This is a genomic window from Pontibacter fetidus (genome assembly GCF_010119545.1).
GTDB classification, from domain to species: Bacteria; Bacteroidota; Bacteroidia; order Cytophagales; family Hymenobacteraceae; genus Pontibacter; species Pontibacter fetidus.
Window position 1 is genome coordinate 1 of the sequence record NZ_JAAEAA010000018.1, and the last position, 82,574, is coordinate 82,574.

General features: G+C 46.4%; 64 protein-coding genes and 1 other RNA gene. 36 read left to right on the top strand and 29 right to left on the bottom strand.

The window, feature by feature from the left end:
• Nucleotides 1-411: 411 nt before the first annotated feature.
• On the bottom strand, nt 412-2,751 hold the full coding sequence (locus GWO68_RS13640) for a M1 family metallopeptidase (protein WP_162347019.1): 2,340 nt from the start codon (nt 2,749-2,751) through the stop codon (nt 412-414).
• 59 nt (nt 2,752-2,810) lie between these two features.
• Complete coding sequence (locus tag GWO68_RS13645; protein ID WP_162347020.1) at nt 2,811-3,404, bottom strand: HupE/UreJ family protein; 594 nt, start codon at nt 3,402-3,404, stop codon at nt 2,811-2,813.
• A 158-nt stretch (nt 3,405-3,562) separates the two neighbouring features.
• On the opposite strand from GWO68_RS13645, the gene GWO68_RS13650 reads away from it, so the two are divergent.
• Nucleotides 3,563-4,297 carry a YoaK family protein gene (locus tag GWO68_RS13650; RefSeq protein ID WP_162347021.1) on the top strand — a complete coding sequence of 245 codons (735 nt, stop codon included), beginning with the start codon at nt 3,563-3,565 and terminating at the stop codon, nt 4,295-4,297.
• Nucleotides 4,298-4,378: 81 nt separating this feature from the next.
• Here the strand turns inward: GWO68_RS13650 and GWO68_RS13655 are convergent, their stop codons facing one another.
• The 6 genes from GWO68_RS13655 to GWO68_RS13680 all read right to left on the bottom strand — a co-directional run bounded on the left by GWO68_RS13655 (nt 4,379) and on the right by GWO68_RS13680 (nt 10,808).
• Nucleotides 4,379-4,996: a DUF4142 domain-containing protein gene (locus GWO68_RS13655; RefSeq protein ID WP_162347022.1), complete on the bottom strand. Its 618-nt coding sequence runs from the start codon at nt 4,994-4,996 to the stop codon at nt 4,379-4,381.
• 164 nt (nt 4,997-5,160) lie between these two features.
• Nucleotides 5,161-5,724: a hypothetical protein gene (locus GWO68_RS13660; RefSeq protein ID WP_162347023.1), complete on the bottom strand. Its 564-nt coding sequence runs from the start codon at nt 5,722-5,724 to the stop codon at nt 5,161-5,163.
• A gap of 204 nt (nt 5,725-5,928) precedes the next feature.
• Nucleotides 5,929-8,547 carry an ATP-dependent chaperone ClpB gene (clpB, locus tag GWO68_RS13665; RefSeq protein WP_162347024.1) on the bottom strand — a complete coding sequence of 873 codons (2,619 nt, stop codon included), beginning with the start codon at nt 8,545-8,547 and terminating at the stop codon, nt 5,929-5,931.
• Between the two features lie 250 nt (nt 8,548-8,797).
• Nucleotides 8,798-9,178, bottom strand: a complete 381-nt coding sequence (locus GWO68_RS13670; protein WP_162347025.1) for a GxxExxY protein — start codon at nt 9,176-9,178, stop codon at nt 8,798-8,800.
• A gap of 85 nt (nt 9,179-9,263) precedes the next feature.
• Complete coding sequence (nfi, locus tag GWO68_RS13675; RefSeq protein WP_162347026.1) at nt 9,264-9,947, bottom strand: deoxyribonuclease V; 684 nt, start codon at nt 9,945-9,947, stop codon at nt 9,264-9,266.
• Between the two features lie 186 nt (nt 9,948-10,133).
• Nucleotides 10,134-10,808 carry a hypothetical protein gene (locus GWO68_RS13680; RefSeq protein WP_235942069.1) on the bottom strand — a complete coding sequence of 225 codons (675 nt, stop codon included), beginning with the start codon at nt 10,806-10,808 and terminating at the stop codon, nt 10,134-10,136.
• Nucleotides 10,809-10,936: 128 nt separating this feature from the next.
• Here GWO68_RS13680 and GWO68_RS13685 point away from each other — a divergent pair, with 128 nt between their 5' ends.
• The 7 genes from GWO68_RS13685 (at nt 10,937) to GWO68_RS13715 (ending at nt 18,057) form a co-directional block, all read left to right on the top strand.
• On the top strand, nt 10,937-11,581 hold the full coding sequence (locus GWO68_RS13685) for a dienelactone hydrolase family protein (RefSeq protein WP_162347027.1): 645 nt from the start codon (nt 10,937-10,939) through the stop codon (nt 11,579-11,581).
• Between the two features lie 74 nt (nt 11,582-11,655).
• Nucleotides 11,656-12,282 (top strand): phosphoribosyltransferase, encoded by a 627-nt coding sequence (locus GWO68_RS13690; RefSeq protein ID WP_235942070.1) that lies wholly within the window; start codon nt 11,656-11,658, stop codon nt 12,280-12,282.
• A 159-nt stretch (nt 12,283-12,441) separates the two neighbouring features.
• Nucleotides 12,442-12,999 (top strand): hypothetical protein, encoded by a 558-nt coding sequence (locus GWO68_RS13695; protein WP_162347029.1) that lies wholly within the window; start codon nt 12,442-12,444, stop codon nt 12,997-12,999.
• A gap of 275 nt (nt 13,000-13,274) precedes the next feature.
• Entirely contained in the window at nt 13,275-15,503 is a 2,229-nt protein-coding gene (locus GWO68_RS13700) for an NADP-dependent isocitrate dehydrogenase (protein WP_162347030.1), read from the top strand.
• A gap of 180 nt (nt 15,504-15,683) precedes the next feature.
• Nucleotides 15,684-16,325, top strand: a complete 642-nt coding sequence (locus GWO68_RS13705; protein WP_162347031.1) for a hypothetical protein — start codon at nt 15,684-15,686, stop codon at nt 16,323-16,325.
• A gap of 252 nt (nt 16,326-16,577) precedes the next feature.
• Entirely contained in the window at nt 16,578-17,021 is a 444-nt protein-coding gene (locus GWO68_RS13710) for a QcrA and Rieske domain-containing protein (protein ID WP_162347032.1), read from the top strand.
• Between the two features lie 118 nt (nt 17,022-17,139).
• The gene (locus GWO68_RS13715) at nt 17,140-18,057 is read left to right on the top strand and encodes an NmrA family NAD(P)-binding protein (RefSeq protein ID WP_162347033.1); all 918 of its coding nucleotides are present in this window, start codon (nt 17,140-17,142) and stop codon (nt 18,055-18,057) included.
• A 311-nt stretch (nt 18,058-18,368) separates the two neighbouring features.
• Here the strand turns inward: GWO68_RS13715 and GWO68_RS13720 are convergent, their stop codons facing one another.
• Nucleotides 18,369-21,332, bottom strand: coding sequence for a M16 family metallopeptidase (locus GWO68_RS13720; RefSeq protein WP_162347034.1), 2,964 nt, complete (start codon nt 21,330-21,332; stop codon nt 18,369-18,371).
• A 52-nt stretch (nt 21,333-21,384) separates the two neighbouring features.
• The gene (locus GWO68_RS13725) at nt 21,385-23,247 is read right to left on the bottom strand and encodes a DNA polymerase III subunit gamma/tau (protein WP_162347035.1); all 1,863 of its coding nucleotides are present in this window, start codon (nt 23,245-23,247) and stop codon (nt 21,385-21,387) included.
• Between the two features lie 492 nt (nt 23,248-23,739).
• On the opposite strand from GWO68_RS13725, the gene GWO68_RS13730 reads away from it, so the two are divergent.
• Nucleotides 23,740-26,880, top strand: coding sequence for a T9SS-dependent M36 family metallopeptidase (locus GWO68_RS13730; protein WP_162347036.1), 3,141 nt, complete (start codon nt 23,740-23,742; stop codon nt 26,878-26,880).
• Between the two features lie 67 nt (nt 26,881-26,947).
• Here GWO68_RS13730 and cfa read toward each other — a convergent pair whose 3' ends face one another.
• The 5 genes from cfa to GWO68_RS13755 form a co-directional block, all read right to left on the bottom strand.
• On the bottom strand, nt 26,948-28,069 hold the full coding sequence (cfa, locus tag GWO68_RS13735; protein ID WP_162347037.1) for a cyclopropane fatty acyl phospholipid synthase: 1,122 nt from the start codon (nt 28,067-28,069) through the stop codon (nt 26,948-26,950).
• 118 nt (nt 28,070-28,187) lie between these two features.
• Complete coding sequence (locus GWO68_RS13740; RefSeq protein ID WP_162347038.1) at nt 28,188-29,159, bottom strand: DUF3667 domain-containing protein; 972 nt, start codon at nt 29,157-29,159, stop codon at nt 28,188-28,190.
• A 245-nt stretch (nt 29,160-29,404) separates the two neighbouring features.
• A complete protein-coding gene (locus tag GWO68_RS13745) occupies nt 29,405-31,045 on the bottom strand; it encodes a catalase (protein WP_162347039.1) in 1,641 nt (546 codons plus the stop codon).
• Between the two features lie 256 nt (nt 31,046-31,301).
• A complete protein-coding gene (locus tag GWO68_RS13750; protein ID WP_162347040.1) occupies nt 31,302-32,657 on the bottom strand; it encodes a sensor histidine kinase in 1,356 nt (451 codons plus the stop codon).
• Nucleotides 32,647-34,014: a sigma-54-dependent transcriptional regulator gene (locus GWO68_RS13755; RefSeq protein ID WP_162347041.1), complete on the bottom strand. Its 1,368-nt coding sequence runs from the start codon at nt 34,012-34,014 to the stop codon at nt 32,647-32,649. The genes GWO68_RS13750 and GWO68_RS13755 overlap by 11 nt, the downstream gene beginning before the upstream one ends.
• A gap of 370 nt (nt 34,015-34,384) precedes the next feature.
• Here GWO68_RS13755 and GWO68_RS13760 point away from each other — a divergent pair, with 370 nt between their 5' ends.
• From GWO68_RS13760 to GWO68_RS13790, 7 genes are all read left to right on the top strand, one after another.
• On the top strand, nt 34,385-36,793 hold the full coding sequence (locus tag GWO68_RS13760) for an ABC transporter permease (RefSeq protein ID WP_162347042.1): 2,409 nt from the start codon (nt 34,385-34,387) through the stop codon (nt 36,791-36,793).
• Nucleotides 36,794-36,822: 29 nt separating this feature from the next.
• Nucleotides 36,823-38,208, top strand: coding sequence for a S41 family peptidase (locus tag GWO68_RS13765; protein ID WP_162347043.1), 1,386 nt, complete (start codon nt 36,823-36,825; stop codon nt 38,206-38,208).
• Between the two features lie 274 nt (nt 38,209-38,482).
• A complete protein-coding gene (locus GWO68_RS13770; RefSeq protein WP_162347044.1) occupies nt 38,483-39,619 on the top strand; it encodes a transglutaminase-like domain-containing protein in 1,137 nt (378 codons plus the stop codon).
• A gap of 262 nt (nt 39,620-39,881) precedes the next feature.
• Nucleotides 39,882-40,252, top strand: a transfer-messenger RNA (tmRNA) gene (ssrA, locus tag GWO68_RS13775).
• Between the two features lie 266 nt (nt 40,253-40,518).
• Nucleotides 40,519-40,785 carry a hypothetical protein gene (locus GWO68_RS13780; protein ID WP_162347045.1) on the top strand — a complete coding sequence of 89 codons (267 nt, stop codon included), beginning with the start codon at nt 40,519-40,521 and terminating at the stop codon, nt 40,783-40,785.
• 226 nt (nt 40,786-41,011) lie between these two features.
• Nucleotides 41,012-41,221: a hypothetical protein gene (locus GWO68_RS13785; protein WP_162347046.1), complete on the top strand. Its 210-nt coding sequence runs from the start codon at nt 41,012-41,014 to the stop codon at nt 41,219-41,221.
• An 87-nt stretch (nt 41,222-41,308) separates the two neighbouring features.
• Nucleotides 41,309-41,806, top strand: coding sequence for a DUF4112 domain-containing protein (locus tag GWO68_RS13790; protein WP_162347047.1), 498 nt, complete (start codon nt 41,309-41,311; stop codon nt 41,804-41,806).
• On the opposite strand, the gene uvsE is transcribed toward GWO68_RS13790, so the two are convergent.
• The 3 genes from uvsE to GWO68_RS13805 all read right to left on the bottom strand — a co-directional run bounded on the left by uvsE (nt 41,807) and on the right by GWO68_RS13805 (nt 44,083).
• Nucleotides 41,807-42,700 carry a UV DNA damage repair endonuclease UvsE gene (gene uvsE, locus GWO68_RS13795; protein ID WP_162347048.1) on the bottom strand — a complete coding sequence of 298 codons (894 nt, stop codon included), beginning with the start codon at nt 42,698-42,700 and terminating at the stop codon, nt 41,807-41,809.
• A 53-nt stretch (nt 42,701-42,753) separates the two neighbouring features.
• Nucleotides 42,754-43,431, bottom strand: coding sequence for a carboxypeptidase-like regulatory domain-containing protein (locus GWO68_RS13800; RefSeq protein WP_235942071.1), 678 nt, complete (start codon nt 43,429-43,431; stop codon nt 42,754-42,756).
• Nucleotides 43,432-43,591: 160 nt separating this feature from the next.
• Nucleotides 43,592-44,083, bottom strand: coding sequence for a hypothetical protein (locus tag GWO68_RS13805; protein ID WP_162347049.1), 492 nt, complete (start codon nt 44,081-44,083; stop codon nt 43,592-43,594).
• On the opposite strand from GWO68_RS13805, the gene GWO68_RS17970 reads away from it, so the two are divergent.
• A complete protein-coding gene (locus tag GWO68_RS17970) occupies nt 44,082-44,207 on the top strand; it encodes a hypothetical protein (RefSeq protein ID WP_262887498.1) in 126 nt (41 codons plus the stop codon). The genes GWO68_RS13805 and GWO68_RS17970 overlap by 2 nt on opposite strands.
• 53 nt (nt 44,208-44,260) lie before the next feature.
• Here GWO68_RS17970 and GWO68_RS13810 read toward each other — a convergent pair whose 3' ends face one another.
• A complete protein-coding gene (locus GWO68_RS13810) occupies nt 44,261-45,493 on the bottom strand; it encodes a metallophosphoesterase (protein WP_162347050.1) in 1,233 nt (410 codons plus the stop codon).
• A 143-nt stretch (nt 45,494-45,636) separates the two neighbouring features.
• On the opposite strand from GWO68_RS13810, the gene radC reads away from it, so the two are divergent.
• Nucleotides 45,637-46,353 carry a RadC family protein gene (radC, locus tag GWO68_RS13815; protein WP_162347051.1) on the top strand — a complete coding sequence of 239 codons (717 nt, stop codon included), beginning with the start codon at nt 45,637-45,639 and terminating at the stop codon, nt 46,351-46,353.
• A gap of 18 nt (nt 46,354-46,371) precedes the next feature.
• Nucleotides 46,372-46,776, top strand: coding sequence for a four helix bundle protein (locus tag GWO68_RS13820; RefSeq protein WP_235942072.1), 405 nt, complete (start codon nt 46,372-46,374; stop codon nt 46,774-46,776).
• Nucleotides 46,777-46,796: 20 nt separating this feature from the next.
• Here the strand turns inward: GWO68_RS13820 and GWO68_RS13825 are convergent, their stop codons facing one another.
• Together GWO68_RS13825 and GWO68_RS13830 are read right to left on the bottom strand one after the other, a co-directional pair.
• Entirely contained in the window at nt 46,797-47,003 is a 207-nt protein-coding gene (locus GWO68_RS13825) for a YwbE family protein (protein WP_162347052.1), read from the bottom strand.
• A 52-nt stretch (nt 47,004-47,055) separates the two neighbouring features.
• Nucleotides 47,056-48,894: a pyruvate kinase gene (locus GWO68_RS13830; RefSeq protein ID WP_162347053.1), complete on the bottom strand. Its 1,839-nt coding sequence runs from the start codon at nt 48,892-48,894 to the stop codon at nt 47,056-47,058.
• A 329-nt stretch (nt 48,895-49,223) separates the two neighbouring features.
• Between GWO68_RS13830 and GWO68_RS13835 the strand changes: the two genes are divergently transcribed.
• From GWO68_RS13835 to GWO68_RS13875, 9 genes are all read left to right on the top strand, one after another.
• Nucleotides 49,224-50,876, top strand: a complete 1,653-nt coding sequence (locus GWO68_RS13835; RefSeq protein WP_162347054.1) for a glycerol-3-phosphate dehydrogenase/oxidase — start codon at nt 49,224-49,226, stop codon at nt 50,874-50,876.
• A 302-nt stretch (nt 50,877-51,178) separates the two neighbouring features.
• Complete coding sequence (gene glpT / locus GWO68_RS13840) at nt 51,179-52,519, top strand: glycerol-3-phosphate transporter (protein ID WP_162347055.1); 1,341 nt, start codon at nt 51,179-51,181, stop codon at nt 52,517-52,519.
• A gap of 29 nt (nt 52,520-52,548) precedes the next feature.
• Nucleotides 52,549-55,788, top strand: coding sequence for a SusC/RagA family TonB-linked outer membrane protein (locus GWO68_RS13845; RefSeq protein ID WP_162347056.1), 3,240 nt, complete (start codon nt 52,549-52,551; stop codon nt 55,786-55,788).
• 20 nt (nt 55,789-55,808) lie between these two features.
• A complete protein-coding gene (locus tag GWO68_RS13850) occupies nt 55,809-57,260 on the top strand; it encodes a SusD/RagB family nutrient-binding outer membrane lipoprotein (RefSeq protein WP_162347057.1) in 1,452 nt (483 codons plus the stop codon).
• A 42-nt stretch (nt 57,261-57,302) separates the two neighbouring features.
• A complete protein-coding gene (locus GWO68_RS13855) occupies nt 57,303-58,571 on the top strand; it encodes a DUF5689 domain-containing protein (protein WP_162347058.1) in 1,269 nt (422 codons plus the stop codon).
• A gap of 233 nt (nt 58,572-58,804) precedes the next feature.
• Nucleotides 58,805-59,989: a phospholipase D-like domain-containing protein gene (locus tag GWO68_RS13860; protein ID WP_162347059.1), complete on the top strand. Its 1,185-nt coding sequence runs from the start codon at nt 58,805-58,807 to the stop codon at nt 59,987-59,989.
• 12 nt (nt 59,990-60,001) lie between these two features.
• On the top strand, nt 60,002-61,420 hold the full coding sequence (locus GWO68_RS13865) for a calcineurin-like phosphoesterase C-terminal domain-containing protein (protein WP_162347060.1): 1,419 nt from the start codon (nt 60,002-60,004) through the stop codon (nt 61,418-61,420).
• A gap of 280 nt (nt 61,421-61,700) precedes the next feature.
• Nucleotides 61,701-62,624, top strand: a complete 924-nt coding sequence (locus tag GWO68_RS13870) for a glycerophosphodiester phosphodiesterase family protein (protein ID WP_162347061.1) — start codon at nt 61,701-61,703, stop codon at nt 62,622-62,624.
• Between the two features lie 129 nt (nt 62,625-62,753).
• Entirely contained in the window at nt 62,754-63,497 is a 744-nt protein-coding gene (locus GWO68_RS13875; RefSeq protein ID WP_202923763.1) for a GDSL-type esterase/lipase family protein, read from the top strand.
• A gap of 65 nt (nt 63,498-63,562) precedes the next feature.
• Here the strand turns inward: GWO68_RS13875 and agaR are convergent, their stop codons facing one another.
• The 4 genes from agaR to GWO68_RS13895 form a co-directional block, all read right to left on the bottom strand.
• Nucleotides 63,563-64,327, bottom strand: a complete 765-nt coding sequence (gene agaR / locus GWO68_RS13880) for a transcriptional repressor AgaR (protein ID WP_162347062.1) — start codon at nt 64,325-64,327, stop codon at nt 63,563-63,565.
• 173 nt (nt 64,328-64,500) lie between these two features.
• Nucleotides 64,501-65,559: a bifunctional transcriptional activator/DNA repair enzyme AdaA gene (locus GWO68_RS13885; RefSeq protein ID WP_162347063.1), complete on the bottom strand. Its 1,059-nt coding sequence runs from the start codon at nt 65,557-65,559 to the stop codon at nt 64,501-64,503.
• The gene (locus tag GWO68_RS13890; protein ID WP_162347064.1) at nt 65,553-66,317 is read right to left on the bottom strand and encodes an isocitrate lyase/PEP mutase family protein; all 765 of its coding nucleotides are present in this window, start codon (nt 66,315-66,317) and stop codon (nt 65,553-65,555) included. The genes GWO68_RS13885 and GWO68_RS13890 overlap by 7 nt, the downstream gene beginning before the upstream one ends.
• 135 nt (nt 66,318-66,452) lie before the next feature.
• Nucleotides 66,453-66,878, bottom strand: coding sequence for a hypothetical protein (locus GWO68_RS13895; protein WP_162347065.1), 426 nt, complete (start codon nt 66,876-66,878; stop codon nt 66,453-66,455).
• Nucleotides 66,879-67,090: 212 nt separating this feature from the next.
• On the opposite strand from GWO68_RS13895, the gene GWO68_RS13900 reads away from it, so the two are divergent.
• From GWO68_RS13900 to rny, 5 genes are all read left to right on the top strand, one after another.
• Nucleotides 67,091-67,714 carry a DUF1684 domain-containing protein gene (locus tag GWO68_RS13900; protein WP_162347066.1) on the top strand — a complete coding sequence of 208 codons (624 nt, stop codon included), beginning with the start codon at nt 67,091-67,093 and terminating at the stop codon, nt 67,712-67,714.
• Between the two features lie 130 nt (nt 67,715-67,844).
• Nucleotides 67,845-70,265 (top strand): phenylalanine--tRNA ligase subunit beta, encoded by a 2,421-nt coding sequence (pheT, locus tag GWO68_RS13905; protein WP_162347067.1) that lies wholly within the window; start codon nt 67,845-67,847, stop codon nt 70,263-70,265.
• Nucleotides 70,266-70,268: 3 nt separating this feature from the next.
• A complete protein-coding gene (locus GWO68_RS13910) occupies nt 70,269-70,565 on the top strand; it encodes a DUF4349 domain-containing protein (protein WP_162347068.1) in 297 nt (98 codons plus the stop codon).
• A gap of 55 nt (nt 70,566-70,620) precedes the next feature.
• On the top strand, nt 70,621-70,905 hold the full coding sequence (locus GWO68_RS13915; RefSeq protein WP_162347069.1) for a cell division protein ZapA: 285 nt from the start codon (nt 70,621-70,623) through the stop codon (nt 70,903-70,905).
• 104 nt (nt 70,906-71,009) lie between these two features.
• Entirely contained in the window at nt 71,010-72,575 is a 1,566-nt protein-coding gene (rny, locus tag GWO68_RS13920) for a ribonuclease Y (protein WP_162347070.1), read from the top strand.
• 860 nt (nt 72,576-73,435) lie between these two features.
• Here rny and GWO68_RS13925 read toward each other — a convergent pair.
• The 4 genes from GWO68_RS13925 to GWO68_RS13940 form a co-directional block, all read right to left on the bottom strand.
• Nucleotides 73,436-74,182: an acyl-CoA desaturase gene (locus GWO68_RS13925; RefSeq protein WP_162347071.1), complete on the bottom strand. Its 747-nt coding sequence runs from the start codon at nt 74,180-74,182 to the stop codon at nt 73,436-73,438.
• Nucleotides 74,183-74,448: 266 nt separating this feature from the next.
• The gene (locus GWO68_RS13930) at nt 74,449-75,120 is read right to left on the bottom strand and encodes an RluA family pseudouridine synthase (protein ID WP_162347072.1); all 672 of its coding nucleotides are present in this window, start codon (nt 75,118-75,120) and stop codon (nt 74,449-74,451) included.
• 103 nt (nt 75,121-75,223) lie between these two features.
• Nucleotides 75,224-76,045, bottom strand: coding sequence for a 3-methyl-2-oxobutanoate hydroxymethyltransferase (gene panB / locus GWO68_RS13935; RefSeq protein ID WP_162347073.1), 822 nt, complete (start codon nt 76,043-76,045; stop codon nt 75,224-75,226).
• Nucleotides 76,046-76,120: 75 nt separating this feature from the next.
• Entirely contained in the window at nt 76,121-78,784 is a 2,664-nt protein-coding gene (locus GWO68_RS13940) for a putative LPS assembly protein LptD (RefSeq protein WP_162347074.1), read from the bottom strand.
• A gap of 74 nt (nt 78,785-78,858) precedes the next feature.
• On the opposite strand from GWO68_RS13940, the gene GWO68_RS13945 reads away from it, so the two are divergent.
• From GWO68_RS13945 to GWO68_RS13955, 3 genes are all read left to right on the top strand, one after another.
• Nucleotides 78,859-79,641 (top strand): N-acetylmuramoyl-L-alanine amidase family protein, encoded by a 783-nt coding sequence (locus GWO68_RS13945; protein WP_162347075.1) that lies wholly within the window; start codon nt 78,859-78,861, stop codon nt 79,639-79,641.
• 21 nt (nt 79,642-79,662) lie between these two features.
• Nucleotides 79,663-80,721 carry an MlaD family protein gene (locus tag GWO68_RS13950; protein ID WP_162347076.1) on the top strand — a complete coding sequence of 353 codons (1,059 nt, stop codon included), beginning with the start codon at nt 79,663-79,665 and terminating at the stop codon, nt 80,719-80,721.
• A gap of 86 nt (nt 80,722-80,807) precedes the next feature.
• Nucleotides 80,808-82,436, top strand: a complete 1,629-nt coding sequence (locus GWO68_RS13955) for an acyl-CoA carboxylase subunit beta (protein ID WP_162347077.1) — start codon at nt 80,808-80,810, stop codon at nt 82,434-82,436.
• Nucleotides 82,437-82,574 lie beyond the last annotated feature (138 nt).

Genomic DNA, 82,574 nt, shown 5'->3' on the forward strand with positions numbered 1-82,574 from the left:
TCGGCCTTGCGGGCGACGAAAATCAGGTACCTCACGCAGACAGGCTAGTAAACTTACTTCACTATTTTGCATCTGCTCCCCCTTTCCTAAACATATTAGTTTACGAAAAATAGAACTTAACGGCCCTACCTTCCAAGGGGGCAGGGGGATGAATAACGCCAACTATGAAACTATAACGCTTATTATAACATAGGCAGAAACTCCCTCTCCTGTTTTTAGGAGAGGGTTGGGGTGAGGAGAGGTAAAAACAGCAACTATAAAACTTTAAATCAAATGCCCATAAGACCTCCGGATGTTACAAGGTCTTAAAATCCTGCTTATCCTTTCAAATCCTCAAAATCCTGATACAGATAAAACAAAACGCCTCCGGATAATCTCCGGAGGCGTTTGATAAAGTTTAAACTATAGATCTTAGCGACCTGAGTTTGAGTTGCTGTTATTCTGGGTAGCGTTGCGTTGGCGCTGCATTGGGTTTTGACGGCTGCGCTCCTGCTGGAAGATCTCGAAGCGGCTTGGTGCCATTTTGCGAGGGAAGTAGTTGTTCGACAGTTCCGTGTCGGCAGTCTGCAGGTATGGGTCTAGTTCGAAGTTTACAACCGGCTTTTCTGTAACGAATACCTTTGTGATCTCCTCGTTATTATAACGCCATACTTCGGCAGGTACATTTACTATTTCCTCGGTACCATCTTCAAAGGTCATCTTCACGATCAGTGGCATAACCAGGCCACCCAGGTTTCTGAAGCCTACCTCATAGAAATTCAGGCCCGAATTCAGGATCTCTTTTTGTTTTGGCGAAAGGCCACTCATGAACGACTGATATTTCTGTTGATCGGCTGCGCTGACAGCCAACTCATCATAGCTGTTGTAAAAGTCGTTCAGTTCTGGTCTTAGCTCTACGCGTGTTTTCTGGATATCCTTCAGGTTGCGCTGCTCTGATAACGTTTTAGGAGCTTTGTTTTGCTCGGCACGCTTCTGGGCGTTCACAAATTCCGGGTTCTGAGAATCTATCGTATACCACTTAACATTTTCAATCGCGATATCGGTGTGGTCGGTTGTGTAAAACCAGCCTCTCCAGAACCAGTCAAGATCTACGCCTGAGGCATCTTCCATGGTACGGAAAAAGTCTGCCGGCATCGGGTGTTTAAAGGCCCAGCGGTTGGCATATTCTTTAAAGGCATAGTCAAATAGCTCACGGCCCATTACGGTTTCGCGAAGGATGTTTAGCGCTGTTGCTGGCTTGCCATAGGCATTGTTACCGAACTGCAACACCGATTCAGAGTTTGTCATGATCGGAACCTGCATGCTTTTGTCGCCTTTCATGTAGTCGGTGATTTTGCTTGGTTCGCCGCGCCCTGATGGGTAATTACGTTCCCATTCCTGCTCAGCTAAATACTGCACAAACGTGTTCAAGCCTTCGTCCATCCAGGTCCACTGGCGCTCATCCGAGTTAATGATCATCGGGAAGAAGTTGTGGCCTACTTCGTGAATGATAACGGTGATAAGGCCATACTTGGTGCGGTCAGAATACGTACCGTCAGCCTCGGGGCGGTAACCGTTAAACGAAAGCATCGGGTACTCCATGCCACCCACCGGGCCGTGTACCGAAATAGCAACCGGATAAGGGTAATCTATAGTATGCTTTGAATATACTTTCAGTGTGTGCGCTACTGATTCGGTTGAATATTGTCCCCAAAGCGGGTTAGCCTCTTTCGGGTAATACGACATAGCCAGCACGTTTTTGCCGCCAACTTTCACGTTCATTGCATCCCAGATAAACTTACGGGAGCTTGCCCAGGCAAAGTCGCGCACATCTTTAGCAGCATAAACCCAGGTTTTAGTGCCTTTGGCTTTGCTCTTTTCAGCTTTGGTGGCATCATCCTGGGTAACTATAGCCAGTGGCTTATCTGCTTTTGCAGCATCGGCCCAACGCTTCTGTTGTGTAGATGTAAGTACCTGGCTTGCGTTCTGTAGTTCGCCGGTGGCACCAACTATGTGGTCGGCTGGTACAGTTATACTTACTTTATAGTCGCCGAACGGAAGGGCAAATTCACCAGAGCCTAAAAATTGCTTGTGCTGCCAGCCGTTTACGTCGTCATAAACAGCCATGCGCGGGAACCACTGCGCCATTTCGTACAGGTAGTTACCATCGCCCGGAAAGAACTCGTACCCTGAACGGCCGCCCAATGCTTTCTGGTCGTTGATGTTATTGTACCAATCGATGCTGAAGGTAAAGCTCTGTTTTGGTTTCAGGTCAGATGGCAGGTCAACGCGCATCATAGTGTTGTTAATGGTATACTTCAGCGCTTTGCCATTGCGGTCTTTTACTGCTTTAATTTTAAAGCCACCATCAAATTTCTCACGGGTCATGTACTCTACCGCCTGCAAACTCATCTTCTCGTTCAGGTTGCCTGTGCGGGTAGCGTTAGCCATCGAGTTTGGCTCAAAAATATTTTGGTCCAGCTGCAGCCACACATACGTAAGCACGTCCGGCGAATTGTTGGTGTAGGTTATCGTTTCGGAGCCGGTAATAGACTGGTTTTCGTCGTTCAGGGCAACTTTAATGTTATAGTCGGCGCGTTGCTGCCAGTACTGGTGGCCCGGAGCACCCGATGCTGAACGGTAGGTGTTTGGCGTTGGAAGCTCCTGCTGCAACTGCTTAAATTTAGACTGATCGGTGTTGCTTTGTGCCATAGCTGCAAAAGGCCCGGCTGCCAATCCGATAAAGACTAAACCTGTGAGTAGGTTTTTCATTTAGTTAGAGGTGAGTTAAGGTTAAGTAGTATAGTTGGTTGTAAAGTAAAGTTTCAGAATTAAAAGATACTGGTTTCCATCATCAAAATCAATGAGATGCCAGCCGCCGCACTTGAAAGTACCATGATCCAGTCGCGGCGCTTGGCATTAAACAGGTTCAGCATAAGCGCGGCCACAATCAGAAGTATAAAAACGATGAGCAGTTGGCCAAGCTCAATTCCCACATTAAAGGCCAGCAGTTGCAGCCAGGTATCGCTGTTGCGCCCCAGTAACGCTTTCAGGTAATTAGAAAAGCCCATGCCATGCACCAGCCCGAAAAATATAGCCATCAGGTTGTGCATCGAGAAAATTGTATGTTGTTTGCTGGCCGCGCCTTTCAGTTTAAAGAAATTGGTAACGCAGGTAATAAAAATGGTAACCGGTATCAGGAACTCAATAAGCCCGGTATCAAATTTAATGATGTTGAACGTGGATAAGGCCAGTGTAATGGAGTGCCCGATGGTAAAACTTGTAACCAGGGCAAGCACTTTACGCCAGTCGCTTAAAGTATAAATAGCGCACAACGCGAACAGGAACAGCATGTGGTCGTAGGCTTTCAGGTTAAAAATATGATGAAAGCCCAGTTGCAGGTAAGTATAAAATACAGAAGACAAGGTGATTGGTTCTAAGTAAAGTATAATGTAAGCGGTAAATTAGATGTTTATACTTTGAAATGCAATAGCCTGCCTGCCGATAGCAAGCAGAAGTATTTTGTTACCAGAAAATATCTTAAATAAAGGTATCATCTTCTGAAAATTATTACCTTTTGCGCATGTTACGACACGTAGGGCACCGCAGAAATTTTAAGCACAACATCAGGCTGGCAGCTATACTTTGCCTTACGGCCGGGCTTGTGAATGTAGCCGGTTTGCTGGCTTTTGCAGTGCTTACAACCAATGTTACTGGCCATGTAGCATACTTTGCCGAGAGCCTGGCACAAGGCGACCTGCAACTGGCGCGCATTATCGGGCTTTGGATGTTCCTTTTTCTGTTAGGTGCTTTTTCGTCGAGTTTTATAATTGGCAGAATTGGTCGTAACCAGGTGTTTGCTTATACTATACCTATACTTATAGAGATAATTATACTTTTTTTGAACGGGCTGTATGGTTACCGTTACGATGGCAGCCTGTTACAAAAAGAGCTTTTTGCCGGGAGTCTGCTGTTTGCGATGGGCTTGCAGAATGCCATGGTTTCGATGATATCAGGCTCGGTGGTTCGTACGACACACTTAACCGGTATTTTTACCGACCTGGGCATAGACCTGGCGGCAGCTACCTTGCCGGTTGCTTTGCAAAAAACCGGCTTGCGGCAGCGCATTGTATTAAGGTTAATGATCATCCTTTTCTTTCTGGGTGGGGCAATTGGTGGCGGCTATAGTTACGCTTTTCTGCAACATTATACTTTTCTGATACCTGCCGGGCTACTTGTTGTGGCCATGTTTTATGATATCTCGCGGGTACATCTGATTAAGTTATACCGCCATTGGCGCCACCGGCTTAGCAGCTAAAAAACTATAGTACGCACTATAAACAACAAAGCCGGCTACTGTTATTGTAGCCAGCCTTGCAGGTATAAGTATAGTTTATGGTTAGTCTACTGTGTCTTCAATGTTGGTAGCCATTTCGTAGTGTGAGCGCAGGGTAGGTATCATTTTCAGGGCGAAGTCTTTTACGGCTGGGTTGCTTGCATTTACGCTTTTGGCTTCAAACATCCTGATATCTTCTTTGTGCGCAGTTTCCATCAGGTCCATGTACTTTTCGTCGTAGCCCGAGCCAGTATAGTTTGTCAGCTCGTCTATCATTTTCTGGTGCATCGGCATAATAACCTCCGATACCGTTAGGTTTAGCTGAGAGGCGGCAGTTTTCAGGTCCTGGTTGGCTTTGGTGTGATGGTCTACGATCATTTGCGCAAACTCTTTTACTTTGGCATCTTTGGCTTTCTGTAGGGCCATGTTGCTGAGCTGCATTTCCATCATGCTGCTGCTGGCCGCCGTCGACATAAAAGTAGCATCGTCCATATTGGTCATGGTAGTGGCCACTCCGGCTTCTGTGGTTATACCTCCGGTTGCCGCCATTGTGTCCGTGGTAGTTTCGGTGGTTGTTTCTGTGGTCGAGTCAGTAGTGGTATCTGTAGTTGTGTCGGTGCTGGTGCAGGCAGTGCCGAATACAAGGGCGCCAGCCGCAAGAATAATTAACGTTTTTTTCATAGCTTTTGTGGTAAGTTTTTAAAATTCAGGTAATTATACGGTTTGTGTTGTGCCAGGTTAATAGGTGGTAATTAACTATAAAACATTACCAGGTGGTGCATGCATGCCCTAAGAGGACTTATAGTTAAAGCTGAGGATTAGGATATTGGTAAAAGAACTATAGTTTATTCACCAGACAATGTGTATTTTCTAAGCTCATCACGAGTTAAAACATATACGCCCTGGTCTCCATTTATATGGATGGTTTTCCGGCTGCTACCTAGCAACAAGCCTATTGTCATGCCAGGTAAAATGCCAATTACGGCTCCAAGGCCTGCTTTCTCTTCAGCAGAATAAACAAACATACAGTCAAACCACCCCCCTGTAGAGTAGCATTCATCATCGCCGCTGGCGTAACCAACTATAGCACCAACTGCTGCGCCGGCTGCTGTACCCAGCAATGTGCTTTTTGCCAAGCTGTTTCTTTTCCTGAATTTTATTTTTTCAATCATAGCAATGGGGATGACCTGCAACTGGTAGGAAGGTATTACTTTGCCCGCCACCAAAAAAGATCTGTCAATAAACAGAACGGTTGAATCATCAGTGGCCAGAATTACTCCTTTCAGTACATGGTTGCTGTTATTTAAGTATAGCCAGTTGGCGTATGTTGCTTTAGCAGAAGGAATGGCCTGCGCATTTACAGCTATAGTTACAGGTAACAACAACAGCAGAAACAGCAACGTTTTCATGGGATATAGCCCTAAAATGAAACAGGAGTATGTACATCCAGGGTTTAGGAGATGATAGATGTAAGGGCGGAGTAAGTTATGTTTTGTACGTGAAATAAAGTGGAAAGATTATATAGAAGAAGTATAGTTTACAATAACAAAAAAGCGCCAGCCCAATCCGGTCTGACGCTTTCATTTTAGCTATACTTTAAACTGTATCTATACTTACCGTTCTGTCGGAATCTCTACATCAATGTTATTGAATTTGATCTTGCCATTCTCCAGCACCGCTTCTACTACTGAGTCTTTGCTTATAGTTCCGGCCAGTATCTCTTTCGATAATTCGTTCAGTACCTGGCGCTGTAGTACACGCTTCAATGGTCGGGCACCGAACTGCGGATCATAACCTTGTTCGCCCAGGTAATCCAACACTTCATCAGTTGCGATAAGTCGGATACCAGCTTCGTCCAGACGATCCTGGATGTGGCCAAACTGTATCTGAACGATCTTGCGGATATCGCCACGGCTCAACGGACGGAACATCACTAGCTCATCAATTCGGTTCAGGAACTCGGGCCGTACGGATTTTTTCAGCAATTCAAATACTTCATCTTTGGTACGCTCAATTACCTCGTCGTGGTTAAACTCATCCATGGTTTCGAAATTGCTCTGAATGATATGCGAACCAATGTTCGAGGTCATGATGATGATCGTGTTCTTGAAGTTAACCACACGGCCTTTGCTATCGGTCAGTCGGCCATCATCAAGCACCTGCAGCAGAATGTTGAACACATCCGGGTGCGCTTTTTCGATCTCGTCCAGTAGTACCACAGAGTATGGCTTGCGGCGAACGGCTTCCGTTAACTGGCCACCTTCATCGTAACCCACATAGCCCGGAGGCGCTCCGATCATACGGCTCACGGCATGGCGTTCCTGGTACTCACTCATATCGATACGCACCATGGCGTTCTCGTCGTTGAACAGGTAATCGGCCAGGGCTTTGGCCAGCTCGGTTTTACCCACACCGGTCGTACCCAGGAAAATGAATGAACCGATAGGGCGTTTCGGGTCCTGCATACCGGCGCGGCTACGGCGCACGGCATCCGAAATAGCTTCAATCGCTTCTTCCTGGCCTGCTACACGCTTGCCCAGTTCCTGCTCTAAGTGCAGTAGCTTTTCGCGGTCCGATTGCAACATTTTGCTTACCGGCACGCCAGTCCACTTGGCAACTACTTCGGCAATATCTTCCGAGTTCACCTCTTCCTTCAGCATCGGGTTTTCGCCCTGCATCTGGTGTACCTGCTCTTGTAGCTCTTTTAGCTTCGCTTCCGCTTCCTGAATTTTGCCGTAACGCAACTCCGCCACACGGCCATAGTCACCGCTGCGTTCAGCTTGTTCGGCTTCCAGTTTATAGTTCTCAATGTTCTCTTTCTCCTTCTGAATGCCCTCGATGATCTGCTTTTCGTTCTGCCACTTGGCTTTCAGGTCATCGCGCTTGGTTGATAACTCGGCAATCTCTTTAGAAAGGATCGTTTCCTTGTCCTTGTCATTTTCACGACGAATGGCTTCACGCTCGATCTCCAGCTGCATAATGCGGCGCTGAATTTCGTCCAGTTCCACCGGAAGCGAGTCGATTTCGATGCGTAGTTTTGCCGCCGCTTCGTCCATCAGGTCAATGGCTTTGTCCGGTAAAAAACGGTCGGTAATGTAACGGCTTGATAACTCTACAGCAGCTATAATGGCATCGTCTTTAATACGAACCCCGTGGTGTAGCTCATACTTATCTTTGATACCGCGAAGGATAGAAATAGCATCCTGTACGCTTGGCTCATCCACCATTACCGCCTGGAAACGACGCTCCAGTGCCTTATCTTTCTCGATATACTTCTGATATTCTTTCAGGGTAGTAGCACCAATGGCATGCAGTTCGCCACGCGCCAACGCTGGTTTAAGTAAGTTGGCAGCATCCATGGCACTTTCGCCACCCGCACCGGCACCAATCAATGTATGGATCTCGTCGATGAAAAGTACGATATCGCCTTCGGCATCCACCACTTCCTTAATAACCGCTTTCAAACGCTCTTCAAACTCGCCTTTGTACTTGGCACCTGCTACCAGTAAGCCCATATCCAGGCTCATCAGCGTCTTATTCTTCAGGTTTTCCGGCACGTCGCCCGATACTATTCGCTGTGCCAGACCTTCAACTATAGCTGTTTTACCTACGCCAGGTTCACCTAACAGCACCGGGTTATTTTTGGTGCGGCGGCTCAGGATCTGCAGTACACGGCGTATCTCTTCATCACGGCCAATAACCGGATCTATTTTACCCGAGCGGGCCATTTCGTTCAGATCGCGGGCATAACGCTTCAGTGAGTTATACTTAGCTTCGGCGTTCTGGTCGGTTACCTTGGCACCACCACGAAGCTCTTTTATTGCTTTCTTTAGGTCTTTTTCATTAAACCCAACATCCTTCATCAAACCAGCCACACGGTCGCGGCCAGCCAATATACCCAGCAGCATATGCTCGATAGCCACATACTCATCGCCAAATTCCTTCAGGTAAGAGGTTGCTTTTTGCAGGGCTGCATTGGCATCGTTGGCCAGATAGGGACTGCCACCGCTCACTTTCGGGTAGCCAGCTACAATCTCGTCAAGCTTGGTATGCAGGATGTTGCCGTTGATGTTCAGTTTCTGGAGCAGGAAGTTGGTTACATTCTCGTCGGTCTCCAGTATTGCTTTTAAAATGTGCCCGGTCTCGATAGCCTGCTGCTGGTTGCCGCCTGCTATCTCGGTTGCCTTTTGGATGGCTTCCTGGGCTTTGATGGTATAATTATTAAAATTCATATCGCTTTGCCTGTTTTCCTATAGTTTTTAATTCTACGAGACCTAAAGCAAAGGGTAAACCAATGGTGTTTAAAGGTGATTTTTATGTAATTATGACAGGTTTGAACGTGGTGAAATTGCGAGAATCGGCCAAAATGTCTGAATCAGGATTTGCAGGATGAGGAAGGATAGACAGGATTGATAATGTCTTTTTGGATTTGATACTATAAATTAGATTCTATCATTGAAAATGAAATTGCCTTTATATTCTCTACTGCTTAGGTCTATTATTAAATACCTTCTTGTATTGCAGGCTAAGTGCACCGAAGTTGATGAGGAGCCCAATAGGGAAGTTGTCGGCTACGGTGTAGTTTTTTGCTTGAGCTAAATGAAGGTCCTCTAGATTGACAATGGCTTTCAGTTCGACAACAACCGAGTTTTCAACAATAAAATTTGCCCTTCTGGTACCCACTTCGACGCCATCGTAAAAAATCATTTGTTCTTTCTCACGATCAAAGATTAAACCTGCTTTTTGCATTTCCAAAGCAAGGCACCGCTGATAGATTACCTCTTGAAAACCACTTCCAATTGTATTATGCACTTTCATTGCACTACCAATAATCTTGAAAGTAATATCATCAAACTGCTGCATAGCTAAATCTTAAAATCAAATAATTCTTACTTTTTAGAATACATTATCAATCCTGAAAATCTTTCTTAATCCTGCAAATCCTGATTCAGACATCCTTTTTAAACACCGCTGCATAATGGTCTGCTAACCTCGTAGGCTCCGGTAATTTATACTTAGTGGTGCAGGCCATGGCTATAGTTGTGGCAGTTTCCAGGTCCATGAGGTGGCCGGGGGAGACGAAGACAGGCTTTACATTATCCTTGGTACGGAGCACGTTGGCGATGATCTCATCTTTATAAATGAGTGGGGAAACTGAGCCTTTGGTAACAGCAGGTTCTTTATACTTACCGACCAGCACTTTTTTGGCTACACCTATAGTTGGTTTGTTTAAATGTATGCCTACATGTGTCGCGATACCGAGGCGGCGAGGGTGCGAAATGCCGTGGCCATCCACCATAATAAAATCGGGCTTTTGTTGTAGTTTTTCGTAGGCTTTTAGCAGGTTGGGAGCCTCGCGGAAGGCCAGGAAACCGGGGACATAAGGCAACTCCACAGTTCCCACATGCCATACTTTTTCCAGTACTTCCAGGTTTGGGTAGGAGAGAAGTATAAACGCTGAAAGTATCTGGTCTTCCCCGATAAAAGACGAGTCGCAGCCGGCAATCAGTTTCAGTTCGAAATCAGGTTTTTGGATAATGATACGTTCCTGCATTTCGCGTTGCTGTTCGGTGAGCCGGGCAAGTATAGCCGGGTCTGGTGCCGGATAATCAAATCGTCGGTAGTAGGCCATGTTTATAGTTAGAAAGTTATAGAGTTAAAGAGTTAGAAAGTTGTAATTTGAATAAGTAAGGTTTAGTAACTGTAGTACGTGTACGCAGAACACTTTATAGTTTGATTCATGTACTGATAATTGTAAAGTCTGGCTACATACCAGTAAGCCATTTTAACTTTTTAACTTCTAAACTTTCTAACTGAATTATGCGCTGCACGGGTAAATGAGTTTGGTGAACAGCAGTCGCCAGTGGCCATCTATAAACCCAAAATGAAACTCGAAGGAGGTTGCCGTGTGCAGTACAGACTTTTGTACAAATGGTAAGGTAGATTTTATAGTTTGAAGCTGGTTTTCAGAAAGGCCGGCGTAATCCCAGTAGCCGGTTTTCTGGAATTTGCCGGGGCCGGCCACGAAACAGCCATCTTTTGAAAAGCCCGACGTTTTCTTGTCGTAATCCACGTCGGCACAGTCAAATGTTGGCCATGCTTCCTCTTTCAGATCACATACTTTTACTTCATCCCGCACTGTAAAAAAAGAACGGTTCTGGTATTCGCGTTTAAAGGTGCTAATGTTGGTAACCTGCGTCATTTTAGGTAAAGCGCCCGGTTGCTCAATTACCCACAAGCCATACTTCGGATGTATAAACTGATTTATAGTTGCCGTGTCAGATGCCTGTAAAGCTGTAAAGAATTGTGTAAATGCTGCCCGAAAAGCAACCGTGTCCTGAGTAGGTGTATCGGATGTTCGCTCTGGTTCTTCCTCTACAGCTTCAAGCGAATCTATACCCTGATCTATAGTTGTGTTTTGGGTTGTGCTTTGTTCTGAATTACAACTGCTTATCAGAAGCCAGATAAAAAGCATCCATAGTAGTTTTTGCATACATCAAGTGTTTTGTCAGGAATACGTAAAGCCTTGAATTAGAGTCGTGAACGGCCTAACCCCGCCATAGCCAGGTCGTACAAAATAGGTAGCCTTTGGTGAATACCTATGCACTAAACTATAGAGCGATGGCGAACTATACTTTTAACGAAACGGTGCAGCTAAATGTACATAATATTTCACTAACCGGTGACCTTATCGTGCCGGAAGGAGCAACAGGATTGGTGGTTTTTTCGCATGGAAGTGGTAGTAGCCGGCTCAGTAAACGTAATCGGTTTGTGGCGGAACAACTACAGGAAGCTGGTTTTGCCACTTTGCTTTTCGACCTGCTTACACCTGAAGAAGACCAGAATCCTGAGGCACGTTTCGATATACCGCTGATAACCCAACGCCTGGTTGATGCTGCTTACTGGATCAGGGAAAATTTACTGATTAACGAGCTTAACCTTGGGCTTTTCGGGGCAAGCACCGGAGCAGCGTCGGCATTAGGAGCTGCGGCCGCACTTGGCGGCGACGTTATAAAAGCGGTGGTAAGTCGGGGTGGCCGGCCAGACCTGGCAGATGAAATATTGCCCCATGTAAAGGCACCAACCTTACTTATAGTTGGTGGTAACGACGAACCGGTTCTCGACATGAATCAGCAAGCTTTCGACCGACTGCAATGCGAAAAGGAAATGGAAATTGTAACCGGTGCCACCCACCTTTTCGAAGAGCCCGGTACCTTGGGAAAAGTAGCTGAATTAGCCACCAACTGGTTTAAAAAGTACCTGTAACTATCGTTTGATCTTACTTGCTGTAAGGTAACTATAGTTTATCAGGCGTAATATTTTAATTGGTATGTATGCACATGATCCGTAACCGCGAGCAAGGCGCCTTGCTGCTGGCAGAAAAACTGGCTAAGTACAAAGGACAGGATGGTGTCGTGCTGGCTATACCACGTGGCGGTGTTCCGATCGGTGCCATTATCGCTAAAAGCCTGGGCATGCCCCTGGAGGTTATACTTTCAAAAAAGATTGGTCATCCTTCTAACCCCGAATTTGCCATTGGCTCCGTTAGCCTCGACAGCGTTCAGATTAACGAGCAGATCAATGTGCCGCAAGCATATATCCAAGCCGAAACAGAACGTGTCCGTAAAGTGCTTCTCGAAAAGTATAAACTCTTTATGGGCAACCGCACGCCGCAGCCTCTGAAAGACCGTATTGCTATACTTGTGGACGATGGCATTGCTACCGGAAATACGCTGATTGCCACCATTAACCTTGTAAAAAAACAACAGCCCAAGAAGATAGTTGTAGCCGTGCCGGTTGCACCACCCTCGGCAGTGGAGCATATTGGTGCTATGGTTGATGATATGATTTGCCTGCTTGCCCCTCCTGATTTTTATGCCGTAGGCCAGTTTTACCAGGAATTTTACCAGGTGAGCGATGAGGAAGTTATTGAGTTGCTTCAAAATCAGAATTATCCAGAAAAATGATTTCAGCTACACGTAAATAATGAAGTTGATGAGATATAATACTTGCTTTTGTATTTTGTAAATTTTGATATTATATTTATATTTTATTGCACTTAAAACTAAAAAAAATATTATTTCGTTTGACTGACTAATACTTAGGGAAACTAAATTATATGTACTATGAAAATAAGATACGTTCTTACTTTACTCGGCTACTTAACCTTATTAGCTGGTTTTCCCAGTTGCGAAAACTCATTAAAAAGTGAAGATGATTTTTTTTCGGAAGGCGTAATCGCTGTTTCTGTAAACAATGAGTTTAAAGTGGCGCCAAAAGCTAAACTTATCGAGATTGCCCGGAAATCTGTGAGTGAGATGTATATGGGGACTGAAGTGCATAAAATTGAAGTAATTGAGGCCCAGGTAGCTCAAAATGGTATGTATCGTTACCTTTTTGCTTCAGCGGTTAAAGATGGTACTAAACTATCTGTAGCTATAGAGCTTGTTGCCCACAAACCTGAAGCTAATACTGAAAAAGCTTCTATCTTCTCATTTGCCAGTACAAGAGATCAGGTTAGTTACTTATATATGCCAGGAGAAAAGCATTCGTGTGCTGGTAATAATTGTAGTAGTTGCAGCTTTGAGAAAGACAGGGAAGGCAAAATTATCGGTTGCACTTGCAGTAGTACAGGCAGTATGATGGGTGGTTCATCCTATTGCAATCATACTATAAGCACATAAACTGTAACAAGCAATATACTGTAAAGTCCCCGGTCAGCTCACTACTTCTGGCCGGGGACTTCGTTTTTATATTTCTCCGGATTTATAGTAGCATGTCTAACCCAATTTAAACAATTTAATAGGGCGACTAAGATGGCGAAGCAACATCCGGTATCAAAAAGTCTGTTATATTTGCTACCCAAACCAGCCGTTAGTTGTGCACAGAGAAGCCTGGCTATTCAGTAGAAAATACCTCCTGGCTGCTGGTAGTATACTTTTAACATTATTGAAATAACATGACGACAAAAGCATCAAAGATTATCTATACTATAACTGATGAAGCGCCGGCGCTGGCTACGCGTTCTTTCTTACCTATAGTTCAGGCTTTCACCAAAGCCGCTGATATTGAAGTAGAAACAAGAGATATTTCTTTGGCTGGCCGTATCATCGCCGCCTTCCCGGAAAACCTTTCGGAAGAGCAGAAGCAGAACGACGACCTGGCGTACCTGGGCGACCTGGCTAAAACACCGGAAGCCAATATCATCAAATTGCCAAACATCAGTGCTTCTATTCCGCAGCTGACAGAGGCGATTAAAGAGCTTCAGTCGCAAGGGTACAACATTCCGGATTACCCGGCCGACCCTAAAAACGATGCTGAGAAAGATGCCAAGGCTCGTTATGCCAAAATTTTAGGTAGTGCGGTAAACCCTGTGTTGCGCGAAGGTAACTCGGACCGCCGTGTGGCTGATGCCGTGAAGCAGTACGCTAAGAAGCATCCGCACTCGATGGGTAAATGGACGGCTGATTCTAAAACGCACGTGGCCCACATGAGCGGCGGCGATTTTTATGGCACAGAGCAGTCTGTTATAGTTGATAACGCAACCGATGTACGCATTGAGTTTGTTGGCGCGAACGGCGAAACCAAAGTATTAAAAGACAAAATAGCCCTGAAAGCCGGCGAAGTTATGGACTCATCCGTGATGAGCAAAAACGCATTGCGTTCGTTCCTGGAGAAAGAGATAGAAGATGCGAAGAACAATAACATCCTGCTGTCGCTGCACCTGAAAGCAACTATGATGAAGGTGTCTGACCCTATTATGTTCGGCCACGCGGTAACCGTTTTCTTTAAAGATACTTTTGCCAAACACGCTGCTACGTTTAAAGAAATAGGTGTTGATGCCAACAACGGTTTAGGCGATGTGTATGCCAAGATCCAAAACCTGCCAGCTGAGAAGCGTGCTGAAATTGAAGCTGACCTGAAAGCGGAAATGGCCAACCGCCCTGAACTGGCGATGGTAAACTCCGATAAAGGCATTACCAACCTGCATGTACCAAGCGACGTGATCATCGACGCCTCTATGCCGGCGGCTATTCGTTCGTCTGGGCAGATGTGGGGCCCGGATGGCAAACTGCACGATACAAAAGCCATTATTCCAGACCGTTCTTATGCACAGATCTACCAGGAAGTGATCCAGTTCTGCAAAGAGAACGGCGCTTTCGACCCGACAACTATGGGAACTGTGCCGAACATCGGATTGATGGCGCAGAAAGCAGAAGAGTACGGTTCGCATGACAAGACTTTCCAGATGGAAGCTGCCGGTACAGTGCGTGTAGTTGATGCGAATGGCAATACGCTGATGGAGCAGAAAGTAGAGGAAGGCGACATCTTCAGAGCTTGCCAGACAAAAGACCTGCCTATCCAGGACTGGGTGAAACTGGCCGTTACAAGAGCCCGCATTACCAACACACCTGCTATTTTCTGGTTAGACCCACAGCGTGCGCACGATACTAACCTGATTAAGAAAGTAGAAAAATACCTGCAGGACCACGATACCAATGGCCTTGAGATCAAGATCATGTCGCCGGTTGAAGCAATGCGCTATACCTGCGAGCGTGCCAAAGCCGGTAAAGACACGATTTCGGTAACCGGTAACGTACTCCGCGATTACCTGACTGACTTGTTCCCGATCATTGAATTAGGTACAAGTGCTAAAATGCTTTCTATCGTTCCGTTGCTGGATGGCGGTGGATTGTTTGAGACTGGTGCCGGTGGATCTGCGCCGAAGCACGTAGAGCAGTTTATCGAAGAAAACTACCTGCGTTGGGATTCACTTGGTGAGTTCCTAGCACTGGCTGTATCGTTGGAAGACCTTGCTTACAAAACCAAAAACGAGAAGGCAGAAGTATTGGCAGAAGCCCTGAACAAAGCAAACGCTGAGTTCCTGGAGAAAGATAAGTCGCCGGCCCGTAAAGTTGGTGGCATCGATAATCGTGGCAGCCACTTCTACCTGGCTATGTACTGGGCTCAGGCACTCGCCGAGCAAACCAAGAACCAGGAGTTGAAAGACCGCTTTACTGGCTTAGCAAAAGAGCTTACCGACAACGAGCAGAAGATCGTAGACGAGCAGATCGCAGCCCAAGGCAAGCCAGTTGACATAGGCGGTTACTACCACCCGAACGAAGAGAAAACCAGCAAAGCTATGCGCCCAAGCGAAACGCTGAATGCTGCGTTGGTTAACTTCTAAGTAGTATAAAGTATAATTAGGAAAGGCTGCCTGAGCGATCTGGCAGCCTTTTTCTGTTTAGAAAAGTTTTAAGCAAAATGTTATAACACGGGATAAATTAAGTTAGTATTTATTTTGGATTTACATTTAATATAGTGAGATTGCTATTATAAAAATTTAGCCAAACTTAATAAAATTACCATGAAGAAATTATTTACGCTTTTGTTCTTTGTATCATGCTTTCAGCTTGTTTATGCCCAGGAAGGTAGCAAACAAATATTTGAGAGCCCTAAATTAAGCTCTGAAGTAAAAGGCCATAAAACGGTTGCTATACTTCCATTTGATGCTAAGATCACTTATAAAAAGCAGCCTAAAAATTTTAATGCTGAAGCAAACCGCGATCAGGAAGCAGCCATGTCTACTAACATTCAAAGCAGCATGTATACTTACCTGTTAAGAAAGTCTAAAAACTATACGGTTACTTTTCAGGATGTAGAAAAAACAAACATACTGCTTAAAAAAGCGGGCATGTATAGTAAACTAGATGAGTTTACCCGTGATGAGATTGCGAAGGCACTTGGTGTAGATGCAGTTATCGGTGGTCGTTTTGATATGGAACAATCTAAATCAGAGGCTGCTGCTATTGCGTCTGCAGTAGTATTTGGTGGTTTTGGCGGTAAAACCGGAACAGGATCACTTACAATGACTATTAACAATGGCAATGATGGCGAGTTGTTATGGCGTTTCTTCAAAACTATGGATGACGGCATCGGCTCTTCAACGGATGACCTTGTTGAAAGAATGATGAAAAAAGTTGCCAGAAACTTCCCTTATTCTAGCTAAGCTTATTTAACGTGTTAGGCGAAAGGCCACCTGAGAGATCGGGTGGCCTTTTTGTTTATCAAGCCAAAATGTAACCTTCTTTCTAAAAAGTTATCAAAGCTGAAAAATCACCATTAATGCAGTTAATAAGCGTGTTTAGCTATTACCTGATTTATTTATTTGAGTGGGCTTTAATCCTGGTATGCGAAGCTGCGATGTTGAGGAAGGGGCCGGGCAACATAATTGATCTTCAACATATAAAGTTTTATAACGATGGATAGAAAGCATTTTATTAAGACAATCGGGATAGGTACGGGAGCCTTCCTGTTTCTTGCATGTACTGGAGGTTGCTCTTCAGACTCTGACACCCCTGCTCCAAATAACCCGAATAATCCTCCCGGCAACACTAAAGTTGATTTTACATTTGACATTACTACTGATAGTAATCTGCAAAACAACGGGTGGACTATACGCAGCGGAGCGATTATTGCAAAATCGGGTAATGACTTTCTTGCTTTCCAGTCGACCTGCACGCACCAGGGAAACCCCTTGACTTATAATGCGGGAGATAATACGTTCCCGTGTTCACAGCAAGGGCCTGATCATGGTTCAGTATTTAACGCCTCCGGGGTTAAGATTACTGGTCCGGCAATAAGGAGTTTAAAGAAATACAACACAACACTCACTGGCAACAACTTAAGGGTATTTGAAGCATAGCCATCTAAAAAAGTGCTTTAACACTTATCTGCCGCAGGTAGTGCTGGTGCTAAGATTGCGGCAGATGGTGTAACCTTTCCATCAAAAGCCTGTTACAAACCAAAGTAACTAAGCAACTATGGAAAACAATACTACTTCGGCAATACAAACACAAACTATAGTTTTGGCAGGAGCCACCGGAGATTTAGGCGGGCGCATTGCCAGGTCGTTACTTGAGAAAGGGGCTACTGTAAAGGTTCTGGTTCGGCCGGATAGTGATGCAGGTAAAGTAAACGCATTGCACAATGCTGGCGCGAGTATCTGCGCAGTAGATTTCCATAATGCTGCAGAATTAACCAAAGCCTGCGAGGGGGCAAGTTGCGTGGTTTCGGCGCTGTCGGGGTTGCATTATGTAATAGTTGGTATCCAAACGTTGTTGCTAAATGCAGCTGTAGCGGCCGGCGTTCCCCGTTTTATTCCTTCCGATTTTGCTATTGATTTTACGAAGCTGTCTTTTGGCAACAACCGCAACCTGGATTTCCGGAAAGAATTCGGAGAGCGATTAGACAATGCTCCTATCGCTGCTACTTCTATACTTTGTGGCATGTTCGCCGATCTGCTTACCGGGCAGGCACCTATAGTTCTCTTTCCAATAAAACGAGTTATGTACTATGGCAACCCTGATCAACTGATGGATTTCACAACGATACAAAATACAGCCGACTATACTGCTGCTGCAGCGCTTGACCCAACTACACCACGTTACCTTCGCATTGCCGGCGATGTATTAAATGTCCATGGTTTGAAAGAAGCTGCCACTAAAGCTACCGGAGAGGAGTTTGGCCTGTTTAAAGTTGGTGGATTGGGCTTACTGAATACGATCATCAAGATAACAAAAGCACTTACACCTACTAGTAACGAGGTCTTTCCAGCCTGGCAAGGAATGCAGTATATGCGTGATATGTTCACTGGTTTACCAAAGCTGGAGCCATTAGATAACGACCGCTATCCTGAAATTAAATGGACAACTGTAGCCGAGGTGTTGGCAAAGCGTTAAACTTTCATTTTATTTAAACTATCCCCTTGAGGACAAGTGAGAACGGGAGTTCGAAACTTGCAACCGTAGGTTATAGGGGTGTAACTTCTGAAGATAAATGCCTACAGTTGATTAATTTGCAATTTTTTTCGCAGCAGTAAACACCCCTCTAACTCCCCTCAAGGGGAGAATCCACCCGCATAAACTAAACTTCTTATAAAACAAAAACGGCAGCCATACTTTGGCTGCCGTTTTTTATAACTTGGTTCAAGTTACTCTAAACTAACACGAAAAAATACCCCCTCCTGTTTTTAGGAGGGGGCAGGGGGAGGTTAATAGCCAAACAGTTCTTTTAACGTCAGCTGTTTCACTTTGCCATACTTCTCCAGTTCTTTAAAGTTCAGCTTGTCTTTAGAGCCAATTACAAGTATAGTTTGCGGCTGGCCTTTCACGAACTGCTGCTGGAACGCTTTGATCTGGTCCAGTGTCAGAGCATCTAGGCTTTCGTAAATATCGCGGCGGATATCGTGGTTGATGCCCAATTTGCGCGCCTGCTCATAGTTCATCAAAATACCCACTTTGTTAATGCGCTCCGTAGCGATGCTGTTTCTAACAGATGCTTTGGCGTTTGTAAAGTTGGTTTCAGCTACTGGCAAGTCGGTTAATAATTCCTGCATACCGGCCATGGCTTCCGGTAACTTATCAGACTGCGTACCGATGTAAGACATGATATAGTTGGCGCGGTCTTTCTTGCTGGCACTGCTGAAACGGGAGCTGGCAGAATAAGCTAAGGCACGCGACTCTCGCAGTTCCTGGAACACAATAGCACCCATACCACCATCAAAATACTCGTTATACAAACGTACAGTCGGCACCAGTTTCGGATCGTAGTTAAACGACTTGGTAAGGAACATAAGCTCGGCTTGTACCATATCGTAGTTCGTCCAGTATACCTGGCTCTTGCTGATGTCCTGCTCTTTAAAGGCTTTTTCAGCCGGAACCGGTTTAAGCGCAACTGGTACAATGTGGCCTTCGTTTAGCGTAGCTGTGATAGCTGGCAACTGGCGTGGGCCATAGTATAGCACACGGTGCTGGTATGTCGGGATGCTCTTGATCAGGGCTGTCAACTCAGCTGGTTTTACTTTCTTCAGTTCCTGTTCGCTTAATATGTTCGTGAACGGGTTTTTAGGGCCATACTTCGCATAGTTCACCATCGCCACACTATGGATGATGTTCTTGTTCAGCTTGGCATCTTTACGATCTTTCAGGATACCGGCCACCATGTCATCCAACGCTTGTTTGTCAGCTTTTGGGTTCTGCAGCAGGCTCTCGAACAGGGCAAGTCCTTTCTCCAAATTCTCATCCAGACCAGATAGCGATACATAGATCTGATCCTGTCCAGACGAAACATCAAATGAGCATCCTATTTTAAAGAACTCTTTCTGCAATTCTTCAGCAGTATACTTGTCAGTGCCCAGGTATTGCAGGTAGTTTACAGCCAGTCCCATTTTCAAGTCGTTGTTCGTGCCCATATCTAAAATATAGTACAGGTTAAACAGGCCGTTCTCTTTGTTCTGGGTAAAGTATACCGGAATATCAGACTTCAGTTTGCCTTGCTGTATATCCTTCTCATAATCCACAAAAGCAGGTTTTAGGTCAGATACCGGCGTAGCAGCTACCAGTTTATAGTAGTCAGATTGTGCCTCACGGTTAGCTGGCACTGGCGTAATAGCAGGTTTTTCTACTTTCTGAGAAGTTGGGTCCTGGCCGGTGCGCTTGTAGATGATCGCGTAGTTGTTGCCATAGTAGCGGTTTGCTACATCCATAACATCCTGCTTCGTTATCTTCTCAAAATCCTTGTCCTGCTTCAGGTAGTCAGCCCAATCCTGGCGTGCAATAAAGGCATCTACAAAAGCAGTAGCACGGGCGGCGTTGCTTTCGTAAGCTTTCATCTGACTGATCTTGTTCTTGTTAACTATAGCCGGAATCAACCAATCATCGAACTGACCTTTTTTAACCAGTTCAATTTGCTGTAACAGTAAGTTTTTCACCTGGTCAAGGGTCTGGCCCTGGCGCGGGTTACCTGTCAGGAAGTGGGCAGAATAATCGTTGTAGATCTCGGCAAAAGAACCGGCTCCAAGGGCAGCCTGCTTCTGGTTAATGTTCAGGTCAATTAAACCCGCCTGACCATTTGAAAGTATCTGGTTGATCATGCGCAACACCAGCGCGTCTTTCGATTTAATGCCCGGGAAACGGTAAGCCAGTAACACGCTCTCAGCATCCGGGCCTATTACTTCCTTCACTATAGGTGCAGTAATTGGCTTTTCCTGTGGAGCTGTGTAAGCCGGTTCAGGCGCTTTCTTCCATCTGCTGAAGTGCTTGTCAATCGTTTTTATAGTTTCCTCAAAATCAAGGTCGCCGCTCATGGCAATAGCCATGTTGTTCGGCACGTAGTACTTGTCAAAATACTTCTTGATCTCGGTGATAGACGGGTTTTTAAGGTGCTCTACAGTTCCTATAGTTGTCTGGGTGCCGTACTGGTGTGTTGGGTAAAGTGCAGCAAAAGCGGCTTCAAAAACCTTGTTGTCGTCAGAGTCTAAAGAGCGGTTCTTTTCTTCGTAAACAGCTTCAAGTTCCGTGTGGAACAAACGCGGGATCATCACGCCTAAACGCTCTGATTCCAAAATGGCCCATTTCTCCAGTTGGTTGCTCGGGATGTCGCCGTAATAAATAGTTTGCTCTACCCAGGTGCTCGCGTTGGAGTTTTTCATACCCATGGCAGCTACCAGTTTATCATACTCATTTGGCACCGCATACTTCGCAGCAACACCCGAAATAGAATCTATCTGGTGGTAGGTTTTTTTGCGGATGGCTGGGTCCTTCTGAGTGCGGTACTGTTCATACAGCGCTTCTATCTTAGCTAGTTCAGCCTGCTCTTTTTCCCAATTTATAGTTCCGAGTTTGCTGGAGCCTTTAAACGCCATGTGCTCCAGGTAATGCGCTAAACCAGTTGCATCGGCCGGGTCGTTTTTAGAGCCAGCTCTTACGGCAATGTAGGTCTGTATGCGCGGCGCATCTTTGTACTGCGTCAGGTATACTTTCAAGCCATTATCCAGGGTATAAATACGGGCATTCAGCGGGTCGTTGGGCGCAGTTTCGTATTTATATTCTTTCTCGGTGGTAGCTACAGCAGCCGTGTCGGTGGCAGACTGGGTCTGGTAGGTCTCGTTTTTACATTGCGTAAATGTAAGGCCAAGCGCCACCAGGAAAAGCGATAATCCTTTTCTTGTGGTCATAGTTTGTGTTAACGTGAGATTCTAACTGTAAAAGTATAGCCTCTTGCGGGGCTTAAAAGTCGGTATCTAACCCGAAACGCTGCTTTATGTCAACTATAACGGGGTACTTTTCTGCCATATAATTAAACTTGTCCTGTGATGTATACAGGCGCTTTTCATCCTGAACTTCCACTACTTCTGCCACCAGGTTTATGCTTCGGTTGCCCAGTTGTTGCCTTAACTCGGCAAGTATAGCCGGTCGCAGGGCCGAGAACTGGTCCATCATCACGTGGTTATCGAGGTGCAGGGTTACTTCGTTCTGCTCGTTTACGTGGTACTGGCGGTTCAGGAGCGTATATTCCATCATGTTCTCTTCTTTCTTCCGGCGAAGTATAGCGTGCCACGCTGTTTTCAGTTTAGCCTGGTCTACAGCTACAAAAGCCCCATAATTTACTTCCTCAGCTTCTTCGGCAGCGGTAGTTATAGTTATGGTAGCCTGTGCCTGTTGCTGTATGTCCTTCAGGCTCGGAATCTTGCTCAGCTTTTTGGGTGGCGGCATGCCGGGTCTAGCCCTGTCAGGTTCCGTTGCCGGAGGAGCTACCGGTTTAGGTGGTGCCAGATGTGCATCGGGCGTTACGACCTGCGGCTTAGGTGGTTGCTGTAATGCCTCAGATGGTATGCTTCCGGCCGGGCCGGGCTGTTGCAAACCTGCCGAAGGTATAGCTGCTGCCGGCTGTACCGGAGCAGCTGCAGTTATGGCACCAGTTGATGCGGTAGGGGCGGGTGCCGGCGCTGCTACCTTAGCTTTTTTTGATTCTGCTCCTTCCTGTGCAAAACTGAACGCTGCGTTTAAGTGCGCCATCTTCATCAGGCACAACTCTACATGCAGGCGCTGGTTTTTGCTGCTCTTATAGTGCATGTCGCAGGTGCTTACCAGGTTTAATCCTGAGAGCAGGAACGACACCGAAGATTTGGCTGACTGCTCCGCATACCTGGCTTTAATGTTATCCGAAACTTCGAGTAACTGTATCGTTGCCTGGTCTTTGCAAACCAGTAAACTACGGAAGTGCTCACCTATACCTACCAAAAAGTTATGCGCATCAAATCCATTTTTCAGGATTTCATCAAACAACAGCAAAGCACCCGATAACTTCTGGTTCAGCAGGTCGTCGGTTAACCTGAAATAGTAATCATAGTCCAGGATGTGCAGGTTCTCTACGGTTGCTTTGTAGGTTACATTGCTGCCTGAGAACGTTACCATCTGGTCGAAAATAGACAGGGCATCGCGCAGGGCTCCGTCTGCTTTTTGAGAGATCAAATGCAGGGCATCTGGCTCGGCCTGTATACTTTCTTTCTGAGCTATACTTTCCAAATGGCGAACCATGTCATCTATCCTGATGCGGTTAAAATCGAAGATCTGGCAACGTGAAAGTATGGTCGGGATGATCTTGTGGCGCTCAGTGGTGGCAAGTATAAATATGGCGTACGAAGGTGGTTCTTCCAGGGTCTTCAGGAATGCGTTGAAGGCCTGGTTTGAGAGCATGTGCACCTCATCTATAATATAGATTTTATACTTACCGGTTTGTGGCGCATAACGCACCTGCTCTACCAGGTTTCGGATATCCTCTACAGAGTTGTTGGAAGCGGCATCGAGCTCATGGATGTTAAACGAGCTGTTGCTGTTAAAGCTACGACACGACTCGCACTCGTTACAGGCTTCGGTTTCCGGGGTTATGTTCTGGCAGTTAATGGTTTTTGCCAAAATACGGGCACAGGTAGTTTTACCCACCCCACGTGGCCCGCAGAAAAGGAAAGCCTGCGCCAGGTGATGGCTACTGATAGCGTTTTTAAGGGTATTGGTTATATGGTGCTGCCCCACTACGCTGTCGAACGTGCTTGGGCGGTACTTACGCGCTGATACTACAAAATTTTCCATTACTACAAAGATAATCAATCTAAACCTCAGATGCGACGGCTTTTTATCCAGCAGTTTTCCATAGGGTTATCCACGATTTATAGCTTCATAACATCAGATGTAGTAGGATAGGTTTAATGGTTTTTAATCCGGTTTTGTATTCCAAAGGATTATACACCAATGTAAAGTACAAGAATTCTATAGTTTAGTAGGAGGCGTTAATTGTACTTATTTAATGGAGTAGAAATAATTAACCAATTTTTAAAAGCAGGAAGTTAGTAAGTGTTTTATAACTTCGGTATTAGCCTTTTTTAGAGTTTAATATATTGCAAGGTGCTTATTTTTAAATATTTACATATTTAAAAATGATTTGTAATATATTTAAATAGATTTGATTTATAAAGGCTTTGGGTGTATTTTTTTAATGTATATCTGATTATCAATAAATTGTAATATAGTGCGTATTTGATTGAATTATTTCCACAATCATTTTCACACTTTAACTTCAATTTTATGGGCACACAATTACGCGGGTACACGCGGCTGGCTATGTTTATAGTTATGCTGTTCGTAAGTATGGCTTCCTACGCACAGGGCAGTAGTCAGGCCGGGAAAAAAGAAATTCCACAGGCAGTGCTGCTGCATCTCCAGAAGAACAAGCAGAAACTGGCTTTTACCGACCAGGATATTGCTGATTTGGAACTGAATAGTGAGTCGGATAGCAAGAAAAGTGGCATGAGGCACTATTACATCAGGCAGCTTTATCAGGGTGTTGAAATTTATGGTGCTATCACGACCGTTAGTACAAGTAAGGAAGGGGAAATAATAAATATGGGTAACCGCTTCCATAAAGAAATTGGCAAAAAGGCAAAGGGCCAGGCTAACCTGGATGCAGTAGGCGCTGTAGGTGCAGCCGCCAGGTACTTAGGTATTTCAGTTAAAGAATCCCTGAGTGTGCTGAAAAAAGGCCAGGGCAGAAACAAGGAAGTTACTTTCTCAAAAGGTGGTATTTCGCTGGAGCCAATCACTGCTAAACTGGTGTATCAGCCACTGGAGGATGGCAGCTTACAGCTTGCCTGGGAAGTATCTATTTACATGCTTGATGCCATGAACTATTGGGTACTGCGCTTAGATGCCGAAACCGGAAAAGTGCTGGATAAGGATAACCTGGTAGCGCACTGTAATTTTGAAAATGACGGACCGGGAGGCAGGGCGCTTCATGAAAGCCATATGCTTAATGCAAGCTCAGCACCATATGCACCAGAGTCAAAAATCGCAGCCGCTACGCTTACTTCCAATTACTATAAAGTATACCCAATGCCCGCCGAGAGTCCTATCCATGGTAATCGGGTAGCTATCAGTAACACTACCGCAGACCCAATTGCATCGCCTGCCGGCTGGCATAGAGTAGGAACCACTACCTTTGCAACTACCAGAGGTAATAACGTTTTTGCTTACGAAGACCCGAATAATACAGGCTATGTAGGTGCAGCTCAGGAAACATATGGCTATAGCCCGGATGGTACTTCTAACCTGGTGTTCGATTTCCCTATTGATTTTACAAAGCAACCAGTAGAATATAGAGATGCTGCCATTGCCAACCTTTTTTACTGGAATAACCTGGTACACGATGTTTGGTACCAATATGGTTTCGATGAGATCAGTGGAAACTTTCAGGCTGATAATTTTGGCAAAGGAGGTATAGGAGGTGACCATGTAATGGCAGAAGCGCAGGATAGCCGAAATATCTTAACAACAAGAAATAACGCAAACTTTGCCACAACACCGGAGGGCCAGCGACCTAGAATGCAGATGTATCTCTGGAGCGGCATCCCGGATCAGGATATGTTCAGAATTACTGCTCCGGCAGATATTGCAGGTAGCTATACAGCAGTACAGGCAACATTTGGCCCAAGATTAAACTCAGCTCCGATTACCGGAAAACTAGTATTAGCTCAGGCAACGGATGCATGTGGTGCGTTGAATAACGCTGATGCTATAGCCGGCAATATAGCAGTATTGTACAGGGGTGGCTGCGAATTTGGTGTTAAAGTGTTAAATGCGCAAAATGCAGGAGCCAAAGCAGTAGTAGTTATAAATAATGCTGACGGCGCCCCAACAGCAATGGCGGTAGGAGCCACAAATCCAAACCTGATCACGATATCTTCTCTTATGGTTACTAACGTAACCGGAGCCAACATCAGAGCATTGCTGGATGCAGGCCAGGAGGTTACAGTTGCCTTGAAAGACGATGGCTCAGGCCCTGAGTTTGACGGTGACCTTGATAACGGTATTATAGTGCACGAATATGGTCATGGTATTTCAAACAAACTGACCGGAGGACCAGGTACTGTTAGCTGCCTGGGTAATGCCGAGCAAATGGGCGAAGGCTGGAGCGACTGGTTTGGCCTGATGATGACCATGAAGCCAGGGGATGTCAGCACGAACGCCAGAGGTATTGGAACCTACGCTTCTGGCCAGACAACTACAGGCAGAGGTATACGCCCTGCCCCTTACAGTACCGATTTTGCCGTGAACAACTTTACCTATGGCGCTACAAATAATACAGCTATCACGCAGCCCCACGGTATAGGGTTTGTGTGGGCCACTATGTTATGGGATCTGACCTGGGCGATGATTGATACCTATGGCTACGACGAAGACCTGTATAAAGGTAACGGAGGAAATAACATGGCTATGCAACTGGTTATAGATGGCCTTAAATTACAGGAATGCAGACCAGGTTTTGTAAACGGGCGCGATGCTATACTTAAAGCTGACAGGATTAACTATGGCGGTGCAAACCAGGAACTGATATGGAAAGTATTTGCGAAGAGAGGATTAGGCTTTAGTGCATCGCAGGGCCTGAATACCAGCAGAATTGACCAGGTAGAAGCTTTTGATTTACCAGCTACCTATGAGTGCACTATACCGTTAACCGTAGGTGCTGTAGCTACCTCTAATGTATATACAGGCGGAGTAGTAACAAATCTATACTTAGGGTATGGCCCACAGAGTGTAAGGCTGCAGGCAAGCGGCGACGAAACAAATGCCTATACCTGGAGTGGCAACGGAGCAAACAGACTAAGCGCAACAAACATTGCAAACCCGGTATTTACGCCAACTGCGGCAGGTACCTATACTTTTACGGTTAAAGCCGTAAACAGTGCCTTCTGTACAAAGTATGCGACCATTACCATCAGAGTTATGGATGTGCGTTGCGGAGATAAGAAAAAGAAAGACAAAGTGATGGTTTGCCATAATGGAGTGTCGTTGTGTATCAATACTGTTGATGTGCAGAGCCACCTGAACCACGGCTGCAGACTAGGAGATTGCGCTACTAATGTGAGTGCCACAACGGATGCAGCTTCTGAACTTAAGGTAGCAGCGGATGAAGAGTTTATACTTAGTTACCCGAACCCATTCTCTGAAAGCACTACCATCAGCTTTAAAGCCAGGGAATCGGGTCATACTGTACTTAAAGTATATGATATAACCGGGCGCGAAATAGAAACCCTGTTTAGTGGCGATGCCCAACGTGGTGTTACATACAACTATAACTTTAAGCCAGCTAACAGAGAAAGCGGTGTGTATATCTACAAAATCATAAATGGAAATACGACGCGCTCTGGTACAATGCTGTTGATGAAATAACGAATAACCACCTTTTTAAAAGCCTGGCTGTGCAAGTTGCAGCCAGGCTTTTCTATTTCAGGGCTTGCTATCTTACAGCTTTATAACCACCCACCATTCCTTGCTTGGTAAGCACCAGTTGCCATAGTTGGTTACGGCGCGCCCTGAACGAACCTGCGCTGGATAGCAGGTAATACTTCCACATGCGGTAAAAACGGTCGCCATAATCGCCTTGCAGTTGCTCCCAGTTGCTGTTAAAATTTTGGAACCAGGCCATTAAAGTGGGGTCGTAGTACGGTCCGAAGTTGTGCCAGTCTTCTGCTACAAAAATTTGCTCCATGGCGCTGCCTAGTTGTTTAATGGAAGGTATCAGGCAGTTCGGGAAAATGTAGGTATTGGTAAACGGGTCGGCGGAGGTTTGCGAAAAGTTGTGCCCGATGGTATGCAACAGAAACAGGCCGTCATCTTTCAGGCAGCGGGCAGCGGTTTGCATAAAGGTGTGGTGGTTACGGTAGCCCACATGCTCAAACATCCCTACCGATACCACATGGTCAAATTGTTCGTTTACGTCGCGGTAATCCTGCAGTCTTATTTCGATGGGCAAGCCTTTGCAAATTTCGCGGGCCAAGGCTGCCTGTTCTTCCGATACGGTTACGCCTACCACTTCAGCACCATAGTTTTCAGCAGCAAATCTGGCAAAACTGCCCCAGCCACAGCCAATATCCAACACGCGCTGGCCCGGTTGCAAGTATAGTTTCCGGCAAATCAGGTCGAGCTTGTTTTCCTGGGCTTGGTCCAAAGTATCAGCATTTCGCCAGTAGCCGCAACTATAGGTCATGCGCTTATCCAGCATCAGTTGGTATAGTTTATTGCCGATGTCGTAGTGGCGCTGCGCGTTACGGGTAGCTTTGCCTTTTGCCTGCATGTTCAGCAGTTTCGCCAGCAATACCTGTAACACCGATCGCCATCCCAACTTTGCTTTTTTGTAGAGATCAGCCCGCAGAACCTTAAACACAAACTGGTCTATACTTGCACAGTCCCACCAGCCATCCATATAAGACTCGCCCAGGCCTAAGGTCCCTTCTGTAAGTATGCGCTTATAAAAACGGTCGTCGTGCACCTGCAGGTCCCAGGCGTCAGGGCCGTTTATTTTCACATCAGCTGTGGCTAAAATAGCTGCTACCTGCTGTTGCAGACTTTGTGCGCTCATAGTTCTATAGTTAAGTATAAGTTGTTGACAACTATAAATTTATACTTTTAATAGATAGGAACGCGTGCTGCCTGTAATGGTTGAAAATAGAAGTCCCGGGGAAAAACTTCAGAACTTATCAGATCGTGTACAGGGTGGCTAAAACTACAATTAGTCCGCTTAACAGCATCAGGAAGGAATAGGCAAGAGCCAGCATCATGAACTTGGAAACTGTAGCCCAGCGCGAGCCTTTGTACGTGTTGCGCATAGACCTGTAGATGTACCATACTATAACTGAAAGGCCAAACAGCGTTATCCAGCCATCAAGAAAAGGCAGTAGCCAGTCTAAAATAATAAGTATAGAACCAAACAAAAACAGGAATGAGTGTACATGTATAGAATAGATCAGGTGTTCGGTATAAAATTTCTTCGATCTATAGTTCACCAGCTTAAGAATCAGGGCAAACAGGGGCAGCAAAATAAACATCATTTTGGGCAGATGACTTACCAGCTTATTCTTGAAAAGCGCGTTTTTTAACTTGTCATGCTTCACCTCCCTGAATTTAGTATTAAGCCCCGCGATCGGTATTTCCCAACCGCCTATTGCTATTTTATCCTTGACTTCTATATCAGCTTCGGGGTTTTTAACGGGTATAGTTTTTTTTGAGTTAGCCGAAGTATCTGTAGCTGCCTGAGCCTTGGGTACGAGGCTAAGTGTTTTTTTGCCGGTAAATTCTTCGGCTTTGCTCATTAGTTCTTCTTCAGCTTCTTTCTCTTTCAGTATATCTTTTTTGTTGTTATTGGAGTTAGCCGTAAACAGGAAAAAGAACACGATACTGATGGAAATATACATGCTGATCGGGTTAAGGTGCGAGGCGCGTTTGCCTGCAAAATATTCTTTTGTCAGGTAACCCGGCTTGGTAAGCAACGGCACCATGCTGTTAAAAAACTTCGACTCGAAATGGAAGTAATGGCCAACACTGTGGAATAACAGGTGGAAAAAGCTTTCATGCAGCTCCAGGTTCTCCTGGCCGCAGCTCGGGCAAAATTTATCTGTAACGGTAGTGCCGCAATTCAGGCAGTTGTTTTCGGAGCGGTAATGTTTTTTCATAGATAGCTTAGCATAACGGGGCTTAAAAGTAAGCAATCTGATAATCTGATGTGCGTTATAGCTAAATAAATATTCGGCAAAGCCTATGTTTTTGCTTCCGGGTGAGGAGTAATCGTAAGTTGTTCTGTAACATAGGGTAAAGCCTGCACATGGGGTGTGCTTCTGTAAAATCTAAAACCATGACCAGCTTCTGAATTGGCTGGCCACGGCTTTAGACTATAGGTTATAGTTTACGCAACTATAGCTTAGTATGGTTTAGCAGAATGCGAGGTTTTTTGGGCCTGTTTTACGCCTTCTGCGCCGGTTACATTTCCCAATGGGCCATCGGTGCCGGGCGTTTGCTTCTGCTTCATCATTTTGGTTACTTCCGCAATTTTTTCTCGCACCAGGCGGCCATAGTTTTCGTCGGCCTGGGTAAAGTATTCCAGCATTTTTTCCTGTATGCGGGTGTCGCACTTGGCCAGGTCGTTGCCGAGGTTATTTATCAGTTCTTCGCGTTCCCAGTCCTCAAAATTACGGAACGTTTCGCCGGCCTGCGCAAAGTGGTTAGTACGGTCGATGTGCTGGCGAACCAGGTTGGCTTCGTAGCGCGGCGTATAATCTTTACCAGGTTTCTGGGCCTCCTGCAAACCACCAAGTATAGACGGCTCATAGTTTACATGAATGTTCTGGCCTTCGGCAAAATCAGTATCGAAAGCCATCTGGCCGCCGCGCTGGTTGGTGGCTACGTGTGTTTTTGGCGCATTTATAGGCAATTGCAAATAGTTAGCGCCCACGCGGTACCGTTGCGTATCAGAGTAAGAGAAGGTACGGCCCTGCAGCATTTTGTCATCCGAGAAATCCAGGCCATCTACCAGCACGCCGGTACCAAAAGCGGCCAGTTCCACTTCATTAAAGTAGTCAACAGGGTTGCGGTTCAGGGTCATTTTGCCTACAGGGTACCACGGAAACTGCTCTTTTGGCCATAGTTTGGTGTCATCCAGCGGGTCAAAATCCAGTTCAGGGTGGTCGTCGTCGCTCATGAGCTGCACATTCAGTTCCCACTCCGGAAAATCGCCTCGTTCAATGGCTTCGTACAAATCCTGGGTGGCGTGGTTAAAGTTTTTACCCTGTATTTCCTGTGCTTCTTTTTGGGTCAGGTTGCAAATACCTTGTTTCATAGGTTCCCAGTGGTATTTTACCAGCATAGCCTCGCCATCGGCATTTACCCATTTATAGGTGTTTACGCCAGAGCCCTGCATTTGCCGGTAACTGGCCGGTATGCCCCACGGCGAGTACAGGAAAGTAACCATATGAGTAGCCTCCGGCGTGCCTGAAAAGAAATCGAAGATGCGTTCGGCACTTTGTATATTGGTAACCGGGTCCGGCTTCTGCGAATGGATCAGGTCCGGAAATTTCATCGCATCACGGATAAAGAAGATCTTCAGGTTGTTGCCTACCAAATCCCAGTTGCCATCTTCGGTATAAAATTTAACAGCAAAGCCGCGTGGGTCGCGCAGTGTTTCGGGGGAGTGCGTGCCATGGCCAACGGTTGAAAAGCGTACAAAAACCGGCGTTTCTTTTCCTTTCTTAAATACTTTGGCTCGGGTAAATTTCTCAACCGGGTCATTGCCAACGGTGCCATACGCCTGGAAAACGCCATGCGCACCGGCGCCACGGGCATGTACTACACGTTCAGGTACACGTTCACGGTCAAAATGCGAGATCTTTTCGATGAAGTGGTAGTTCTCCATGGTGGCCGGTCCGCGGTTGCCAACCGTCCTGATATTCTGGTTATCGGTTACAGGGTGGCCCTGGCGGGTGGTAAGTGTCCGGGAATTATCTTTTCCGTTGCCTTTATGGCCGTTTCCTGAGGTTGCAGTACGATACTTTTTGTTTTCTTTCATAACGCGTTACCGGTTGATAATGAATAAGTTTGCTAAAACGATATACTCTATCTGGTAAGGTTATGTTCATAGATTTTATCTATATATAACTTAAAATAATCTATAAAAAGATAATTTAAGTAAAACTGATGTTGGATTTAAGAAGGTGTGATGTATAAAATAACGCAAATGATAAACCTGGGAGATGGAAGAAACCGGGAATAAGTTGCTGGTGCGTTATCGTTACCAAAATGTAAAATATGACGGCTCCGCAGAATTAGAAAACCAGCTTAAAAATACTACCAACGCCTTCTTCGCTTTCTACCTGTATACTTCCTTTATGCAGGTGCATAATGTGTTTGGATAAGCTAAGGCCAATGCCTGAGCCGTCTTTGTGCGAGGTAAAGAAAGGAATGAAAATGTTCTCGAGCAGCTCTTCAGGTATGCCGGTACCGTTGTCGTGTACTTCTATAGTTACCTTACCTTCCTGGGCTGTGGCTAAAAGTATGATTTGTGGGTTTGGGCGGTTTTGTACGGCGCGCTGTGCATTGGTTATCAGGTTAATGAGTACCTGTTCCAGTAAGTTTACGTCGCCAACTATAGTTATGTCTGCAGGCGATACTTTGCAACTATAGGTAATGCCTTCTTGTTCCAGGCGCGGGCGCATCAGGGCATCTATACTTTTAAACAACTCCTGTACATAAATGGTGGTAAGGTGTAGCTGCTGTTGCTTGTTAAGGTTGCGGTAAAACTGCGTAAAACGTAAAAGTCCTTCGCTGCGCTTTTTGATAATGCCAATGCCTTCTTCTGTATCTTCCAGTAACTCCACATCTACCGGTTCGTCGGGTGCTGAACTATAGCGCTCGCGTTCCTGGTGCAGGTGTTTGCCCAGGGTATCAGCCAGCGAGGCAATTGGGGCTACGGAGTTCATTATTTCGTGCGTCATTACGCGCAGCAGCTTTTGCCAGGCTTCGGTTTCGGTGGCATCAACGGTAGCACTCACATTTTTTAAAACGATAAGCAGCAGGTTGCGGTGCTGCAATGTAAAGGCAGTAGCCGAAATCAGTACCTGCGCCTGCCCGGTTGGCAATTTCAGCTTTACCAGTTCTGTATTACCCGGCGCTATAGTTTGCAACGACTGGTGCAGGGTAGGATAGCGGTTCTCGAGGCTATGCACACTTTTAAGGTAAGGTACGCCCAGCATTTTCTTGAACGCCTCGTTCACCCATTCCACATCCCCGGTTTCGGCATTAACCGCTATAATGCCGGTATCTACCAACTGCAGGATGGTTTGCATGTACTGGAACTGGGCCTCGCGCTCTATGTGCAGCTCTTTAAACGTGTTGTTGATCAGGTTAAAGGCTTTGTGTAGTTGCTGTAAAGAAGAGTTGGTGTTCTCGTTGAACCGTTGTGAAAAGTCGCGTTGCTTTACAGCCTCCAGAAACCGGGCCAGTTCGTTGTTGCTGCGGGTTACATAACGGGCTATTTCCCATAATTGCGCCAGCATAATCAGTATACCCGATGTTACTTGCAGCCAGGTATAGTTGGTCAGGTATTGTACGGTCAGGTACATCATGCCCAGCAAAAGCATAAACCGGATAAGTAGCCCGAGCTCCAGACGTTTAGATATCATACTTGTTCAGGCGGCGGTAAAGGGCGGTGCGAGTAAGGCCAAGTTCTTTGGCAGCTTTCGAAATATTGCCTTTGTTCTTTTCGATTACGCGGCGTATGGTTTCGCGTTCTATTTCGCTTAGCGGCATATTGGTTTCGGCAGCAAAAGCAGGTACAGCCTGTGTTGCCGGGGCAAGCTCCATTGCCGAGAAACTGAAATCCTGTGGTTGCAGTACATTGCCTTCGGCCAGAATAATGGCGCGTTCTACGGCATGTTGCAGCTCGCGCACGTTGCCCGGCCAGCTGTGTTGCTTCAGTTTTTCTATAGTTGCAGGCGCTATATCGGGTACAGGCTTATGGTTCTTTTCAGCATAGATTGCTGCAAAATGGCGGGCAAGTAACTCTATGTCGTTGCCACGGGCGCGCAAAGGCGGAAGCGTAAGCTCAACAGTATTAATGCGGTAAATCAGGTCTTTACGGAACTGGTTTTTAGAGGCCAGTTCGTAAATAGGTTCGTTGGTTGCTGAAATCAACCTGATATCTATAGGTATGGGTGTGTTGGAGCCCAGTGGTGTTACCTGCCGGTTTTGCAGCACAGTAAGCAATTTGGCCTGCATGCCCGGAGAAATATTGCCGATCTCATCCAAAAACAAGGTGCCGCCGTTAGCTGCTTCAAAACGGCCTTTGCGGTCTTCTTTGGCATCAGTAAAAGCGCCTTTCTTAAAACCAAACAGCTCACTTTCAAACAAAGTATCTGTCAGGGCGGCCACATCTACGCTTACAAATGGCTTACCCGCCCTGAAAGATTTTTCGTGAAGGGCGCGTGCCACCAGCTCTTTACCTGTTCCGTTTTCGCCAAGTATAAGCACGTTTGCTTCGGTAGGGGCAATCTTTTCTATTTTATAAAGTATGTCGTGTATGGCTTCGGACTGGCCAAGTATAGTTGTTTGGCTTGTAACTATAGTTTGCTTGCCGGCTTTTTTATCGCTTTTAGCATGCAGGGCATTGTGCAGGGTCTCCAGCAGTTTATCGTTGTGCCAGGGCTTTACTATAAAATCGTAAGCGCCTTGTTTTAAAGATCGTACGGCCAGTTCCACATCGCCGTAGGCTGTGATCAGGATAACCGTAGCATCCTTGTCTTTTTCCAGAATTTGCCGCAGCCAGAACAAACCTTCGTTGCCGGTGTTAAGCGCGCTTTTAAAGTTCATGTCCAGTAAAATAACGTCGAACTTATCCCGGGCTAAAAGGCTCAGCAGATTGTCGGGGTTCTTTTCAGTAGCAACTTCTTTTACCTCGGTCTTCAGCAGCATTTTAAGTGCAAAAAGTACGTCGGTTTCGTCGTCAACTATTAAAACCCTACCGTTTTTTCCTGTGGCCATAGTACAAGCAATTCTGGTTCTGACACCGAATGTAAGTATTTTTATCTGAATCAGGATTTACAGGGTTAAAAGATTTACTGCATGGCTTTTCTGAACTGGGATTAATAAGGGATTGATGGATTGACTTGAAAGATGTGTACCTAAACCGGTAGTCAGCATCTGTACGCTGTCAACAATCCTGCTAATCCTAAAATCCTGTACATCCTGATTCAGAAATGCCTGTAACGCTACCGCACAGGTGTATCCCTCAAAAGTGTATCGGAAGCGTACAGTTTTACAAACTATAGTTCTGTTAATTATTTGATAGTCAATTAAATATAAAACTGGCATTTTAATTTCTTATGCATGCCTGTATATTTCAGTAAAGCTCATGCTGCTAGATATTTTAAGAAAAGAACTCGACCAGATAACTCCTGAAACTATGATCAAAAATTACCTAAAAATGGCTTACCGCAACCTGATGCGACACAAAGTCTTTTCCCTGATCAATATTTCGGGGTTGGCCCTGGGCATGACCTGTAGCATTCTGATTTTGTTATGGGTACGCGACGAGTTGAGCTTTAACCGTTTCCATAGTGACCTGGACAACTTGTACCGGGTGCGCGTTATTCAGCATTACCCTGGTGCCGAAGACCTGAACACCGATGCTAACCCTGGCCCCCTGGCCGAAGCCCTGAAAGCGGAAATGCCGGAGGTAAAAGAAGTGGCACGCATGAACTGGGCATCTACACAGCTTTTTAGTTACGGCGATAAAGGCCTTAAACTGACTGGCCGCTACGTAGACCCTGCCTTTTTACAAATGTTTACTTTTCCGTTGTTGCAGGGCAATGCCGGCCAGGTGCTGCGCCAGCCAAATACCATGGTAATTACAGCCGAAAAAGCTGAAAACCTGTTTGGCTCTGCTGATGCGGCCCTGGATAAAATAGTAAAAGTTAATAACCAGCAGAGCTACCGCATTACGGGAGTTTTAAAAAATATTCCTGAAAACTCTTCGCTGGAGTTCGATTACCTGATGCCGTACAAGGACCTGGCAAACGACCCGATGCATGAATGGACAAAACGATGGGGCGCTTATGGCATCCGGACCTTTGTGCAGCTAAAACCCGGAACCGACATCAACGCCTTTAATAAAAAAATAGAGCCGATCATCACGAACCATAACAAGGACGATGACTCGGATGTGTTTGTGCAGGCCGTTGCTGATATGTACCTCTATAGTGATTTCAGGGCAGGTAAAGTAGGGGGCGGAAGAATAGCCAATGTGCGGCTGTTTACTATAGTTGCACTGTTTATACTTGCTATTGCCTGCATCAATTTCATGAACCTGGCTACAGCGCGCTCGGCTAAACGGGCTAAAGAAGTTGGGGTGCGCAAAGCAATTGGGGCAGACAAATCTGCGCTTGTAAGGCAGTTTATGGTAGAGTCGGTGCTGATTGCGCTGCTGGCGTTGTTTCTGGCGGCAAACCTGGCAGGCATGCTGTTGCCACAGTTTAACGAACTTACCGGTAAAGTTATAACATTTGATCTGTCTGACCCTGTGCTGCTGGCTATGCTATTGGGTGTAGCTATAGTTACAGGCATTGTGTCGGGCAGTTATCCGGCGTTTTTCCTGTCGTCTTTTAACCCGGCAGTGGTGCTAAAGGGTGGCGTAAAGATGAACAAAGGGGTGGGCGTATTCCGCAAAGGCCTGGTAGTTTTCCAGTTTATACTTTCGGGTTTGCTCATCATCAGCACATTGGTAGTATACCTGCAGCTGCACTTCATCCGGACAAAAAATATAGGCATGGACCGCGAGAACCTGGTGTATATGCCCATTGAAGGAGACTTACGTGACCGCTACGATGTAGTGAAACGCGAGCTGATGAATACATCCGGTATAGTTGCCGTGTCAGCTACAGACCAAAGCCCGATACAGGTAGGTAACTCTACCAGCCTGAAATGGAAAGGCAAAGACCCGAATGCCGATATCCTTTTCAGTACATTAAACGTGGATTATGACCTGCTGCAGACGCTGGATATTAAACTGAAAAGCGGTCGTGAATTCTCAAAAGAATTTGGTACTGACACAGCGGCTTTCGTGATAAACGAAGAGGCGGCCCGCCTGATGCAATTAGAAGAACCTGTAGGAGAGTGGCTGGAGTGGGAAACCAAAGGCCATATCATTGGGGTGATCAAGAACTTCCATTCGGCCCCTATACAGGTAAAAGTGCAACCGCTGGTTATGCGCCTGGCCCCCGAATACTATAACTTTATACTGGCACGCATCGAGCCAGGCAAAACCACCGAAACACTCGCTGCCATAGAGCGCATCCTCAAAAAGCATAATCCGGCTTTCCCGTTCGAGTACCACTTTATGGATGACGAGTATGAGCAGATATACAAAACGGAGGCGATTATAGGGCAGCTTACCAAATACTTTGCCGGCATTGCCATCTTTATTTCCTGCCTTGGTTTGTTTGGGCTGGCCCTGTTTACGGCAGAGCAACGCACCAAAGAGATCGGCATCCGGAAGGTGATGGGTGCCTCGGTAGCAAGTATCGTTTTTATGCTGAGCAAAGATTTTCTGAAACTGGTGCTGGTAGCTAATGTGGTGGCGCTGCCGCTGGGCTGGTACCTGATGAATGGATGGCTACAGGACTACGCCGACCGCACCGAACTGAGCTGGTGGATATTTGCCGTGGCCTGTATCTCAACGTTCATTATTGCGATGGTAACGCTCAGCTTTCATGCTCTTAAAACAGCGCTCGCTAACCCGATCACATCCCTCCGAACTGAATAGAATTTTGAAGTATCAACTATAAACTACCTATGAAAAAATTTTTAGTACCTTTTCTGCTATTGCTGGCTTTTGCGGCCAACGCACAGCTACCTAACACACTATCAACTACGGATAAAGTATACGGCTTATCTAAATTCTGGCAGGAGGTAAACTATAACTTCGTGTACCTGGATAAAGTAGACCGCACCAACTGGGATAACGCTTACCGCCAGGCTATTACCGCTGTGCAGCAAACACCTAACGACTACGAATACTACCGCGAATTACAGAAATTTTGTGCCCTGCTGAACGATGGCCATACTAATGTATACTTCCCGCAACGCATTGATACGTTGCTATATACCAGTAACTTCGGTAAGTATAAGCTCTTCCTGACAAACATTGATAACAAAGCTATAGTTACCAGAACCAACCTGAGCGCGAAAGAAGAAATACCGGTTGGCAGCGAAATAATAGAAGTAAACGGCCTGCCAACTATGGAACATCTGAAGCGAAATGTGCTACCGTATATTTCATCGTCGACGGATTATGTGCTGATGGACTGGGCGGTTAGCAACATGCTGAAAGGGTTGAAAGGGGATACCTATAACATTAAGTATAGAACACCGAAAGGCAAAGTAAAAACCCTGGCACTGACACATGCCAAAACGATAGAAAAGGAAGTATACCCTGCCCAGGAAAAACGCGAATTGCTGGAACTGAAGTGGTACCCGAACCAAACAGCTTACCTGGCCCTGAACGGCTTCCACGACCCGAAAATAAATGAGCTGTTTCTGGCTAAATTGCCTGAGTTGCGCAAAGCTAAAGCACTTATAGTTGACCTGCGTGGCAACGGTGGCGGCTCTACAACTATAGGTCGCGAAATTCTGGATTACCTTTCTCCGGACACGCTGCTGTATGGTTCTAAAAACTCGACGCGCCAGCACCTGGCAAGTTTTAAGGCATGGGGCAAGTTTACTGAAGCTAAAGATACGGTTGGCGATGCATGGGCTACCAGATCGTTGCTGGCTTACCAGGATAAACTAATGCATGATTTTGACTACAAACCTGCCCAGAACAAAGTAAAGCCAGGCGATAAAATCATAGTGCCAACTGCTATACTTATCGGACACCAGACTGCCTCAGCCGCAGAAGATTTCCTGATCTATGCCGATAACCAGCCGCACATGACCAAAATTGGCGAGAACTCTTTCGGCAGCACCGGCCAGCCATTTATGTTCGATTTACCGGGCGGTGGCATGGCCCGCATCTGCACCAAAAAAGACACTTACCCGGACGGTCGCGAGTTTATTGGCTTCGGTGTGAAACCAGACATTGAAGTGAAGATGACCCTGCAGGATTACATCCAGAAAAAAGACCCCGTACTGGAGCGCGCCTTAAAGCACCTTAAAAACCAGAAGCTGGCAGCAAAATAAACTATAGTACCTGCTATACCTTGGAGTAAAGTGTAGCAAAAGCGCACAGGTGTATCAGGCGCATGTGTATCAGAAGCGGACAGGGTAAAAACTATAGTTGCGCAAATTGCCTGTAAATCAGTGTTTTATGTTTTTGGCATTTAAATTTCTTATAGGGTTACTATAGGAGCTGCTACTGAAAAAGTCAGCTGGCTTTACCAGCAAAGGTTGTTCTGAAACTCTGTTACACTTAAAATATAAAATCATCACTAAGCCACTAGTACAATCTAAAACCATGAAAAAATCACTTTCCTTTCTGCTAATGATGCTGGTGCTGGTAGCGCCGGCCATGGCACAAAAAACTTACAAAGGCCTGCCCGTAATTGAGGCCAAAACCAGCAAAGCGGACTATAAGGTTGGCACTGAACTGGTGAGAGACAGCTGGAATATATCGCCTGAGACGGAGGTGGATATAATGCAGGTATCTGTGCCGAAAAATAAAGTAAAGTTCACGTTTTACACCGATTCTGATTCGATCAGCTTTAATGTGAAGCCAGGCAAATCGAACAAATTTTATGTGTTGCTGAACGGGAAAGATTATGCCCTGACCGAGATAAAAGGTTATGGATTTGAGGCGCAGGAATTTAACAAAACCAATAAAGTGCCGGCCTATACTTTTTTGTATGAGCAGAACCAGAACAACGCGTTTATGAATACCCTGCGCACGCAGTATAACTTGGACGAGATTGTAAAAGGCGCCGCCAACGATACCGAAAAAGCCCTGCGTATGGTAAACTGGGTGCACAAGCAATGGGACCATAACGGCATGAACCAGCCTTCAAACCCGGATGCGCTAACCATACTTGCTGAGGTAAAAGAAGGCAAGCAGTTCCGTTGCGTGGAGTATGGCATTGTAACTACCGCCTGCCTGAACGCCATAGGCTTGCCTGCACGCAAATTGGGCCTTAAAACAAAAGATGTAGAAACTACCCAGTACGGCGCCGGCCATGTGTTGCTGGAAGTATACTTGCCCGACCTTAAAAAGTGGGTAATGCTGGATGGCCAGTTTGATGTAATGCCCGTGCTGAACAATGTGCCGCTTAATGCCGTGGAGTTTCAGCAAGCCATCGCTAAAAACTATAACAAACTAGAGATCAGAAGTATTTCCGGAACAAGCAAAGCACAGTACGTAAACTGGATCTATCCTTACCTGTACTATTTTGATGTAAAGTTCGACAACCGCGAAGGGGTAGCTTTTAAGCGCGAAACCGTGGATAGTAAAAGCTCGCTGATGCTGGTGCCGGTTGGTGCAAAACAACCAAAGGTGTTCCAGATAGTGGGTCCGTTGGACTACTGCAAATACACCAACGCTATAGTTGACTTTTACCAGGCGCCGGTCATGCAAAACAACCCTGCAACAGCCCTGAAATAGCTTTTATAAACCGATATAGATTAGTTAAAGTTGAAAACCCGAACCCTTCCGAGGTGTGCCAATGGCATGCCAAGGAAGGGTTGGTTTTTTACAGCCCTTATCTGAAACTATAGCTATAGTTTGCTGTATGCCTCTGAAACTTTTTGCGGGCAGAAATATGTTTATTATTTAACAAACCACGACCATAATGCTGTAAAATTGCGTATGTTTGTGGCATACTTCTTGGAGTGTAAAAGCAACAAGAATTTGTTCTTTAACTTATGGGGTAGACCGGAATTGACAGCTTGTGCAGATTGCGTGTAAGCATGTCGGGTGATGAACGTACCACCTGTTAAAAATCCGTTCGAACAATAACTGGCGAATATAACTACGCCATGGCTGCTTAATCTAGGTATTAAGCACTAGCCATAGTCTCGTGCAGGTTTCGTAAATCTGCTTGCACATCAGAGGCTTCGATCCGATTTACTAGTTTGTGTAACGGTGTGGTGCACAAGCAAAACTAAAGCACCTAAGGAGGGCGCATAAGCCTGGTTTATACTTGCAAACTCCCTACAATCCGAATAAACCTAAGCATGTAGAAGGCACGACGGTTTCCTTGTCTGGACCAGGGTTCGAATCCCTGCTACTCCACCAATTAAGTATAAAAGCCCGCAGTTTGTGTAAAGCTGCGGGCTTTTTGCGTTTTCTGCGCCCTTGTTGTTCAAAAAACTATAGTTCTGTTTTTATAGCCTTACTTAAGTAGCCATACTTTTATAGTTAACTATAACCCAACACTATTATAGTTTGCGGCTCCAGTTAAGTGCAAATTTTTACTGCAGGTGATGCGTAGTTTTACTGGCTGTTTATACTTTTGCAGCCACTTATCCGTTTGAGCCCTGAGTATAAATAAATTTAACGTAATGCAATTTAAGCAAGTGTTGTGGCTGATGGCCACTGTGGTAGTATTGGCCTCCTGTTCGTCGTCTAAAAAAGGTGCTGGCAGTCGCTCAGTTGAGGAAGTAATTTTAAGTAGAAAATCGGTGCGCATTGGCACATCAGGTACAGCCCGGAAAGATAATGGCCTGCACAAAGGCTGGTATAAAAACCCTAACAACCCACACCACCCGAATACCACCAACCCTGGCCACACCAAAAGCAAAGGCAAGGGTAAAGGAAAGAAAAAGTAATCCAGGCTCTAAAGATTTTACAGGCAGGCGCTATCGGTTTATAACTATAGCGTCTGCCTTTTTTATGCGCTACCTGTTATTAAATATATGTAATCTGTATTTGAACTAAACCAATATTAAAAATGAAAGTATAAAGTAGTCTTACGTTTTAAAGCAATTGTTTTACAGGCCCCGAAGACGAATATTACCAGCCATTGTCTTTGTGCGCTTTCACTCAGTTTCACCTATGAAAATACTTCGACACCTCTTACTTTATGCTTTTATTGGATTAATGGCTGCGTCGTGTAACCCTATGCACGGGCGCAAGGCTATACTTGTTGATGATGACGGGCAAAGCATGCGCTTCGACAGAAACCGCCAGGAAAGCAAAAACAAGAAATGGGACGCCCGCAAAAAGAAAAACTTTAAAAAGAACAAATACAGCAGACGTGACTAACCTATAGTTATGTTGCTGTGGTACTTTGGTTTCGCAACTATGGGCACGCTTATACTTTATAACTATAGCTGCGTATAAGCGGCTACTATGGAACCACAAAATACGCATTACACCCGCACACCACACACCGAAAAACTGAAGTGGATAAACCACATGGTTAAGTTAATGGATAACCAGTTCCGTGTGCCGGGTACCAATTTTCGTTTTGGCCTCGATCCTATACTTGGTTTGCTGCCTGTGGCCGGCGACCTGGCTTCGTTCGGGGTTTCGGCAATGCTGGTAATGACGATGGCGCGCCACGGAGCAAGTGGTAAACTGGTAGCTTTAATGCTTGTTAACATTGCCCTCGATACCCTGATCGGGAGCATACCTATACTTGGCAACGTTTTCGACTTCTTTTTTAAAGCCAACGAGCGTAATGTGCGCCTGCTTACCCGCCATTACCAGGAGGGCAAATACCAGGGCAGCGGAAAAGGCGTATTTTTAGGTGTGCTGATCGGCATACTGGTGCTGTTCGTATTCCTGATATGGGTGTTGTGGCAGCTCGCCGAATGGATCTATAGTTATCTGGTAAGTATATTTTAATTATAAACGGCCCAAGGCGCGGGCAACTTCTACGGCTTTCAGGGCGCTGGTTTCCTTGTCTTTTATTTCCAGCATTATGTCCATATCCAGGCCTTCGGTCTCAGCCAGAAAATCGTGGAAAAGCTGTTCGGATATACTTTGTACGTGTTTGCCTTTGCGCTCGGCAGGGGCTTGTGCACTATAGTCCATCATCAAAATACCGTCGCGGTCGGGTTGCCAGGTGGCTGCTGCAATTTCAACGGCTTCGCGCATGGGTTCGCCGTTATTCACACATTCGTGGTGCAGGTTGTCAAAAATAATAGGCATACCGGTAAACTCGTGCAGGCGCAAACAATCCAGTAAACTATAGGTTCGGTCGTCGTTCTCAACACACAGTCTGGCTTTTACGGCATCGGGCAGTTGGTTATGGTATACATCTGCAAACCGGTCTATAGCTGAGCCTTTGTCGCCGTAAGCACCGCCACCATGTATCTGTAGTTTGGCGGTAGTGTCCAGTCCCATCAAATCCAATACACTTCCCTGGTATACCAGTTCGGCAATGCTGTTCTGTACGGTAGTTGGGTTAGGCGAATTAAGTACCACAAACTGGTCGGGGTGCATGGATATGCGCAGGTTGTGCTGTTTTATATAGTTGCCCAGTTGCTGAAACTCCGTTTTAAAATGCTCCTGCCAGTTATAGGTATTGATAGCATGCGAGGCAAAAGGCACCAGATCGGATGTGAGCCTGAAAAAGTATAGTCCGTTTTGCACATTATACTCCAGTATGCGCTGCAGGCAGGTCAGGTTCAGTGATACGGTTTCAATCAGTCGCTCTTCGGAGTAAGAAGCCAGCCGAAAGGTTCGGGAAGAGGTACAGTCTAACGTCTGGTTTATGCAGGGGTAGCCTATTTTCATGGTGTGCCGTTGTTTGCTTATGCTAACTTACGCACCACGGTTTTGTTTAGGTGTTATTTCTTTTTTTCTTCGTAGCCGGTGTTGTCTTTAAAAAAGCGGTTATAGTCTTCCTCCTCCTTTAGTTTGTACTGTATTTGCTGCAATAGCATCAGTTCACGCATTTTTTTCAGCTCTTTTCCTTCCCTCGAAAAAAGGTCATACAACAAACTGATAGGTGTAAAAACGGTTGGCGGCGGGGGAGGCGGTGGTGGCACTGCCTTTGGTGCAGGTACATAAGCCGGGTTTTTTACATAGTTTGGCTTGGGGCGGTTCATGTTGCGCAGGGCGCGCTGTATCATTTCTTCTGATGGACGATTGGTTACTTCTACTTCGCCCAGCATGACGCTGTCTTCCTGCAGCACAATGTTTATGCGCATTTCCGATACCGGTAGCCGGCGCGGCAAGTATAGCAAAGGCTTGTAGCCCACCGCCCGTATCAGTAAGGTGTCATCAGGCGTTACATCAATCAGAAAATGGCCATCTTTATCAGATATCACCGCTTTTGTAGTACCATACCGGATTACACCGGCACCCGGCACAGGCGTTTTTTTATCGGGGCCCAGCACGGTACCGCTTATCCTGAGGTTGCGCTGAGCCAGAGCAGGCGCATTAGCCACTAACACAACTATAAAGGTGCAGCAAAGTAGGGAGAGGAACCGGTGCATGTATACGTTAAGGTGCTTGTGCAGCATACAGAACTGCCAGAATGTAATACGCCAAAGATGGCCAAAAAGTATGCCAGCTCCAAAATTTATAGTCGAGTTAAACTATAACGGGCAATCAAGAATAAAAAAACAGGGCCTGCACCTAAGCAAGCCCTGTTATAGTATGCGGTATAAAAATGCGTGCCTGTTATTGCTCGGGGGTAAGGCGGGTTTTCTTTTTGTCGGTGGTTGGTGTCTTGCTTTCAGAAGTTGATTTTTTGCCAGATGTAACAGCGTCACGGCCCTGCGCATCGGCGGTAGTGCTGCCCGGTGCAGTATTAGTGCTTTGGGATGCTCCATTTGTAGTGGTTGCGCCGGCCTCGGCGGCATTTCCGCGCTTGCGTTGCACCGGGCTTAATTTATAGTTATCTGTTCTGTAACTTTTAACGGGGTCCCTTTCTGTGTAATAAGCTGTTACCAATTCTATAGCTGATGGCTGTGGTTGTGGGCCGGCCTGGTCCTGCGTAGATGCGGCGGCATAAGCAGCAGTGCCCGGAATATTATAGTCTCGTATGTAGGCGGGGTTTACTTTTTCGTTTTCGTTGGCATTAGCCACTTCGGTAGTGGTGCCTCTGTCTTCGGAGCAGGATGTGAAAAGTATAGCCATCGCCATACCCACAGTATATACTATTTTTTTCATGGTTTATTTATTGAGTTCTACAAAAGGCGCACAGTTGGCTACAAACTATAGCCTGGGTAACGTATGCCTGATTTTTTACGTGCAGCAGGTGGTAAAGTTAAAGTACGACTTGCGGCAGCCATAAATAAAAACGGACCGGCATTCAGGTGCCGGTCCGTTAAAGTATAGCGATATCTCTTATGCTTTCTTCAGCTCAAATACGGTAATCTCAGGTAAAAAGCCAACCCTGCCTGGGTACCCGATAAAGCCTAAGCCAGTGTTTACATAAAGATATTGTTTGCCTTTCTGGTACAGGCCTGCCCATTGCTTGTACATATACTGCACCGGGCTCCATTTAAGGCCAGGTATATTTACGCCAAACTGCATGCCGTGCGTGTGTCCCGATAAGGTCAGGTCGATGTCCGGGTAGAGCTGGTTTATTTCGCCATCCCAGTGCGAGGGGTCATGTGAGAGCAATACTTTGAATGGGCTGTTTTCGGTGCCGGCATAAGCGCTTTTCAGGTCGCCGTATTTCGGAAAATTGGCCCGGTTGCCCCAGTTCTCTACTCCAAGTACAGCAATGTGCTCGCCATCTTTTTCAATTTTATGGTGCTCGTTCATCAGTATCTTCCAGCCCATTTTGCCATGTGCCTCTATCAGGTTGTGAAGGTTGCTTTTCTTGGCTTCGGGGCTGCTCCAGGTTACATAGTCGCCATAGTCGTGGTTGCCCAGCACAGAGTACACGCCATGTTTAGCTGTAATGCCTTTCAGTGTTTCGAGGTGCGGATATAGTTCGGGGGCAATGTTGTTTACCAGGTCGCCGGTAAAAAATACCAGGTCGGCTTGCTGCTTGTTTATCAGGCGCACGGCTTCCTGTAAAGGTTCGGTGCTCTGAAAGCTTCCCGTGTGCAAATCCGATATCTGTAGCATTTTGTAACCATCAAAGGCCTGCGGCAGGTTCGGAAATTTAAGGGTGATGCGCTTTACACGGTAGTCATAAGCGCCTTTTACCATGCCATAAATAAAAGCTGAGAACGGCACTGCCGCTATCAAAAAGCCCATCTGGCTCAGAAACTTGCTGCGCGACGGATCAAATTCCACATCAGCCGGCAAGGCATTTATAGTTAGTTTGCCTACCCGTATCAGGTCATCTACAAATAGGAAAAGCACTATTAACAGTTTACTGGCATACAGTATAAAGAACAGGCTGGTTAAGTAAGTTTTAAGCGGCACAGCCGGGTGGCGCGGGGTATTCGCGAAAATGGCAAACACAACTATAGCTGCTGCAAAAAGGGCCCAGTACCCAATTTTAATGTATTGCTGCGTGCCAGGTGCCAGACCTTGTATCACAAGTTTAAGTGCCTGATACACATATAGGTCTACCAGGAAAAGGATAAGTATAAGGATAATAAAAGAGATCATGCGTTGCATATAACAGGTATAGTTGCTGCCGCGGCAACAAGCTCTAACAAAATAAGATTAAAAATCAGAAGTATTTTTTTGTGGCTCCTGAACTAAAAAATCCATTTTATACTTTCAGAAACACAGCTTTTACTTAACAAATATTGTACCGCATGAAGCAAACTGACATACTTGCCGCTTACCAGCCGGCGCTTAACATTAAAACCTGGGCCGAAGAAGACCGACCGCGCGAAAAACTACTGCTAAAAGGCAAAGCTGCTCTAAGCGATGCTGAACTGATCGCAATACTTATAGGCTCTGGCACACCAAAACTGACAGCCGTTGATGTAGCCAAACTTATACTTACAGCCGTTAATAATGACCTGAACGAGCTGGCCCGCCTCTCGGTAAAAGACCTGATGAAACACAAAGGCATCGGCGAAGCTAAAGCTATAACTATAGTTAGTGCCCTGGAGCTCGGTCGTCGCCGCAAAGAAACGGCCGCTGCCGCCAAAACCCAGATCACCTGCTCCACAGACATCTACAACTACATAAAGCCGCAATTGTTGGACCTACCCCACGAAGAATTCTGGATTATACTGCTGAACCGCGCCAATATTGTCATGAAAAAGGAAAGTATAAGCGCCGGTGGCGTAGCCGGAACGGTTGCTGACCCGAAGATCATCTTTAAAAAAGCGCTGGAGCAACTGGCAAGCTCTGTAATACTGGTGCACAACCACCCCAGCGGTAACACCAAGCCCAGCGCCGCCGACATTTCCCTCACCAAAAAAATGAAAGAAGCCGGCCAGTTCCTCGATCTCCCCATCCTCGACCATATCGTCTTTACCAACAACGACTACTATAGCTTTGCAGATGAAGGAGTTTTGTAAGTTAGAAGGTTAGAAAGTTTGGAAGTTAGAAAGTTGAAAATTGAGATGGAAGAGATCAGGTTAAGTAATTATGCCTTTGCGGAGCAGTTTAAAAGGCGGACAAAGTCTTTTGCTTTGCGGGTGATAAAGTTGTTCAGGGCACTGCCAAGCACGGCAGATGCTCAGATTTTGGGTAAACAACTCCTTCGGGCAGCTACATCTGTAGCAGCTAACTATAGAGCAGCTTGCCGTTCAAGGTCTAAGGCTGAATTTTCAGCGAAAATTGGAGTTGTGCTGGAAGAAGCAGATGAAGCGCAGTTTTGGCTAGAAATGCTGGAAGAGTCAGAGATTGTTGCTGCAAACCGATTAATAGAAATAAAGAAGGAGGTAGCTGAGCTAACCGCCATACTTACAACTATAAAAAAGAACGCACCTAAAAAATAACTTTCTAACTTTTTAACCTTCTAACTTTCTAACTCAGAGAGAATCTCCTTAACTCTCCCAACTTCGCCTGTTTCCAGTCTTACTTTTATGCCGTGGGGGTGGTTTGGGGAATTGGTCAGGATGTCCTGTACGTAGCCTTCGGTGAGGTAGCCGGTGCGCTGGTCTTCTTTTAACACAATGTTTACCCGCAGGCCGGGTTTAATGTTTGAGCGTTTTCTTCCGTCCATAATCTATAGTTTAAGGCAGTGCAAAGGTACGTTTTATAGTTTAATCTGACGTCTATTCGGATAGCTCTGAAATATGCAGGCTGCGCAGCATAGATGTTTTCTTGTGCTGATGCTCCTGCATGCGGTGCATGATGTCGTGCAACATGGTAATGGCTTCGATGATGTGCGGGCCTTTGTTCAGCATCACGCAGTCGGCACGCTGGGCCATGGCAGCATCCGTGATCTCGGCCCTGGAGGGACGCCCCTTTTTAGCCAGCGTTTCCAGTACCTGCGTAGCCCAAACCACCGGAATATGCGAAGCTTCACATACCCATAAAATTTCTTCCTGCACCTCGGCCAGGCGCTGCCAGCCACATTCTACGGCAAGGTCGCCGCGCGCTATCATAATGCCGGCCGGGTATGTCTGCATTATCGATAACAGCAAATGGGGCAGGTTCTTGAATCCTTCCTTGGTCTCTATCTTTAGCATCACGGCCAACTCTTTTGCTTTCAGTTTTTTTATCTCTGCAAAAAGTGCCTCTACCATAACCGGGTGGTTTGCGAACGACAGGTTTACTATATCGGCGTGTTTGGCTATAAACTTAAGGTCCTGTTTGTCTTTATCGGTGAGGTCGTGCAGGTGCAGGTTGCTTTCGGGCAGGTTTATGCCTTTGTCAGAGCGCAGTAAACTTCCCTTGTCTTTTGCGAAAGTTATCTTTACCAACAGGTTATCCGGGTTCACTTCTTCTACAATTCCTTCAATTTCACCATCATCAAACAAAATGGGTTCGCCGGGTTTTACGCGGTCAAACACATCGGGTAGTGTGCACGCTACATGGGCCGGCTTTAGGATGTGGCCGTTGGCATCAAATTGCGCGGGTTCGCCGGGTGCAGGGTCGCGGTGCAGAAGTAGGAAATGGTCTTTCTTTAGCAGGATGGGGACTTCTGTAGCTGGTAACTCGCCTATAGTTGTGCTGCTGTCAGCTACCGTTTTGCTTTTAACTTTTAAAGTGGTTCCGGTTGCGATGTAAGATGTTTTAAGCAAATGCGCCACTACCCCTTTCGTTTCCTTTCGAACTATAGACATCGTGCGTTTTCGGCCGCGGGTGTCTGTAAACCGGATGCGATCGCCTTCCTGCAATTGGTTTACCCAGTCTGGCGCTACGGGCAAAGCGGCATCTACTATACCTGGGGGCGCCACTTTGGCCCCGGCCAGCCACACAACTGCCGGCGAAGCAACCAGGCCCAGTTCGTTGTGTACCGGCCGTATCGCCAGCACCTGGGGGCCAGGGGCTAGCTCACCTGTGCGCAGTTTGGGTCCCATCAAATCGAAAAGTATAGCGCAGGGCAACTTTGTCTCTTTTTCTGCTTTCCGGATGTTACGGATCATGGCCAGCCAGGTCTTTTCATCGTCGTGGGCGCAATTTATACGGGCGCAGTTCATGCCAGCTTTCAACATCCGCGTTACCAGGTCATAATCTTTGGCTAGGTCTGTAGAGAAGGTTACCATAATGCGGGTGGTGCGGTTTTCGGGCAGCGGCCCCAGCAGGTTTTTGGTGTGCTCGGCCAATAGCTTTCTGTTCTCAAAAAACGAAACGGCCAGCTCTTTATGCGCCTGGGTACATTCTTCTAAAAAGCACAGCTGGTTATGCACCGCCTGCAAACTTGCCAGCACGTGCCCTTCCGCACGCCCCAACGACGACAGCCCGAGTAGCGAAAGCTCTTCCTGTAGCTCCCGGATGTCGTGTTTGCGCAACGCCAGGTAATGCAGCAGGTTTTTGGCGCTTTTCTTAAACCGCGGGTGCACTTTCCTGATCGCTTCCGAAAACTTATTCTCAAGGTCCAGGGCATCCTGGTATATAGTGTCGAGTTGATTAATAAGGTCGCGGTAGTTTGCTTTGTGCTTTGCCATAGTTCAGAACACTGGTTTTTACTTACAAACTATAGTTAACGCTATTAAGTTGTGCCGGCAAAACTGCTGATCCTGACGCCTGGACCTATAGTGGTAGTTGGCTGATACAGATGGAGCTATAAGGTTAGTCGCAGGTTTCGTTTGGTAGATGTCTATAGTTGATAATCAAAATGAAAGCTATAAAAGCGAAGTGGTTGAGGCAGTAAAAATGCTTTAGAAAGCTAATTACAGGGTTTTGAATTTTTATTTTTAGTTTCGTTTGCTTTTGTATGTGATTTATTTTTAGTTTTAAACGAAATACAAAGTAAAAAATTAACAATAAATTAATAATGCATTCGAAAGCAGTAGAAGCAGGAGGAGGTATATTTGATCGGGATTTGTTTGTAGCGCGTCTGAAAGAGCAAACTACAACCACCTGGGATGTTATAGTGGTAGGAGGCGGGGCAACCGGACTAGGAGTAGCGGTAGACGCTGCCTCCAGAGGATACAAAACGCTACTGCTAGAGCAATCGGATTTTGCAAAAGGAACTTCGAGTAGGAGTACTAAACTAGTGCATGGTGGAGTACGCTACCTGGCACAAGGTGATGTAAGCCTGGTGTACGAAGCCTTGCACGAGCGCGGTCTGTTGCTGCAAAATGCTCCGCACCTGGTACATGTGCAGCCCTTTGTTATCCCAAGCTATAGTTTGTTTAACCAGGGCTTTTACGGCATCGGCCTTAAAGTTTACGACTGGATGGCAGGCAAGTACAGGTTTAAAAAAACGGAGTTGCTGGGCAAAAAAACAGTGGAAAAGCTATTGCCAAACGTGGCGCAGCATGGCCTGAAAGGTGGTATTATTTACTACGATGGCCAGTTTGACGACGCGCGCCTGGCCATAAACCTGGCTCAGACTGCTGCCGAGCAGGGAGGTGTGCTGCTAAATTACTTTAAAGTAACAGGCCTGCTGAAAAATGAAACCGACAAAGTAGCCGGCGTAAAAGCACGCGACCTGGAAACTGGCGAAGAATATAACTTAAACGCTAAAGTAGTAATAAACGCAACAGGCGTTTTTGTGAACGATGTGTTACAGATGGACAAACCGGCGCAGGACCCGCTGGTGCGCCCAAGCCAGGGAGTACACGTGGTGCTCGACAAGTCTTTCCTGGAAAGCGAAACAGCCCTGATGATTCCGAAAACGCCGGATGGGCGTGTGCTGTTTGCAGTTCCGTGGCACAACCATGTGCTGGTAGGCACTACCGATACGCCTTTAAACAGCGCAAGCCTGGAGCCAACTGCCCTGGAAGATGAGATCAGTTTTATACTGGACACCGCCGGCCAGTACATGACACGCAAACCAGGCCGCAAAGATGTGTTGAGTGTATTTGCTGGGTTGCGCCCGTTGGCAGCACCGGCTAAAGGTACCAACAGCACCAAAGAGATTTCGCGCAGCCACAAATTAATGGTAGCCGAATCTGGGTTGATAACTATAACCGGTGGCAAATGGACAACCTACCGCAAAATGGCCGAAGATACCATGGCACAAGCTATAGTTACAGGGAAACTACAGGCAAAACCTTGCGCTACGGCTCACCTTAAAATACACGGATATGCAACGCCACAGGCAATGACTACTTACCTGGATGTATACGGTAGCGATGCGGCGGGTATAAACGCACTCAGCAGCCAACGCCCTGAATTAAGAAAACAACTGCATCCTGCCTTCCCGAATACGCAGGCTGAAGTGGTTTGGGCAGTGCAGCACGAAATGGCCAGAACCGTGGAAGATGTACTGGCCAGAAGAATACGTGTCCTTTTCCTGGATGCAAAGGCGGCGATAGACATGGCACCTGCTGTAGCAACTATAATGGCTTCGGAGTTAGGGTTAAACGAGGCCTGGAAGCAGGACCAGGTAGCTAGTTTTACAAAGCTGGCAAACCAATACCTGCTGGAGGCTTACGAACCTGCAAGCACTGTACAGAACAAAACAAGCCAGGTGGCTTAGTCTGGCCTGATGCACCAGTTGCCGGGCTAACTATAGAAGTATGACTATAGTCTTTAATATTAGTTTATTACTATATTAAAGAAGTATTTAATCTATAGTTTGTTATAGCCGGATGCTTTGATTTTTTACAAAAAATAAGAAATTAGAGCATTCGTAACACAAGATGTTGCGAGTTGATAAGGAAATAAATAAAAAGTTGTATTCACGGAAGAATGCTATTCTTTAAATCAATATCAGATTCCGGATCAGCTTAACTTATTAAAAAAAGAAATCGAATAGCTTAAAATTTTTACCACATAAGTATGCGCCTTATTGCACCGGCCCCTCACACAGATCGGCTACCCTTAGAACGAATAGATCCGGAATATAAGCGGCTGCGACTTCAGGTATTTATCGGGATTTTTATTGGCTATGCTGGGTATTACCTGGTACGCAAAAACTTCTCGCTGGTAATGCCGGAACTCATAGCGCAAGGTTATTCAAAAGCTGACCTGGGTTTTGCTTTATCAGGTGTATCGGTAGCCTACGGCCTGAGCAAGTTCCTAATGGGTAACCTGTCTGACAGGAGCAATGCCCGCACCTTTTTAAGTATAGGCTTATTGCTTTCTGCGCTCACAATGATCTTTATGGGTACGGTGCCTTTTGCTACCAGCTCTATCATGATCATGTTTGTGCTGCTGTTCCTGAATGGTTGGTTCCAGGGGATGGGCTGGCCTCCGTGTGGCCGCGTAATGGTACATTGGTTTTCGGCTACAGAGCGCGGTACCAAAATGTCGATCTGGAATGTGGCGCATAATGTGGGTGGTGGCTTAATCGGTCCGCTTTCAATAGCTGCTATAGCCATTTTTGGTACCTGGCAGAGTATTATGTACTTCCCGGGTCTGGTTGCCCTGCTTTCGGCGCTGGTTACTTACATGCTCGTTCGCGATACGCCGCAGTCCTGTGGGTTGCCAACTATAGAAGAATATAAAAACGAATACCCTAAAAACTATACTGCCGACCACGAAAAGGAGCTGAGCGCCAAAGAGATCTTCTTTAAATATGTGTTCAACAACCGTTTGCTGTGGTACATCGCTTTTGCCAACGCTTTTGTGTACCTGGTGCGCTACGGCATCCTGGACTGGGCCCCGACTTATTTAGAAGAAGCCAAAGGTTTCTCGGTGAAGGAAACGGGCTGGGCATACTTTGCCTATGAGTACGCGGGCATACCGGGCACGCTGCTTTGCGGCTGGATAAGTGATAAAGTATTTAAAGGCCGTCGCGCCCCTGCCACTATAATATACATGGCACTGGTGCTGGTGGCAGTCATAGTTTACTGGAAAAACCCAGCCGGTAATATCTGGGTGGATAATGCTGCCCTGATCGCGATTGGCTTCCTGATCTACGGTCCGGTAATGCTAATTGGCGTGCAGGCCCTTGATCTGGTATCTAAAAAAGCAGCAGGTACTGCCGCAGGTCTTACCGGATTGTTTGGTTATATGGGCGGTGCGTTGTTCGCCAATATTGCCATGGGCTTTGTAGTAGATGCCTGGGGCTGGGACGGTGGTTTTATCGTGCTGATCATCGCCTGTATCCTTTCGATCTTCTTTACAGCCCTTACCTGGAACAAAGAAAAAATTAACCTTCAACAAAAACTAAGCTAACGCTCAATACCAGTTATAAATCAAACCAGATGGAAAAACGTTTACTTCCTCCCCAAAAGAGCAGGAATAGTCTGAAGAAAAGTCTTTGGCTATGCTCGTGCCTGCTGTTAGCAGGAAATGGCATGGCGGCAGGTGCCCTGGCATCTACCGTTTATGTACAGACTCCCCAGACACAGAAAGTTACTGTAAAAGGTAAAGTAACTGCAGGCGACGATGGTAGTGCATTGCCGGGCGTAACTATACTTGCAAACCAGCAGCCGGTTGGTGTTACCAACGTGGATGGTAACTTTAAAGTAGACGTGGAAAAAGGAGCAATTCTTTCTTTCCGGTTTGTAGGCTACCAGGTATATAATGCAACTATAACCGGCCCGCAGGAAAACCTGGCTATTACCCTAAGCCCTGACAGCAAGCAACTATCGGAGGTGGTAGTAACGGCACTGGGTATAGAGCGTGAAGAAAAAGCGCTGGGTTATGCCGTAACACAAGTGCAGGGCGAGCAACTTACCAATGCCATCTCAAACAACTGGACCAATGCTTTATCTGGTAAAGTAGCCGGTATAAACATGACCAAGTCTGGTGGTGGCCCTGCAGGTTCTAACAAAATCGTACTTCGTGGCGAGAACAACCTGAGCGGCGACAGCGAAGCACTGATTGTGGTGGATGGCGTGATCATGAACCACAAGCGTACAGGAAGCGGAAGCGGTGCCTATCTTTCAACTGACAACGCGGTAGACTTTGGTAACAGTATAAATGATATTAACCCGGATGATATTGAAAGCATATCGGTACTAAAAGGCCCTGGTGCAGCTGCACTATACGGTGCGCGTGGTGGTAACGGTGCTATCATTATCACAACCAAAACAGGCCGCAAAACCAAAGGCCTTGGCGTAACTATAAACTCTAATACAGCTATAGCCAATGTGTCGCGCTGGCCTGATTACCAGTATGAGTACGGGCAGGGCGTAGGCGGACAGGATACCTGGTATTCATACAACAACACCGAAGACGGAGCCAGCACAAAAAGTACAAGTTCTGCCTGGGGTCCGCGCTTTAATGGCCAGAGCTATTATCAGTACGACCCAACAACACGCACCAACGGGACAACCCGCACACCGTGGGTACCTTACAAAAACAACCGCAAGGATTTCTTTGAGACAGCGAAGACCTTTACCAACAACATAAGCATAGACGGCGGAAACGATAAAACATCAGCCCGTTTATCTTACACCAACCTAAAAAACACCTGGATAGTACCGAACACAGGTTATAACCGAAACACGCTGGCCCTATCCCTGAACCACAAGGTTACAGACAAACTACAGTTCGCTTCTAAAATAAACTATACAAATAATAAGAGCGACAACCTGCCATCTACAGGCTATAATAACCACACCATCATGTACTTTATCAGGGGCCTATCGCCTAACCTGGACCTGGAGTGGTTTAAGCCTTACTGGGTACCGGGCAGAGAAGGCCTGGAGCAGAGCACACCATTCAGCGGTATCCTGGATAACCCGTTCCTACAGGCGTATGAAATGCTGAACAAATCTGATAAGGATGCTATAGTTGGAAACGTATCGGTTACCTACGATTTTACAAAGGACCTGAACCTGATGGTGCGCTCATCGATGGATATGTCCAATGACAACCGCGCACAGCAGCGCCCGTTCGATACGCAGAAGTTCCCGGAGGGTATGTTCCGTACCCAGAAGATCTATAGCAAAGAGATTACCCACGACTTCCTGTTGCGTTACAAGCGTAAGTTTGATGATAAATTTAACAGCGGCCTTTCGCTGGGTGGTAGCAGAATGTCAAACAGATACTCCAGAGACGAGCTAAGAGCGGATAAGCTGCTTTTCCCGGGTATCTATAGTTTTGCAAACAGCAAAGAAACTCCGCTTGCTTATAATAACAGAGCCGACTATAATGTAAACAGCATTTACGCACTGGCAGAAGCAAGCTATGATAACGTAGTATTCCTGGATTTAACTGGCCGCCAAGACTGGACAAGTACCCTTGCAAGACCAGGCGACCTGGATAACGTTTCGTTCCTGTATTATTCTGTTAACCTGAGTACCATTATCTCAGATATGGTACAGATGCCAAGAGCAATTTCCTTCCTAAAAGTGAGAGGCTCTTTCTCGGATGTGGGCAGCGGTGGTGTAACACCATACCAGACCGTTTATAACTACGAGGCGGAGGAAGCCTACCCGGGCGGACTTTCCAACCCATCTACCATCCCGAATGAAAACCTGAAACCGCTTTCAACCAGAAGCGTGGAGTTTGGTTTAGACATGCGCCTTCTTCGAAACAGATTAGGCCTGGATGTATCGGTGTATAATAACAAAACCTTCGACCAGATCCTGGTTGCCCCACTTGACAGATCGAGCGGTTATAGCCAGATCGTGCTGAATGCCGGTATGGTGCAGAACAAAGGTTTGGAAGTGCAGGTAAACGGCAAACTGTTAGAAAACAAAAATGGCCTGAACGTAGACCTGTTTGCAACTTACGCAACCAACAAAAACAAGGTAGTAGAACTGGTAGATAGCCTTGGAATTTATATAGAAGCGTTTGGCCCGGCCAACCGTGGATCGATGGAGTCGCGTGTAGGTGGCCCGATGGGTGCCCTGTACGGCCTTGGTTATGAGCGTGCCCCGGATGGCCAGATCGTGTATGACCAGAACGGCTTACCGCTACTGAGCAGCGAATCTAAATACCTGGGCAATGTTACACCAGACTGGAGAGGTAGCATTGGCACAAATGTGAAGTATAAAAACTTCGGGCTGAATGTGCTGTTCGATGGTCAGTTTGGTGGTGTTGCTTATTCGTTAACACATGCTGTGCTGATGGAGGAAGGCAAGCTTACCAAAACATTGCCAGGCCGCTACAACGGTATAGTTGGTAAAGGTGTGATCAAAAATGCAGATGGCACTTACCGCCCGAACGATGTGCTGGTAACCAACATGCAGACTTACTATACACGCCACTTTACCCGCGATAACGTGGAAGCCAACACCTTCAGCACTGATTATATTAAGCTGCGCGAAGTGCGCCTGGATTATGCAGTACCGGCAACTATACTTCAGAAAATTAATGTGCAGAAAGCAAGTATAGGTTTGTTTGCCCGCGACCTGTTCATGATCACAGAGTGGCCAGCTTTCGATCCGGAGATCGGAACACTGGATGGCGGAAGAATTATTGGTGGTTTTGAAGTTGGCCAGTTCCCTGCAACCAGAACGCTGGGCCTGAACCTGACTGTAGGTATCTAATTTTATAGGAAGTAGCTATCATGAAAAAGATAAAAATATTTACGCTTACAGCACTGGCGGCATCCTGCCTTGCTACCTCTTCCTGTACCAAGGATTTTGAGGAAATAAATACGAACCCTAATGGTACCACTGCGGTAGCGCCTGCATCGTTGCTGATGCCAGCCCTGCACGATGTGGTAACCCGTAATAACAACCGTGCCCTGCGCCTGAATAACGAGCTGATGCAGGTGCATGTAACTATACTTGATACCGATGAGATCCACCGTTATGTGATCAAGTCTGGTGAGTCGGATTACATGTGGAACAACTGGTACCTGCAGCGCACTAACTTTGTAGATATCTATAACAACGCGCTGCTTACCCAGCAGAAAAGCTTTATGGGTATCGGCCTGATCCTGGATGTGTGGGTATCTTCTATGCTGACGGATATGTACGGCGATGTGCCTTACTCTGAAGCCAACAAAGGCCGCGAAGGAAAACTACAGCCTAAGTTCGACTCGCAGGAGATGATCTACAAAGACCTTTTTGCAAAGCTGGAAGAAGCCAACGCATTGCTGGCAGCCGGCGAGGCGATGAGGGATTACGAGAAAAGTATAGATCCGCTTTATGCCGGAGATATTACCAAATGGAGAAAGTTTGGTAACTCGTTGTACCTGCGCTTGTTAATGCGTGCTTCCAACAGGCCAGAAGTTGATGCGGCTGGAAAAATCAGAGAGATGGTTGAAACAAACGCTTCTTTCTACCCAATCTTCACTTCAAACGAGGAATCTGCTATTCTGCGCTATACAGGTACTATGCCATTGTTATCAGAGTTTTCTGGCATGCGTGATTACGACTTTAACGGTAGCCATGGTTTATCAGATTTCTTTGTGAACCACCTGAATGAAATGGGCGATCCGCGCATTACTAGATGGGCTACCTTGTTCGGCTCAGGCTACTATGGTATACCAAGCGGTTACGTGCCAGGCAACATCCCGGAAAGACAGTCCTCTTATCACCTTACTTTAAAGACCGAGCCACTTTTAGGAAACATAATCAACTATGCAGAGGTGCAGTTTATATTGGCCGAAGCTGCGCTGAGAGGCTTTATTTCAGGTGATGCCAAGACTTATTACGACAAAGGTACAACTTCTGCGATCAGTATGTGGGGACTTGAGGTTCCTGCTGACCATTTAACTAAACCAACTGTGGCTTACGACCCTGCTGCTGACTTCGATACCAAACTGGAAAAGATCATGCTACAGAAATACTATAGTTTATTCTTTACAGATTTCCAGCAGTGGTATGAGTACAGAAGAACCGGCCACCCGGTGTTGCCAATCGGACCTGGTGTGCAGAACGGTGGAGTAATGCCTTCGCGCTTCAAATACCCGGTTTACATACAGTCGCTGAACGGAGCCAACTATAACGCAGCAGTTGCAGCTATGGGCGCCGACGATATCAACACCAAAGTATGGTGGGACAGAGACTAACAGCTGAACTATAAAAGAATAGAAAGAATAAAGACATACGTCATGAAAAACAGATATTTATCGTTTCTGGCCATCTGCTTAAGTGTGTTAGGTTTTACCTCGTGTATGGAGGAAGACCCGAACCCGGCGGAAGGCACTGTAAACCCGGTTGCTTCGCTGTACGTGGTGCGCGATGCCTTTCATGAAAAGGATATGGCACTTGGTACCGGCGCTTTGTTTGGTGCTTACCAGGCAGGCGGGGTAGTGGTTTCTGATCCGTCGGGTAAAAACTGGCCAGCAGGGTTGGTTGCCATACAAGATACCTGGAGAGGTAACCAGAGAGGCATTATACTTAACCTTGGCGAGCAGGCTGCTGCAACTTTTGAGGTGGGTGATTCGGTGTTGTTTGATGTGAGAGGTACGACTCTTACCCGCAAAAACGGCGTGCTGCAGATTGTTGGCCTGAAGCCGGAAGCTATCCAGAAAAAAGCAACTGGTTTGCCGGTAGCTCCAAAAACAGTATCGGTGAACGAATTGCTTACCAATTTCCATAAGTACGAAAGCACGCTGGTTATGGTAAGCGGCGATACAGACCCGCTGCCGGTAACCGGCGAAACCTATGCCGGCAACAAGCAGGTAGGCGATGGTTCAGGCAAAACTATAACCTTGTATACAGCTGCTGACGCCGCTTTTTCGGGACGTAAGTTACCGGCAAGCGCCAGCTTTGTAGGGATACCAACTATAGCCGAAAATGGAACGCCGGAGCTACGCATGCGCACCAGCGCCGATGCCCTGAATGCCAGCGGACCGATATATGCAAACTGGCCTGAAAGCTTCGAGATTCCGGACTATAACGAGAAGAAAAGCTACAACATGAAAAATGCGGATGGCTCTTCGAACAACGCCCGAAACCTGGCCACCGGCAACTGGACACTGTACCAATCTATACTGGAGCAAACGGCAGGCCGTGATGTGATCGTATCAGGAAAGCAGGCTGTTCGTTTCCAGCAAAACCTAACGGAGTCGGCATATCTACAGATGAACTTTGACCTGCCGAACGGCGCAACAAAAGTTACGTTATGGTACGCCACTTATTACACCGATAAGCCAAGCACCTGGCAGTTGGAGTATTCGCAGGACCAGGGCACCACCTGGACCAAAGTGGGTAATGCTGTTTCGGATGCAGAGCGCAACCACAAAATGGCAACGTTCCTGATGGATATTTCGGGGCCGGTACGTTTCAGAATAAACAAATTAGGCCTGGGTACCTCAAGCACAACCGTTAACAATGGCCGCCTTGGCATAGACGATTTCGCAGTTTACCAGAACTAAGCACACTTCTACATATAGGCGGCCCTGAAACTCGGGGACGCCTTTATTTTTACCCGCAACTATAGTTGCAGAAAGCAATTTACCCTAACCTGTTGGCTGCTTATATTTTAAAGTATAACATGGCATTCCAGGTCCGTCAGTTTTAAATTTCTTTGGGTGCTGGTACTGGCTTCGAGCTATTTGCCAGCCAGCTACCCTAAGAAAAGAAAAGTATTAACTCCGAACGCGCATTCATGTTTAAGCATACCCTCTACACCCTTTTGTTGTGTTTGCTGTTTGTTGGCTGCAAAAGCGAGAAAACAGACACGCCGACACCCACGCCACCACCCTCCGAAACCTTAACTCCGGTAACTGCTACTTTCCCGGCAGCGGTTTTTACAGACGTGGCCAATGTAAAACAAGGCAAGGCTTCGCTGGCTATACTCGATAAACTGATCGCTATAGTTAATGCCACGCCAAAAAATGCAACTATCTATTTAAGCATTTTCCTGTTCGATTACCCGGCGTTAATTCAGGCCATAAAAACAGCCAGCGAAAGAGGTGTTAAGGTTCATTTGATGGTAGACCTTGGCCGCACGGAGTCGCAGGAGACGAACCCACTCACATTTTACGAACTCAAAAGGTTTCTGGAAGCTCGCGGTGGCGAAGCTGTTTCTATTGCAAACGATGCCAGTTCCAGTGCCATTAACCATAACAAGTTTGCCCTTTTCTCGGAAGTAGTTACCACCACCGGTAATGTCCAGAACTTGGTATTCCAGACCTCGCATAACTTTACCGAAGACGATGCACGCAAGTTCCAGGATGCGGTGCTACTGCCACATACAGGCTTATTTGATGCCTATAAAACCTACTGGACTGATATGAAAGCCAAAGCAACTGCCGGTATGAAAGATTACTACTACAAAGAGTATACAGATGCCACGGCAGGTATAAACGCTTACTTTATGCCCAAGCGCCGCAATGGCACAAGCTATGGCGACGACACGATCATCGAATTCCTGAACAGCATTACCAACCCAGCTACGGCAACTATAAAAATTGGTATGTCGGACTGGACGAACACGCGCCTGAACATAGTGCAGAAACTTGCTGAGCTACAAACGCAGGGAGCAACTATAGAACTGGTTGTTAAAAATAAGATTGACGATAACATCATGTCCGGGCTGAGAGATCTGCAGCAGAAAGGCGCTTACCTGAAAGTTTATGACATTTCGAAAGCCAACATCCATGCGAAATTTATACTTATACAGGGCAACTGGAAAGGCGAAAATGCAAACATCCTGATAACTGGTTCGCACAATTTTACTAACAACGCCCTGCGCAACAACAACGAAACCATGCTACTGCTAAAGAACCACGCGCTCTTTACAGACTATAGCAATTACTTCGATAACCTTAAAACAGTGCCGGGCATTTAACAATATTCAACCATGAAGAGAAGATCCTTTTTAGAGCGCATGCTCCTGTTTTCAGGGGGACTTATACTTAGCGGCAGCTATACATCGGCGCTGGCAGCTCCATCAACCAGCACGATAAAAGGCAGGGTAACCGCCGGAAGTAAAAAGCTGGCAAATGTAGTTGTGTCGGATGGCTATAGTGTGGTAAAGACTAACCGCAAAGGTAAGTATGAACTACCGGTTAACGCACAGGCTAAATTTGTATTCATATCTGTGCCTGCCGGCTACGATTTCCCGAATGAGAACGGCATTGCACGGCATTACCAGTTACTGAACAAAGACAGCGAGCAAGACTATAGTTTTGAGCTGAAAGCCCTGCCAACCGACGATACAAAGCACAATTTTATTATCTGGGCCGACCCACAACCGCGCAACAAACGGGATGCCCAGCGCATGTTGGATGAGTCGGTGCCCGACACGGTGAAGACACTCCAAAGTATGGCTGCCGGTACGCTGGTGCATGGCATTACAGTTGGCGATATTACCTGGGATAATCCGGAACTATACAAAGAGTACGACCAGGGCGTAGCCACAATGGGTATTCCGTTTTTCCAGGTGCTGGGCAACCATGATCAGGATCTGAACAAAGGTGGCGATGAAGTATCGGATAAAACATTTGAAGCCACTTATGGCCCTACTTATTACTCGTTTAACCGCGGCAAACTGCACTATGTGGTGCTGGATAACGTGCGTTATTTGGGCAAAGACAAGCAATACGACGGCTATATTACCGAACGGCAACTGAAGTGGCTGGAAAAAGACCTGGCCATGGTACCTAAAGATAACCTAGTGATACTTTGTGCCCATATCCCGATACACTGGGGTGTGAAGAACAGGGAAGAGCTATACCCGATCCTGAAAAACCATAAGGTACACATCATGACGGGCCACACGCACTATAACCGCAATGTAATAGAGCAGGATATTTACGAACATAACCATGGCACGGTGTGCGGTAACCTCTGGACAGGCCCCGTTTGCGGCGACGGTGCGCCAGGTGGATATGCAGTGTATGAAGTTGATGGCACAGACCTGAAGTGGTATTATAAATCGACTGGGTTTGATGCGGACCACCAGATGACGATTTATGTGCAGCCAGCAGCAGAGCATAAACGCATGCTGGTAAACGTATGGAACTGGGACCCGGAATGGAAAGTAGAGTGGTGGGCTGATAACCAGTATAAAGGCACGTTGCAAAACATCATTTCGCACGACCCGGTGGCCTGGGAGCAATACCAGGGTGACCAACTACCAAAAGGCCGCACTTATGTGGAGCCACGTGAAACAGAACACTTTTTTGAAGCATTTGTACCGGCAACTATAAAACAGCTGAAAGTAGTTGCCACCGACCGCTTCGGCAGAAAATACGAAAGCCAGCAAGCGATTTCCTAACTATAGTTTATACTTCGATTTTGTCCCCCTTTGGAGGGCAGGGCCGTTAAGTTCTAGCAAATTCTCCCCTTGAGGGGAGCGCAGAGGGGTGTTTACATTAGCGGGTGAATTTAAAACTGGCTAACAATAGGCTTTTTGGTCCTGAATAACACCCCTATAATCCCCTCAAGGGGATAGTTCTCGGCAGAACTTAACGGCCCTGCCCTTTGAAGGGGGCAGGGGGATGATGACTTTAGTTGAAAATCTATAGTTTATACTAGTATTTATACTTTAGACCAGCATGATCTTACATAAAATAGTACCTGTTGCGGTGACTGCCCTGTTGTTAATAAGCAGCTGCAAAAGCACCGAAACAATAACCAAGCAACAAATGCCCGAACTACCTGCTTTTGATACCGAAGGGCACCGCGGCGCACGCGGCCTGATGCCTGAGAACAGTATTCCGGCGATGATGAAGGCATTGGAACTGGGCGTAACTACTCTGGAAATGGACTGCCATGTTACCAAAGACGGTAAAGTGGTAGTGACCCATGACCCATACATTAACCCGCTGTATGCCCGCACCCCGGATGGTAAAGACATAACCAAGGAAGAGAGCCAGAACTACGCCATTTACCAGATGGATTATGATCAGGTGCGCCGTTTTGAGATGGGTACCAAGTTTTATGATACCTACCCGCATCAGCAGAAAGTAAAGACTTATATTCCGTTACTTGCGGAGCTGATAGACTCGGTACAGAACCACATTAAGGCCAATAACCTGCCGCAGGTATTTTATAACATCGAAACCAAGTCGGTAGCAAACGGCGATAATACTATTCACCCGGAGCCTGCTGTGTTTGTGAAAAAACTGGTAGAGGTACTGGAAGAAAAGAAAATTACGGAATGGGCTATTGTGCAGTCGTTCGACCCACGCACGCTGAAAGTATTACATGAGCAGTATCCGAATATCAGGGCGTCGCTGCTGGTTAGCAACAAGGATAGCTTTGAAGAAAACATTGAGCGCTTAGGTTTTACGCCTGTAGTTTACAGCCCCAACTATAAACTGGTAACCCCTGAACTGATTGCCAAAGCGCATGAAAAAAATATAAAGGTAATTCCGTGGACAGTGAACACTGCCGAAGACATTGCGCGCCTGAAAGCTATGGGCGTGGATGGCATTATTTCAGATTACCCTAACATGTATAAAGAGCTGCAGAATTAAATGAAGGTGATGTTTTAATTAATTCTACTTGTCGATCTCTACACCCGGCTCAGGCAGCTTTACTATTTAGAGTTGTTTGGGAAGGGGTAGAGGAAGACGCTCTAAGTAACAATACTTACCTCTAGTATCATGAAATTGAATATCAGATTATACTTACTTACGCTTAGTAGTGCCCTTTTATTTGCTGCACAGTGCAATGCCCAGGAGCAAGCAGAAACCACTGAAAGCTCGGGTATTTTAATGGAAGAAGGCATAAAACCTGAAAAAGTAAAATACGACAGCACGTATCGCCCGGGCACGTACCAGGTGCAGGTAGATTATTTCCGGAACTATAAAAACTCAAAAAAGGACATCATTTTTTTAGGCAACAGCCTGACTGCCCACATCGACTGGAGCGAATTGCTGCAAAATAAGCATGTGCGTAACCGGGGCATCTCCAGCGATATTACGTTTGGTGTGCTGGAGCGCCTAGATGAAGTGATTGAAGGCAAACCTGCCAAAGTTTTTCTGCTGATAGGTATAAACGATATTTCGCGCAACGTACCTGAAGACGTTATACTGGCCAACTATAGCAAGATCATCCGCCGCATTAAAGCAGGTTCGCCGAAGACAAAAATTTACGTGCAAACGCTGCTGCCTACCAACAACTCCTTCGACAAGTTTAAGAAGCACTATAACAAGGAAAAGCAGACGGCTGTAGTTAACCAGGGTATAAAAAAGATAGCTGCTACCGAAAACGTAACAGTTGTAGACCTGCACCCGCACTTTGCTGATGGTGATGGAAAACTGAAACTGGAGTACACCCATGATGGTCTGCACCTGACGATAGAAGGCTACAAAAAATGGGCTGAGATACTGGAGAAGTATCTATAGCAAGAACGTTAGAAAATATGAAAGTTAGAAAGTTGAAGGCTCTGCAAATAGCGGGGCCTTTGCTTTTAAACTATAGTTACTTTTATGCCCATGCCTTCCAGGGCTTTTACGGTATAGTCCGAGATGCCGCTATCGGTGATGATCTGGTCTATGTCTTCAAAACCGCAGATCTTGCCGAAGCCTCTTTTTCCGAATTTTGTAGAATCAGCAAGCACAATCGTTTTCTGGGAGACTTTTATCATCTGGCGGTTTAGGTGCGCTTCGGTTACGTTGGTAGTTGTCAGGCCGAAGTCCAGGTCAATGCCATCTACGCCTAAAAACAGTTTGCTGCACGAGAAATCAGCCAGTATACTTTCAGCATACGGCCCGGTTACTGATGATGAACTTTTGCGTAACACACCGCCCAGCTGCATTACTTCAATTTCGGGGTGGCGGTTAAGTTCTAGGGCTATGTTTAGCGAGGGCGTAATAACGGTTAAGCTTGCTTTCGGCTGGATGTTTCGGGCAAGTGCCAGCACCGTAGTACCTGATGCGATCAGTATGGAATCGTTGGGTTGCAGCAAACTGGCAGCCGCCGCACCAATGCGCATTTTCTCCGATGCCTGTATTTTTTCCTTCTCGTTAACGGAGCGGTCTATGGTATAGGGGTTGTTGGCCGTGGCGCCGCCATGCGTCCGGAAAAGTAAGCCTTTGTCTTCCAGTAGCTTCAGGTCTTTGCGGATCGTTACCGACGACACACTCATCTTCTCGCAAAGTTCCAGCACATTTACTTGTCCTTCCTGCTTCAGTTTGTTCAGTATCTGCTGGTGGCGTTCGGCTAAAGTTAACATAAGGTTATACGATTTATACCTGTAAATATAGGAGGTTATACAGAGTAATGGAAGGGCAATAGTGGTATAGTTTCTCCTGCACTACAAGTATAAATGCTATAGTTGCTGAAAAATAGCAGTTACGTTGGCTGGCGTAACCAAAACTATAGTTCCGGATACATATTACAGAAAACTTAAGCGCTGCAAAACTGTTTTTCGTGCTCCAGCATCCATTGTTTTCTCTCCAGTCCACCGCCGTAGCCTGTCAGTTTTCCGTTTTTACCGATTACCCGGTGGCAGGGTATAACTATAGCTATTCTGTTAAAACCGTTGGCAGAGGCAACAGCTCTTACAGCGTCTGGGTTTTTGAGTAGTTCGGCTTGCTGCTGGTACGAGCGTGTTTCACCATAAGGTATCTGTGCCAGGCACTCCCAAACCTGGTTTTGAAACACCGTGCCCGGTGTGTGCAAACTAAGCGAAAAAGCTTTGCGCTGGCCCGCAAAATATTCTTCTACTTCGGTTTTGGCTTGTTTTATGTGTTCGTTCTCGCCGGCAATAATGGTAGCATTCAGGCGCTTTTGCAGATCCCTGAACTCTGTTTCCAGCATTCTGCGGTCTACAAACTCCAGCAGGCAAACCCCTTTTTCGGTGGCGCACACCAGCATCGGGCCAAGCGGTGTGGTTAGTCTGTTCATCAGGATCACGTTTTTTGCTTTGCCCGTTTTAGGCGAGCTGCCCATCAGCTTTTTATAGGTATAGCCAAACCCGCTCAACGATTCGTAGCCGGTTTCAAAAGCGGTGTCGGTGGCGCTCCTGCCGCCTTTCAGCTCCAGCAATGCCTGATTTATGCGGTACATTCTTTGGAAAGCCTGGAACGTAATGCCGTAGTGCTGTTTAAACCACCTGCGCACCAGCACGGGGCAAACCTCTTTCTGCCGGAGCGTGTAATCAGATATCTTTTCTTTCGGATTGCTTCTGACCAGTTCTATGGCGGTGTTTACCTGTTCCGGGGCGAGGTTGGCATTTTCGGTGGGGCGACACACTTTGCAGGGGCGGTAACCGTGGTTCAGGGCATCTTTAAAAGTAGTAAAGAAGGTAACATTCTCTGCCTTGGGTTTTCTGGCCCGGCAGGTGGCAATGCAGAAAACAGTTGTGGTCCGGACGCCTACGAAAAAGATGCCCACATAACTTTGGTCTCTGTTAAGCAAAGCGGTGTAGTAGGTCTCGATCTTCTCTTTATCTGTAACTAACATAACTCAAACACGGGGTTAAAGTTCTCCTGGGTTTTTACGTCCTGCAGCAGCTGCGCAAACCGGTCATACAGTTTCCCGAACAGGAAATTACCCATGCTAATGCGTTTTACACCAAGTCTTTTCAATTCCTTAAAGGCAGGCAGGTTGGGCATACACATTACGTTCAATGGTAAGCTGGTGCTGCCTGTAACTGCGCTGATGTCTTCTTTGGCCACTATACATGGTACAAAAATGCCATCTGCCCCAGCTGTTTCGTAAAGTTGCGCTCGAACTATAGTTTCCTGCAACTGGTTTGGGTGGCCAACTATAAACGTATCTGTCCGCACATTCAGAAACAGGTCTGTTCCGTTTTTCAGGAAGGCCTCTTTTATAGTTTCCAGAGTGCGGGCAAAACTATAGCTGTCGCAAAGGGTCCTTTCGTTTGCCACCAGGCTGTCTTCTATGTTAATACCGGCCACACCCAGGTCGGCCAATACGTTAATGTTTTCTATGATCTCCGACGTATTCCTGCTATAACCTGACTCTATATCTACAGAAAGTGGCAGGCTTGTATTGGCTGCAATCCTTTTTACCAGGTGTGCCAGCTCCGCAAATTCCATTTTTTCGCCATCCTCGTAGCCCAGCATACTGGCCATGGCAGCACTTGATGTGCCAATCGCCTCAAAGCCTTGCTGTTCTGCTATTCGGGCGCTTGCCACATCCCATACATTACAGATCAGGAGCGGCTTGTTTTGTTGGTGTAGTTGTTTAAATGTCATGAGGTTTCTTTTCTGCAAAGAATGCCATAAGGCGCCCGACCAGCAACCGAAAACTGAACAAGTATTTTTATTTTATCTCAGACTCGTGTGAACAACTTGCAAGCCCGCCAGCCATTGCATGCTAGTTATACCAGGCTATGGGTTGTTTTTCATTAAAAGCACGTGCAGAGATGCAATTTTCGTTGGATCATTTAAAATCCACTTTCTCATAGTATTCAAATTGACCATTCTTGCAAAATTGTCATCACCCTCAACTATATAGTTGTACTTAGTACCCATAAACCAAACTACGGCATAAATTATTTCGCCTCCATGCTTTTGCTGTAAAAACCGCTTTGGCTTTGTTGCCACAAAAATTGATTTCAGATCGGCAGTTGCTGCGCTGTCTAATTTTATTGTTTCAGTTTTTCGGGATTCAAGGTCACGATGGTTATACTGTAGTCCTGCTGTTGTGCCGGCGCGTTTAAAGTCTTTATAAATAAAAACTGAATCTGCTTCAATTTGGCAGTAGGCAGGAAATGTCAACACTATCAGAAATGCTTGTAGCAGTAATTTTTTCATCTTTACTAATTGACCATAACGATAGCTTATATCCGAACATGGCCTAAAACTTAAACAGGGCAAACGAATATACATTGTATATCTGAAACTATAGCAGCAAGGGCAAGTGTGCCGATCCGTAACATTAAAACAGTGCGACAGGCCAGAAGATTATAGCCTGTATAATTCATTCGTTTTTCCGACCTTTGCACCGGACTTTAGCTACAGAAACTATGCAACGCCCTGTTAAGCTTGTGATTTTTGCCGGTATCGTGCTGGTACTTTTGTATTTTGTGAAAGAGACTTTTTTAAGCGAAGAGAACTATATCAAACCGCTTCTGAAAGAGCGCGAAGACAAGGACCTGTCGTTCAGGAGCCGCACCAACAGCCCGTTTACCGAAGAAGGCCGCCAGAGTTTTAAGAACCTGGTGTATTATGAGCCCAACATAAAGTATAAAGTATCTGCCAAAGTAGAAGACCTGCCAAAACAGGATACCCTGCTGATGCCGCTCACAAATGGGAGCTACGAGCCTTATCTGCGTTATGCTACTGCTGTTTTCGAGCTCGAAGGCCAGCCCCAGCGCCTGACACTTTATAAAAAGCTGGCAAAAGAAGAAAAAGACCAATGGTTTGTGCCTTTCACAGACAAAACCAACGGCTTCGAGACGTATGGTGGCGGCCGCTTCCTGGATATTCCGTTTAAGGAAGACGCTAAAACTATAGTTCTGGACTTTAACCGCGCCTACAGCCCGTTCTGCGCCTACAACCCTGAGTACGTTTGCCCGGTTCCGCCAAAAGATAACCGCTTAACTATAGCTGTACCTGCAGGGGAAAAGGCATACGAAGCGCATAAATAGGAGGTAGCTTATTCGGATCTGTTCGTGCCATTTTTACAACTCGTGCCGCACTAAACAGAATAATGTTTAATTTTGGAGATGACTGGCTCTAACAATAGGAGCTAAACTATAAAAGAATAAAAATTACGACATGCTGATCTCACTCGACTGGTTAAAACAGCTGATTCATATAGATAAAACCGCGGAAGAAGTAGGTGCTTTGCTGACAGGCGCAGGCCTGGAAGTAGAAGGAATACACAAACTGGAAGCCGTAAAAGGTGGCCTGGAAGGCATTGTGATAGGCGAAGTGCTTACCTGCGAACGCCACCCGGATGCTGACAAACTTAGCCTGACTACGGTAGATATCGGAACAGGGGAGCCGAGCCAGATCGTGTGTGGCGCGCCAAACGTGGCAGCCGGCCAGAAAGTGGTAGTGGCAACCGTAAACAGTACGCTTTACCCAACTGGTGGAGAACCATTCAAGATCAAGAAATCTAAAATACGTGGTGCAGTTTCGGAAGGGATGATCTGTGCGGAAGATGAGATTGGTATTGGTACATCACATGCCGGTATTATGGTGCTGGATACGGACCTGCCAAACGGGACGCCTGCTGCTGAGTATTTCGGATTGAACCCGGATGAGATGTTTGAAATTGGCTTAACGCCTAACCGCGCCGATGCGGCATCGCATTACGGTGTTGCCCGCGACCTGCAGGCGCTACTTAAAACGCCTGCTACGCTGCCTGATGTTTCTGCTTTTAAAGTTGAAAATACCAGCCGAACTATAGCTGTAGAAGTTGAGAACCTGGAAGCTTGTCCGCGCTACGCTGGTGTAACTATAACGGGTGTAAAAGTTGGTCCGTCGCCGGAATGGCTGCAGAAAAAACTGCGCGCTATCGACCTGTCGCCAATCAACAACATCGTTGATGTTACCAACTATGTGCTGCACGAACTGGGGCAGCCGCTGCACGCGTTCGATGCCGACCAGATCGCAGGCAATAAAATTATAGTTAAAACTATAGCTGAAGGAACACCTTTTGTAACGCTGGATGACGTTGAGCGCAAAATGAAGGCTAACGACCTGATGATATGCAACACCGAAGAGCCAATGGCAGTTGCCGGCGTGTTTGGTGGTAAAAAGTCTGGGGTAACCGAAGCAACTACAACTATATTTATAGAAAGCGCTTACTTCTCTCCAGATTATGTGCGTCGCACAGGTATGGTACATGGCCTGAAAACAGATGCATCGTTCCGTTTCGAGCGTGGTACAGATCCGAATATGGTGATTACAGCTCTGAAGCGTGCTGCATTGCTGATGCAGGAAATTGCCGGAGGTATAATATCATCTGATATTGTAGATGTTTATCCTAACACGATCCAGAACACGGAACTGAGCCTGAGCATTGAGCGCACCCACCAGCTTATTGGCCAGCATATCGGTGCAGAGCGCATCAAAACTATACTTACCGATCTGGGCATTGAAGTGAACGGCGAAACTGAAACGGAGCTGCAGCTGTCTGTGCCTCCTTTTAAAGTAGATGTTACCCGTGAAGCCGATGTGGTGGAAGAGGTGCTACGCATCTATGGTTTCAACAACATTGAAGTAAGCGAGCACATGGGCACTACGTACATGGCCAGCTTCTCCAAGCCTTACCCGGAAGATGTGACTGACGCGATCATGGATTATATTGCCGACAACGGTTTCCATGAGATCATCACTAATTCTATTACTAACTCGAACTACTATAAACCGGCCGGCGACGCTGAAGTGGCAGGCCTGGTGAACGTGGTAAACTATAACTCCGAAGACCTGGATGTACTGCGCAAGAGCATGGTGTTTTCGGGGCTGGAAGTGCTGCGCCGCAACATTAACCGCCGCCAGCGCGACCTTAAATTATTTGAGTTAGGCAAAATTTACCAACAACAGGAAGACGGCACAACCAAAGAAAGCCGCCGCCTGGCGCTATACATGGCCGGCAACCTGACTGCCGAAAGCTGGAAACAGCCGGGTGCTAAAATGGCTTTCCATGACCTGGCCGCTGTAGTGCAGAACGTGCTGCGCAAACTGAATGCGTCGGACTACGAAACACAGCCGCTGCAGCCAAACCCATACATGAAGCAAGGTGTATCCTATGTGAAGAACGGAACTATAGTTGCCGAGATTGGTCCGGTGGATGCGGGTGTAGCGAAGTTTATGGAAGTGAAGGAGCAGGTTTGGTACGCCGAACTGAACTGGGATTACCTGCTGAAGAAGTATAAAGCCAACCTGACTGCTGAAGAGCTACCAAAGTTCCCGGAAGTACGCCGCGACCTGTCTTTGGTATTGGATAAGAATGTTACCTTTGACCAGGTGAAGCACATTGCTTTCAGAACAGAGCGCAAGCTGCTGCAGGACGTGAACGTGTTTGACGTGTACGAAGGCGATAAGATAGAGCAGGGCAAGAAAGCTTATGCTATCAGCTTTACTTTACTCGACAAGCAGCAGACCCTGACCGACAAAGTAATTGACTCCACGATGACACGCCTGATGCAGCAATTTGAGAAACAGTTAGGAGCTTTTATCCGGAAATAAGCCATGGCAAAGGAAGCACAACTGCAACATCTACAGCAGATTGAAGATAAGCTGCGAAAACTACTTAGCCGCTACGCAGATGTGCAGCAACAGCTAAGTAGTGCCCGCGAAGAAATAAAACTCCTAGAAACACAGCTGGACGAGAAAGATCAGCAAATAAAAAATTTTCAAAATCAGGAGAATATTGTTAAAATTGTAGACACGATAGCAGGAAACCCTGCAAATTCGACTGAGTTAAAGCTCAAGCTAAACGAATATATCAGAGAAATTGATAAGTGTATTGCTTACCTGCGCGACTAAAGTATATGATATACAGCGCAGAAAAGGTGAGCAGTAACTATAAACAACGCAACGGATGAGTGAATTATCAATTAAGATTCGCATCGCAGAACGCGAGTATCCGATGCGGGTAAAGGAAGAAGAAGAGGAAAGACTTCGCTTGGTAGGCAAGTTGCTGAACGAGCGACTAAAGTTCTTTAAAGACCAGTTCGGTATCCAGGATAAGCAGGACCTTCTGGCCATGGTTGCATTTGAGACCATGGTAGAGAAACTGAAACTGGAGGAGGACAAGAACAAGCACCTTTCTAAAGTAGGCCAGCAGCTTAACGTGCTGGATGACCTGCTTTCTTCGGTTAAGTAAACTATAGTGGTGGCCTTTACCATGTTCGTAAACTATAAACAGCTTTAAACCCGTCTTATTGCAGCGACTGCTAATGTGTTTTATACACCTTAAAACATGTTAACATGCCCGATATTCTATTAATTTTAATCACTGCCCTGGTGGCGCTCGCTGTGGGCGTTTACATTGGGCGTATGCTGCTGCAAAAGGTATACAAGCAGCAGGAGGTAGCTGCACGCCAGAAAGCTAAAGCTATTATTCGCGAAGCGGAGATAAACGCTGAGGCCATCAAAAAAGACCGCATGCTGGAGGCAAAGGAGAAATTCCTGAAGCTGAAATCTGAGTTTGAAGAAGAGTCAAACAAGAAGAAAAACATTATCATCCAGAATGAGAATAAGGTAAAGCAGCGTGAGCAGCACGTTACCAAGCAGATGGAAGATAATAAGCGCCGTGAAAACGAACTGAACAAAGAAAAAGAAGCCCTTAACTTACAGTTAGAGCACCTGCACAAGCGCAAGGAAGAGGTAGAGAACCAGCATAAAGAAGTAGTTGCCCAACTGGAGAAAATTGCCGGTTTAACTGCATCTGAAGCCCGCGAGCAACTGGTTGAAGCCCTGAAAAGCGAAGCCACCACGCAGGCATCCTCGCACATCAAAGACATTGTAGCCCAGGCTAAACTTACCGCTACCAAAGAAGCCAAAAAGATCGTTATCGAAACCATTCAGCGCACGGCTGCTGAGCATGCTATCGAGAACTGCGTTTCGGTATTTAACATCGAAAGCGACGATATCAAAGGTAAAATCATCGGTCGTGAAGGACGTAACATCCGTGCCCTTGAAGCTGCAACCGGCGTTGAAATTATAGTTGACGATACTCCGGAAGCCATCATTATCTCTGGTTTCGATCCGGTTCGCCGCGAAATTGCACGTCTGTCGTTGCATCGCCTGGTTGCTGATGGTCGTATTCACCCGGCCCGTATTGAGGAAGTGGTAGCCAAAACACGCAAGAACATTGAAGAAGAGATTGTTGAGATTGGTGAACGTACTGCCATTGACTTAGGTATCCACGGTCTGCACCCGGAGCTTATAAAGATGGTAGGCCGTATGCGCTTCCGTTCGTCTTATGGCCAGAACTTGCTACAACACTCACGCGAAGTAGCTAACCTTTGCGCTACCATGGCTGCCGAGCTTGGCCTGAACGTGAAACATGCGAAACGTGCCGGCTTACTACACGATATTGGTAAAGTAACTCCAGACGAGCCGGAACTGCCACACGCGATCATCGGTATGGAGCTTGCCAAAAAATACAAGGAGCACCCGGACATCTGTAACGCCATCGGTGCCCACCACGACGAGATCGAGATGACAGCGATGATCTCTCCACTTATTCAAGCTTGCGATGCTATTTCCGGTTCAAGACCAGGTGCACGTCGCGAGATCATGGAGTCCTACATCAAGCGTCTGAAAGAACTGGAAGAAGCTGCTATCTCTTTTGAAGGCGTTAACCAGTGCTATGCTATCCAGGCTGGCCGTGAACTGCGCATTATGGTAGATGCTGATAATGTATCAGACGAAAAAGCAGCACAGCTGTCGTTTGATATTTCGCAGAAGATCGAGAAGGAAATGCAATATCCTGGTCAGATCAAGATCACGGTTATCCGCGAAATGAGAGCGATTAGCTACGCTAAATAGAATCATACTTTTAGCCAAAGTAGGCCGCCTGTTGTACACGTTACAGCAGGCGGTTTTTGGTTTTATAGTATTATGTCATTTCGAAGCAAGGAGAAGTCTGAATTCTATCGTTCTACTTTTGTCATTTCGAGCATTCTTGAGACGAGAGTCGAAAAGAACCAACGTAGCTGTGAGAAACCTTATGTGTCCTGTAGTTTGCGGTTCAACTCTTCGAACCAAGCCTTTTTTTTCATAGCTATTTGTATTCCTGGGAGCTTTACCTACCCATCGTTTCAATTCAGCTTTGGCTCCCTCACGGCCGGGAGGCCCCGTCTTCGGTTTGATCGCTGCTTTCGCTTCCTTTGCTCGTTCCTCGCAATGCCTTGCGGCACCGGAACCTCTCGAGGCGCTCAATCCAAAGACTGTGATCTTTCTACTATTCACCACTAACTATAGCTTGCACCGGTAAGCTCTGAGATTTATCGTGGTTGTAGTTTCGTAGGGACAGGTCGCGACCTGTCCGATCTTGGTCTGTAACTATAGAACTATAACCTCAACTATAGCAAAGGCAAAGAATTCCCCTCTTGAGAGGGGCAGGGGTGTGTTATAGCGAAGGCTTAACGTATCTTCTCACAAGATCCTTCCAGGATGACAAATAAAATAGTAAGTAAAACTCCCTCTCCTGTTTATAGGAGAGAGCTGGAGCAAGGTGAAGCCCCAGACGCTAGCAGGAGCTGTGCACACTGCTAGGTTCAAAATCCTGCAAATCCTGATTCAGACAAAGACTTCCTCTCCTGTTTTAGGGGTAGGAGCACTTTTTAAAAGGAGTGGACTGGGGCGAGGGAAACAAAAAAGCCCTCCGTTTCCGAAGGGCTTTATAATTATGCTTTCACTTTTACCTTAGCAGGTTTCAGTTTTATAATACTCAATTTATTCAGCGTCCAGATCACAGGCCAGGTTGGGTCAACTTCCCACCACTTTACTCCAAAGTTAACGCGGTTAGGCAGTTTGTGGTGGTTGTTCTGGAATAGCTCGCCTCCTGTCAGGAAATCGAAGAACAGCGAGTTGCGTGACTTGTCGTTGTTATCGAAGTTCTGGTAACCATATTTGTGGCCGCTCCAGTTTACGATAGCGCCATGTACCGGACCCATCAGGAAATGAATTGGCAGCAGCAGGTACATCCACCAGAATTCAGCAAACTGAATGTAGAACAGCACATAAAGCACACCCCAACCAATACGCGAAAAGTAAGAATCGCCTACTTTTTCAATAAAATTCCAAACCGGGTAGTTGCCATCAAATCTGCGCTCCGGCTCAACGCGGTTGTTTAGTACATCGTTGTAAATATTTTTGGTCTTCCACATCATCGTAAAGGCATTGTTAGAGTAATGCGGCGAGTGTGGGTCGCGCTCTGTGTCAGAAAAAGCGTGGTGCATGCGGTGCAAAATGGCATAAGCACGCGGCGATAAAAAAGAAGAACCTTGCGCGATATAGGTCAGCAGGTAAAACGCTTTCTCCCAAAACGGGTTCATGGTAAACATCTTATGGGCTGCATACCGGTGCAGAAAAAAGGTTTGTACAAACAGGGATAGGTACCAGTGTACTAAAAAGAAAATCAGGATAGCCATTAAAGCGGAAGAATTGATATTTTAATAAATTGATAAGCAGGTATAAACTATAACCTTGCTAAATGACTGCAAAATTACGACAGTTATTTATATCAAAATAGACAAAGCGCTATAAAAGTTCAGAAAGTTGATAAGGATCAACTTTTATAATGAATAGTGATTAATGAGGAGTAATGAATAAGTAATGATAGTATAAGTAATAGAAGAGTATGATTATAGCAGTTTCACCTGCTTCTCATTAATCATTACTCATTATCAATTACTCATTAACTAAACGGCTTCCAGACGGCGGCTGCAGGTAGGGGAGCAGTTATAGTTATAGTTGTTTTCAAGGTTGGGTGCTCGAAATGCAGGGTGTGGGCGTGCAGGGCAATACTTTTATCGGGGAGTGGTTGTGGGGCGCCATACTTTAAATCGCCAACTATAGGACAGCGCATACTGGCCAGCTGTACCCGTATCTGGTGTGGCCGGCCGGTAATCGGGTTTACTTCCAGCAGGTACTTGCCTTGTTGGTTACCAAGTAATTTATAGTTGAGTTCAGACCTCGCGCCCGCAGGGTTTTCTTTTGCGTAAGCTTTCGTAACGTTTTTAGAAGCATCTTTTACAAGCCAGTGCACCAGCGAGCCGCTCTCCTGTGCAGGTTTATTCTGAACTATAGCCCAGTATATTTTCCGGGTTTTCTTGCTTCTGAAAAATTCGTTAAGTCGGGTTAATGCTTTAGATGTTTTGGCTAACAACACTACACCGCTCACCGGGCGGTCGAGGCGATGCACTACGCCTATAAACACATTGCCGGGCTTATTATACTTGTGCTTGATGTAGTCTTTAGCCAGGTCAGCTAAGGTTATGTCGCCGGTTTCGTCGCCGTGTACCAGCAAGCCTGCCGGTTTGTTCACCGCCAGCACATGGTTATCCTCAAACAGAACACTTAAAGCCATAGGCTTTTTAATGAGTAATGAATAATGAACAATGATTAATAGAATGAGGATTACTTTGCAACAAACTATAATTAGTCATTACTCATTAACCATTATTCCTTAATTAATATGCTTCCTGATCAGTTGGAAAATCGCGGCTCTTAACGTCTTTCACATAATTCTGCACGGCTTCTGTCATAATACTGTGCAGGTCAGCGTAGCGACGAAGAAAACGCGGTTTAAATTCTTTGTTTATGCCCAGCATGTCATGTACCACCAGCACCTGTCCATCTACATGCGGACCAGCACCTATACCAATAATCGGAATATGTAGGTTTTCAGCAACGCGTTTAGCCAGTTCAGAAGGAATTTTCTCCAACACTATAGCAAAGCATCCAAGCTCCTGTAGCAACTGAGCATCTTCAATCAGTTTCTGTGCCTCGGCTTCTTCTTTAGCACGAACCGTGTAAGTACCAAATTTATAGATTGATTGCGGCGTTAAGCCCAGGTGGCCCATCACCGGAACGCCAGCGCTAAGTATACGCGTAATAGATTCTTTAATTTCAGCGCCACCTTCCAGTTTTACGCCATGCCCACCAGACTCTTTCATGATACGGATGGCCGAACGAAGCGCCTCTGAAGAATTGCCCTGGTATGACCCAAAGGGCATATCCACCACTACAAACGCCCTCTTTACAGCACGCACCACCGACTGCGCATGGTAGATCATCTGATCCAGCGTTATGGGTAAGGTGGTTTCGTGGCCGGCCATTACATTAGAGGCAGAGTCGCCAACCAACAACACATCAATCCCGGCAGCATCCAGAATAGAAGCCATGGAAAAGTCGTAGGCCGTTAGCATCGATATCTTTTCGCCGCGCTCCTTCATGTTTTGCAACTGGTGCGTGGTGATTACTTTTACATCGCTTTTTTTCTGTACTGACATGGTATTGCGTGATTTTTTTGTAAAACTATAAAACTTTAGAAACAATAACAGCCACCCGTGGGCGGCTGTTCTGCTTTATCTGAAGTTTATACCTGATGTAGAGGATCTTTTTGTGAGTTTAAGGTCGCGGAGCAGTGCTGATCTGGCACTTATAGTCAGGTTATAACCTCTAATGTAACCAAACGGTGTCCAGCTGATGCTCATATCCCAGCAGTGCAGGTCTCGGTGAATGTTTAAGCGTGCGCTGGATAGTTCCTGCTCAATAATATCATACGAAGCGTAATAACCAATCTTCCATTTATCGGTCAGGCTTACATCGCCATCTACACCTACAGTATTGGCTATAGTGTTTGGGTTACTGCCTAAGCCACGGGTAAAGTTTAGGGTATAATCAATGTTCAGCGACCACGGAATTTTAAAATCTACATAGTCCGGCTCAAACGGGTTAGGTTTTTGAGTGAGCGTAGGCAAATTATTTGGTGTTGATGTTTGCGTACGGCGTGCCTGTGGGTTTAGGTTTGTACTGATCTGCAGGCCTGCATTAATCAGGCGCGCCGGTTTAAAGCCAGGTCCGTTAAGCAAATAACGGTCAACGGGTCTGCCAAGCGAGTCAGACTCGTAAGGTGTAAAGCTGGAGTTAAACCCGATGTTCACCACTTTAAACAGACGTGTGTTCAGGTTCATGGTTATCTGGCTCATTTTCAGGGAGTCGGCTGCAAAGTTGTAGGCTCCCCGTATGCCAAAGTTATCGATGAGGCTTACCTTTTCAAATGCCTTTCCTGTCGTATCTGTCTTCGATTTCACCTTCATTTCCAGGTTGTTGGTAATGCCGAAGCTCAGCGCACTTTGTAGTCCAAAACCAGGTACCCCGGAGTCAAAACGTCTCAGCATTTCGTAGCGTGGCTGCCCGTTTGTATTTTCGCCTACATACAGGTTCTGGTAAAACCCGAAGTACGGATCCCCGAAGTCTGGTTTATAGATGTACGAAACCGATGGCCTGATCATGTGGCGGATGGCTTCTACGCGTTTGCCCTTCACATACATGGTACCGTAAATGTTGGTACTAAGCGAGGCGCTGGCGCTATAGTCATACACACGGCCAAAACCTGCCGTATCTACATCCAATGCATTAGAATCCGGATCGTATCTGAATGTATACTTTCTGTCTGTCCAGGTCTCAGAGTAATTTACGCCCGGCGAAAGGGTAAAGTATTTAAACAGCTTATAAGAGCCCAGGTTAATGTCGAAGTTGTGCGTGGCAGAGCGGCGGCCATTTTCCCAAAGCGTAGTAAAATCGTTCAGGCTGATTTCCCGGATGGTGTCGTTGCCGCCAATTACATCTACGCCTCCAAAGTTTGCAGCAGTTCTTTCTGTCCGGTTTGAGAGTGTGCTTTTAGCATTTACGTTATAGCCAACCGTTATACCTTCGTACCAGCGGCCGGTAGGTGTGTTCTTGGTCAGGGCCTCGTATAAGCTGATCGACGACATGCTGAAGTTCATGTCAGGCAATACAAAATTCATCTGCCCATCCGGGTTCTGGCCCTGGCTTAGTTTAACTGTATAGCTAAAGGGAGTATTCTGGATGTTTTTCTGATATGAAATGCTGGAGTTGAACGATGCGGCCAGCCTGTCTGCAGTGCGGGTGTTGCCTGTTATCTGGTTATGGATAGAGCTACCGGCATTTACACTTGCCGTAAAGCGTCCTTTGCCTGGTTTCTGCACCGGGCTATGCGACCATCGCACAAAAATGGTTCTCCTCGAATCCGGTATCTGGTCAAAAATATCGCCTGTTGAGCGGGACCGCGCTACATCTGCTTCATCAATCTTAAAGTAGGTATGCTCTATGCCAAAATTGCCCCGGTACGAGTAACGCTTGTTATAGTCGGCATTCAGGCGCAGGTCGTAACCACCCAGCGAGTATACATCGCCGGTTATACTGGCACCAATGTAGTCGTTCAGGGCCAGGTAGTAGCCACCATTCATCAGGTAAAACCCGCGCAGCGAGTTCTCACCAAAGCTCGGAACTATAACCCCCGACGAGCGATTGTTCTTAGGCGTCGGGAACAAGCCGAACAGGAAGCCCAACGGTGTAGGAATATCGCCGATAACCAGGTTAAATGGCCCCGACATGACTTTATCATTCGGGATGGCTTTTATTTTGCCGGCGTTGATGTAAAAGTGCGGGTGCGCCAGGTTGCAGGTAGTGTACTTGTTATGTAACCCAAAAATCTCGTTGGCTTCATTCTTTTTTACAATTTCGGAATGTATAAAACCTTCGCCTTGTTGCGTTACTACTTCGGCAATGCGGCCGCGTTTTGTTTTATAGTTATAGGCAATGCGTTTGGCAGAATAGGTTTCGGCACCATCCACAAAAACCGGTACGCCAATATCTTTGCCCGACGAGTCGGTAACGGAGGTGGCAGTAAGGGTGTTTTTTTCGTAATCGATCTGGATGTAGGCAGCCTCCAGGGTCATGGAGCCATAGTTTATTTTGGCGTCGCCGTACAGGTGCACTACCTTGTTGTTTGCTTCGAGCTGGATAGAATCTCTGGCAGAATATTTGATTGTCGTCTCGATGTCGCCTTTTGGGGCGGGCAGGGTTACCGAGTCTCTTTTAACTGTATCCTGAGGTGTTTTTACGGGGCGTATACTACGTGCAGGGGTTCGCTGCGCTAACGCCCAAAAGGGAGCAAGTACGGCAAGCTGCAGCAGCAGCGAAAAAATTAAAATGTGTCGCAACTTCTTCAGACTTCTCTAAAGTTTTTATTTAATTTGTACAAAGTTATTGTTTTAGCTTTTAACTAACGAGCGTTGTGAGAAATATTGTTACTGTTTCAGTTTTAGCCCTTGTATTCTTCCTGCTTTCATCCAACAGGCTGGAGTACCGCAAAGACTACAAAGTTCGCACTGTAGTGATTGATGCCGGCCACGGTGGAAAAGATAATGGTTGTAATGGCAAAGTGTCGCACGAAGCTGATGTGGCTTTGAGCCTTGCTTTGCAGGTAGGTAAGCTTATAGAAACTAACCTGCCTGACGTTAAAGTAGTGTATACGCGTAAAACTGATACGTTTGTTGAACTAATAGACCGCGCCGGCATAGCCAATAAAAACAATGCCGACCTTTTTATCTCTATCCACCTAAATTCAGGGCCGGCTGCTGCCTACGGCACCGAAACCTATTCTATGGGGTTGCATACCTCTAAAGGTAACCTGGATGTAGCCAAACGCGAGAACTCGGTAATTCTGCACGAAGACAACTATAAAGAGAACTATGGCGGCTTTGACCCTAACTCGCCACAGAGCCATATTTTATTTACCCTGCACCAGAGCGCTTACATGGATAACAGCCTGCGCTTTGCCCAGAAAGTAGAAAACGAATTTAAACACAGAGTAGGGCGCAGCAGCCGCGGTGTGAAACAGGCCGGCTTTCTGGTGCTCTGGAAATCTTACATGCCTAGTGTGCTGATAGAGTGCGGTTTTCTTACCAATCCTACCGAAGAAAAATTTCTTAACGATAAAACGGGGCAATCGTATATGGCTTCAGGTATATATCGTGCTTTCAAGGATTATAAGAAAGAACTGGAAGCCATGAACTAATACAGCACATAAAATCCCTTCGTGAAAATATCTAAAGAAATAAAAGTAGCGCTGCTTGGTATAGTAGCACTTGTGATCTTATACTTTGGGTTCATGTTCCTTAAAGGAGCTGACCTTTTCTCCGATACCAGGACCTACTATGTTGTGTATAATAACGTAGATGGCCTTACTGCTTCTAACCCCGTAATGCTGAATGGCGTGCAGGTAGGGTCGGTACAAACGCTGAAGCTGATGCCTAAAGAGCATAATAACATTCTGGTAGAGATAGAGGTAGGGGAGGAACTACAGATCGGTGACTCTACGATAGCAGCACTTGCCAGCTCGGACCTGCTGGGCAGCAAAGCCATAACGCTATACTTAGGCAACAGCAAAAAAATGTATAAAGGTGGTGAGCGCCTGATTGCGTTTAACGAAAAAAGTATAGCCGACATGCTTACGACCAAAGCTGTACCGGTAATTGATAAAGTAGACACTACCCTTGCCCGCGTAAACCGCCTGCTCGACAGCGAAGCCAAACAAAACCTGCAGCTTATTCTGGCCAACACCCAGGCAACCACCGAAGCACTTAACCAGATGCTACGGGCTAACCAGGGTAACATACAGGAAATAACAGCTAACACCAACCGGCTAATGGCCTCGCTGATAAAGACACAGCGCCACATTGACCGTATGGCCCTGAACATGGCCGAGATAACCGATACCCTGAAGCAGGCCGAGGTAAATAAACTGGTAGATAACGCCAACAAGGCTGTGGTAGAAATGCAGCAGACGGTAGCCAAGCTAAATTCTAACCAAGGCTCGATGGGCAAGCTGATGAATGATAATGCGTTGTATGAGAACATGACCCGCTCTACCGAAGCCCTGAACATGCTGCTGCGCGACATACAAGCTTACCCGAAACGCTATGTGCAGTTCTCGCTGATCGGCAGAAAAGATAAGTATAAGGTAGATGCTACCGGTCGCGTAATAACCCTGGACGAGGTAAAAGAAATGCAGGACGAGAACCCGGATGAGTTCAGGAGGCCGGTGCCCGACACGCTTAAAATTCCGCTGAAACCAGATACAACAAATTCTGAATAAGGCTATATAAAATCGTATATTTGTGAAATCCGCTCCTGGGGCGGATTTTTCTTTGTAAGCAGTTCCTTAATTCAACCCTACCCTCAATGGATATCGAATTCAACAAAAACGAAGACTCCTTAAAGCAGCTTACCTATCAGCTTAAAACTAAATTAAAGAAAGTATACCTGGGTGGCGGCGAAAAGCGCATTGCCAAAGAGCACGAAAAAGGCAAAATGACAGCCCGAGAGCGCATTGCTTACCTGATTGATGAAAATTCTGAATTTCTGGAAGTAGCTGCTTTTGCCGGCGAAGGCATGTACCCTGAAGTTGGTGGCTGCCCGAGTGGCGGTGTGGTAACAGGTATTGGTTACATTAAAGGCCGCCAGTGCGTTATAGTTGCCAACGATGCCACTGTTAAAGCCGGTGCCTGGTTCCCGATCACAGCCAAGAAAAACCTTCGTGCCCAGGAAATATCCATCGAAAACAAACTGCCAATTGTTTACCTGGTGGATAGCGCTGGTGTTTTCCTGCCGATGCAGAATGAGATCTTCCCGGATAAAGAGCACTTTGGCCGCATGTTCCGCAACAACGCCGTTATGAGCTCGATGGGCATTGTGCAGATAGCTGCTATTATGGGAAGCTGCGTGGCTGGTGGTGCGTATCTGCCTATCATGAGCGACGAAGCCCTTATAGTTGAGGGTACCGGTTCTGTATTCTTAGGTGGTTCTTACCTTGTTAAATCTGCTATCGGCGAAACTATAGATAATGAGACGTTGGGAGGTGCAACCACGCATTGCGAGATTTCCGGCGTAACAGACTATAAGTGCAAAGACGATAAAGAAGCGCTGGACCACATCCGCACTATTTTCGATAAGCTAGGCGATAACCCCAAAGCCGGCTTCAGCCGCGTAGAGCCAGCTGCTCCTAAACTGGATGAACAGGAAATTTACGGCATCCTCCCTTCTGACCGCGTGAAGCCTTACGACATGATGGACATCATCAACCGTTTAGTAGATAACTCGGAGTTTGAGCCTTACAAAGAACTATATGGCCAGTCGCTGATCTGTGGGTTAGCGCGCATTGATGGCTGGGCAGTTGGTATAGTTGCCAACCAGCGCAAGATCGTGAAAAGCAAAAAAGGCGAAATGCAGATGGGTGGCGTTATCTACTCCGACTCAGCTGACAAAGCTGCCCGCTTTATTATGAACTGCAACCAGAAGAAAATTCCGCTGGTGTTTTTGCAGGATGTGTCCGGGTTTATGGTAGGTAGCAAGTCTGAACACGGCGGTATTATAAAAGACGGCGCCAAAATGGTAAATGCTATGGCTAACTCGGTGGTTCCTAAATTCACGATTATAGTTGGTAACAGCTACGGGGCCGGTAACTATGCCATGTGCGGTAAAGCCTACGATCCGCGCCTGATCTACTCATGGCCAACAGCACAGTTAGCTGTTATGAGTGGTGCGGCCGCTGCTAAAACTTTACTTCAGATACAAGTATCAGCGTTAAAAGCTAAAGGCGAAGAAATTACCCCGGAAGCCGAGCAGGAACTGCTGGAGCGCATTACCGCAAAGTATAACGAAGAACTGTCACCTTATTACGCGGCCGCTCGTTTATGGGTAGATGGCATCATCGATCCGCTGGAAACCCGCAAAGTAATATCGATGGGGATAGAAGCGGCCAACCACGCCCCGATAGAGAAGCAGTATAATGTGGGTGTGATACAGACGTGATATTGATAATGAGGGGTAAACTATAGTTTAGGATTCTTCTCCTGTGTAATCATCCCCCTACCCCCTTCAAAGGGCAGGGCCGTTAAGTTCTGCCGAGAACTATCTCCTTGAGGGGATTATAGGGGTGTTATTCAGGAC

What these genes read in the sequence shown, in the direction of transcription:
- cfa (WP_162347037.1), bottom strand. Translation starts at nt 28,069, where the DNA reads ATGAGCGCACAAAGTCTGCAACAGCAGGTAGCAGCTATTTTAGCCACA.
- GWO68_RS13740 (WP_162347038.1), bottom strand. Translation starts at nt 29,159, where the DNA reads ATGAAAAAACATTACCGCTCCGAAAACAACTGCCTGAATTGCGGCACT.
- GWO68_RS13750 (WP_162347040.1), bottom strand. Translation starts at nt 32,657, where the DNA reads ATGATATCTAAACGTCTGGAGCTCGGGCTACTTATCCGGTTTATGCTT.
- GWO68_RS13925 (WP_162347071.1), bottom strand. Translation starts at nt 74,182, where the DNA reads ATGGCTATCCTGATTTTCTTTTTAGTACACTGGTACCTATCCCTGTTT.
- agaR (WP_162347062.1), bottom strand. Translation starts at nt 64,327, where the DNA reads ATGTTAACTTTAGCCGAACGCCACCAGCAGATACTGAACAAACTGAAG.
- GWO68_RS13800 (WP_235942071.1), bottom strand. Translation starts at nt 43,431, where the DNA reads ATGCTGCACAAGCACCTTAACGTATACATGCACCGGTTCCTCTCCCTA.
- GWO68_RS13710 (WP_162347032.1), top strand. Translation starts at nt 16,578, where the DNA reads ATGGATAGAAAGCATTTTATTAAGACAATCGGGATAGGTACGGGAGCC.
- pheT (WP_162347067.1), top strand. Translation starts at nt 67,845, where the DNA reads ATGCTGATCTCACTCGACTGGTTAAAACAGCTGATTCATATAGATAAA.
- glpT (WP_162347055.1), top strand. Translation starts at nt 51,179, where the DNA reads ATGCGCCTTATTGCACCGGCCCCTCACACAGATCGGCTACCCTTAGAA.
- GWO68_RS13955 (WP_162347077.1), top strand. Translation starts at nt 80,808, where the DNA reads ATGGATATCGAATTCAACAAAAACGAAGACTCCTTAAAGCAGCTTACC.
- GWO68_RS13850 (WP_162347057.1), top strand. Translation starts at nt 55,809, where the DNA reads ATGAAAAAGATAAAAATATTTACGCTTACAGCACTGGCGGCATCCTGC.
- GWO68_RS13830 (WP_162347053.1), bottom strand. Translation starts at nt 48,894, where the DNA reads ATGGCAAAGCACAAAGCAAACTACCGCGACCTTATTAATCAACTCGAC.
- GWO68_RS13855 (WP_162347058.1), top strand. Translation starts at nt 57,303, where the DNA reads ATGAAAAACAGATATTTATCGTTTCTGGCCATCTGCTTAAGTGTGTTA.
- GWO68_RS13770 (WP_162347044.1), top strand. Translation starts at nt 38,483, where the DNA reads ATGAAAAAATCACTTTCCTTTCTGCTAATGATGCTGGTGCTGGTAGCG.
- GWO68_RS13715 (WP_162347033.1), top strand. Translation starts at nt 17,140, where the DNA reads ATGGAAAACAATACTACTTCGGCAATACAAACACAAACTATAGTTTTG.
- GWO68_RS13765 (WP_162347043.1), top strand. Translation starts at nt 36,823, where the DNA reads ATGAAAAAATTTTTAGTACCTTTTCTGCTATTGCTGGCTTTTGCGGCC.
- GWO68_RS13685 (WP_162347027.1), top strand. Translation starts at nt 10,937, where the DNA reads ATGGCGAACTATACTTTTAACGAAACGGTGCAGCTAAATGTACATAAT.
- GWO68_RS13705 (WP_162347031.1), top strand. Translation starts at nt 15,684, where the DNA reads ATGAAGAAATTATTTACGCTTTTGTTCTTTGTATCATGCTTTCAGCTT.
- GWO68_RS13805 (WP_162347049.1), bottom strand. Translation starts at nt 44,083, where the DNA reads ATGAAAAAAATAGTATATACTGTGGGTATGGCGATGGCTATACTTTTC.
- clpB (WP_162347024.1), bottom strand. Translation starts at nt 8,547, where the DNA reads ATGAATTTTAATAATTATACCATCAAAGCCCAGGAAGCCATCCAAAAG.
- GWO68_RS13680 (WP_235942069.1), bottom strand. Translation starts at nt 10,808, where the DNA reads ATGCAAAAACTACTATGGATGCTTTTTATCTGGCTTCTGATAAGCAGT.
- GWO68_RS13810 (WP_162347050.1), bottom strand. Translation starts at nt 45,493, where the DNA reads ATGCAACGCATGATCTCTTTTATTATCCTTATACTTATCCTTTTCCTG.
- GWO68_RS13915 (WP_162347069.1), top strand. Translation starts at nt 70,621, where the DNA reads ATGAGTGAATTATCAATTAAGATTCGCATCGCAGAACGCGAGTATCCG.
- uvsE (WP_162347048.1), bottom strand. Translation starts at nt 42,700, where the DNA reads ATGAAAATAGGCTACCCCTGCATAAACCAGACGTTAGACTGTACCTCT.
- GWO68_RS13870 (WP_162347061.1), top strand. Translation starts at nt 61,701, where the DNA reads ATGATCTTACATAAAATAGTACCTGTTGCGGTGACTGCCCTGTTGTTA.
- radC (WP_162347051.1), top strand. Translation starts at nt 45,637, where the DNA reads ATGAAGCAAACTGACATACTTGCCGCTTACCAGCCGGCGCTTAACATT.
- GWO68_RS17970 (WP_262887498.1), top strand. Translation starts at nt 44,082, where the DNA reads ATGGTTTATTTATTGAGTTCTACAAAAGGCGCACAGTTGGCTACAAAC.
- GWO68_RS13790 (WP_162347047.1), top strand. Translation starts at nt 41,309, where the DNA reads ATGGAACCACAAAATACGCATTACACCCGCACACCACACACCGAAAAA.
- GWO68_RS13845 (WP_162347056.1), top strand. Translation starts at nt 52,549, where the DNA reads ATGGAAAAACGTTTACTTCCTCCCCAAAAGAGCAGGAATAGTCTGAAG.
- GWO68_RS13660 (WP_162347023.1), bottom strand. Translation starts at nt 5,724, where the DNA reads ATGAAAACGTTGCTGTTTCTGCTGTTGTTGTTACCTGTAACTATAGCT.
- GWO68_RS13655 (WP_162347022.1), bottom strand. Translation starts at nt 4,996, where the DNA reads ATGAAAAAAACGTTAATTATTCTTGCGGCTGGCGCCCTTGTATTCGGC.
- GWO68_RS13785 (WP_162347046.1), top strand. Translation starts at nt 41,012, where the DNA reads ATGAAAATACTTCGACACCTCTTACTTTATGCTTTTATTGGATTAATG.
- panB (WP_162347073.1), bottom strand. Translation starts at nt 76,045, where the DNA reads ATGTCAGTACAGAAAAAAAGCGATGTAAAAGTAATCACCACGCACCAG.
- GWO68_RS13900 (WP_162347066.1), top strand. Translation starts at nt 67,091, where the DNA reads ATGCAACGCCCTGTTAAGCTTGTGATTTTTGCCGGTATCGTGCTGGTA.
- GWO68_RS13725 (WP_162347035.1), bottom strand. Translation starts at nt 23,247, where the DNA reads ATGGAAAATTTTGTAGTATCAGCGCGTAAGTACCGCCCAAGCACGTTC.
- GWO68_RS13755 (WP_162347041.1), bottom strand. Translation starts at nt 34,014, where the DNA reads ATGGCCACAGGAAAAAACGGTAGGGTTTTAATAGTTGACGACGAAACC.
- GWO68_RS13895 (WP_162347065.1), bottom strand. Translation starts at nt 66,878, where the DNA reads ATGAAAAAATTACTGCTACAAGCATTTCTGATAGTGTTGACATTTCCT.
- GWO68_RS13745 (WP_162347039.1), bottom strand. Translation starts at nt 31,045, where the DNA reads ATGAAAGAAAACAAAAAGTATCGTACTGCAACCTCAGGAAACGGCCAT.
- GWO68_RS13670 (WP_162347025.1), bottom strand. Translation starts at nt 9,178, where the DNA reads ATGCAGCAGTTTGATGATATTACTTTCAAGATTATTGGTAGTGCAATG.
- GWO68_RS13780 (WP_162347045.1), top strand. Translation starts at nt 40,519, where the DNA reads ATGCAATTTAAGCAAGTGTTGTGGCTGATGGCCACTGTGGTAGTATTG.
- GWO68_RS13695 (WP_162347029.1), top strand. Translation starts at nt 12,442, where the DNA reads ATGAAAATAAGATACGTTCTTACTTTACTCGGCTACTTAACCTTATTA.
- GWO68_RS13730 (WP_162347036.1), top strand. Translation starts at nt 23,740, where the DNA reads ATGGGCACACAATTACGCGGGTACACGCGGCTGGCTATGTTTATAGTT.
- rny (WP_162347070.1), top strand. Translation starts at nt 71,010, where the DNA reads ATGCCCGATATTCTATTAATTTTAATCACTGCCCTGGTGGCGCTCGCT.
- GWO68_RS13910 (WP_162347068.1), top strand. Translation starts at nt 70,269, where the DNA reads ATGGCAAAGGAAGCACAACTGCAACATCTACAGCAGATTGAAGATAAG.
- GWO68_RS13885 (WP_162347063.1), bottom strand. Translation starts at nt 65,559, where the DNA reads ATGTTAGTTACAGATAAAGAGAAGATCGAGACCTACTACACCGCTTTG.
- GWO68_RS13640 (WP_162347019.1), bottom strand. Translation starts at nt 2,751, where the DNA reads ATGAAAAACCTACTCACAGGTTTAGTCTTTATCGGATTGGCAGCCGGG.
- GWO68_RS13860 (WP_162347059.1), top strand. Translation starts at nt 58,805, where the DNA reads ATGTTTAAGCATACCCTCTACACCCTTTTGTTGTGTTTGCTGTTTGTT.
- GWO68_RS13875 (WP_202923763.1), top strand. Translation starts at nt 62,754, where the DNA reads ATGAAATTGAATATCAGATTATACTTACTTACGCTTAGTAGTGCCCTT.
- GWO68_RS13835 (WP_162347054.1), top strand. Translation starts at nt 49,224, where the DNA reads ATGCATTCGAAAGCAGTAGAAGCAGGAGGAGGTATATTTGATCGGGAT.
- GWO68_RS13865 (WP_162347060.1), top strand. Translation starts at nt 60,002, where the DNA reads ATGAAGAGAAGATCCTTTTTAGAGCGCATGCTCCTGTTTTCAGGGGGA.
- GWO68_RS13930 (WP_162347072.1), bottom strand. Translation starts at nt 75,120, where the DNA reads ATGGCTTTAAGTGTTCTGTTTGAGGATAACCATGTGCTGGCGGTGAAC.
- GWO68_RS13690 (WP_235942070.1), top strand. Translation starts at nt 11,656, where the DNA reads ATGATCCGTAACCGCGAGCAAGGCGCCTTGCTGCTGGCAGAAAAACTG.
- nfi (WP_162347026.1), bottom strand. Translation starts at nt 9,947, where the DNA reads ATGGCCTACTACCGACGATTTGATTATCCGGCACCAGACCCGGCTATA.
- GWO68_RS13760 (WP_162347042.1), top strand. Translation starts at nt 34,385, where the DNA reads ATGCTGCTAGATATTTTAAGAAAAGAACTCGACCAGATAACTCCTGAA.
- GWO68_RS13720 (WP_162347034.1), bottom strand. Translation starts at nt 21,332, where the DNA reads ATGACCACAAGAAAAGGATTATCGCTTTTCCTGGTGGCGCTTGGCCTT.
- GWO68_RS13825 (WP_162347052.1), bottom strand. Translation starts at nt 47,003, where the DNA reads ATGGACGGAAGAAAACGCTCAAACATTAAACCCGGCCTGCGGGTAAAC.
- GWO68_RS13700 (WP_162347030.1), top strand. Translation starts at nt 13,275, where the DNA reads ATGACGACAAAAGCATCAAAGATTATCTATACTATAACTGATGAAGCG.
- GWO68_RS13890 (WP_162347064.1), bottom strand. Translation starts at nt 66,317, where the DNA reads ATGACATTTAAACAACTACACCAACAAAACAAGCCGCTCCTGATCTGT.
- GWO68_RS13650 (WP_162347021.1), top strand. Translation starts at nt 3,563, where the DNA reads ATGTTACGACACGTAGGGCACCGCAGAAATTTTAAGCACAACATCAGG.